The organism is Ponticaulis profundi (genome assembly GCF_042659465.1).
Taxonomy (GTDB): domain Bacteria; phylum Pseudomonadota; class Alphaproteobacteria; order Caulobacterales; family Hyphomonadaceae; genus Ponticaulis; species Ponticaulis profundi.
In genome coordinates this window covers 16723-132065 of sequence record NZ_JBHSSW010000028.1, presented here as the reverse complement: position 1 = coordinate 132065, position 115343 = coordinate 16723, and the positions used below count along the sequence as shown (strand labels likewise).

The following is a 115343-nucleotide window of genomic DNA, read 5'->3' as shown; positions in this document are numbered from 1 at the left end:
AGCGGCACTCAAACCAGTGTTCATGAACAGGGCCACTCCATTATGGGGCGGGTCGTTTCCGAAGAAACGGTACTGGATGAAGACCAGCTCGACTGGATCGTCGACTGGGAAGGCAACGAGCCCTAGGCCTGAACCGCATTTGACGCTCAACGAACGAACGCGCAGAATGAGGCTAACAACCGGAGCGTGTCATGAAAAACTCGATCCTCGCCTTAGGGGTGTTGTTGCTCTGTCCACTTACTGCGCTTTCTCTTGATTCGGCGCTGACCGAGCATTGGGTCGTCGAAAGCCCGCAAGGGACGTGCCGCCTTCGCCTGACAGAAGACGCCGACCGGATCGGCGAAGGCCGCATCGAAATGGTTGAACCGAGATGCGGACTGCCGCCTATCAGGCGCTACATCATTCCAGAAACGCAAAAGATACGCTTTCTGAACGGTCAGGGTGAATCTGTTCTAACGCTCGTGTATCGCGCGGAAGCCGGTTATATCGGACAATTGGAAACGAATGAGTTCATAAGACTGCACCGGCCAGAGCCCGCAACCGACCATTCAGCGGATGCAACATTGAGTCCCAGAACAGCGCGTCCGGAGCGTCCCAACAGATTGCTGAGCGAGCGCCCTTCACTATACAATCGACCATCCGGTTCCGACGACTGCATACGATATGCCGACACACGGCTTTGCGCAGATGAGGACGATACTGGCCTGCCAGCATCGGCGGCCTTTCATCCACCTGTTTTCACCCTGGAAAGCCTCAACCTGCATTTTATGGCAGGCGGCGAATCCTCTCTGGTCGGTCACGTCGAAGCCGGTAAATGCCTACGTGTTCAGGGCTGCATTGACCGTTCGCTCGGTGACGAAATCTGGTGTGAAGTCGAAGATGGTGATGACTGGAGCTGGATGCTGAAACAGGGTGATGATTTCGTTTATGCCAAAACGGGGTGCAAATAATCTAGCTGTCGCGGGCACCGAACAGGGCCGAGCCGACACGGACATGTGTCGCGCCATACAATATAGCCGTTTCGAAATCACCGCTCATTCCCATGGAAAGCTGCGTCAGGCCATGTCGTTCTGCAAGCCTCGCGAGCAACGCAAAATGTGGCCCGGCAGGCTCATCTGCCGGCGGAATACACATCAGCCCAACAGGAGAAATATCGTAATCCGGACAAACACGATCAATGAAATCGCTTAGCTCACTCGGAAGAACGCCCGATTTCTGAGGCTCCTCGCCCGTATTGACCTGCACGAGAATGTCTGGCGCCTTACCGAGCTTCTGAATGGCATCGGCCAGTGTCCGGCAAAGTTTCTCGCGATCCAGCACATCAATCGTATCAAAAAGGGCGACTGCATCTTCTGATTTCTTCGATTGCAACGGACCGATCAGGCGCAGCTTGAGATCAGGATAGACGCTTCGTCGTTCGCTCCAGCGCTCCTGTGCCTCCTGAACGCGGTTCTCCCCGAAAATACGCACGCCGGAGGCGAGCGCAGCCTCTATGCGATCTTCGGACTGGCGCTTGGAAACAGCAACAAGTTCAGGGCGCTCAGAGCGCCCCGCCTTTTGACAGGCTTTCAGAATACGGTCTTCTATCTCATCAAGATGTCTCTGAAAGGTCTCTGACAATGCCGCTCTCCGTTTCTGGGCAAGGCTTAAAACGTAGAATGGCTTCTGCCGTGCGAGAAGCCAGCCGTCAAATGCCATTCCCCTGGCCGGGCGGATTCTTTCTGACAGATCCGGGGCGAACGCCAGATCCTGCCAGCTTGATTGAGACCCTCCCCCCCGGTGTAGGTGTCATCTACCGGCATTTCGGCGAGGACGATCGCATGGAACTGGCCTCGAAGCTACGCAAGGCCTGCACCAAGCGCGGCATACCGCTTTTGATTTCCAATGATCCTCATCTCGCCATAGCCGCTCAAGCTGACGGCGTGCACTGGCCAGAGGCCCTCGCCCATCAGGCCCGTAGCTGGCGGACACGTTTCACTTTTCAGACGCAATCCGTTCACTCCCCAGCCGGGATGAGACAAGCCGTCTGTGATGCAGTTTTGTTTTCGGTGGTTTTCCCTTCCAAGAGCCCAAGCGCTGGGAGCGCGATGGGACCGATCCGTTTTCGCAGTCTCATCCAAACCAGCAACAAGCTGGTTTATGCGCTCGGCGGCGTCAATGGTTCGACAGCCGGTTCAGTCTGCAGGGGAGCAGGATTAGCAGCGATAGAGGGCTTTTTTGGCAAGTGAACCAAAACCTGCCAGATTATGAGCGCGACGACCGGAAACAGCACCGGACCAAATTGCCAGAACGTTCCAACCATAAATTCCGGAAGCGCTTGTTGCTGACCAAGAAAAAACGAGCCCGCTGCGATGAATAGCGACATGCACATACGCCAGAGGTGACGTGAAATACGCATCACCCCGACGAGCTTTTTTCGAATAATGACATGCAGATCACCAATAGCGGCAAACACGCCAACAATGAGGAAGAGCAAAAAGGCTTCTGACGGCGACCCATCGACGGTGCCGGTGGGATGCCGGCTACCCTGATACATGAACAGCGCACCCGCCGACAGAATAAACAAGGATGTGATAAGCCCAACGTATTCGATCCATCCCACCGCGGGATTGGGACGCTTCGCCGCCAACCACGATGTGACGAGCAGATAAAGCGCCATTACGCCAGCAACAAAGTTCGGCCTTTGGCCTTCATTCAGAAATGGCGCCACGCCAGCACCGATCAAATAGGCAATAAACATGGATACGAAAAATGTGGTGCCGGCAATGCGGTGCACGGGCTTACCCTTTGGAGATGCGATCGCCACGACACCGCTCAACAGACCAACAGCGCCGCCCAATATGTGCCCGTACAGAAGTATGAAAGCGAAGATGTGCAGTAAAACCGGTGCATCTGGTTCAAACGCCAGATTTTCAGCAACGGCGGGAACAGCACCGACGACCAGCCAGAAGACCGCCAGAGAAGACGCAGTTACAATTTTTTGTTGAATAGCGCCGCGCATGAAACTGAACTTTCCTTATATCGATAAGACGTTATTGCTTTTCGATATTTCGTCAAGTCAGCTTCCCTGTCCGCGTGTTCCGCGATTGCCGGACTTATTGCAAACGTTCTGAATCGCGTCCCTTTCTGAAGGTCGGGACATTCAACGGCGCAAGCCATGCACAACGGTCATCGTCGAATACAGAACGAGACGGTGTCGTCTCCGGCAAATCCAGAAAATTGCCTGCTGCGACCCCAAGGCCATCAGGGTGCCGCGCTGTTTTCCAGAATAGGGTCGTCCCACAGGCTGGGCAGAAAAACTGTGTGAAGTCAGCTCCCGACGAGGCCTTTCGAACAAAGCGTTTGGAAACGCCATGTATTTCGAACTGACCGGCCTGAAAATAAGCCCCGAGCCCGAACGGACTGCCCGTTCGGGCTTTGCAATCGGAACAATGACACTGAACAAGACTGTCCGGCGTACTTTTGCAAATGACCTTTAGTCCGCCGCATTCACATCTGGCCGTAAACGCTTTGGACATTCGATCACCCGTGTTCTTTCAGATTATTCTTCAGAAGGTTCAGGAACGCCGACGACATGGAAGCCTGCATCGACGTGAAGCACTTCACCTGTCACAGAATGCCCAAGGTCTGAAAGGAGATAAAGAGCCGAACCTGCAACGCCTTCCATGCGCGTATTCTCTTTCAGCAGTGACATGTCCTTGCCTGTGCTCATGAGAGACTTGCTACCCTTGATACCAGCGAGCGAAAGTGTGCGCATCGCACCCGCAGAGATCGCGTTAACGCGAATGCCTTGCGGACCGAGGTCGCGAGCCGCGTAGCGCGTCGATGCTTCGAGCGCGGCCTTTGCAACGCCCATGACATTGTAAGACGGGATGACGCGTTCAGCGCCGAGATAGGTCATACAGATCATCGAGCCACCATCTGGCATCAGCTCGGATGCACGGCGTGCGCTATCGATGAAAGAGAAGACGGAAATATCCATCGCGCGACGGAAACCTTCACGCGTGGTGTTAGCAACCATGGATCCCTGCAGCTCTTCCTTACCGGCAAAAGCGATCGAGTGAACCAGAAAGTCGATCGTGCCCCACTTCTCCTTGATGGCTGCGAACGCTGCGTCCATAGAGGCGTCATCGGTTACGTCAGCCGGGATCATCGTATCCATGCCGATAGATTCGACCAGAGGGCGGACCCGGCGCTCAAGCGATTCTCCCTGATAGGTGAAAGCGATTTCAGCGCCCTGAGCGGCAAGTTGTTGAGAAATGCCCCATGCGATCGAGTTCTGGTTCGCTACGCCCATCACGACGCCGCGCTTTCCAGCCATTAAATTACCTTCCGGCATAATCCAATCTGCCATGGGATCCTCCTCAAAAGTGGTCTGGAACATTCGCTATGCTGTCGCTAAGGACCCGTCAAGCTGACAGGGTGAGAGAATCAACTCCAGCGATGACCATGGATTAGACCGAAAACCGGCAGCTTAACCTTCGTCGATCCGGCTGTCAGAATAGGCAAGCCCCAGTCCGAAAGCCTTCACGGCTGCTTCCGTGCGGTTTTTCACCTTCAGCTTTTCAAAGCAGCGGCGGGTATAAGTATCAATCGTATGCGCTGACAGCCCCAGTGTTTCACTGATCTCGGCTTTTGATTTGCCCTTCATGATTCCGACCAGAATCTGACGTTCGCGCATGGAAACCCGAACACGGTCACTTTCAGAGAGTTTCCAGTAGCGAATGAAAAACTCATTGAAATACAGGTATATTTTTCGAAGTTCCGGCCAACTCATTTCTGGGCGCACATCGGGAAAAGCGATCACGAAATAAGCAACAACGCCAGGCTTCGGACAGACAGGCGTGCCAACGCCATCCCGCAAGCCGACCTCTTCCAGCATATTGAAGAATCGGATCTGAACATCATTCCAGCGCATCTGATCACGGACCCGCGAGTATTGGACCGGGCTTCCCTTGACCAGTGCCGCTTCCATGAAAGGATCATCCATGGCGGCAAACTCGCGATAAAAATCCCGTATCTTTTTCGGAAACGTGGTGACATAGGGCTGCCAGCCACTGTCCTCGCGGGTTTCACCATAAATCAATGGATACCCACCAACAGCACCAGCCCCCAGTGCGGTCGATTGTTCCGTGAAATACCCGACCAGTTCTTCCTTGCTGGTCATCTCACTCAAATTGAGAATGTATTGCTCGATATCCATTTTCAGACGCGATTTTCTTTGAACGCTATCATGAGTTAGGCCGAAAAAACACCCTGACGAACGGCGTAAATTTAACCTGGATCAATATCGTAGCGTAAAGTCACGTCCCGCGCGTATCGCCGAAAAGATGGATGTGAAGCCGGTCTGTGAACCGATACCCCATCTTCACACAGATATCAGACAGCCATTTGCTGCGTGCGCGTATCGTTTCCGGGTCGCGCCCCAGCGGCATCAAAAACACGCGATCGGCTGGAATCCGGTATGTCCTGACGAGCGTCGTCACTTCGGCGAGGTCCTGCTCGTTTTCAATGACGAATTTGAACCAGCTTGCCGGAAGCTCAGCAAATCGCGCCAGCACATCTGCCCGTTGAGCTATTTTCAGATCATTGCCTGAATGGGCCAACTTGGGCGAGACATTAAATTGGTTTACACGAGCGATCAGCTCGTCTGTTGGTCGGATCGAGCCATTGGTTTCGATTTCAGTCCAAACCGGGCCGCATTCGGATTTGATAGCGTCAATCAGCGCAGGCAGTTTCGCCTGTTGCTGTAGCGGCTCTCCGCCCGTCAAAACAATTCCCGATGGATTGAGTGGCGCGACGCGCGAAACGACCGCATCAATCGTTTGCGTCAGCATCTCCTCGGCGCGATCGAACTTGATCTGATCTTCGTGCTCGAACGGCGTGCCGTTGAAATTCCAAGTATAGGCTGTGTCGCACCATTTGCAGTGCAGGTTGCAACCCGAGAGCCGAATAAAAACACGGGGCGCCCCAAGGCTCGCCCCTTCCCCCTGAATGGAGTGAAAAATCTCAGGCTCGCCGCGATCATCCACTGCCAGCCTGAGAACCGAATCCGTCATTCAGACTCACTTAGCCATTTCTTCCGGGCGGAACAGACCAACCCGCATGTCTTTTGCTGTGTAGATCAGCTTGTCATCGGCATAGAGATTGCCATCCGCAATACCGAGCACCAGCCGCCCACGCATGGCGCGTTTGATATCGATTTCATAGCGCACGGTTTTGACATCGGGCGTCACCTGTCCGGTGAACTTCACCTCACCAACACCCAAGGCGCGACCTTTGCCGGGCGAACCGCTCCAGCCAAGCCAGAAGCCGACGCACTGCCACATTGCATCAAGCCCCAGACAGCCCGGCATAACCGGGTCGCCGATGAAGTGGCACTGAAAAAACCAGAGCGATGGATCAATATCGAGCTCGGCAACCATATTGCCTTTGCCCTTCGTACCACCATCGAGGGTGATTTCCGTGATGCGGTCCATCATAAGCATTGGCGGAGCAGGCAATTGTGCATTGCCTTCGCCAAACAGACTGTTGCGACCGCTCTCGATCAATTCTTCGCGGTTATACGACGACTGTGGTGTGAATGTCTCGGCCAAGAATATGATCCTTCATCGCACTATTTTAGTGTGGATTGGCCGTAGCAGAGGCCTTAGTCAGACTCAATAGTAGGGGCTGACAAACGTGCCAGTTGCCGTTCCACTGGTTGCGCAGATGTTCCTGGCGCACCCCAAAGCTGCGATTTTGCCGCCCAGCCTTTGCGATGCTGAACATAAACCTGGCAGAACGCACCTTCACAACCGATGAGCGTTGCAACGTTACCAGGCTCCATGCGTGCAATCACGCGGGAATTGGCCTTCGGGTGACTCTTCAGGTCAACCGCCGCATCGCCAAAGATCAGAACACTCGGCTGGCCGCCGAGCGTGCGCGCATGCATCCAGACTTCATCGCCGGATGGATCGCGCACCATACGCCAATCGCGCGATTCCTTAACCACCATGACCGGCAACCCCTGACGCTCATAGCGCCATGCAATCGGATATTCGAGGCTTGGTCCGGTCCGGCCATGAACAGCCGCATATTTCAGAGATTCAAAGCGAGGAACAGGCTTGCCAGAAAAGGCGCTAATGCGCACAGTCATACCGGAAACAGCAGAACTCTGTTCCACCTTCGCTGTCTGGCCGAACGCCGAGAAGGTGAAGGATCCGAGCGCCATAACAATCGCCGCGACGACTATTTTCATGTTTACATGTCCCAGGGTTAATTTGATCTGGAAAATTTTGCCGATTTAGGTGAATCGGTCGTAAACACAGGCGATTAAATTTCAATTTCTCTTGCAGATTGGCCTAAGCGACCTGTTTTGCTAGGGATAAGAAAAAGATCAGGATAGGGACACGATGAGCTCTCAGAAACTCAAAGTCATCGTTACGCGGCGCCTGCCAGGCGTCGTAGAACTTCGCTTGAAGGAACTCTTTGATGCTGAGTTAAACCTCACTGACGAGCCGATGTCTCAGGACGCTCTGGCGGACGCAGTTGCCCGCGCTGATATTCTCGTGCCGACCGTGACAGACAAGCTTGATGGCCGCGTTCTCGCACGTGCCGGTGATAATCTCCGCCTCATTGCCCAATTCGGTGCGGGCTTTGACAATATCGACCTGCAATCTGCTACGCAGCGCGGCATCACGGTAACCAATACACCAGGGGTGCTCACCGACGATACTGCCGATATCACCATGGCCCTCCTGTTGGCAGTCCCGCGTCGCCTGATTGAAGGCGTCAAGGCCATCGAGAATGACGAGTTCACGGGCTGGACCCCCACCTGGATGATGGGCCGACGCATTTCCGGAAAACGGCTCGGCATTATTGGCATGGGTCGAATTGGGCAGGCTGTCGCGCGCCGGGCAAAAGCCTTCGGCATGCAAATTCACTATCACAATCGAAAGCCGGTCAGCCCGAATATCGAATCAGCGCTTGAAGCAACCTATTGGGACAGCCTGGATCAGATGCTGTCGCGCATGGACTTCATTTCAGTGAACTGTCCACACACGCCAGCAACTTATCACCTGCTGACGGCACGCCGCCTGGATCTCATCCAGCCCCACGCTTACATCGTGAATACTTCACGCGGCGAGGTGATTGACGAGGCCGCACTCGGCCGTGCGCTGGAGGCTGGCAAGATCGCAGGCGCCGGTCTCGACGTGTTCGAGAATGAACCTGAAATCAATCCGATGCTGAAAAAGCTGCCAAATGTGGTGCTACTGCCGCACCTTGGTTCAGCAACGGAAGAAGGCCGCACCGAAATGGGCGAAAAGGTCATCATCAACATCAAGACCTTCGTTGATGGTCACAAGCCGCCAGATCGCGTCATCCCCTCCATGCTTTAATCGAGCGGTTCGGTCTCGGCCATATTCACATCGTCTATGGCCGTTTCCGGAACCTCACTTTCATCACTCACCAGAGCATTGATGAGAAATGCTTTTGCATCTGCCAACGACTGAGCTGCGGCTTCTTCCTGAGGCAGATGTCCGATCTGATCGTAGAAAATAACTTCAGAATTCGGGATCTGCTCCCCATAGCGGTTCGCAAACCCCGGCGGCACGATCTTGTCCTCGCGCCCATGCAGAACCAGCACCGGCACGGATATTTCAGACAATCGAGCTTCAAAAGCTGCAGCATCTGTGCGGTCACGCGTTGCCAGCGCAATCAGAGCAGCGCGGTGACCGGGCGCACGCGCAAGGTCAGCATATTCCCGGACCATCTGATTGGTGACGAATTCCGGATCCACAAAAGATGACATCAACCCATCACGGATCAGCGGAGATACATCGAGGTCCTTGATGATCGGTCGAACAAACGGATTCTCGATCATCTGAAAGACGACAGGCGGCTCTTCCCCAGCATCAGCCTCAGGCAATCCCGCTGCTGCCACGAGTATCAGCGCATCCAGCCTTTCCGGATGGGCGAGTGCAAATCGCCAGGCAGTATGTCCGCCCATGGAGGAGCCAGCCAGTGTAAACTGCTGGAGGCCCAGCTCATCGGCAACGTCATCGACGAACGTGACAAGACCCTCGGTCGACAAATCCGTATCCGATAGAACACGTGTCAGACCATGCCCCGGTAAATCAAAGCGAAGCACCCGGTATTCATCAGCCAGACCATCTGCCCAGGCATCCCAGGTTGCCCAAGATGAGGCAAAACCATGCAAAAGAATGACGACTGGCCCATCAGGCGGCCCCTCATCAGTCATATGAACAATCAGACCATTTTCCAGTGTCAGGAATTTTGAGGCCTCGCGGCCATAGCGCGCCTCCAGCGTCTCATATGGAATCGGGTCGCGACGCAAAATCAGCCAACATGCGGCGATCGCCGCGGCCACAACGAGCCCAACAATAAGTAAACGACGACGCATTTCACCATCTTACACTGTCACAAAAGTGTCACGACACATGCAACAGGCCCGCGGGGGTTTCAAGTGAAACTTAAGCCGAATCTAAAATAGAACAGACAGGGCAATTCGGGTCCTGAGAAAGCGCAATATTACGGGTTCGATCCCCCAATCCGTCCATTAACCACAACCGGCCCGGTTTCGGCTGAAGGCCCAGGATATATTGAAGGGCAATCATCGCCATATGATTGGCTGTCAGTGTGGTGACAGCTCCGACGACACCGCGATCATTGCAATCGCCAGCCTGAGGCGGCGCTTCCGGCACATAGCATTGATAGCAGGGGCAAGCCTCGATGTCTGGCACATTCACAAGGAGACTTTGCCCCTGCCAGCCAGCCACTGCGCCCGAAACAAAAGGAATGCCAGCCTGTCGGCTCCATCTATTGATTTCAAAACGGCTTTCGAAATTGTCTGTACCGTCCAGTATGATGTTCGCGTCGCCCATGCTGTGTTCCGGCGACCAACGTTCCGACACCGCGCCGATTTCAACACCGGGATTCAGGCTAGCGATGCGCGCTTTCAGGGCATCGACCTTCAAGGCGCCCACATCCGACGTCACAAAATGCGTCTGACGCTGCAGATTGGACAGGTCCACCCGATCATCGTCAAAAATCTGAATAAATCCGATCCCTGCAGCAGCGAGTGTAATCGCCATCTGACCGCCCAGAGCACCGGCACCCACGATGATGATCCGCGCTCGCAGTAATTTTTGCTGGCCAGGACCGCCGATTTCTTTCACGAGGAGGTGTCGTTTATAGCGCTCAAGCTGTTGCGGTGTCATTCTGAAGAGCCTCAATGCGGGTTCGTAATCTTCTTACTGGGCTGTCCTGATGAAGGCTTCAAGATGAGCAAGGATCAAACTCCGAATCTGACCCAATCTGTTCCGCTGGCCTGGATCAGTGGTGAAGAGCGGTCTCCAACCGGAAATGTCTTTTTGACTGGTCGCGCAGGCACCGGCAAAACCACGCTTCTGCGTCGCTTCTTGCACGATGCTGGCGAGAAAGCCATCGTGCTCGCCCCAACCGGCATTGCAGCGATGAATGTCGGTGGTCAGACCATCCACTCATTCTTCAAGTTTCCACCTCGCCTGCTGGACGGCGGCGATGTGAAACGCCTGCGAAATGCACGCCTCATCAAGAAGCTCGATACCATCATCATCGATGAGATTTCGATGGTCCGAGCCGACATGCTCGATGCCATCGATAAATCGCTCCAGCTCAATCGCGGCTCCAAAAAACCTTTCGGTGGCGTGCGTATGATCCTTAGTGGTGACTTGCACCAATTGCCGCCCGTTGTCGGCCGCGAGGAAGGTGAGATTCTCGAGGAGCGCTATGGCAACCCCTACTTCTTTCGGGCCGAAGCTTTTCAACGCGGCGCATTTGCTCTCGTCGCAATGAAACACGTCTTCCGGCAAAGCGACCCAACCTTTCTGACACTGCTTAACAGCATCCGGAACGGTCGACTGTCCCGCGACGATGCCGAAGCGCTGCACGCCAGGATTTCCGGGCGAACAGCCATAGAAGCGAGTGAGACCCACATTGTTCTCACACCCAACAATGCAGCCGCGAACCGTATCAACAAGGCCCGCCTTGAGGCGCTGGATGGCGACATGTATGCCTTCCAGGCAAGAGTTGACGGACAATTCGAAGATAAGGCCCATCCGACCGAAAACATTCTGGAACTCAAAGTCGGCGCACGGGTGATGCTGATCAAGAATGACCCGGAAGGCCGATGGGTGAACGGCTCGATTGGTGAAGTCACCGGCTTCGAAGACGATGCCTGCTTTGTCAAAATCAACCGCGACACCTACCGCATTGAGCAGGCCGTATGGGAAAAGTACCGGTATGAGCTGGACCGGGATACAGACAAGGTCGACCGTTCTGTAGTCGGTTCTTTCAAACAGCTACCGATAAGGCTCGCTTATGCCGTGACCATTCACAAGTCACAGGGTCTCACACTCGACCGCGTGTATATCGATTTCGACTATGGCATGTTTGCTCACGGTCAGGCCTATGTCGCCTTTTCCAGAGCGCGGTCGCTTGATGGACTGGATATCTCGCGGCCTCTTCGCCCGACTGATCTTGTGTTCGATCGACGCGCCTTTGATTTTGGAAAGCTTGATATCGTCGAAGATACAGATGATTATCTGATCGCGGGCTTTCAGCCCCGTGAAAACGAATTGCTCTGATTATCCGCTAAACAGAATGCCAGGCGTTCAGAGTTTAGATGAAAAACTACGCCTTCAGCGCCGCTTCCATCAGGTCAAAAACCCCATCAACTTCGCGCTCTAACTTGTCGAGTGTCAAATGCGACCATAGCTGCGGATAGCTGAATTTCATAAAGGCCATCTGCATCATTTCAGCCGTGAATGTCGTATCTTTCTGAGGCCTGAGTTCTCCGCTGGATATCCCTTGCTCAAGTATCTGAACGATGTAAATGCGTTCCTGAGCAAGTTGTTCATTGGCAAAGGTCGGGCGATCGTCCGCAAGCACTTCAGCAACCTCAAGAAGCTTTGCATTCGATGCAAGCAATTCGAAGGTTCGATTCATACGGAGATGAAAGAATTGTCGCAATCTGGTGATTGCTGAACTTGCGTCATCGCGCGCCATATCCGCATAAACTTGAAATGTTTCTGTATTCGCTTTCCTTGCCAAAGCCTCGGCAATGTCGAGCTTCGACTTGAAAAAGCGATAGATATTTCCCGCAGACATGTCACAATCTTTGGCAATTTCTGCCATAGTGGTTTTGCCATATCCATAATGCAGGATACGCTCAGTTGCAGCGTGAAGGATTGCATCACGAGTATCTGTTCGGTCGTCCATCCGGACACTATTAGATTGAATTATTGAATCATCAATCAGAACTTCAACTCAAAGGCCTCGACATCATGACATTTCAGAAAATTGGCGTTCTTGGCGGCGGCGCATGGGGAACGGCACTGGCCTATACTGCGCATGCAGCTGGCCGAAACGTCAAACTCTGGGCACTTGAATCGTCCGTTGCAGAAGCTCTGAGCGCAGGACGCGGTAATCCGGATTTCCTGCCAGATGTGCCCCTACCCAAGATTGATGCCACGAATGATCTGGCCGAAATGGCCGATTGTGATGCCTTGCTCGCCGTTGTCCCTGCCCAGTTCGCCAGAGGCGTGTTCGAGAAGCTTCAGGATGTCATCCCGGCAGACATGCCGATTGCGTTGTGCGCCAAGGGTGTGGAACGCGGCTCACTGAAACTCATGACCGATGTCGTGAAAGAAACTCTGCCGAAAGCCCGTGTCGCTGTTCTGTCCGGACCAAGTTTTGCCAAGGATGTTGCGCTAGGGCTGCCGACGGCTGTCACTCTTGCCTGTCCAGACCGGGACATGGGCGAAGTCTGGATGCAAAGCATTGGACGACCAGAGTTTCGCCCCTATTGGAGCGATGACCTGATTGGCGCAGAAATTGGTGGTGCCGTCAAAAATGTGCTCGCGATTGCTACGGGCGCTGTTGAGGGGCTGGGTCTTGGTCGATCTGCGCATGCAGCGCTGATCTCCCGCGGATATGCGGAAATGGTGCGCCTTGGTGTTGCGATGGGCGCGAAAGCCGACACGCTGTCGGGACTTTGTGGTCTCGGTGATCTGGTGCTGACATGCTCCTCCTCTCAATCGCGAAATATGAGTTTTGGGAAGGCGCTTGGCGAAGGCAAATCGCCCGAAGAGATTCTGTCTTCCAGAAAAGCCGTGACCGAGGGCGTCGCTACGGCGCCCGGCATTGTTTCGCTAGCGGAACAATATGATGTTCGTATGCCAGTCTGCCGCACTGTGAATGCCGTGTTGAATGAATCCATGTCGATGGATGAAGCAATTTCCGTCTTGCTCGATCGGCCATTCAAGGCTGAAATCATGAGATGACTTTAACCATCCCGGAAACCACTCGCGCGGTCACAATTGGCGCGCTTCGTCTGCTTGATCAGATGGCCATGGCGTGCGTCACCGAGATGCGCCTCGCTAATGGTCGGCGAAGCGATATAATGGCAATCAGCGATAAGGGCGAGATCTGGATAGTGGAAGTCAAATCCTGTCGTGCGGACTATGAGAGTGATGGCAAATGGCACGAATACCGGCCATTTTGCGATCGGCTGTTCTTCGCCGTTTCAGAAGAGTTTCCCAAAGAGCTTATACCTAAAGACACAGGCCTGATTATCGCCGATCAATTCGGCGGCGCTCTGACAAGACCTGCGCCGGAACATAAGATTGCTGGTGCGAGACGCAAATCGCTAACACTGAAAATCGCCAGACAAGCCGCACGCCGAACGATGGCACTGCAGTTTGGCGACATACTCGCCATAGATGTCTGAGGCCACGACAATGCGTGAGGGCTCAAAGCGCGATGTTTTACCTGACCTGCTGCGCGCATGGGCGCTGATCGGCATCGTGCTGGTGAATGTTGAGATTTTCGCCTCGAACATGATGACGGGCTATCCCGATGCAGCGCTGGCCGGCACGGCAAGCCAGACAGCCGCTCTGCTGGTAAGCGCAGTCTTCCTATTGAAGTCCTATTCCCTGTTTTCGCTGATGTTTGGCGCAGGTCTTGGATATCAAATCGAGGCGGCAGAACGTGCCCGCGCAAATTTCAAGGCGCGGTATTTTCGTCGGATTACCGGGCTTCTGATACTCGGCCTCCTGCACGCCATTTTCTTTTTCATTGGCGACATCCTAGTGACCTATGCCCTGCTCGGCTCCGTCCTCTTTTTCCTGAGAAATGAGACGCCGAAAATGCTGTTCCGCATTGGCATTATTCTGATTGCGGTTCAGTTCAGCCTGCTTCTGCTCGGCGCATCAAGCCTCTTTCTGGTCGAGAATATTCCAGATCCAACCTTCCAGGAAGAATTCCAGGCGGGACTGACGCAAGCTCGGCTTGCCTCCGAAAAATCCAATATTGTTTGGTCTGAAGGCAGTTTCGGAGACGTTGCGCTCCTGCGCCTTCAGACGCTCCCAACACTCTTGCCATCATTCATTATGGTTCAGGCAATTGCCGCACTTGGCTTTTTTCTGATTGGCTTATCCTGGCAGCGCACAGGCTTGCTGCAGGACCCGCACGCACCATTCTGGAAAACAGCGCGCTGGGTACTGCTACCGCTTGGGCTGGTCGCCAGCTTTGCAGGCGCTGCGCTTTATCTGAAAGCCGAAACACGAGACAGCTCCACAGCGCTCTTTGCTCTTGCCATTCTGTTGGCAGCATCACCGTTTTCAACATTTGGATATGCAGGATGGATTGCGAAGCTCTGTGAGGGTCCGCAAGGACCCGTCCGGCGCTTCCTCGCGCGCGGTGGCTCTGCGACACTCTCCGCATATCTGATGCAGTCTCTGATCCTGTCGCTGGTATTTTGCGGATATGGCCTTGGGCTGTTCGGGAAGGTCACCGCATTTCAGGCCATCGCGATCGCACTGATAACAGGACTGTTTACATTGAGCTTTTGCAGCATTTGGTTGCTGCGCTTCAAACGCGGACCGATGGAAATCCTTCTACGCCGCTGGACCTATGGCAGAACCGCATCAGGCTGACTTTAACACGTCATCGACCCACGCAGGAACAATCTCACTCGCGGCACCATATCGTCCGTCGTCGAAAGCGTGGGCGTTTTCAGATGGCTCCAGATTGAGCTCCAGAGTGGACACACCATTCATCCGCGCCTCATTGACGAAACCGGCGGCAGGATACACCGACCCCGACGTACCGATCGAAACAAACAGATCAGCCTGGCCAAGTGCCTGATAAATATTTTCCATGTGATACGGCATCTCTCCGAACCACACGACATCTGGCCGCATCAACCCTTCTTTCCCACAATGACCACAGACATCGACCAGCCCCAAGTCATCAAACCAGTCGAGTTTGTGATGGCATGAGCCGCAGAATACCTTGGTTAGTTCGCCATGCATATGAAGCACATTCTCCGACCCGGCCTTTTCATGAAGGTTATCAACATTCTGCGTGACAATGAGGAGATCGCCGCCAGCATCCCGCATCGCCCGCTCAAGCTCGGCCAGTGCGAAATGCGCGGCATTTGGTTTTGCGGGCTTCAAAGCCGCGCGGCGCGCATTGTAAAAATCATGCACGAGCTGCGGATTGCGCGCGAAGCCTTCCGGAGTTGCCACATCTTCCAGCGGCACTTTCGTCCAGATGCCATCCTTGTCGCGAAACGTCCCCATACCGCTTTCGGCAGATATGCCTGCCCCCGTCAGCACAACGATCCTGACGCCCTGCATTCAAATCTCCTTCAAAGTGCTCTATTCCTATAGACGCGGCATTGGAGAGAGTTTGCAAGGATGAAACGGTTCGGTTCGCTCATAGCCTTGACGGCTACGCTGCTCATGCTCGGTGCGTGTGGCAAGCTGGAAGAACGACAGCAACGTTTCGACACACTCCTGGCCGCTTCTTCCGCGCAAATCAGAAGCCTTGGTGGCCCCACCAATTCACCGGATGCAGAGCACTCTCTGCGGGCCCGCGCCATTTCCACGCAATTCTGGCCTGAAGAACTCCGCCGCCCCAAAGCGCCGGAATGGATGATGGTCAAGAACACCGTGATCCTCGATCCGCAACGCCAAGCAACAACAGACGCCGCACCGGAAGAGCAGAAGCCGCTTGAAACCGTCATCGAGGAGCTCCAGGCTTTTCGGCTCGTTATTCAGCGCGATCGCTTACTGAGCGGCGCCACGCGGCTGACGGTGCAGCGACCGGTTTATCAACCTGCTCCATTGCTGTTTCGCCAGAAACTTCTAGTCCGCAGATCGGCGCTCTCTCCATGCGACAACGTGCGTATCGGTCTCACCGCGTCGAATGTAGACGAGGCTGCATTTCTATCCTGCCTGATCGCATATTTCGAACAGACCGCACTGCAATATTCGGTGTCTCCGGATTATATGCTGAGCCCGGCGCAAAGTGACGCTCAGGCTGTCAAAGCCCCGGCAGCTTCGCAATTCTGGGCTCACACACCTTATGAAATGAATAACCCGGACGCGGCCGTCATTGCGCTTCTGGACACTGGAATAGGATTGGATACCAAACAAATGGGGGGCTTTGACTTTGTCAGCGACCCTTTGGCAGCTGGCGATGGTGATGGCATCGATACCAACCCGCAAGATGTTGGTGATTTGTGCGATCCGAACAATGCACTTCAGAAAGACAGTCTGCATGGACCCGCCCTTGCAGGATTGATCAGCCAAGCGCCCAATCGATCAGACGCCCTCCGCACCATACTGATGGGCGCGAAGCTCATGCCAATCCGCGTGTCAGGCCGTTGCGGCGCACGCCTTTCAGACGCCCTGAACGGCCTTGCCTGGTCAAGCGGCATGGCCCCGGTCTTGCTGCCTAACGAGACAAGCTTTCGAAATGAAACACCTGCGGATCTGATCTTGTTTGCTTTCTCAGCCCCCGGACAATGTCCTCCAGCGCTTCAGTCTCTCGTGAGAAAACTCCATGCCGAAGGCCGCACAATGATCGTGCCCGCGGGTAATCACGGTGCACCGGCTTCCGGCTTTTTCCCTGCCAATTGCGAAGACGTGATTGCAGTGGCGGCATCAGATCGGGCCGGACACCTGACCGCTTATTCCAATTACGGGCCTGGGATTGACGTTATTGCACCGGGTGGTGACCTTGCCGCTGATCTCGACGAGGACGGCTGGCCAGATGGCATCATTGTGCCCGCCAAGGCTAGCAATTGCCGGGATCCGATCAGCGGGGCGGCAGTCGAAAAATGCCGATTGGCGCTCGCCGAGGGTACATCCCTGGCGGCTTCACGCGTCACGGCAGAATTAGCCAAGCGGCTGGACCAGGCCGCTTCAAACGAAAGCGTATCCGAAATCATTCCTCGCATTGGCGCGAGCGCTGAAAAGACACAATGTCGTGGCCCGTGTCCGGAAACCCTGAATGGCACGCCCATTGAAGGTATGCCGGGGCAATGCCACCGACCTTGTGGTACAAGGCAGATTATAGCGAGCTCACCGCTTACCTCTTCCAGCGCAGTTATGGGCGTTCGATAATGGCACGTCTTCCCCCTCGCCAGAACCAGACCATGTTGTCTGCCATCATGCTCCATCTGGGCATCCTGACGATGGTCAGCATCCTCGCCGCTGTATTTGTGCTAACGCTTCTGGTGCGCCCTGCTGATCAGGCAGGCGGCCCGCCTCTGCAGGATCTCGCCAAATCGGTGAAGGCAAGACTCTCCGGTGGCGTTACCTCTGATGGCAAGAAGCCTTCCGAGCGTAGCGAAGCCGACAGTCCGCGCTTCCTCGTGCGGTTCCAGAACAATCCAGACGCCGAAAAAGCCCTTCGCGAATTTCGTGAAAATCGCGGACGCGGCCAGGCCTCTTTTCGCAACTGGGCGATGGAAACCGAAAGCTTTCACAGTTTCGAACTGGTCGGCGTTACACCATCGGGGGAAGCAATCCTCATATACACAGCTCCGATGAGCGTATCGGATAATGCAGAAGCGCTCCGCCAGCTGACAAGACAGCTGACGGAAACATCTGGCGTATTATATGCCGACCCTTACCCGTTCACACGGCAATCGGCCCTCAGCCCCTAACGCCTCAAAGCGCGATTTCGTAGAGCTTTTCATAATCTGCACGGTCCAGCTTTTTGGAATTGGTCGCATGCGCGAGGTCTTTCAAAGCATAGTCTACAACGGTTTCGCCGTGTGCCGCCGTCAAACCGATGTCTGAGAGCTTTTCCGGGATACCGATATCCTGAATGAGCTTCGCAATCGCATCACCCAGATCAGCGCTCTCCGGCAAGTTCATCATTTTGCGAAGGCGCGCATACTTCTCATCAGCCGAACCCACATTATGACGCAGCAAATGCGGCAACCAGATTGCGTTCAGCGTGCCGTGGTGCAGTTTCAGATCATGAAGGCGACCCGCAGCATGCGAAAGCGCGTGAACACCACCCAGACCTTTCACGAACGCAAGTGCACCCTCATATGACGCCATCATCATGTGCCAGCGCGCGTCCGGGTCAGAGCCATCCTGAACCGCTTTTTTGAGCCAGCCATCACCAATCGCACGCGCTACGCCATCATAGCCAATGCCCTCAGCAGGCGGGTTCGGAGCCGGGACGAGGATCGCTTCAATGCAGTGAGTTACCGCATCCATTCCTGTTGCCGCTGTCAGCATCGGTGGCAGGCCCAGCGTCAGGGAAGGATCGCAAATCGCGACTTTTGGAATGAGGTGATTGGAAACGATGGTTTCCTTGCGACCATTCTCGAGAATGATCACCGCACCAATGCTGACCTCTGATCCGGTACCGGCCGTTGTCGGAATTGCTATCAATGGCGGGATCGCCTTGATCTTACGAGCGCCCCCAACCAGCGCGCCATACTGCTCAAACGGTGGCTCGTGGGTTGCCATCAGGCCGATGGCTTTGGCGATATCCATGGAGGAACCGCCACCCAGCGCAATGATGCCGTCGCAGCCCGACGCCTTGAAAACTTCGCTGGCTTGTTTTGCCTGAGTTTCGGTCGGATTGGGTTCAGTTTCAGCAAAAACATCGCAAGGGATGTCAATTTGTTCCAAAACCTTGTCCAAAAGGCCAATAGATTTGATACCGGGATCGGTCACGACAAACGCCTTGGTAACACCTTGGCCCTTCAATGTCTTTGGCAGTTGACCGATCGCACCATGATCAAAGATACAGGTAGTTAGAAAATTCATGACTGGCACGGCGCCCTCCCTCGTTATATCTGGCTACACGCAAGGGCACAAAAGCCCAGCCGAGAGAAGCAATCAATAGCGTTCTCGCTTTGAACACAGACAGGCGCCGACAATCTGATGACGACAAATGGAGTTCAGTGTTGAGTATTTCCGAGCGTGAACCGCTTCTCGCGGTCAATGATCTTCAGGTCGAATTCGATACGCCAGATGGCACCGTCAACGCTGTTCGCGGCATTTCATTCGATGTTCGTCCGGGCGAATGTCTCGGCATTGTCGGCGAATCCGGCTCCGGAAAAAGCCAGTCAGCGCTCGCAGCAATGGGTTTGCTCGCCGCTAACGGCACCACACGCGGAACGGTAAAGTTTGAAGGTAAATCTCTTTTCGGGCTGAAGCCATCAGAACGCCGCAAGCTGCGCGGCTCACAAATGTCCATGATTTTTCAGGACCCGCTCACATCCCTGACACCTCACATGACGATTGGTGCCCAGCTGCGCGAAGTTCTGGCCATTCATAAGGGCCTTCGCGGCAAGAAAGCCAATGATCTCTGCATAGACTGGCTGGAACGCGTACGCATTCCTGAACCAACACGACGCATGGAGCAATTTCCGCATGAACTTTCCGGCGGAATGCGTCAGCGGGTGATGATTGCAATTGCCATGCTCTGTAATCCGAAGCTGCTTTTCGCCGACGAGCCCACGACCGCGCTGGACGTCACCGTGCAGGCTCAGGTGCTCGGCCTGATGAAAGAGCTGAAAGAGACAACAGAAACCGGAATCGTACTTATCACGCATGATATGGGCGTCGTCGCACGCATGTGTGATCGCGTGGTTGTCATGAAATCCGGTGAAATTGTTGAGACCGGCACAATCGACGACATCTTCTATCGCCCTCAGCATGATTATACGAAAAAGCTGCTCGAGGCTGTACCACGCATTGACCAGCCGGACCGCCCTGGCCGGACGCCTCTGAATCCCCAGCCGCCCGAAAACACGGAACCAACCTTGGTCGTCGACGATATGCAGGTCGGCTTCCCGATCAAAGTCGGTGGTGGATTCTTCCCGAAAACCAAAGAATTGCGCGCCGTTGATGGCGTCAGCTTCACACTGCGTCCGGGTGAAACACTCGGCGTTGTCGGTGAATCCGGCTGCGGAAAGTCGACGCTCGCCCGGGCTGTTCTGAAACTGGTCGAACCGACCGGCGGCGCCGTGACCTGGCTTGGCAAACCACTGACCAACGCCACCCAGACGGACCTAAAGAAATCGCGCAAGGATCTGCAAATCGTTTTCCAGGACCCGTTCGCCAGCCTTGATCCGCGTATGACAATTGGTCAGTCCATTGCTGAGCCACTTACCGTGTTTGAACCGACGCTCAGCAAGAAAACCCGCCAAACGCGCGTACGGGAGATCATGCCAAGGGTCGGCCTGGACCCGGCGCTGATCAACCGCTATCCGCACGAGCTTTCGGGCGGACAAAACCAGCGCGTCGGTATTGCCCGTGCAATGATCCTGCAACCGAAGCTCGTGATCTGCGACGAAGCCGTGTCAGCGCTCGATGTGTCCGTTCAGGCCCAGATTGTTGATCTTCTGATCGAGCTTCAGGCCGAGTTTGGTCTTTCCATGATTTTCATCAGCCACGACCTCGCTGTCGTTCGCGAGATCAGCCATCGCGTCATGGTGCTGTATCTTGGCCGGGTCGTTGAACTTGCTGGTCGCAACGAAATTTATGAATCACCGCGCCATCCTTACACGAAAGCACTGATTTCGGCTGTCCCGAACCCAGACCCGAAGCAGGAACGCGAACGTGAGATCACACGCCTGCATGGCGACCTGCCATCCCCTCTGGACCGCCGGGCAAGCCTGCGCTTTCTGAAATCCAAGGTGATCGATGATCCGGATGCCGAACAGTACAAGCCGAAACTTGTAGAAGTCGCGCCCGGGCACCTCGTCGCCGAGCATGATGCATCGGAAACGAGCGAAGGTTTGCTTGCCACGTCATAGCGGCGTAAAAGCCTTGGTCTCATAAGATATTGGGAGGCTGAAATGGCGAGCAATAACCTGCAGAAATGGCACGACTATATGAAGTCACATGACCTGAAGGCTCTTCGGGACATGCTAGATGATGACGTGGTTTTTCACTCTCCCGTCGTCCATACGCCGCAGGCCGGCAAGGACATCACCTATCTGTATCTGTCTGCGGCTGACCAGGTGCTCGGCACAGATAAATTCCGCTACATCAATGAATTCGACCTTGGTGACAAAGCCGTTCTGGAATTCGAAACGGAAGTCGATGGCCTGGTAATCAATGGAATCGACATGATCACCTGGAATGAGGGTGGACAAATTGTCGATTTTAAAGTGATGGTCCGGCCTCTGAAAGCCATCAATGCGGTTCATGCAGCGATGGGCAAAATGCTAGAAACACTGAAGACGAAATCGTGACCGAAACACCTCTCGAACTCAAAGATATCCAGGACGCTGCCGAGCGCATCAAGGGACAGGTGGAACGCACCCCCATGCGCCTTTCGAGAACGCTTTCGCAAATTACCGGTGCGGAAGTCTGGGTAAAGTTCGAGAACTTTCAGTTCACGGCCGCTTTCAAGGAACGCGGCGCGCTGAACCGGTTGCTCGGCCTCACAGAGGAAGAAAAAAAGCGGGGCGTTATCGCCATGTCCGCGGGCAACCATGCTCAGGGCGTTGCCTATCATGGACAGCGCCTCGGCATTCCTGTGACCATCGTCATGCCGAACAACACGCCTTTCGTGAAGGTGCAGCACACCCGCAACTATGGTGCGCGCGTCATTCTCGAAGGCGACACACTGGTTGAGGCCAGCGACCACGCCAATGAAGTCTGCGAGCGCGAAGGGCTAACCTTCATCCACCCGTTTGACGACAAGCTGGTCATGGCGGGTCAGGGCACGATTGCACTGGAGATGATGGAACAGGCGCCGAAGCCATTCGATATGCTGGTTGTACCAGTCGGTGGCGGCGGCCTGATCTCGGGCATCGCGACAGCGGCCAAAGCACTCCAGCCCGACATCAAGATCACAGCTGTTGAAGCGCGCCAGTATCCCTCGCTTCTGTCCGAACTGCGCAATGAACCCCACGTCATTGGGGGGGCAACAATTGCCGAAGGCATTGCCGTCAAAGCCGTTGGACGCCGCAATTTTGAAGTTTGCCAGCGCCTCGTCGATGACGTTGTTCTGGTCGAAGAAGACGCCATGGAACGCGCGATCACGCTTTATGCAACGGTTGAGAAGACAATTGCAGAAGGCGCCGGCGCAGCAGGCCTTGCCGCTCTTCTCTCCTATCCATCCAAATTCGCTGGCAAGCGAGTGGGCCTTGTCCTTTGTGGCGGCAATATCGATACACGCCTGCTCGCATCGGTCCTGACCCGGAGTCTCGTACGCGAAAAGCGGCTGGCCAATATTCGTATCATTGGTGACGACCGGCCTGGACTCCTGGCACGCGTTTCCACGGTTATCGGCGATTGCGGCGCCAACATCATTGAAGTCGCCCACAATCGACTAGCGCTTGATGTGCCCGCGAAAGGCGCCGAGTTTGACATTCTGATCGAGACGCGTGACGCCCAGCATACACAGGAAGTGGTGGAAGCGCTCAGCGCATCGGGTTACCCTCCTCGCAAACTCAATGTCGATTGACCTAATTCCGAACCGGGAGTCTTGCATGAAACGCATTCTTTCCAGTGCTGCTCTGGGCAGCCTCGCACTCATGATGGCAGCGTGTCAGCCAGATGGCGGCACCAGCACACAGGCGCGCATGGAAGCCACACCGGCCGAAAATCCAGCTGACCCATGGGCGACATATGCCAATCCAGGCTGGGACCATGAGCGGGCTGAAGTGCAGAAGACTGACACTGGCCTTGAATATATTGTGCTCGCGGCAGGTCCGGAATGTGCTGAAGGTCCGACCGGAAGCGACCGCGCCTTTGTGCATTATGAAGGCCGCCTCGATGATGGAACGGTCTTCGATTCTTCCTTCTCGCGTGGATCTGCCACTGACTTCCCGGCGGATGCTGTAATTTCTGGCTGGACCGAGGCACTCGGCATGATGTGCCCGGGCGACGACTGGATGCTCTACCTGCCTTCAGAACTGGCCTATGGCGACCGCGCGGTTGGCGGAAAGATCAAACCAGGTGACAGCCTTATTTTTCGCGTCGTCCTGCTTGCCGATATTGGCGAGGATGAATGGACAGGCGAAGCCTTTCAGTAAACCCGTTCTCTTGAACGAAAAAATCCCGCACAGGCCATCCGTGCGGGATTTCTTTTATTCAGCGGTAACCTGCTGATTAGAGCGAACCACCAGCCTCAGCTGTTTCGTCTACTTCTGCTGATTCAGCATCAGTTTCTTCCTCTGCCAGTCCGAGCTCCTGGTAACAGGTCTCAGCCTGAGCTTTAAGCGCTTCCGCTTCCATATTTTCCGACATATCGGCGCGTATCAGATTATAGTTGATATATGTCTGTTCACGGAAATCCGAGACCAGAGCGTCGCGCTGCTCTTCAGGAGCATCCGGCTGCATCTGAGCTTCAATCGCGTAGACTGTCGCGGCAAGTGCGCCCTGAGCCATGGCTTTTGCCTCGTGAGCCTGGTAGCCACCAACACGCGCAGACGCATCAATCGCGGCAGCACAACGCAGACCCTGCTCATAAAGACCATCTTCAGCGACAGGCACTTCGGTGATCACGATGGCATTGGTTTCATCAATGCGCTCAGCAATATTGATCGTTTCGGCGTCAACACCATCATAGAAAGCGTTGAACGTCTCGATTTGCTCGGCCTCGTACATGCCCCTGAATGGGTCGATGTTTTCAGCTGCCGGGTCAATCATTGGACCGGAAACCTCTTCTGGTGGCGCTTCAATAGATTGTTTCACCGCAGCAAGAGATGGGGCATCAGAATTTGCCTGAGCCTGCGTTTGCGCAGGGCTCGTGTCACTTGCTTCCGTGGTTTGGGTATTTACTTCTCCAGACCCGCATGCGGCCAGTGTCAGAACAGCGGCCGAACCGAGCAGATACATAATATTCCGGGACATATTATCCTCCAATTTCTCTGCGTTTCCTCAACTTCCGATCACATGACCGAACTGGAAGAAAAACTTTGAAAGGAAGGAATCCGTTCCCTGAAATATGCATTTGAACGGCGAAAACCTGCCGATTGAAATGCCTAATTCCTTATTTTTCTGAATACTAGGTCACAGAGAATAGGATCTGAAATTTCCGTAACATCGGGCACTCACGTAAGGCGCTACTGCGTCTCTTCAGTTGTATCTGAAACGTCAGTTGCCGGCGTCGCAGCCTCCGGGAGTGTATCATCTGATGGCACGCAAGAGGCCGTACGAGCCGAGATCTCAGTCTCTTCATAAGCACTGTAGAATGCATCCCGCGTCAGGAAATAGTTCAGATAGGTCCGTTTACGGAAATCCGCTGCACGGTCTTCCCGAACGCTCAGTGGAACGCTTTCGCCATTGATCTCGCGCGGCATGTCCGCACCGTCTTCAAACGCAGGTGCGAGCACGCCGTCAAAGATGAAAGCCTCTGCAGCGTCCTGCGCTGCATGCGCGGACATCAGTCCCGTTCTGGCAGCAACGTCCATAATCGCAGCGCAGCCAATTGCGTTTTCATACGCATTTGCGGTGATACCGCCCGGCAGTCCGGACAGGCTCTCAATTGTCGCCTGCATTGAGCGCTCCAGATAGCCTTCTTCTTCACTCGCCTGAATGATCAGAGCGTTATACGCGTCACGTTCCAGATAATTGTATTCCGCTTTGAACGGATTGATATTCTTGGCCGCACTATCAATCTCTGGCGCCTCGGTCGTGCGCACCTCATCTGAGCCGACCTGTGCCCGGATATCAGCCAGAGACACGGATGGCTTTTCCGTCGGCTCGGTAATCTGTTTCGCTTTCGGCTCACCACAGGCAGCAAGGCCCAGGGCCAGAAGAACACCAGAAACAGTAACGACTCGATGCACCATGATAACCTTTCGAAATTGATACACTGTTACATAAGCAAACACACAGCTGACTTCTACGCCTGAACTGCAAGATTTTCTCGAAAATAAATGACGCATGCGTCATAGTTTTAAGTGAAAAGCTGTGGTATAAAGAAAAAAACAAACTGAATGGGAGGCAAACATGGCCGATACAACAACCGAAGTACCGAAGGTTGTCGAAAACAGCCGGTACGAAAGACTGCCCGATGGGCGACTTCAGGAAAATCATATCCGCCATGGCGGGCCGATCCCACCCGCATCCGCAATTGATCTCGAGACACTGGATATCACCGACCCGGAACTCTGGCGCCGGAACGAGATTTGGGGCCGGTTCGAGCGCATGCGCAATGAAGACCCTGTGCATTACTGCCCAGAAAGCCCGGTTGGCCCTTACTGGTCCATTACGCGCTATGACGACATCATGGCGATCGACACCGACCATAAACGCTTTTCTTCAGATGCTTATAAAGGCGGCATCACTCTGTTCGACATGGATGATGATTTCGTCATGCCGATGTTCATTGCCATGGACCAGCCAAAGCATGACGTTCAGCGCAAAACGGTGCAGCCGATCGTCGGTCCGGACAATCTGAAGAACTTCGAGAAACTGATCCGCGAGCGGACCCAGTACGTGCTCGACAGAATGCCTGTGAACGAGCCGTTTGACTGGGTCGATAACGTCTCTATCGAACTTACAACGATGATGCTCGCGACTCTGTTCGACTTCCCATTCGAGGACCGCCGCAAGCTGACACGCTGGTCAGACGTCGCGACGGGTCGTGAGAATCCGGAAATCTGCCCCGGCGGCGAAGAGCAGTGGCGGACAGAGCTTCTGGAATGCCTTGGCTATTTCACCGAGCTCTGGAATGAGCGCGTCAATCTGAATGAGCCGGGCAATGACCTGATTTCGATGCTGGCCCATGGTGAGCACACGCGAAACATGGAGCCGATGGAATATCTCGGCAATGTCATCCTCCTCATCGTTGGCGGCAATGACACGACCCGGAACTCCATGTCAGCCTCTGTCTATGGCATGAACCTCTTCCCGAAAGAGTTTCAGAAGCTGAAAGACAATCACGACCTCCTGCCAAGCATGGTGTCAGAAATCATCCGCTGGCAGACCCCGCTTGCGCACATGCGCCGGACAGCCGTTGAGGATGTCGAAATGCATGGCAAAACCATCAAGGCCGGCGATAAGGTCGCCATGTGGTACGCATCAGGCAACCGTGATGAGCGTCATTTCGAACGCCCAAACGATATCTGGATTGATCGTCCAAAAGTTCGCAGCCATTTGTCCTTCGGCTTCGGGATTCACCGCTGCGTCGGAAACCGCCTCGGCGAGTTGCAGCTGAAAATCCTCTGGGAAGAGTTCTTCAAGCGCTTCTCGGACGTGATTGTCCTGGAAGAGCCGGGACGGACCCAAGGGTCTTTCGTCAAAGGTTACACCAAAATGATGGTTCAGCTCGTACCGAAATAAGCGCGAACCCCAACACATAACGAAAGCCCGTCATTCCCAGAGTGTCGGGCTTTTTTATGCCGACGAACCAGACAGACCGGCCTTCCAGTCTGAAAAAGCAAGATCAGGCTTTTCTGCGAGCACCTCGGAGACATATCTGCGCAGGGTCTCGGTCATTGCCTGAGCATCGCCCTTCAACTCATCTGGCTGGATCAGCGGGCCAAAGGTCAGCTCAAACTTCGCGCCCTTCTTGTTCAGAAGTTCGTAAAACAGCGTGATATCGCGCAGCTGTCCGTTCACATCTCCAAGGAAGTAAAACAACCAAGAATTCGCGCCCTTCAGATTGAGTGGAACAACCGGAACATTCTGCTTGCGGGCCAACGTCACAACCGTTGGAAACCAGCTCTGTTCCGTCAGCTTTCCCTTCTCTTTTCTCGCAAGTTTTCCTGATGGGAAAATCACAAGACATTTGTCCTGTTCGAACGCTTCTTTGGAACGACGCAGCGTGTCCTTCGCTTTTGCTGGCGATCTTTTTTCCAGCACCCACTCGACCGGAATGATCGTTTCGCCCAGATTTTCGCTCACGCGGATGGCATCTGCGTTGGCCAGGAACTGGATATCTTCGCGACGTTTTTTCAGAACATCCCAAACCACAACACCATCGGCGAGCCCCGTTGGATGGTTGGACGCGATAATGACCTTGCCGCGGGCAGGCACACGCTCAAGGTGGTTTACGATCGCAGAAAAAGCGAGTTCACGCGCCAGATAGTCAAAGGCCTCCGGGCCGGACATGGTCTGAACCAGATCCGCCATCTCAACGGCGCGTCGATAGCCAAGCATTTTGTAAAGAACCGGCCGCATCATTGGCCAGGTCGGATGCGCCACAAAGCTCGGGCAGCGTTCCTCAATCAGGACATCAACGATGTGCGCGTCCCGATCAGCGTCATCTGGCAGGAAAATATCGTATTCGGATGTTGTTGGCTCAGTCATCAAAAAAGCCGGCTTTCTTACAAAGTCAGTCCGCCACACATACATGATTTATAACCAGATGCGATGGCCCGACGTCTGAACTCTTAATTTTGCCGACGCTTTCATCAAAAGTGTTAAGATTGGCAAACTTTGGCCGGGAAGAATTGTCGCAGGGTAAGACCTTTGAAATTCCGTCCGGAAACGGTCTTTCCTAAAAGGTCTTCGAAGAGCATAACGAGTATTATTTTCGTTACTTTACAGTCTTCTAGGATTTTCCAAGAAAACTAATAAGGTATTATCTCCGATACAACCTCGAAAATCACCTCGCAATTCGTCTCACATTTGTCTGCCTGCTTGGGCGCATCGAACAGCAACACTTTACGCGTTCAGCCAGTTAAAATTTACCTTCCGGTAATAAACATTCCTCTATTTTGTCGACCAATGAATATCGCGATCGATTCCGACATCGCTAATTCGCGGAGTTGAGGGGCTCTGAATCATGAAAGTCTTATGGGTAGAAGATCATCCACGGGCTCAAGAATTGTTGATGGTCGCTGCGACGAAAGCCGTCCGCAAACGTCTTCAACTTGATCTCGTCATTGCTGCCAGCCTGATGGAAGCAGAACGTCGTCTTCGTTATGAACAATTTGATCTCGTTGTACTGGACCTGCGCCTGCCGGACAGCATTGACGAGAGCATGACCATCACGCGGATCGCCTCAATGGGCCGTTTCCGCATGGCTGTGGTATCTGCAAGCGAAAACCGCGACAGCGTCGCTCAGTCAGCCATCAAGGCAGGTTGCGACTGTGCACCTCAGGCCATCGCGAAAGAAACACTTCCGTTCAACCGCTTCATTCAGCGCCCGGAAGATTTCTACGACTTCCTGCAAAGCCTGTTGCCGGATGTGACACCAGCCGCTGCGTAAACACGTCGGAAAATTTGGACTTCGATCAAGCAGTGTGGGCTTCCGCACTGCTTTTTTGTTGGCGGAAGGCGTCAGACCTCCTAGGTGAGAATGAGAATGTAGAATTTTCGTTCGACCGGCATAAAACTCCGGAAGAATGCTCAACAAAAGCAGGACGCTTTCAGCATGGAACAGATGGGACTGACGCAAGCGACCCTTATTTTCATTGTCGCCAATGTCTTCCTCAGCATTATCGGTTTCACAAACGACAGATTTGTACGCTGGGGCCTGCTAACCACCGAAGGCGTACTGAAGCGACAGGAATGGCATCGCGTGTTGGTCTCCGGTTTCCTGCATGCAGATCCGATGCACCTGTTTGTGAACATGCTGACCCTGTTCTTCTTTGGTCCGTTGATGGAATTCGTGCTGGGACCCCAGACGTTTTTTCTGGTCTATCTGGGCTCCCTGCTTGCAGGCAGCGCGCTGGCATTGGTGATGAATGCCAAAAATATGGATTATGCTGCACTCGGGGCATCGGGTGCTGTTTCAGGAGTGTTGTTCAGCTTTTGCCTCTACGCCCCGTTCGAAATGATCTATTTCTTCGGCATTATCCCAATTCCTGCCATACTTTTCGCCGTCCTCTATGTGGCGTACAGCGTGTACGGCATGGGCGCGCGGCGCGATAATATTGGGCATGACGCGCATCTGGGCGGCGCGATTGGTGGTGTTCTCCTGACAATTCTGCTCAAGCCTGAGATTGTCCCGCATTTCCTCAATGAGATTTCCGGATTGTTTGGCTGACATGGGAAAATTACTCGAAGCCTATCAGGCGCGCCTGGAAAGCAGAAAGATCGAGCCTGATGCTGCGCAGGCTGAAATTGCCGGACTGCTCGATCAGCTTGAACAGAAACTCGAGAACCGTGGCGGTTCCGGCTGGTTCTCCAAACCGAAACCCGTAAAGGGCCTTTATCTATGGGGCGGCGTCGGACGCGGTAAGTCCATGCTGATGGATCTGTTCTTTTCGACCATAGAAATCGAAAACAAGCGCCGGGTGCACTTCCACGATTTCATGCAGGAAACGCATGCCTTCATCAATGAGTGGAAGAAGAAGTCAAAATCTGAACGTCGGGCCAGCGGCTGGGCAGTGAAGGGATCAGATGATGACCCTATCCCGCCAGCGGCCAAAAAGATTGCGAGCACCTCTGAGCTCCTCTGTTTCGATGAATTTCAGGTCAAGGACATTGCCGATGCGATGTTGCTGTCACGCCTGTTTGAAAAACTTCTGGAACGTCATGTTGTGGTCGTTGCCACATCGAACCGACCGCCGGATGATCTCTACAAGAATGGCCTCAATCGCCAGCGCTTTTTGCCTTTTATCGAGCTACTCAAGAAGACGCACACCATTCATGAGATTCGCTCAGACCGGGACTACCGGCTGGAGCGTCTGACGGCAGCACCGGTCTATTACGCGCCCCTGAACGATGCCTCTCGCCAGGCGATGGATGATGCCTGGAAGCGTTTGACCAATGACGCAGAACCCCAGGAATGCCATCTGACGGTCAATGGACGTGAATGGCGCATTCCAAAACAAGCGGCCGGGGTCGCCCGCATGAGTTTTGAAGAGCTCTGCAATCGCCCGCTCGGAGCGGCTGACTATCTGACACTGGCGCGTCAATTCGATACGGTCCTTATTGATGACGTGCCGCAGCTCGGGCCGGACAATCACAATGCAGCGACTCGCTTTGTCACATTGATCGATGCGCTTTACGAGGCACACGCGAAGGTGATCGTGTCCGCCGAAGCTGAACCCAATGAGCTCTATGTCGCCGGTGACGGTGCCTTTGAATTCGAACGTACCGCATCTCGTCTCTTTGAAATGCGAAGCGCTGATTATCTCGCCTCAGAACACAGTACCGGCGAGGCCAATGAGGACGCAAATCCTGCCTAATCTTTGGCAGGCCATGATGACTTCCTGATCGTCACGGCCGTCAATCATGCCGCCGCTACTTTCTCGGTTGCAAACCAGCTCCCTGCTGTTTCACCTCACCTCAAATCAGACACTTGGAGGGGCGCATGAAACGATTGCTGATAGGACTTGCCGGAGTATGCTGCACAGGCCTTGGCGGTTGCGTCACGACAAATGTCGAAACGGCATCCAACACGCCCGAAGTTATCTACGACAAGGAGCCCGGCGCGGGCCTCGGTCTGCCATTTTCACCGGCGGTGGTCGCTGGTGATCTGATCTTTCTTTCCGGAGCGCTTGGCGTCGAGCCTGGAAGCCGCTCGCCTGTTGAGGGTGGGGTCGGCGCAGAAACCACTCAGATTTTTAATAACATCGAAACGGTCCTCGCCAGACAGGGCGCAGACCTCAGCCATATCGTTAAATGCACTGTATTCCTCGAAGACATGAATGAATATGGCGCGATGAACGAGGCCTATATGGCGGCGCTGCCTGATCCCAAACCCGCAAGATCAACCTTCGGCGTGGACGGCATTGCACTGGGAGCCAGTCTTGAAATCGAGTGTATCGCCGCGAGACCAAAGTAAAACCTGGACATGCGAAACCAGCCATCGACGCAAATTCGGTAAAAAACTAACCTTAGCCCGTTAACGAAATATTCCCGCTTAAGCTTTAGAATTGCCTTCATCAGGCAGATTTCGTCCGACGGGGAAAGATATATGTTGAGACTTTCGACACTCGGAAGAGCAGCAAAGCTGACACTCCTTGCCACAGCGTTGCTAGCGGCCTCCTGCTCAAAGTCTCCGACACAGCAAGTCAATCAGGTGTTTGGCGACTTCAAGAAATCCGTCGAAGCCGGACGGGGTGATCAGGTCGAACAGCTCGTCAGCGAGCAGACCCTACAGCATTTCGACAAACTTCGCCGCCTCGCCCTGACTGGGGGCGCAGATATGTATCAGCTGAGCATCTATGATGAAGTCAGCATCTATTATCTGCGATCTCAGTTCAAACGGGCCGCGCTGGAAAAATTCCGCGGCCGCGACATCATCAATATTCTGGCGAAGAACAAAATGCTGGGCGTGGCAGATCTCAACGAGTTCAAGCTGACGTCACTCCAGGTCGAAGATACTGCGGCCTGGGCGAACCTCACGCACAACAATCTCGAAACGCCTTATGCCATCAATTTCGTTGAAGAAAGCGGAGACTGGAAAGTCGACATGGACCGCTTCCAGCGCAATCGCGAGAACGAACTGGTGATGCGCATGATGCAATATGGTGGCGACCGGGACCAGGTGATTAGCGAATTGCTGAAATCTTTCGGTTTGAGGGACGGGCTCACACCGGCCCTGCGCCAGCCCCTCGCATCAAGCTGAAGCCGGAAGACTACGCCAAAGCGAGCCGGTAGTCCTTGCGCATCAGTCGACGCGGTAATTTCAGTTTCGTGATCTCTTCACCGCCGATTTCCTCCAGCAGGACATCAGCTCGCGTGCGCTCATCGCCGGTTAGTCCAGCGTATGCATCAAGAACATCCTGAAGGCGGAACAGCGGGAAGCTTCTCGCAATGGCAGGACCATTTCGACCTTCCACTTCGATTGTAATTTCACCAAGCCCACGTGGCACAAACGACCCGGCTGATTCATTTTGTTGCCACACCTGGAAATGAGCGATGGTTTTCATCAGGGCCGGGATTTGCTCGCGCATCTGTCGCGCCAATATCGGGAGCAGCGTGTCCGGTATGCTATCTCCACCCACAAGATCTCCAGAACCGCCCTGCCCCGCATAAACGCGCTCGACCCAGTCCGCGACTTTCGGAGCTCGCTTCAGCATCAGATCCCAGGATGCCGGATCGCGATACAAATGGGCATATAGCGGACCGATGAATGCGAAATCACCGAGGCTCGGACGGTCCCCCAGCAAATAGCTATGGCTCTCCAGATGTCTGGAAAAATCATCCAGGAAAGCGAGATAGGAAGCTTCAACTCCGGGAGCGGTGGCTTCTGATATCCCGAGAACTGGAAGTGCCCCTTTGAACTTCTGACCATTCTTGCGGCCAATGTCATACTGTTCTTCGGGTGATTGGTCCGGCGCTGACATTCGTCCAAATTCGCCATAGGTCCATTCTTCATTGTGATTCCAGCGATAATGCATGGCGGGCAGCACGAGCCATTCGTCGCCGTACAGGTGGAGCAACGCACTCACAAAAGCCTGCAACCCGGACGGCGGCTGCACAGGTTCACCGGTGCTATGCTGCTTCTCAACATGCGTGATAATATCCGCCGAGTCTTGTATGATCTGACCTTCCGGAGTTTCCAGAACCGGGATCACCGCCCATCCGACATTCGGCAGAATAACATTCTTGTACACGTCCTGCGTCGCCGCCACGTCCACAAAAGGAACGCCTTTCCAGCGCAGATAGGCTCGTGCTTTTCCGGAATAGTAACTGACCTCTGCGCCATAGAGCTTGTATCCGGTCATCTTGCCCTCCCGTTTATGTAAGTCAGCTATCACTAACCCCTTTGAAATCGGAAACACAAGAAAGCGAACAAAGCGGATTTCCTTCCAATCTGCAAGCTGAAGGCGTTTATTGCCAAATCAGACCAGTGTCGAAGGGCGAGAACATTGCGCTTGCCCCCGCCTTGCGGTATCGCTCCGGCCAGACTGATCAACAGGACGCGATAGATATCATTCCACGCGCCTGAAAATTGGTTTGTTCGCTCATTTCACGAGCCAGAGAACAAGGAGAACCGCAATTGCCACACGTTCAGACAGCTAATGTCCGACACGACGTGTGCAGATCAGCGGAATCTCGACTTTTCTATGCGGCCTACACCACATGTCGCCGCATGCATCCGACCCAACACAATTGCTCAGTGAGGATTTCATCATGAAAGAACCCGTTCGCGTCGCCGTAACAGGTGCAGCTGGTCAGATCGGCTACGCTCTGCTTTTCCGTATCGCATCTGGCGACATGCTCGGCCCGGATCAGCCGGTTATTCTGCAACTCCTCGAAATCACGCCTGCGCTAGGTGCGCTCGAAGGCGTTTGCATGGAGCTGAATGACTGCGCATTCCCACTTCTGGCTGGCATCGTTCCAACCGATGATCCGAATGTTGCTTTCAAAGATGCTGACTATGCCCTGCTCGTTGGCGCTATGCCACGCAAGGCCGGCATGGAACGTAAAGACCTGCTCGAAGCAAATGGCGGCATTTTCGGCCCTCAGGGTAAAGCGATCAACGACCACGCCAGCCGCGACGTCAAAGTTCTGGTTGTCGGCAACCCAGCCAACACGAATGCGCTCATCGCTCAGATGAATGCGCCGGACCTCGATCCGAAATGCTTCACAGCTATGGTTCGCCTCGACCACAATCGCGGCATGAGCCAGCTTGCTGAAAAAACCGGTACGCACAACACAGACGTCAAAAACATGATCATCTGGGGCAACCACTCTGCCACTCAGTATCCAGACCTGCACCACACAACGGTCAAAGGTCAGCCAGCGCTCGAGCTGGTCGATATGGACTGGTATGACAACACCTACATCCCGGAAGTTCAGCAGCGCGGTGCAGCGATCATCAAAGCCCGTGGCGCTTCATCTGCGGCATCTGCTGCGTCTGCTGCGATCGACCATATGCGCTCTTGGGCGCTGGGCACGCCAGAAGGTGAGTGGGTATCTATGGGTATCCCATCTGACGGATCGTACGACATCGAGCCAGGCGTGATCTACGGCTATCCTTGCACATGCAAAGACGGCAAGTATGAGATCGTTCAGGGCCTCGAAATCAACGACTTCTCTCGCGCGAAAATGGACGCGACAGACAAAGAGCTCCGCGAAGAGCGTTCGGCTGTCGAGAAACTGTTCGCCTAGGCGATCTTTAAAAATACAAACTGGTCTGATCACCTAACGGCGGCCGGTTTTTAAACAATTGAAGTGGCGCTCATACGTGGGCGCCACTTCTCGTTTAGAGAAAGCCTTCCAGATTTCTGAATGAAATCAACGCGGCATTAAAGCCTGTGCGGTACAGTCAGCTCCAATACACAAGTCAGCATTGGAGAATTCTTGGCTCGATCCGTTTGTGAAGGCTGTCAGAATGGAAAAGGATTCTCTCCATCGATCAGCATGGCATTCCAGCCCATCCTCGACATGGAGGCTCAATCCGTTTTCGGTCACGAAGCCTTGGTGCGCGGAACAGACGGCGCCGGTGCAGGGTCGGTATTGTCTCTTGTGGACCAGGCGAACCGTTATGACTTCGATCAGAAGTGCCGGGTGACCGCCATTGAAACTGCCGCAAAACTCGATCTGAATGAAGGCGACGCCTTTCTATCGATCAACTTTCTTCCAAATGCCGTTTATGAGCCCCGTGCCTGCATCCGGACCACCTTGTTGGCCGCCACGCGATGCAAGTTTCCAATCAAGAAGATTATGTTTGAGTTCAATGAGTCAGAATACATTGAACCTCAGCATATTCTGAACATTCTGCGCGCCTACCAGGCCATGGGTTTTGCAACCGCGATTGACGATTTCGGCGCGGGTTATGCCGGACTGGATCTCATCACACGCTTCCAACCGGATTTCGTAAAAATTGACATGGCGCTGATCCGCGACATCGACCAGGATCAGACCAAGCGCACCGTGCTGAAGCACACGCTGGCTATGCTCCGCGACCTCGGCACCACACCGATTTGCGAGGGGATTGAAACCTTTGACGAATACACCGTCTTGCGGGATATGGGCGTGACCTTGATGCAAGGCTATCTTATGGGCCGCCCTGAATTCGAAGGGCTGGCAAACCCAATCTACATCACAAACGATGCAAATTCGTCTCACGCATTGCGTGCCTGACGATCCATCACAAACCGCCAGGCACACTCGATGTCGATTCAGCGGTTTTTCTGCGGCCAGCCTGAAATCATCAAAGCGATGCCAGTAAAGATCGGTGCGAAAGCAATAAAGAACACCTCGATCTTGCTGGTATCTGCGTTCTCCAGTGATCCAAAGGCTTCGATGTTCAAAAGCATATAGAGCGCCAGGATCAGGCCGAGTACAATATTGGCTACGCCAAACCAGAAAAAATACTTACGCATCAGTCATTCCTCAACCAGCCGGCAATCGATAACCTTGGCTTACCCGCGAATGCAGAAACCTGGCTCACCGAGTGGATTTTCCGGCCATCAAATAAAGTCAGTGTGTTGAATCGCGGCAGAAATGCCGACTCAATGTCGGTGTTTTCATCCAGGAACATCAAAAGTCCGCCCCAGTCCGTCATCCAGCCATCGGTGAAGCCAAGCGTGTAAGCGCAACGGCGCTCACTGTGGATGCCATCATCAATGTGCCGCGTCAGAAACGATCCGCGCGTATAGAGCGTGGCCTGACAGTCGACCTGGGTAATCCCGGTTTCACCTATAATGGCCGCACCGAATTCCATGAACTCCGGACTGTTCAGAAATTGCGTCAGCTGATGGATCGGGTGATCAGGGTCGCGTTGCTCTCGCGCCGCCTGATTCATCTGGTAAGTATTGTAGCAATAGCCCCAGTTTTGCGTCGCAAGCTTCATGACATTTGCCATGCGTTGCTGCACGCCTTGCTGACCAAGCCTTTGCATGTCTTCTCGGGTCAGCTGGATATTGCCTTCTCCCGGCTCATTAAAGGTCAGCCGCCATGGAAGGCCAGACAGCATCTGTTCCAGCGCCTGCGCTAGCTCAGGTTCAAAAATATCCGGGACCTGAACAAACTTCTTTTCCGCATACGCTTGCGCGAACGGCGCAGGATCGAGACCAGGACGCAGGCGAATTGGTGGGAAATTGTCTTTCATCTGCAAAATTCTTCTTATAGTAGTCCGCTAAAGCGCAATTAAATTGACATTCGGGCCGTCTTTTCTACTTACTGTATCCGGGAATCGAGAGCTATGTTGGACCAGTTTCGTTTTGTTCTTTTCGGAAGCGTATTGGCAGGCCTTTCTGCCGCGGCGCAAGAGGTAGCTGAAATTCCGGCGCCTGTCGAAGACACCGTTCAGCGACTTATTGTGGCAGGCAGCACCGATGATGTCGGCCTGACCTTTACCGAAGATCTCACGACCCGCATCGGGCCTCGACTTGCCGGTTCCGAAGCAGAGGCGCGTGCACGCGACTGGGCTGCTGCTGAACTCAAGGCGCTCGGCTTCGATTCCGTCACCATCGAGCCTTTCACCATTCCGTACTGGAACCGGATCGAAGAAAGCGCCAGCGTGGTATCTCCCGCTCCGCAACCGCTGACCATTACCGCGCTTGGCGGGTCCACCAGCACTTCAGAGGGCGGGATCACCGCTGAATTGGTCCGCTTTTCCAACATGGCGGAACTGAATGCCGCTTCAAGAGAGCTGGTTGAAGGCAAAATCGTCTTTATCGATGAAAAAATGACCCGGACACAGGATGGCTCCGGATACGGGATGGCTGTCCGCAAGCGACGCAATTGTGCGACAGCAACGATCGACAAGGGCGGTCTCGCCTGCCTGATCCGTTCTGTCGGCACACAAACAGCCCGCTTTCCACACACCGGCATGATGGCCAGAGGAGAAGCAGAAGGTGCCGGCCCTGCCGCAGCTCTGTCTCCACCCGATGCAGACCAGCTGACACGTCTGATGAGCTGGCAACCTGTCACGGTGAATCTCAACATTCAGGTCGAGACCAGCCCGAATGCGCCATCCGGCAATGTCATCGCGGAAATCACAGGACGGGAAACACCGGACGAGAAAATCCTGATCGGCTGCCATCTCGACAGCTGGGATCTCGGCACGGGTGCAATTGATGATGGCGCAGGCTGCGGCATTGTCGTGGGCGCTGCAAAGCTGATCATGGAGCTGGAGGAAGCGCCGCGCCGAACGATTCAGGTCGTGCTCTATGGGTCAGAGGAAGTCGGACTGCTCGGGGGCCATGCTTATGCGAAGCGACATGCTGCTGACTTGAGCAATATCGTGCTCGCCGCCGAAAGTGATTTCGGGGCTGACCGGATATGGCGGTTTGACACCCGCTTCTCCGAAGCCGCACTCCCCTATGCCCGCGCCATACAAGAAGCCCTCCAACCGCTTGGTATAGCGCCCGGCAATAATGAAGCCGGCGGCGGCCCGGATATCTCCATGCTGGCACGCAGCGGTGTGCCAGTTGTAACGCCACAGCAGAATGGCTGGGATTATTTTGATCTGCACCACACGCCGGACGACACATTCGATAAAATAGATCCGGCAGATTTCCGCCAGAACGTCAGCACGTATGCAGCTTTCGCTTATCTGGCGGCAGAAATGAATTGGTCTTTCAGAAAAGACGAGACTGCCCTAAGTTCAGAATGATAATCAATAACAAGTAATATCCAGGCGATTCGAGATGGATGATTTTTCAAAAACGCTGATGGGCTTGTCCGCCCTGGCACAGGATACGCGATTACGTGTCTTTCGTTATCTGATGAAAGCAACGCCAGAAGGCATTCAGGCCGGCAAAATTTCAGAAGAGCTGAATGTGGCGCCGAACAAACTTTCGGCCCACCTGACAATTCTTGTGAACGCAGGCCTGCTCTCTGTCGAACGTGACGGACGACGCATGATCTACAAAACCGAGATCGGTGCCGTCAGTCATCTGATTTCCATGCTGGTGGAAACCTGCTGCGACAACAATCCATCGATTTGCAAAGCGCTCAATCAGGCAACACAGCAAAGCTGTAAGACACCTGAACTGGTCGGCTGATCAACAGATAAAATGAGCCCTCGTGTTGGGGCATAACACGAGGGCCTGAAGTTCGCAGTTCGGTGGACCGGAGAGGTGTGCGTCTCACAATCCGTCTGCGTACGGGAGATTTGCGCGTGTGAAATCAGAAAGGTGATGCGTTCTGCATAACCAGGAGCCAGAGACTCGCGCCGGTCATCGTTGTAATCATCGTGACCAGAACGGCTTTTCGGAGCCAGTTGGTAGCGGTCATGTCTCTGTTCCTTCTGCCGTGCCTGATTTAAAACTCATAGAGTGGCACTTTTGTTCCGACCTACTTGGTCAGACGAGCACGGCGGGAATAAGGAGCAGTAGTCCCAGAATAAGATGATCTCAGGGCAAGTGAGGCCGGAAGGTGTCAGTCATGACGAACGGGCCGCTTTGATTCCAACATTTTTGAAAAGAGACTGGCATGCTGGTCGCAGCTCCGGCATGATCGCTCCTTGTTGGGGACGAGGTTAAATCACTATGCTGCGCACATACTGGCCGGCGATTGTCATCATGCTGATCGCTCTCATCATTTCGACCCGCTTTGTTGCACCTGCCCCGCCAAAGGAAATCCATTTTGCCACCGGTGCCGAAATGGGGGCCTATGCTTTGACAGCCGAAGCATACAAACGCGTTTTTGACGATAAGGATGTCGGCCTTGAAATCCTGACCACGAATGGGTCTGGAGAAAATCTGGCTCTTTTGCGCAATGGCGAGGCAGATGCCACGATCGTGCAGGGCGGGCTGGCGACCCCCGAAGATACCGACCTGATGATGTCACTGGGTGCCATCTTTTTCGAACCATTATGGGTCTTTTATCGTCAGGGTTTGCTAGTCGATGGCGAAGCGCCGGACGAACTGCGCGATATGAATGGCCTTCGAATTGCCGCCGGATCGGCGAACTCCGGCACGAGAGGTCTGGTCAGCGACCTTCTGGCCCATAATGCAGTCGACGCAGAGCTCTTTACAATGAGCAGCGCAGAGGGCGCTGAAGCGCTGCGAAATTCCGACGTGGATGTTCTCATGGCGGTTTCCGGTCCGGATGCACCCTTCGTCCTAGAATTATTGTCGGACCCGAACATTGCCGTCATGAGTTTCAAACGCGCTTTGGCCTATGAAAGGCGATTTCCATATCTCAAACGCGTCATTTTCCCTGAAGGCGGCCTCGACCTGCACGACAATCTGCCAGGCGCGCCGATTGAGCTCATCTCTCCAGCCGCAGAAATCGTGGTCAGCAAGAAGCTGCATCCGGCAATTCAGGCCCTTCTGATCGAAGCCATGGTGGACACCCACCGCCGGGGCACCTTGCTTGCCGAACCTGGCACCTTTCCCAATCCTGACAGGATCGATCTGGCGCTCGCGGATGAAGCTGAGCGGTTCTATTCGCGCGGACCGAGCTTTCTGCGACGCTATTTTCCGTTTGCCGTTGCGAATTTTTTGGAACGTGCATGGGTTCTGATGATCCCGCTCGTGACGTTGGCCATACCGCTCGCCCGCGCTGCGCCGCCCATCTATCGTTGGCGGACACGTCGGAAAATCTACATCTGGTACAAAGACTTACGTGAGCTGGAACGCCGCGGCCGCGCGGCCACGACGGATGAGGAATTGACAGAAGTCAGGCTGGAACTCGCTCATCTGCAGGCAGAAGTCGGACGCGTCGAAGTGCCTGAAGCCTATACCGACGAACTTTATCGACTTCGCAGCCATATTCTCTTCGTCAACGAACTGGTTGGGCGCATGGATCTGAGAGACGGCGATGCGCAAATGCCTTCAACAGATACAGCTTCACACTAGCAACCTAACGTCAGATCCATCCCGCTTCGCGGACGCGCTTCTGAAATGAACGAGATACCGGGACTTGAACGCCATTTTTCAGCGTCAGCGTAATCTTGCCGGACTGGCTTTGTGCGCGCTCAATCGCGTTTTCAGCGACCCACCAAGATCGGTGCGTCTGCAACCCAGGCGCCTCCTGAAGCGCTTGAACCGCATGCCCGAGGCGCTCCAGCAACATGTGCTCGCCCGCACTCGTATAGACCCGGAGATAGTGATCTTCGGATGACAGGGCATATAATTCAGCGGTTCGAAATGGCACCGGAAGACGATCTGAAAAACTTCGCAAAGCCAGTTTGCCCGTATCCGATTCACCCACACGCTCCGCCTGTTTCTGGCCATGGCTCCTCAGATAGCCAATGCCTGTGACGGCAGCAGAGATAACCCAAACCATAAGGTAGAGCGTTGGCAGAAATCGCAGAGGTATCGCGCTACTGAACAGGGAATGCACGATCGCAATAACTGGCGTCACCATCAGTGCGGTCGACGGGGACACAATCAGCCAATGAATCCAGTCGGGCAGACCGGAAAGAAATCGGGCTGTACTCCAGGCGAAAAACTCTCCGATCAGAGCGCCATAGATAATCAGCCCAACCCAGTAGAGCCAACTTCCCCAAACCGGCATGGCCGATGTGGCGCCGTAAGGGCTGACGATCGAAAGAAACGTTCCGATTCCCGCGAGAACCGCGAGATCCAGACCGCGCTTTCGCCAGTTAATCACGCTTCGCAAACGGTAACCCCCTGATTTTGAACATGTCACTCACGCTTCGCGAACAACAATAGCGACGTTTCGCGAATGCCAGCACCCCTTTTATGCAAATCGGCGCGCCTTCGTTTCTACCTGGCCACAAAGTCATCTCGTCAGCAGCGCACCAGCCCGGTCGCTGCGCAAACTGAAAAGAGATGATCCAATGACACACGCCAAATCAGCACTCGCCGCACTGAGCATTGCAGGCCTTTTCCTCGCATCGACACCAGCGCTTGCAAATGCCAGCGCTCAGGCCAATACACATACACTCACGATCAAGGTTGATGGGATTGAGACCCCGACGGGTCGCATGATGATTGCGATTTTTCAGGGCGCAGAAAACTATCGCGTCAAAGATGCGCTGCAAGGTATCCGACCAACAGTCTCAGACAACACTCTGGAGTCTGAGTTTTCAGACCTACCGGAAGGCGATTACGCGATCACCCTGTTTCAGGACGTGAATGGAGACGGAAAGCTGAACCTCGGAAAATTTGGCATTCCGGTCGAACCCTATGGTTTTTCAAACGATGCGCTCCCGAAACTCGGACCACCTCAATGGGACGATATCCGCTTTTCTGTATCCGAAGATGCCCAAACGCAAACCATCAAGCTTCGCTAGTTCAGACCGGCTCCTCTCTGCGAGGAGCCCTCCTTCACCGGGACACGCCTCATGAATTTAGAACTTTTTTCCTATGCCAGCCCCGCCATCCAGATCCATGCGATTGGAGCAGTCGGGGCCTTATTTCTGGGACTCTCACTATTATTACTACCACGAGGACGAAGCGCGCATCGCATTCTGGGCATTACGACAGCGATCCTGCTCGCCATCACAGCCGTCTCCGCTATGTTCATCATGCATCTCAACCATGGCTGGCCGAGCTTCATCCACATCTTCGTGCCCATAACCTTTATGGGGCTGTTCGGTGTAGCGATGGGCATCGCCAAGCGAGACTGGAAGCGACACAAGCAAGCAGCCCGCGGGCTGATCTTCGGCGCCCTTCTGATCCCAGGCGCAATTGCCTTCATGCCTGGCAGATTGCTCCATGCTATGTTCTTTGGTGGAAACTGGGGTTGAGATTCATCCGAGTTTAAAGCAAAGCCAACAAACTTGTCGGCAAGCGCCAATCATGCTGGACTGGCTTTGCTTCAACTCAAAAAATCAATCGAAGATCATGCTGGCTTTTAGAAACGTCGCGACCCTCATTCTGGCCGCCGCTCTGTTACAGATTGCAGGCGGCCTGCTCGGCGTCATAGTGCCGCTCGCCCTTGGCGATCAGAATTTGTCCAATGGCGTGATCGGTATTATCGCCGCGATCTATTCTGCAGGCTTCATGATCGGCGCAGCCAACGCACCGAAAGTGATCCGTCGCATCGGCAATATCCGTTGTTTTGCCTTCGCCGCCGGGATTGCCGCCGCAACCACCCTCATCATGGCCATGTTCCGCGACCCCTATGTCTGGAGCATTATGCGATTTGCGCACGGCGTCAGCTTCGCACTGATGCTCGCGAGCGATGAAAGCTGGATGACAGAGGTCACACCGCCGGAAAAGCGCGGCGCTGTACTCGGCATTTATCACGTCGCCGCCAAAATGGCGCTCATTCTGGGCCCCTTCCTCGCGACCGGAAACCTGCCAGCCGATCTGGAGCCCTATATGTGGTGCGGTATCTTCATGTCGCTTGCGCTGATCCCAATCTGCGTGACACGCCGGGTGCAACCCGATCCGCCAGATGCCTCCCCGTTCCCGTTCAAGCGCATGGTGGAAGTTGCCCCGTCCGCCGTGATCGGCGTTTTCGTAGCCGGCGTGTCGAACACGGGCTTTCTCTCTCTGTTGCCAATATTTGCCGAAAAGGCCGAAAGCGGATCGATTGCCGGGACCGCTGCCCAATTGATGGCAGCCGCGTTTCTGGGCGGTGTGATCAGCCAGTTCCCGGCCGGTTATATTTCCGACCGCATCGACCGACGCATCGTCGTTGGCATTATGGGCGCGCTTTCCGGCGTGGCCGCCCTCTTTCTCGCCATTCTGGACGGCAGCCCGTCATCCCTACTGATACAGGGGCTTGTTGCCCTGTGGGGCGCTGGCGCGCTTTCCTTCTATGGGTTGTGCGTGGCACACGCGGCAGATCGCTGTGAGCCGGACAAGATTTCTCGCATGATGTCCGGCCTGTTATTCGTCTGGGCCGCAGGCTCTGTGATCGGCCCAATCCTGTTCGGCTTCATCATGAGTTCACCGCTGGAAACACGCGGCCTGTTCATTGCCGAGATCTTCATGGGCTTCTTCCTGCTGGTCGCCATGCTCTGGAGACGTCGCGCAAAAGCCGCAGTCGAGGATGACGAGCGCGAATCCTATGAGTTCGTCAACCCGACCTCCCTTGCGGGCGTCGAGATCGATCCACGCACAGACGGCACACACTAAACGCCTGTTTCCCGCGCGGATGGTGGCAAAAGCTTTGGCAGAAAAACCGCTTTACGTAGCGTTCTTGCCCCGGAGTCTGAAATTTGGCGGCAGAAAGAAAACAATTCCCCTAACGACGGAGTTGCCAGCCCTTACCCGATTGTTATAACCCAGTCCTGTCTTAGGGGGCTTACGCCGCCATCAACAATAGAGGCAGCATCCATGAACATTCACGAGCACCAGGCAAAAGCTGTGCTGAAATCCTTCGGCGCTCCGGTTGCAGACGGTTATGCCGTATTTTCCGTAGACGAAGCAGCAGAGGCTGCAGCAAAGCTTCCAGGCCCTCTCTGGGTCGTAAAGAGTCAGATTCACGCTGGTGGTCGCGGTAAGGGTAAATTCAAGGAAGCTGACGCAGGCGAAAAGGGCGGCGTTCGCCTCGCCTTCTCTCCTGAAGAAGTCTACGAAAACGTCAAAGCCATGCTCGGCAAAACGCTCGTCACGCACCAGACCGGTCCGGAAGGCAAGCAAGTCAACCGCATCTACATTGAAGACGGTGCCGACATCGCGACAGAGCTTTACTGCTCTCTGCTCGTCAACCGCGAAACAGGCCAGCCTGCATTCGTTGTGTCGACAGAAGGCGGCATGGACATTGAGGACGTGGCTGAATCGACGCCAGAGAAAATCCTCACCATCAATATCGACCCGACACAGGGCGTCACTGAAGCCGATTGCGAAGAGCTTTGCAAAGCTCTGAAGCTTGAAGGCACAGCGAAGGAAGATGGCTTCAAGCTCTTCCCGATCCTCTACAAGGCCTTCACCGAAAAAGACATGTCCATGCTCGAGATCAACCCGCTGATCGTCATGGAAGATCAGCACCTGCGCGTGCTCGACGCAAAAGTCTCTTTCGACGGCAACGCTCTGTTCCGTCACCCGGACATCATGGAACTGCGTGACACGACCGAAGAAGACGAGAAAGAAATCGAAGCGTCCGAATGGGACCTCGCTTACATCTCGCTCGATGGCAATATTGGTTGCATGGTGAACGGTGCTGGCCTCGCTATGGCCACGATGGACATCATCAAACTCTACGGCGCTGAGCCAGCCAACTTCTGTGACGTCGGCGGCGGTGCTTCCAAAGAGAAAGTTGCTGCAGCGTTCAAGATCATCATGAAAGACCCGAATGTTGAGGGCATCCTCGTCAACATTTTCGGTGGTATCATGAAGTGTGACGTCATCGCTGAAGGTGTCATCGCTGCAGTAAAAGAGACAAACCTCTCTGTGCCGCTCGTTGTTCGCCTCGAAGGTACGAACGTTGAGAAGGGCAAGGAAATCATCGCGAATTCCGGCCTCAACGTGATCCCGGCAGATGATCTCGACGACGCTGCGAAGAAAATCACAGACGCTGTGAAGAAATAAGGTCTGGTTTCATCCTGACTTTGAAAAGGCGAGCTTCGGCTCGCCTTTTTTGTTTTGGCGTTCGTGAAAGGCAAACACCACGGCCTGAAACATCAGACTGGCCCTATGGCCTGCGCTCTGGCATGGGTTCGAGACCACGTCTGGAACCTGCGATCACACGACGACCCTCAGGGACTGCAAGCATGCTGATCTACAAAATCCTCCGCGCCAACGAACAGGCCGAATTTGAAGCGAAAGGCGAAACGCTCGGCGCACCGATCGACTTGCAGGATGGTTATATCCACATCTCCACGGCTGATCAGGTGAAAGAAACTGCCGCTAAGCATTTTGCCGGAGAGGACAATCTCTTTCTTCTCGCCTTGGAGACCGACACGCTTGGCGATGATCTCAAATGGGAAGTTTCGCGCGGCGGCGCGAAATTCCCGCATCTCTATCGCGTGCTGAAAGCAGACGATGTGATCTGGACAAGGCCGCTCACGCTTGGCGCGAACAATGAGCATGCGTTTCCGGACGATCTGTGACGCGGCGGCGCGCTGATCAGAAAATGATTCAGGCAGACCGGTAAGTTCGGCAAAATTTCCTGTAAAATTGCGGTTGACGTCGAGCTTTTTCTTAGAACGGTCATGGGAGACTGCGGAAAAAGCAGAAAATCCGTGACCGCTCTTCTTTCATCCGTCGCATCCAGCGTGACGCCATATACTGGGCGGACGGCTCGGCATGGAAACGTGCCAGAGGGCACGCACGGAGCCTGGCAAACCAGCGCTGCCACCCCTATTGCGAAATCTGAAGACAGCCCCCTCCTGTCGGAGGCAAAGGAGGGCGACGACAGCTCAGCCGTGCAGAGCGATCCGGAAGTGGAGCGGCTATCGCGCGAGAAGAACAGAGCGCGTGAGGACTTTGAACGCCTGAAAGAAGAACTGAAGCTGGTCCGAAAAATGTGGGCGCATGATCCCGATAAACTCGCTGAACAGCTTTTGCGGCTAGGCGGTGAACTCGAAAAGATCATGAAAGCCTATCAAAAGGCCCAGCAGGCTTTGGCGAAAATTCTTGGCGCGCAAGGTGGTATAGGCGGCGCCATGCCAGCCCTGCCCAGTATCTCCACCGCAAATGCAAGGCCAGCCCCGACCGAAGACGCAGCGACAGATGACGCGTCGGGCCCGATGGCCGACACATCGCCATCGGAGATTTCTGAAACAGTGCCAACAGTGCCGGGCGACAGACCAGCGAATGCGGACATGATGCGCGGCATTCAGGCCTATCAGAAAGTCGAAACCATGCAGGTACGATTGGATGATACCCCGTTCGCTTGGGAGCTGCGCGGCGATATTGATTTTGCGCACGGACTTCGTGGCTTTGCGACAGAACTACGCGAATCCTTTGAGCTTGCGCGCAAGTCTACGCTCAACTCGCCAACGACGGACGAAAAGGCTCGCGAGGAACGCTTTGCCGATATCGCAGAGGCACTTGGGGACTTGGAAAGCCGCATGTTCAAATATGTCGGTGCCCTGCAACGCGCCATGCCGCCCGCCATCCGCATCAGCGTTCCCGTTCAGGCCGGCTGATGAAACCCAAAATCCGGCTTCATCCCACACATATCCTGTGTTACACGGGTTATGTGGAGGCAAGGTTTGGCCAAGAACATTACACTCGCCATTGATGAAGACCTGCTCGCCAAGGTGCGGGTGCTCGCGGCCATGAAGCGGACCAGCGTGAATGAAATGGTACGTGAGTTTCTGACCAGACTTGTCGAACAAGAACGTACACGCGACGAAGCGCGTGAAGCGCTGCTGCGGTTGATGGAAACCTCTGAAGGCCGTCTGGGTGACTGGCGACCATCTCTTGAGGTGCTGCCATGATCGATGTTGCCGAGGTGTTTCTGAACACGGACCTTCTTTTGTATGCTGCGATGGGGCGCGAGAACGCGACCAGAGAATATGACATCGCCCGCAACATCATTCTGGAGGAAAATTACGCCACATCGACTGATGTGCTGGGCGAGTTCTTCGAACTGGCCACAAGCGTCGGAACGACGCCGCTCTCGTCTTCTGCTGCCAATGACTGGGTAAAGGCGCTGACACTGAAACCGTGCCAGCAGGCCGATACAAGCATGCTGCGCGAGGCTGCACAGCTTTCGTCTGACGCACAGCTGCCAATCAGGATCGCCCGAAAACTCGTGAGCGCAGAGCGGCTCGGTTGCCACAAGCTCTATGCACAAAACTTTCCCGACGGCCTGACCCATAAAGGGGTTTCGGTCGTCAATCCATTCGTCTAAATCCAAGCTTCCAAACAGGGGAAACGCTAATGTCTATTCTGATCGACAAGAACACGAAGGTCCTGACGCAGGGCATGACGGGTAACACCGGTTCTTTCCACACCAACCAGGCGCTCGCATATTTCGGCACGCAAATGGTTGGCGGTATCCACCCGAAAAAAGGTGGCACCAACTGGACAGCTGACAATGGTCAGGAACTGCCAATCTTCTCGTCTGTCGCAGAAGGCAAAGACAAGACAGGTGCGACGGCTTCTGTGGTTTACGTTCCACCAGCAGGCGCAGCAGCCGCAATCGAAGAAGCAATTGACGCGGAAATCGAACTGATCGTTTGTATCACTGAAGGCGTACCGGTCATGGACATGGTCCGCGTGAAGGACAAACTGAAAAAGTCCAAATCCCGCCTGATCGGCCCAAACTGCCCAGGTCTTCTGACACCTGAAGAGTGCAAAATCGGCATCATGCCGGGTTCAATCTTCAAAAAAGGTTCTGTGGGCGTTGTTTCCCGCTCCGGTACGCTGACCTATGAAGCGGTTTACCAGACATCTGAAGTTGGCCTCGGCCAGACAACAGCTGTCGGCATCGGTGGTGACCCGGTCAACGGCACGAACTTCATCGACGTACTGGAACTCTTCCTGGCTGACGACGAAACAGAATCCATCATCATGATCGGTGAGATCGGTGGTTCGGCCGAAGAAGATGCAGCTCAGTTCCTGATCGACGAAGCGAAGAAAGGCCGCAAGAAACCAATGGTTGGCTTCATCGCAGGTCGTACAGCGCCTCCAGGCCGCACGATGGGCCACGCTGGCGCGATCGTTTCCGGCGGCAAAGGCGGCGCAGACGACAAGATCGCCGCTATGGAAGCAGCTGGCATCACGGTCTCTCCTTCTCCGGCACGCCTCGGTGTGACGCTGCAGGAAGTCCTGAAAGGCTAAACGCTTTTAGATTCTGATTTGAAAAGGGAGCCTCCGGGCTCCCTTTTTTTTCTGCATTCGGATCATTTGAACGGCAAAAAAGCTATGCAAATACGGGAAGCAGAACTGTGACCGTCAGCCGAACACCACAGAACCGGCCCTATAGAAAAATTCTATGGCGATATTAAAAGTTTTTTGCGTGAAATCGACGATTTAGGGCGCAACTACGTTGCGGAAAGCGCAAATTTTGTTTAGCGGAGGGCAATTTTTAAAAGCTAGCCTTTTTAGAAATTGCCTTAAGTGGAGAATGACGCACCTTTGACCAAGGTTGGGTTTCGCTTTTAAGCAAAATTTCCTAAATAGGTTAGCAACGAAAACCGTGTTCTGTAGTGAAAACAGACATGACCCTCAGGACGTAAATACTATGGCTGACGACGGCACACCTCCAAACGGCTCTAACGGCTCTCGATCTGAAGCCAATGCTGCCATGTTGGACACGCTGTTTCTTTACGGCGGCAATGCCACTTACATCGAACAACTTCAGGCGGACTATGACCGGGATCCGAACTCCGTCCCGGCCGGATGGCGCAGCTTTTTCGAAAGCTATGGCGACACAGGTGAGCCCGTCTCGAAGCAGGCTGGCGGCCCAAGCTGGACACCCGCTGGCTGGCCTCTGACAAGCCGCGATGAAAACACCGACGCGATTGACTATCAGTGGGGCGTGAACGAGCCACAGCTGGCACAGAAAATCGTCGAGCGCGCAGCACCAGGCACAAGCCAGGAAGACATCTCCCGCACACTGCAGGAATCCATCAAGGCGATCATGATGATCCGCGCCTACCGCATGCGTGGGCACCTGGCAGCCGATCTCGATCCGCTGCGTCTGAACGATTTTGGTGATCAGCCGGAACTCGATCCGCAAAGCTATGGCTTCACGCCGGATATGTGGGATCGCCCGATCTTCATCGACTACTATCTCGGCATGGAATACGCGTCCGTCCGTCAGATGCTGGATGTGCTGAGACGGACTTACTGTTCGACGGTCGGCATTGAGTTCATGCACATTTCCGACCCGGAAGAGAAATCCTGGCTGCAGGAACGCATTGAAGGGCCGGACAAAGGCGTTGCTTTCACCAAGGAAGGCAAGATCGCCATCCTTAAGAAGCTGATCGAAGCCGAAGCCTTCGAGATGTTTCTTCACAAACGCTATCCGGGCACAAAACGCTTTGGTCTGGACGGTGGCGAAGCTGCTGTCCCTGCAATGGAGCAGATCATCAAGCGTGGCGGCGCGCTTGGCGTAAAAGAAATCGTTCTCGGCATGCCACACCGTGGTCGCCTGAACGTTCTGGCTGCTGTTATGGGCAAACCATACAAAGTCATCTTCCACGAATTCCAGGGCGGCTCTTCGCAGGGCGCTGACGAGTTTGGTTCCGGCGACGTGAAATATCACCTGGGTGCGTCTTCTGACCGCGCCTTCGACGATAACAATGTTCACCTGTCTCTGACAGCCAACCCATCTCACCTCGAAGCGGTGAACCCGGTTGTGCTTGGCAAATGCCGCGCCAAACAGGCTTTCGTCAAACGCGAGTCCAAAAAAGGACGCCGCGCAGAAGTCATGCCTCTGCTACTTCACGGCGATGCGGCGTTTGCGGGTCAGGGCGTTGTTGCAGAGTGCTTTGCACTGTCCGGTCTGATGGGCTATCGCACAGGCGGCACCATCCACTACATCGTCAACAATCAGATCGGCTTCACGACGAGCCCGAAATATTCGCGCTCTTCACCTTACCCGTCTGATGTTGCGAAGATGGTGGAAGCACCGATTTTCCACGTCAATGGTGATGACCCTGAAGCTGTGGTCTATGCTGCGAAGGTTGCGACGGAGTTCCGCCAGCAATTCGGCAAGGACGTCGTGATCGACATGTTCTGCTATCGCCGCTTTGGTCACAACGAAGGCGACGAACCGATGTTCACGCAGCCTTTGATGTACAAGAAGATCAAAGGCCACCCGACCGTTCGCAAGCTGTATTCTGATCGCCTGATCAAGGAAGGCATCGTTTCCCGTGACGAAGTCGAAGAATGGCTGAGCGAGTTTGATACCTTCCTCGACAAGGAATTTGAGGCAGGCAAAACATATCACGCAGATCGCGCTGACTGGCTGGATGGCAAATGGTCCGGTCTCGGCCTGCCGGAAGGTGACGAGCGTCGCGGCAATACCGCCGTCGAAATGGACGTTCTGAACGACATTGGCACATCCATCACGACCGTCCCTGACGGCCTGACGCCGCACAAAACACTGGCCCGCGTCCTCGACGCCCGCAAAAATGCGATTGAAAGCGGTACCGGGCTCGACTGGGCAACAGCGGAATCCCTGGCCTTCGGCTCTCTGCTGAACGAAGGTTTCCCGGTTCGCCTGTCCGGTCAGGACTCAGGTCGTGGTACGTTCTCTCAGCGCCACTCGCACATCGTCGATCAGAAAACGGAAAAGCGCTACACACCGCTCAACAACATCCGTGATGGACAGGCGAAATACGAAGTCATCGACTCGCTTCTCTCTGAGGAAGCCGTGCTTGGCTACGAGTATGGCTACTCGCTCGCCGATCCGAACACGCTGACACTGTGGGAAGCCCAATTTGGTGACTTCGCGAATGGCGCTCAGGTCCTTTTCGACCAGTTCATCTCATCAGGTGAACGAAAATGGCTGCGTATGTCCGGCCTCGTCTGCCTTCTGCCACACGGTTATGAGGGACAAGGCCCGGAACACTCTTCCGCCCGTCTGGAACGATTCCTCCAGATGGCCGCTGAAGACAATATGCAAGTCTGCAACCTGACGACTCCGGCACAATATTTCCATGCGCTTCGTCGTCAGATTCACCGTGACTTCCGTAAGCCGCTGATCATCATGACGCCAAAATCGCTTCTGCGTCACAAGCTTGCGACGTCTTCACTGGCCGATCTCGGACCGGATTCCAGCTTCCACCGCGTTCTGTGGGACGATGCGGAAACACCGGGTCGCGAAGGCGAAGTGAAACTCGTCAAAGACGATAAGATCCGCCGCGTCGTCATGTGCTCGGGCAAAGTCTATTACGATCTGTTCGAAGAGCGCGAAAAACGCGGTGTCGACGACATCTACCTGTTGCGCGTCGAACAATTTTACCCGGTCCCACGCAAGTCTCTGATGCAGGAGCTGAAGCGCTTCCCGCAGGCAGAGATGGTATGGTGCCAGGAAGAGCCGCGTAATATGGGCGCCTGGACCTTTATTCGTGACGAAATTGAATGGTGTCTGGAACAGGTTGAAGCCAAACACACGCGCCCACTTTATGCAGGTCGCCGTGCATCCGCTTCAACAGCGACGGGCCTCATGTCAAAGCATGTCGCTGAACGCGACGCCTTCATCGACGCTGCCCTTGGCGACAGCGGAAACTGTACAACTTTTGAGACGGCCTGAGCGCCGCAATCGGAGAGAGCAACACCCATGACCGATATCACAGTCCCAACGCTCGGCGAATCCGTCACCGAAGCGACTGTAGGACAATGGCTCAAATCTGCTGGCGATAGCGTCGAGAAAGATGAAGTGATTGTTGAGCTGGAAACCGACAAGGTTTCGGTTGAGGTTCCAGCACCGGAAGCTGGTGTCCTTTCTGAGATCATCGCAGAAGAAGGCGCGACCGTTGAAATAGGCGCCCTTCTGGCGAAACTTTCAGAAGGCGGTGCAGAAGGTTCAGCTCCGGCTGCGAAAGAAGAAGCGCCAAAATCCGACGACGCACCAGCTGCTTCTGACGCGTCTGGCGAAACTGTGGAGGTCACCGTCCCTGCGATGGGTGAGAGTGTTGCGGAAGGCACGCTTTCAAGCTGGATGAAACAACCGGGCGACGCGGTCTCAAAAGACGAAACGCTGGTCGAAATCGAAACCGACAAGGTCGCCGTCGAAGTCCCATCTCCAATTGATGGCGTTCTGACCGAAATCGTCGTTTCAGAAGGCGAAACAGTTGAGATCGGTACGCTGATCGCACGGATTTCTGCCGGAGATGGCGCCGCTGCGACCCCAACCCCGACACCAGCGCCTGCGGCATCTGCACCCGCGCCGACCAGCAGCAGCTCTGCACCATCTGGTGATGCGCCTGTTTCACCAGCTGTTCGTCGCATTGCGTCTGAAAACAACATTGATCCATCCAAGATCCCTGGAACCGGCAAAGACGGCCGCGCCACCAAGGGTGACGCACTTGCTTATCTGGAGAAAAAGCCGATGGAAAAAACGGCATCTGCACCAGCACCGTCTGCAACACCACGTGCAACCGGTCCTCGCGAAGAACGCGTAAAAATGACCCGTCTGCGTCAGACGATTGCCCGCCGCCTGAAAGAAGCTCAGGACACGGCAGCAATGCTGACGACCTTCAACGACGTCGACATGACCAACATCATGTCCATGCGCAAGGAATACAAAGACAATTTCGAGAAGCGCCACGGCGTGAAACTCGGCTTCATGTCTTTCTTTGTGAAAGCCGTCGTGAATGCGCTTCAGGAAGTTCCGGCTGTGAACGCTGAAATCGATGGCACGGACATCATTTACAAGAATTTCTATGATATCGGCGTCGCGGTCGGCACCGAGAAAGGCCTCGTTGTACCGGTTGTCCGCGACTGTGATGCGCTGTCTCTGGCAGGTATTGAGGGTGCGATTTCCGATCTCGGCAAGAAAGCACGCGACGGTCAACTGTCCATGCAGGATCTGCAAGGCGGCACCTTTACCATTTCAAACGGTGGTGTTTACGGCTCGATGATGTCGACACCTATCCTCAATCCACCACAATCCGGCGTTCTCGGCATGCACCGCATCGAACAGCGTCCTGTGGCCATCAATGGCGAAGTTGTCATCCGTCCGATGATGTATCTGGCGCTCTCTTACGACCACCGGATTGTCGACGGCAAGGAAGCCGTGACCTTCCTGGTACGTGTGAAAGAAGCGCTGGAAAATCCAGAGCGGATGCTGCTCGGCGTCTAGATCGTCACTCACAAGACACAACGGAAAAGCCCCGCCGATCTGGCGGGGCTTTTTTATAGTCTGAAGTGGTTCTTAAGGTGTCACGATCGCAAAAACTGGATCGGGCTGATCCAGAACACCAGCCAACTGACGCAGTGCCTGAGGATTGCCAGTCAGACTGGCCGCGCCGCTGGCGATGGCCTGCTGCAAACCACCCTCACCGCGCATGGCGTTCAGGAAGTCGGCTCGATTAGCGGTCAGCTGCACATCATATGTCTCATCCCCGAGCAATTTGTCCTGCTGGATAAGCACCCCGTTTCGAAGGGTCAGCGTAAAGCTTTCATCTCTGTCCGGGAAGACAAATCCGAGCCGTAAGGATAGGTCCCCGGCGCGTTCCGGATTTACCTGCGTTGAAAGGACATCGAAAATCGCTTCAGTCGGGATGCCGGCCAGAGTTTCAGCCGAGCGCATCGCGTTCGACTCCGGTAGGGCCCGAACCCCATTTCGCAACTCATAAGCGCCCGTCAGATAGAAATTGCGCCACAGCGCGTTCTCTTCTTGCCAACCCATTTGCTCATACGTGTCGGCCAACAGCGCTTTCGCAGGTGCATTCGTATCATCTGCAAAAACGAGCTTATTAAGGAGCTCGCTCACCCATTGATAATCTCCAGCATTGTACGATGTCTGCGCCATTGCCAGCACGGCTTCTGCGCCACCCATGGCCGTAACATATTTCTGCCCCGCTTTCTCTGGCGGCAATGGCGCAAGATGAACCGGATTGCCGTCAAACCAGCCGAGATAGAATTGATAAACCGCACGCGTATTGAAGCGGTAATCTCCATAATAGGGACGGTTATACCATTTCTTCGCCAGGGCTTCCGGAAGCTTAAACGCGTCTGCGATCTCCTGAAGTGTCTGCCCCTGGTTCATCATGCGAACCGTCTGGTCATGCAGATAGGCGTAGGCGTCGCGCTGAAAGCCCAGATATTCGGTAATCTCTTCTGAACCAAAGACTGGCCAGCCATGACTGACCACCAGAACGTCAGCATAATCGAACATATCGATCGCTTCGGTCAGACTTTTTGACCAGGTTTTCGCATCGCGTACCTTGGCACCACGCGGCGTCAGAATGTTGTGGTGGGTCGGGTTCGCATTCTCTGCGATATTGACCACACCGAGATCCGGAAAGCCGATATTGAACTCAGCGGGCGCTTCGGTTCCTGAGGTCATCTGAAAGACCATTCTGACGCCATCGACCGTGAGCGCCTCACCCGTCTCTGAAACCAACGTGTTTGGCGGGACCATGCCGAAGCTGCCAACCGCCAGGCCAACGCCTAAGCCGGTACCGATTTTCTCACGCGCATTCAGCGCCAGCGGGTCGCCCACATGATACATGGCGCGGCGGCGCATGGCCGGACCTGCTATAATGTTCTCGCTAATCGCCTCTTCAACGAAACCAGCTGGCGCAATGATGGGAATATCCGCCTTCGCATACGGCATCATGGCTTTTGAGCCGCCATAGTGGTCCCCGTGCGAGTGAGTATAGACAATGGCCGAAATCGGCGCGTCACCAACTTCCTTGCGAAGAAGCTCAAACGCGGCAGTTGCCGTCTCGCCCGACGTCAGAGGATCAATGACGATCCATCCGGTCTCTCCTCGAACGAACGTGACATTCGCGAGATCAAATCCACGGACCTGATAAACATCTTTGGCAGACTGGAACAGGCCAGAGACCGCCATCAATCTGGCATTTCGCCATAGGCTCGGATTTGTTGTGTCAGGGGCATCACCTGAAAGGAACTCCGTCGCCGAGAGATCCCAGATAACCCGTCCATCCTCATCCGTGATTTTCGGGTCTTCACGCGTGGCGATAAAGCCGCGCATCGCCCAGTCGAAGTCCTGCTGATCGGTTTCAAACGGCAGGCTCTCAAGCACAGCTGCATTTGCCGCGCTGGTCTCAGCGCTCGGCTCTTCGGCCTGAGCGGGTTGCAGGCCAAGCACAATTGCAATTGCGCTCGAAGACAATAAAGATTTCCATACAAGCATGCGTTCTATCTCCCTGAAAGTTCGACCACGTGCGATTCGCGGCGCTCTTTTGGATCGATTTAATGCATACGCATTATAATATCAATGATGACCACTATCTGTAGTCTTCTAATCAGATAAACGTCACCTCTTATAATTCGAGTGTATTAAATGATCAGTGTCGAGCAGCGGGATAGTCGGGAAGCCATCGTCATAGCCGCCGAGAAGCTTTTTGCAGAATTTGGCCTGCACGGCATTGCGCTACGCCAGATCAGCGAAGCGGCCGGACACAAGAACACCTCCGCCATTCAGTATCATTTCGGGTCTCGTGACGCACTTGTAGAGGCGGTGTTCATTCATCGCATGGCAAAGATCAATCCCGATCGCCAGGCGCGCCTTGATACGCTTAAAAAGAATGGTCGCCTGAATGACATGCGTAGCCTGATCAGTGCGCTTGTCTGGCCGATGGCCGAAGAGTTGCGCCCCCGTCCGGAGGGCAATCACTATGTACAGTTTCTCAGCCGCGCCTATCAGGAGAAACATCTGACCATTGAGCTAGCGCCGACCGAACTCATGACGGCATGGACAGAGCTGTTGGGCCATATCGAGGCTCTCATACGCTATCTGCCGACAGATATTGTCCAGACGCGGATTGCCTCTGTTGCTGACCAGTGTGTGTTTGGTCTTGCAGCATTCGAAGCGATGAATCTCGGTGAAACATCGGCGTTCGAGTATAAGGTGGAAACGCTGATCGACATGATCACGGCGGGCGCGACAGCCCCAGTTTCTAACGCCGCAATGACCGCTCTGGAAAAGCTCTAGTCCATCCACATGCGCTTAAGATTGCCCATGGTTTTGGCAAGCGTCAGCATTTCAGGACTGTTCGCATCATAGGATTTCGCGAGTTCGGTTTTAAGATTTTCGAGATCAAACAGAATATCGCGCTGGTCTGCAGACCGGAACGCGCTCTGTATCCATCCAACACAGACAATCCGCTCTCCTGACATGACCGGTTCCACACCATGCAAAGTGGTAGATGGATAAATCACCATGTCGCCGGCTTTGCATTTCGCTCTGTGCGTTCTGCCGGAATGTTCAATCGCGAGAGCGCCGCCCTCATAGCTCTCAGGATCATTGAGAAACAGCGTGAATGAGAGATCCGTTCGAACCTGCTCAGCACCACGCCCCATCACGGTATTGTCGACATGCAGACCGTATCCACCCCCATTCCGTGTTCGGCTGATAAGCGGCGCAGAGATACGTGCGGGACGGGCATATGCCTGAACAATAGGGTTGAGGAAAATGATCTTTTTCAGAGCATCGCGAAGTGACTTGCCGGACTTCGTGTTCAAATCGGCTTGATCGTTTTCTTTGACCGCTCTGGCCGTTGGTCCAGCTGTCTCCTTACCGGACCTCCAGTTGATGAGAGCAAGCGCCTTGCGTGTATCAGCCAATTGTTTTTCGGTTAATGCGTTTCCAACGGTCAAAAACATGAGGATCAATTCTTGTGAATGAGTTGCATTCGTGTTTCTTAGACGAAATCTGGATGAACACAACATGCACGCCTTGCGACAGCTTGTCGTTCGAAAAAAGGAAGAGACAACCTTGAAAACCGAAACAAAACGCTGGACCCATCTTGGATTAGGCGCCGCACTTGCCGGCTCGACTCTTCTTGCAGCTTGCGGACAGGGCTCCACACCTGCACCGTCAGAAACCGCCACACCAGCGCCCGAGCTCGAAACAGAAGCGCCGGAAGCTGCTGAAACGTCAACGCCAGACATGGACGATTCCGCTGCCATGGACGTGGCCCCACAGGAATCGGGCGAAGGTGAAGGCGGCGTGGCCATTGAGCAGGCAGGCACAGATCCAATCGTCTTTACGTCTGCGCTTGCCATCACCGAAGCGCACATTGTGGCGGCGCGCGATGCCTTCCTCGCTGGCGAGACGCAGGCCGCTGCTGAAATGTTCGCGCACCCGGTTTCGGAAGTTCTTTTCGACGTTGGCCCTTATCTGCAGGAGCGCGGCGTCGAGAACTTCGATGATCTTCTGACAAACGCATCCATCGCGGTCTTCGACGGCGCTGATGGAGACGAGATCACCGAACGCACTGCCGAAATCATCGAGACGCTTCGCGCTGCTGAAGAAAAAGCGCCAGACAACGGCATGAGCGACGCACGCGTCGCTGCCGGTGTCGTCGCAGACCAGATCGACCGCGCCGCATACATGTACACGCTGATCGCAGAAACCGACGAGTATGAGCCATATCTTGACGGCTACGGCTTCTATAAGGCTGCGCAGGCACACTATGAGAAATCCAAAGATATGATCGCCGCGGATTATCCCGATACCGCCGGCGCAATCGAGTCGGCTCTCGGCCTTCTTGGAGACGCCTATCCAAGCGTCCTGCGCCCGGAAGAACTGCCAGCTAATCCGGCTGCACTCACAGCGGCAGGTTCAAACATCCAGCTGACGCTTTCCGAGTAGGTCCCCTCGCATTTCAGGAAAAGCCCGCAGATATCTCTGCGGGCTTTTTTTATGGCTACTGCCTCGCAAAGACGACGCAAATGCGAAAGTCGCGCATCATGCTAAAGACGTTTCAGCACATCCAGATATTTGCGTCCCACCGGGATCACGGCACCATTGCTCAGATGCAGTAACGGGGCGCCCCATTGATTGCGTGAGGTTCGCTCTATCCGGTCGCGGCGTACCGCATGCGATCTGTGGACGCGAATGAGTTCGGGATCGTCGACCTCTTCAAGAAAGCGCGAAATGACACCGCGCTGCAGATAGCGATTTTCTCCCACGTGCAGCGAAACATATTCGCCCTCTGCCGTGATGTGATCGATATCGCGCGGAAAGATGCGCACCATATCGCCCCGGCTTGCAACCCAGATCGGATTCTGCAGTTCGATGGCAGCGCGGTCGCGACGCAGCGAGTCGAGCCGGGACTGGAGCAGTTCGAGCCGCGCCATTGCATCACGCGCCAATAGTGCCGATCGTGCCCTTTCCAACGCGATCGCCAATCGTTCGGGCTGGACCGGCTTGGTGAGAAAATCGATCGCTCCGGTCTCATATGCCTGCGCTGCAAAATCAGGAAAGGCCGTGGTGAAGATGATCAGAGGCGGCGCCGTGACATCACCTGTTGTCTGAAGCGTCTCAATGACGTCGAAGCCGTCGACATGCGGCATTTCTATGTCGAGGAGCAGCAATTCCGGCTTATGCGAGCTCACTTTCCCCAAAGCATCCCGCCCGTCGCAGGCTGAAGCGACAATCTCAATGTCAGAAAGGTCAGCCAGCAACTGTGTCAGTCGCCTTCTGGCAAGTGGTTCATCATCGACGATGCAGATGGTGATCGGGTCTGGCCTGACGTGATCTGTCATGGCTGCTCGACAGGAAAGACCAGCGTAGTTTCATATCCGGTTGCGGTGGGCGTTGAATTGACGCGGGCTGCTTCACCAAAACGGGAATTGAGCCGTGCGCGCACATTACGCAGGCCCGTACTGGTACCGCTGGATTGTGAGCGATCTCGCAGTTCGGAATCGCTGACACGATCGCTGATGATGATCTTCAAATTGTCGCCCTCCGCTTTCGCGCTGATGGCAAGAAGAACCTGCCCCGAGGACGTCGCCACAGAGTGTTTGACGCTGTTCTCGACAATCGGCTGCAGGATCAGACTGGGAACCAGAACGGTTTCCAATTCCGGTGGAATATTGATTTCCACCGCCAGCCTATCTGGAAAGCGCACGCGCTCGATCTCGATATAGAGCAGCTGCGCAGCGATTTCCTCTTTCAGAGTGACATCTGCCATCGGATCAAGCGTCAGCGATGTTCGATAATAGGCTGCCAGATTAGCCAGCATAGTCTGCGCCCGGTCACGTTCATCGTCGCTCACGAGTGCCGCTACCGAATTGAGAACGTTGAACAGGAAATGCGGATTGACCTGATAACGCAGCGCTCGCAGCTCCAGTGTTCGTGCCGCAGTTTCCATCGCGTGCATCCGCTCCTCGCGCGCCAGCAAAGACGTCGAGTATTGCGTCGCGACGATCACCACTGTGATGGCAAGATAGAGATGGGCGCTCTGGCCCCAGCTGGCCATCATGGTCAGCAACCATTGATCCAGATCGCCTTCGAGGTAGAACAGCAGCAACCAGTTGAAGGCGGCATAGGGAATCGCCACCACGCAGGCGAGAACGACGATCAGAATGATCTTGGCCCAGACAGGCCAGTTCCATGCGGCTTCCAATATCACCACGATCAGCAGTGACAGCGCGATACCAAACGCCATGACGACAGCGCGCTGATCAATATATTGCCAGCCATCCGCAATGATCAGCCCGACCCCGGTTTTGGTGAAGAAGTAAAAAACCCAGACCAACAGGATCGCGACGATGGCGGGAGGCCATACGGAACGTGCCGATTTCTCGGGCGGCGGAATAACGCTCAGCTTCATATCTTCTTGCATAGCGGTCTTTTTCCCGTCGGCCATGCGGCCTTACTGGCGTTCATGGCATCTCAGCGGTCATTCATTGCAAAACCGTTAGCATTGCCGCGCTAGGCAGTACTTCATGACATTGCTCGATGTCGAAACCACTTCGATTTCGGGCCGGGAGCTTCGATCGCAAGCGCCAGTAAGGATCGCTTTGCCTGCGCTCTCCCACGACATTTGCCGGAAGTCCGGTGCTGACGGGATCAGCCGGGGACGTCACAAAAGGCGCTTCCCAGGGGCGCTCTCCCGATCGATTGATATGAACTGTTTCGAAGAAGGACATTCGAGTGACTTTATTTTCTAGCCCTATGGCCAACGACGCCGCGAAAGGCCTGACCAGCCTGCGCGTACGACTGCTGGGTACGGCAATGGGATGTACCGCATTGATGCTCGCCGCACCGGCAATGGCGCAGCAAGCCCCTGTGAAGCAGCACCAGACCAGCGCTCTGGCAGTGACAACAGCCGTCGCGGCAGAAGACGAGCCGCTCGATGATCCTTCCATCGTTTCGCAAGATCCGGTCGCGATTGTCAGCGATGACGATATCTATACCGTCGTTGATTCGATCGTCATTGATGAAGTCGACGCACCGGGCCTGCTGATCGATTCCAATGGCGGCAGAGCGCAGGTGCTGGGCGGCGACATTGAAACGAGCGGTGACAATTCGGAAGGTCTGTGGCTGGAAGCTGCGGGCGACGCCTATGCCGACCTGGGCGAAGTGGTGACACATGGTGACGGATCGACGGGCATCTATGCCCGATCCGAAGGTCAGACCGTCACTTCTCCTTATGGCTATGGCTCCTACACAGTCGGCTCAGCCCATGTCGGTACGGTCGCCGTGGAAACCTTTGGCGAGAATGCGGTCGGTATTCACGCTGTCTCCGACCTCTATAATGCAGAAGTTCAGAGCCAGACGCTGGTTACGCATGGCAACGGTTCGGCAGGCATTGTTGTGGAAGCCTATTCGTATGGCATCGTCGACAGCAACACGCTCGAAACCCATGGCGATGATGCGACGGGAATAACAGTCACCTCGCAATTGGCCTCTGTGCGAAGTAATTCAGTCACGACCGAAGGCGATCGCTCAGCCGGCATTGATGTTGCCGCCGACATAGCCGCGCGAATTGAGAGCACGAGTGTCGAAACATCCGGCGATGATTCCGTCGGCATTCGCGTGACGACCGGCACGAGCAGCGCAGAAGTATACAGTGAATCGGTGATTACGAGCGGTGAGCGCGCGACCGGTGTCGATATCGATGCAGTCGGCGGGGTTTTCTTCGAATCGGAAAGCATTGAGACAAGCGGCGACGACGCCTTTGGCATATTGGCGATTAGCCGTGAGTATAATCTCTATGGCACCAGTGGCAGCGTGGCGACGACTGGCGACGGGGCTGTCGGCATCTCGGTCGCTGCATTGCTCGACGCTGACCTCACTAGCGGTACTGTCACCACAGCGGGCGATGGCGCGAACGGCATCGAGATGGCGACAACCGACGGCACCGCAACGCTGATCAGTGGCAATGTGACGACAACGGGAAGTGACCTGACTGGCATTCTTGTTGAAAGTGAAAATGGTGGTGTGAACGTATCCAGCGAGACGGTTTCAACCAGCGGAGAAAACGCACGCGGCATTCATTTGATCAGTGGCGGCAACGCAACACTCGATGCCGGCGATGTCACAACCGACGGCGACACTTCGATCGCGGTCGAAATCAACGCGCAGGGTAATGTCGAAGCCGCTGTCGAAACGATCCATACAAGCGGCGATTATTCCGATGGGTTTGTCATCTGGAATGGTGGAGCAGGCACCGATGCCGACCTGACACTGGGGTCTGTTACGATTGAAGGTTATGGCAGCTATGGCGTCGTAGCCGTTGTTAACGGTGAAGTATCCGGAAGCGTCGATAGCGTCACTGCAATGGGTAACGCCTCTACCGGTGTTCTGATCGATGCAGGCCAAGGGGTGGCGCTTGACCTCGGCACTGTCGATATCACGTCCGAGCAGCATTCGATTGGTGTCGAAATCTACGCTGGTCAAGGCGACATGGAATTCTCGGCAGACAGCATCTCCGTCGACAGTGACGGTGCGGCAGGTGTGACGCTCTTTTTGGAGGATGGCGACATCACCGCCGATATTGGATCAGTTTACGTCTCGGGCGGCGAAGTCGCCGCACGAGACGGGTTTGGCTATATTGCGCCTTCTGCGGTCAAGGTAACCAGCGAGAATGGCGGTATCGCGCTCAAATTGGGCGACGTGACCGTCGAGGCGGAAGACGCCTACTCAACCCAGGGCATCGATCTGACCGCGCAAGGCCACATTCAAGTTGAAGTCGAGAGCATCAATGTCAGCGGCTTTACCAGTGAATGGGAAGGTAGCACCGGCTTTGGCGACGCGATACGCGTATCCACGCGCACCAGCGCAAATATCGTCGTGAACCAGATTGATGCTGGCGCAGGTATTTCCGTCAACGGCGCCAGCGATACCCGCTATCTCGACGCGCAGATCTCGGTCACGGCCGGAGATATTGTCACACACGCCAATTATGGCGATGGCATCAGCGTTCGGCAGTTTTTCGGCAACACCGACATCGCGTTTGATTCAATCCGAACCGAAGGTTCGGGCGCAGCAGGGGTTTCGACCTTTGCGGGTTATGAAGCGAGCTTCTACACTTTTACCAGCACCGAAATTGTTGGTGGCGAGATCGAAACGCTTGGTGACTATTCTGTCGGCATGGACATCGCCTCACGTACAGGCGGACACCGTATTGAAATCGACCGCGTTGCCACCAGCGGCGCGCGCAGTACCGGCATTCAGTCACAAAGTGTGACCTCTGGCGAAATTCTGGTCGGCTCGGTTGAAACCGCAGGCGACTACAGCATTGGTATTCATGCCGAAGGACTGATCGCACCGCCAATCAACGAAACGGAAGAAATCATCGAAACGGACGGTCTGATGATCGAGGCCGGCAGCGTCACGACCACTGGTGATTCCGCGCAGGGAATCGTCGCAACAGGCGTAGGCCCGGTGACAATCAAAGTCGATTCCGTTGAAACGACTGGTGGCAGCTATGTCTTCGATCCGGGCGATTACTACGGCGGCCCGATTGGCCCGGACCTGCCGCCCTTCCCGTATGGCTCAGGGCTTTATGGCGGCGGTGATGGCGAACTGCCTGCGGGTCCGGCCTCGATTGGCATTGAAGTGGCCTCAGCGTTTGGTGATATCACCGTCGAGGCTGGCAGCGTCGTCACCAGCGGCGATGGTGCGCATGGCCTCTCGATTGATCTGGAAGGCGACGAATGGTCGATTGCTGACCAATCGGTAACGGTCGGCACGGTGCAGACAACAGGCGCAGATGCTGATGCGTTGTATCTGCGCAATCAGACCGGCGGTGCGATTGAAGCAACCGTACAGGGTGATGTACTGGCTGAGCAGGGCGCAGGCGTTCGTATGATCACCAATGGCGAAACCTCGCTCACCATTGCTGCCGGAGGTGCGCTGCGCAGCGCGGCAGACGGCTATGCTCTGATTGTCGAAGACTATGTTGCTGAGGAACTACCTGAAGACGGACCTGGCCTGCCCGGTCCAATTGGAGGCGGAATCGGTCTGGCTGCCGCCGCGCAGGCGATACCCACCGAGCTTCCGGCAACAAACATCATTATCGCGGACGGCGGTGCCCTTTATGGCCGCGTCCGTCTCGATGATCGCTCCAGCCATTTCGACAATGGCGGCACCTTCTTCGCGAACGGCATCAGCTATTTCGGCGGCGGTAACGATGTGCTGACCAACAGTGGCACAATCGCAGTTGAGGGTGATGTCTTCTTCGACGGGCTCGAGCAGATCAACAATCAGGGGCTCATCGCCTTCTCAGCTGGAAATGGCGATGACGTGCTCGATCTCTCCAATCTCAGCTTCCATGGCGATGATGGCAGCACGATCGCATTTGATTTGTCTGCCGAGGCATCTGGTGAACAGGACGAGCTGATCCTCCGAGACGTGACAGGAACGACATCTGTGCGTTTCAGCAGTGACGACGTCGTAACGCTCGATACGGTTTCAGACCTGATCAGCTTTACCGGTGACGTCGCAGACGATGCCTTCGTCATGGCGGCAGGTGCAGAAGACGCAGGCTTCCTCAACTATCGTCTGACGATGGAAGCGGACACACTGGCGGTTGCCATGGCTCCAGACATTGAAGTGCTCGAACCTGTGCGACTTGGCAGCAACATCACCGACAGCTGGCAGCACGGCACTGACGCCTGGGCGAAGCAAACTGCGCAGGCACGGATCGCTCCTCAGCCAGGTGTTGCGATGTGGGCACAGTATTATGGCGGCAGCCGGGATCGCGACGCACAGGACTACGCGATTGCCTTTGACGGAGCTGACTATGCCGAAACTCTGCAGAGCGACACCAGCTATAGTGGCGGTCAGGGCGGCGTCGCCTACACCAAAGGCAACACGCGCTTCGGCCTGACCTTGGGCTTCGGCAATAACGAAACCACGCTGGCCCAAACCGACAACCGCTATCGTGTTGATAGCTATAATGTCGGCGTCCATGGCGGCTGGACCAACGGAATGTTCTTTGTCGATGCGCTCGCCAAGGCTGACTTTGCTGACGTAGAGGTGGAGCTGACCAGTGTTGACGAAGATACAGATTTCGACACCACCGCATTCGGCCTCGCGGCGGAGGCAGGGGCACGCCTCGGTGACGAAAGCTACTTCATCGAGCCGGTGGTCGGCATCAACTGGGTCAGCGCAGAGATTGATACGCTCAATTTCACCGGCGCCAGCTTCAGCTTTGATACGGCGGAAAGCATGCGCCTGCGCACAGGTGCACGCGCTGGAACGCAGTTTGAAAGCGGCGGCCTGACGTTCATTCCACATCTGGGGCTGTTCGCCGAGAAGGAACTGAGCGGTGAAAACGGCATCGCCTTTACCTCAGGCAGCCAGACCATCGCACTAGCCGACAAGGCACCTTCGCTTTACGGTCGCGGGGAAGCAGGGCTGACGCTGGAGATCAGCGAGCGGTTTGTCTTCTTTGCTGAAGGCGAATTGCTGTTCGGTGATGTCAGCGGCGGCACCGGTCGCGGCGGGTTCCGCCTGCGCTTCTAGCGAACCAGACGGGTTATTATAATGGAAGAAAAACAGAGCAATACCGCTCATGCCGCCCCCTATGACGGGGCGGCACAGGATACCCGGATCGAGCTATCGCGCGGCTTTGCGCGATGGCTTGGCCAGCATAAATGCTCGATTGCCTTTACCTCCTACCAGTCGGGGCGCCTTTTCCTGATCGGTCTTCTGCCTGACGGAAAGGTCTCACTGCATCAACAGGCCTTTCAGCGGGCAATGGGCGTCCATGCCGGACGCGATCGACTGTATCTGGGCGGATTATACCAGATCTGGCGGCTGGAAAACACGCTCAACGCCAATGAGCGGGCAAACAAGGCATTCGACGCGCTCTACGTCCCGCGCAACGCGCAGACGACGGGCGATATCGACGTGCACGAACTGGCGGTTGACCAGAAGGGCCGCTGCATATTCGTAAACACCAAATTCTCATGTCTTGCGACCCTCAGCCCGCGGTTTGGTTTTCGCCCTTTGTGGAAGCCGAAATTCATTTCGCAGCTCGCACCGGAAGATCGCTGTCACCTGAATGGCATGGCCATGGAGGATGGCTATCCTCGCTATGTCACGGCTGTCAGCCAGAGCGACATTGTCAGCGGTTGGCGCGAGCGGCGGCACGAAGGCGGCGTCATCATCGACATCGAGAATGATCGTGTCGTCACCGACCAGCTCTCCATGCCGCACAGCCCGCGCGTCCATAATGGCAAGTTATGGGCGCTCGATTCAGGTCGTGGCTATCTGATCCAGGTTGATCGCGAGACCGGCGAAAAGACGGACATCGCCTTTTGTCCAGGCTTCCTGCGAGGCCTGTCCTTTGTCGGCCATCACGCGCTGGTGACGGTTTCCAAACCTCGCAAGGGCAATTTCGACGGACTGGCGCTCGACGACGAATTAAAAAGTCGCGATGGCGAGCCATGGTGCGGCGTCCTGATCGTAGACACACGCACGGGATCAATCGTCGAATTCATCAAGCTGGTCGGCGTGATCGAGGAGCTTTTCGATGTCGCCGTCATCGCAGGCAAGACATGCCCAATGGCGGTCGGAACACAGAGCTCAGAAATACAGTCGCTCTACAGCTTTGAGCAGGAGTTCGGCGCGTTACGCCCAGCGGACCCCGATTAGGTCGGCGGGCGCGAGCCCGCCCGCGCGGAGACATGAGCAAAGCGATTTGCCGTGAAGTCCAAGTAATGGCGCGCCCCGAAGGGGAATGTGCAAACTCAGAAAACACTGAAATCTGCGACAGTCAGGACTTCGCAGCACTCTTCGAGGAACTGAAAAACTGGGAGGAACAACTTCGGCACATCGATCAGAACTTACTGACTGGCGATGAAAACTGTACCTCAGAGAAAAGCGCGAATGCGACATCAAAACGTGGAGGACCGTCTCCATGCTAGAACAACGCAAAGACGAGTGCGTGTCCGGTTTCTCTGAAGCACTACTGCCGCCGAAGACACGAAAATCAAAACACCCTTCGCCCATTTCGCTGCGTCTCTCGCTAGATGAACGCGCTTTGCTTGAGCGTGACGCAGGTAGCAAAACGTTGAGTGCTCACATCCGAGAACAGCTTTTCGGCGAGAGCATGACGACATCGTTTCGTCGGCCCTCTCGTAAATCCAACAAGCCGAACGTCGATCATGTTGTCCTCGCAAAACTGCTCGGTCTGCTAGGCAAATCGCGCCTGGCTCAAAATATGAACCAGATCGCTAAGGCCGCGCACATGGGCGCATTACCTGTATCTGACGAACTTGAGGCCGAACTCGCGCTCGCATGTCAGGATATCAAAGACATGCGCGACACGCTCATCTCCGCAATGGGGAAAGCCTGAAATGATCCTTGTCGGCAATCAAAGAGGCGGCGCGCGTGATCTCGCCAACCACCTGACTAAGGATGAGAATGATCACGTGATTGTTCATGAAATAAAGGGCTTCGTCTCTGATGATCTTCATAGCGCCTTCAAAGAAGCTGAAGCGATGAGCAAGGGCACGAAGTGCCGCCAGTATCTATTCTCTTTATCGTTTAACCCGCCAGGCGAAGAAAACGTCAGCACAGAAGATTTTGAGAGGGCGATAGACAAGGCAGAGAAGTCTCTTGGACTGACAGACCAACCACGCGCGATTGTCTTTCACGAGAAGGAAGGTCGCCGCCATGCCCATGTGGTTTGGAACCGTATCGACACAGACGAGATGAAAGCCATTCAGCTTTCCCATTCTAAACGTAAACTCAATGCTGTCTCAAAAGAGCTTTACCTTGAACATGGTTGGCGCATACCTGCTGGTTATATCAACAACGCTCTGCGCGATCCTTTAAACTTCACTCTGGAAGAATGGCAGCAAGCCAAACGTAATGGCCAGGACCCGCGCATCATCAAACAAGCATTTCAAGATGCCTGGGCAACATCTGATACAGCCGCAGGCTTCAAGCATGCTTTGGCAGAACGAGGATACGTTCTCGCCAAAGGCGACAGGCGCGGCGTGGTCGCAGTGGATCGCTTTGGCGAAGTGTATTCGGTTCCGAGACAGTTGGGCTTGAAAACAAAACAGGTTCGAGAGCGGTTCACCTCTATTCAAGACTTACCAAGTCTCGAGAACTCGAAGATGGAAGCGAGTAAGCTGGTACAGAACAAACTAACAAGCTTCGTTCTGGAACTTGAAGCGAAAGCGCGAGCTGTAAAAGAACGGTATCAGGAAGAAAAGAAATCTCTCGTTACGAAGCAACGCGCTGAACGCAGAGCGCTGCTGGAGCAGCACGCCATTCGGCAAGCTGATGAAACACTGATGCGCCAATCTCGTTTCAGGCATGGCCTCAAAGGTGTTTGGGACGTGCTGACCGGGGAGCATTTCCGTATCGCGAGGCAAAACAAGCTTGAGTTTGAAAGGGCATTGCAGCGCGACCGTGACGAATTGGATTTCCAGATCGAGCGCCACAAGCAAGATCGCAGGTCATTTCTCAAAGACATCAAGCGAGACAACGACCTTCAGAAAGCTAAGACTGATCGCCAAAATCTGCTGGATGAAATTGCAGAGATTTCGAAACAACGCGAACACGGGCGAAAGAAAGATCGTGGTCGCAGCCTCAGCCTTTAAAAAAGAAAACAACGTGAAACGCCGGAGCTTGCTCCGGCGTTTTTCTTATCGATTCCAGAACACATGGACTTCGCGATAGCCCATATCGATGGCCAGGACATCGTTGATTTCTAAGTCTCGTCCCATCCGTTCCCAATCAATGTAGTGTTGGAGATGGATAGGGATTTCGCTTGTCTCTTCGGTGATCTCCTGCGCGAAGTCGGCGAGGCTGTCATATTGCCCTGCATAGTCGTCCTCTAAAGCGCGCTTAGCGGTGTCAAAGTCGCCATAGTGACTTACGATTTCCGCACCTAATCGGCCATGCTCTTTGATAAACTCGGCCTTTTCCACCACGCTTTGAATACCTTCGTATTCAGAAATATTCAGCCCTTCGAAGCCTTCATAGTCGTGCAGCGCCCATTCTTCCGCATTCGGCATGGGTGAGGTTTTCAAAACCTCGTTGATCTGATCCCAGATTGCGTTTTCGCCAAGCGTGGCATCGATCCAAGCCCCATGCAGGTAGCCGTTATTATAGGCTGCGAGACAGGCTACATAAATTCTGATTTCTCCGTTCTTTGTCATTTGAAGACCTCCGTCAGGTAAGGGTTGCTCATGCAACCTTGGCCTTCGCCGAGAACGGGGTGTGCAAACGGAGCGTGAAAATCGACGGCGGGTGCAGCAGCTTGTCTGCGAACCTCGGGAGACCGTCTATTTTAATCGAAGTGCGCTGAGGGGCTGGCCCCTAAGCTTATTACAAGCGCGAATTAGCGCGTCATAGTGGTCCAGAAATAACTTTCGACCTTCAGTTTCCCGCCTGAATCGTTTAGTTTATTTTCTAAACTTTGGGTATTTTTGATGGAATTGAAAGAACAGTTCGACCTTCTACTAGGTGACTTTGAGCATTTGTCTCCGCGCATTCGACACTTGTCATTCGACACTGACGGCTGCGGAGAGCGAATTGAAGTGCGATGCAGTTACCTCTCGTTCAGAGACGGAGTTGCGACATTTGATGATTTCATCTCAGTACTATCTAATCATTTGATACCATTCTGCTTGCCGAGAAGTGAGATCCAGGAAGCGATCTCGAACATCGATCCCAATGATTTTGTCAAGTCCGGCATCGCGATGAGCCAATTGTCTGAAAAGGCAAGAGGGCTTTTCATCAAGGCTCGCAAAGGAAGTCACAGATCGGGCGAAGGCGGCGAGATTGTATTATATATTTTGAATGAATGGCAACTTGGGGCGCCTCAAGTCGTGTCAAAAATGTATTTAAAAACAAATCGCAACATGCCGGTATATGGTAGTGATGGGATACACGCAAAGTACGACGACACAAGCAAAAAGCTTTGGATATATTGGGGAGAATCTAAAGCGTACGCAACTCTGCATGGAGCGCTCGACGCAGCTCTGGCATCTATCTCAAAGTTTCGTATCGAAAATGGCGAGGATAGAGAGATAGCGATCGTTTCAGATCATTTGGACGCAGACTCATGGAATGCTGAATCTCGCGAGGCGCTGTTGGCGTATCTTGATCCGTATAATGAACAGTCAAACAATCGAATACCAGCGTATTCCTGTGTGCTCGTCTTTAGTTTCGATTACACGCTCGGAGGAGGCACGCCTGCTGCTGAAATCGAAAAAAAGTTCATCGACCACGTGAAAACCGAAATCGCTAATTTTATTGCCGACATTCCAAAAAAAATTGAAGCGCAAAAATTAATAGACCAGCGGTTTGAGTTTTTTCTTGTTCCCGTTCCAAACGTTCAAGAGTTTCGCGATAAATTTCAAGAAAAAATAGGGTGGCCAAATGATTGAAGAACTGAGCAAAAGTGTTTGGTCAAATTCACAGTTCCACGAAGATTTTGAACAACTTCAAATTAGATATTTGAACACAAAGCTCTTACCTTCACTAGACGCCGCGCCTCTAAACGAAACAGCTATTAAGCGCCTCTTGCAAAGCGCAATTATTTTCTCAAATTCGACTACCCAAAAATATAGAGATGTTGCATATAGAATTGCGACATCTGTTTCCGAAATCTATTCCTCAGAATTGAGAGGCGCTCCATACGCCTTGCTTGTAGTATTGAGCCGTCTTGGAAATTTCCCTGCACTGAGCTTCGCAGAAAAAAGATATGAAGTTTCAGAATCTAGCCTGCCAGTCCGAACACAATACGAGAGCGCAGAGCGCGCAGAAAGAAACACAGCAAAACTTTCTGACGGCAACTTGCGACTAACGAACTTCCAAACGGAGCTCTGGAGAAGCTTGAACGATGGAGTTTCAATAGGAATATCTGCCCCCACATCGGCTGGAAAATCATTTGTATTGCAGCAATACGTGCGCCGGAAATTGCAATTAAAAGAAGCTAATCATGTAGCGCTCGTGGTCCCCAGTCGAGCTTTGATCAATCAAGTGTCCCAGGACGTAAGTGATTGGATAGAAAGTATCGAAGGGATTGAACTCATAACCACCCCTGTTCCTGCGGAATACGGATTGCCAACACGTGCTGTCTATGTAGTTACACAGGAGCGGCTACAATTACTTCAAATGGCCCATAAAAAATTGCTCTTTGACGTGCTAGTCGTCGATGAGGCACAGGGGCTGGGCGATGGCTCCAGAGGTGTTACGTTATCTTCTGTCGTGGAAGAAGCTATTTCTCGGAATCCTAACCTTCAGCTGCTGTTTGCTGGTCCAAATTTAGAAGACCCTACTAAGCTTGGGAAAATATTCGGAGTTGAACCTCGTCAAGTAAAATCGCTCGAACCTACCGTAAGCCAGAATTTGATTTTTTTAGATACGGTCAGAGGAGACACTAAAGCCGTGTCGGTTTCGGCTCTAATTGATGGTGAAAAGACTCATCTGGGGCATGCAAACGCAGACCAGTCGCTCAGAGGATACCGCAAAAAATTAGTAAATCTCACCATGCGCTTTGGCATGGGCGGACAAACAATTGTTTATGCGAAAGGCACTGATGATTGCGAGAAGCTGGCTTTCCAACTATCCCAAAGAGAAGATGACGCTAATGCCGCTGAGCGAAAGGAACTATCTGAGTTTATTAAAGATGCGGTTCATCCAAAGTATATGATGGCGACATCGGTTTTGACCGGCGTTGGGCTTCACTATGGTCGCTTGCCATCGCTTGTACGTAAAACCATTGAAGATGCCTTTTCCGAAGGCGTGCTTTCTACACTGGTTACGACAAGCACGCTTTTGCAGGGCGTAAATCTACCTGCCCAAAACTTGTTTCTATCCGAACCACAGCGAGGTCCCAACCAACCTCTAAATTCGATCGATTTTTGGAATTTGGCTGGACGAGCAGGCCGTCTCGGAAAGGAATTTTCGGGGAATATTTTCCTGGTCGACTATGATGAATGGTCAAGTCACCCAATCGATGGCGATAGGCAGATGCCGGTCGTGCCTACCATTCAAAAGCATGTAACGGAAACCACGCGAGAACTCATTGAGTATATCAATGATAAAACAGGGTATCCTCAACGTGGCAGAGATGATGAGTTTGAAAATACGTTCGTAAAATTGGTCAATGATGAAATCAAGGGCCATTTGAGCGAAACTCTCGACAGATTAGAGTTACAAAATCTCCGAACAGAATTGGAGAGCGCTGTCCGCAATGTAGTTATCAATTCCGAATTAGATTCGGGAACTATAGAAGCTTCGCCGACTGTATCAGTCCATCGTCAAAATCACCTATACAAACGCCTCACCAGTGACTTACATCTGAGAGGAGCATCTCACATTATCCCGCGTCATCCATTAGATAGTGATGCTTTCAATTCATATGCCCGGGCAATAAAACGCCTACATGACGAAGTCCTAGGTTATCCCGGTAAGGATCAGTCTCACCGATACTTTGCCACCGTGATATTGAAATGGATTGGTGGTCATCCATTACCAACAATCATTGACGGAAAATTTGAGTATGAAAGCCGAGATGGCAACCCGAACATAGCAACCGTTATAAGGAATACTCTCAAAGAGATCGAAACAGATTTACGGCACAAATATGTGAGACTCTTTTCCTGTTACAATTCTGTCCTAGAGCAGGTACTCAGGGACAACTCATTGAAAGATCAAATTAATTCAATTCCACCGTTACCTACTTTCCTGGAAGTTGGTGCATCTACAGGCACAATGATAAGTTTTATGGGGCTGGGAATTTCTCGTTATACTTCGAGTAAGCTAAATGATATTGTGAGACGCTCTGACCTTACGCAGACCGAAGCGCGACGCTGGATAAAAGATCAACAAATTGAGGCGCTCGACATTCCCTCAGCTTCAATAAATGAACTTCGCCGCATGTTCTCGGTCTAAACGGTGTCTGATTTTGGACATTAATCCTAAGGTGTTCCAACTTATTTCGTTGGCTTAACGCCTCAGCGCTGATCGTAAAATTTGATCACAGTTAATACAAATTTGGACGACTGACAGGACATTCAGTTTAAGAATCGCGCCTCGCATGATCCATTAAGTAATTGTAGTAATTGTCTTTTATTATCGGATTCAATTCGATTAAAAAAATGGACCCGACTATAGAGAAGATGTTATAAATAGCGCAGTGTGACAAACGGTAGGGAGCATGGCGTCCAACGTAAAATCTTTGTTGAAGCAATCAGGCCCATGCCTGACATCTGAACTCGCTCGACGAATGGTTGAGCTGGGAGCATCAGAAGCGGCAGCGAGGCAAAGAATCACACGGGCGCAAAGCGAATACACCAGACTGGCAGGGGTTCGGTTCGCGAAAAATGCTCGATTTATCTATCTGGAAGATCAGTACGGCTCAACGGAGTTTTGGAGGGGGCTCGAAAATGCCTTCAAAACGAGCGGAACCGCCTATTGGCACACAATCGTAGGCCTTACTGCTCGCGGCGGCGGCTGTCCCAGAAGTCTGTTTCCAAGAGTATGTGGCGCTCCAATAGCCAGAAAGCGTCAACTATCGCCAGATCGTATTCTTGAACGACTGATTGCTATCCAATTGCTTGAAGTCGATGATCAAGACCCAGAAAATGAGGTGGTGCGCTTTCACCCTCTTCATTACCCTCGAGCGCCAGAAGCGGAGCTTCAAGCCACTATGTTGGCGGAGCATATTGCTTTGCAGGCGATAGGCGACTGGCTCAAAAAGCTCGGCTTTGGAAGCTACGGAAAATTCAAAGTTCGAGAAAGCGATGAGTTGCCAATAGTATCAGGTATTGCTTGGGACCTGAGTGCTCCTTCCTACTTGAGGCCACTGGCGCAAAAGTCGGGAGAATCGATCCGCCCAGGCTTCGTTGTGTGCGACATCAATTTGAGAGGCGCTATATCGGAAGGTGAAGTTTCTCAATTTGTGCGCAAGCATACCTTTGCATCGGCACCCATGAACGTCGCTCCTATTATGCCTTTCTTGATTGGAGATGTGTTCACGCAAGATGCCTTTAATCTTGCAAGGCAATCGGGAGTGGTTTCCGCAACGATTGCCGACCTCTTCGGTACAATGACCGCGAAGGCGCTTCGGGATTTGATCTCGCTGTTAAGCAATTCAGGCGCTACAGCAGCGATGAACCCGCAACACCTTTTAGACGTGCTCAATTCGCTGACACGCATTGAAGGCGCAGCGAACAACTTGCGCGGAGCCGTATTTGAACTGGTGGCAGGATCATTAGCCAAAGACATAGAAGGTGGTTACCTTCTAACCGGCTTAAAGCGTTATGAACCATACTCCGGTCGGCGCGCGGAAATTGATGCAATACTCGACCGACCTAATGATGCGCCCGTACTCATTTTGGAATGTAAATCCAAAATTCCTGGTGCTCAAGTAAGCCTGTCTGAAGTTCAACATTGGCTTGATGATCGAGTGCCACTGATTCTGGCAATTCTCAGCAATGACCAGCGCTACGCTGAGCGGCGATTTCACTTTGAGTTTTGGAGCAACGGCCCATTCCATCCTGATGCGGGCGCATGGCTGGACACACAAACCAAAGCGAGAGAAGGCTATTCTGTCGATTGGAAGGATGGAGAATTGCTCAGAACTTATTCACGCAATGCGAAGTCTAACTCGATCAGAGATATTCTTAAGGATCATTACTTTCTGCATCCACTCGCCAAACTTGCAAAGAAGGCAATTTAAGAGCCTGAAGCACTTCTTTCTTCTATTGGCGATCAAACGGCCAATCGTTTGTGCGTGGTTCGGGGTGCAGGGGTGGAGAGGCAACTCTCCAAGGCCATTGCGAGTGGGTTTCAAGGGGCGCGATAGCCCTCTGATCTTCCTGAAGGGATCGATGGGTGCAGGGAGAGCGAAATCTCAATGCTGGCGGGTGTTGGGGGCCTTTACCCTGACCGCAGATGAAACTGGCGTTCCGTTTCGAGTGATTAATCGGCGATACGATTTTTGGATGAAACCTGTCCCCGACCTGGCGTGTAAACTGGAGCGTTCTTCGTCAGAAGATCTAGCATAAGCTCGAACATAAGAAGTGGGGCTTTGGTGTCATCCAATGGCGGCAGAGGGTGCACGGGAGATGAGCGCAGCGGCTCTCCCTGCCAAGATCGCGTGTAATACACGCACATCTTGCGCAATAGCGATTACCGGATATGGCGTATGGCACATGACCTGGTTTTGGGTTATTTCTGTCCACAAGCACCGGTCAAAAAAGCGGACAAATAGGCAGACACGTTTTTCCTACTAATCGATACATTATTATGATATCATTGGCTTTATGAGTGAACACAAAGCGGAAAATGAAGCGGACACAAATACGGTCATAGATCGGAAGGAAGACATCTTTCAGATGGAGCCACTGCGTATTAGTGAAGGCTCTCCGCACTATAGCCGCATAACCGATCTGGCGCTCGATCTGATGCAGTGCTCAACCGCATTAAAGAGCGCGCTTCCAGAAGGTGTCGTCACCGCGTTAGCCGATCTCGTTCGCGCGATGAATTGCTATTACAGCAATCTGATCGAGGGACACGATACGCATCCCGTCGATATCGAGCGCGCGATGCACAACGATTATAGCGATGATCCTAAAAAGCGCGATCTTCAAAAAGAGGCACGTGCCCACATTGAAGTACAGGCGTGGATTGACGCTGGCGGCATGAGCGGTTTCGATAAACTCAGCAAAGCGTCGCTCGAAATCCACAAGCGCTTCTGTGAGCTGGTTCCCGAGGATTTGTTATGGGTTGAAAACCCGACCACTGGTGAGCGAGTGAAAGTTATACCCGGCGCGCTGAGACACAGAGATGTTCAGGTTGGTCGTCACCTCGCCATCAGCCCAGGGGCATTGCCACGCTTCCTCGATCGCTTTGACGATGCATACGGCAAGATGGGAAAGACAGGAACGATCATCGCTTCGGCTGCGGCCCACCACAGGCTGTTATGGCTGCACCCATTTCTCGACGGAAATGGCCGGGTCGCCAGGCTGCTTTCATACGGCATGCTGCATGATGTTCTCGACACAGGTGGTATTTGGTCAGTAGCGCGCGGCCTTGCGCGGAAAGAAACGGAATACAAGAGACATCTCGCAGCGTGTGACTCGGATCGACATGGTGATCGTGATGGACGCGGTAATCTGAGTGAAAGCGCTCTTATCAATTTCACGACGTTCTTTTTGGAATTGTGCATCGATCAGGTGAAATTCATGCAGAATCTGGTTCGGCCCGACGCGCTTCGCGAGCGCATTCTCAGTTGGGCAAAACGAGAGCCCGATCTTCCACCTCACGCTGCGCAAGTCCTTGAAGCTGTGCTTTATCGAGGCGTACTGCCAAGAGGTGATGTTGAAGACCTGCTTCAAAAAACAGACCGAACAGCAAGACGTGTGACATCGGCTCTGATCGAAAAAGGAGTTTTAGTGTCCGAAACACCCAAAGCGCCGCTCAAACTCGCATTTCCGGCAGCGTTAGCTCACGAATGGATGCCAGGGCTGTTTCCTGAGAAGCAGGACTAGAGAAACTTCGGAAATGGGAACTTTCGTCCATGGCAAACGAGAAACAGGTAGATACTTTTGAACGAACTGAATTCAGTGGTAGTTTGTCAGACGGCAACGAAAGTTACGACGTTGTTCTTATAGCCCGCGCTGGGGCAGATTATCGTCTGGCCATCGAACCCACTCAGGTCTCGAAAGAATGTTATCTGTCTTTTTCGAAATACTGCGGCGAGCCTGGCGGCGTGTCGGCATGGCTTTCATTCTCCGGGACCAGTCTGGACGGTAGGAAACTGGACTCCGAGCATCTCGATATAGTTGGATCTAACCATTCATCTAGCGGCTTTACTTTTGCGCTTAGCGCCAGCAAAGCGACCATCACGTTTCCACAAGATAACGAAAAGGCAGCCCAACAAAATTTTAGGGTTCAATGGTGTCTTAGAGGATTCAAAAGCTTTCGCCCGTGTCCCGTGAAGACAACTTTGGGAACTCTTGAGGTTCAAGGTGATCATCGGCGTATTAACCCCGACGAAGTAAGCGGCTGGATATCATTGAAGTCGAATGACAGTGAACCAAATCAGGAGTGGTTTGAGAGGGCAGACAAGCTGCTCGATTTTGTCTGGCAGGGCCTTCAGTTCGGTCATGGCGGACGACTACAAGTTCCCATTATTCAGCTGTACCAACCGGGACAAACCATTGTTGAATTCTATAGCGGCACGGGAACTGCAGCGCACTTGGCGTCCATACATTTTCTAAATCAATCCGATTACATTAAAGCACTGTGTGAACGGTTCGAAAATGAGCAGCCTTTCTCCGAAGCCGTATGGCAGGCGGTCGGCTGGCTGAACAGCGATACGACAATTGATGAAGTACGGTTCCTTACATTGATGACGGCAATCGAGACCATTCTCGACAACCTTGTCCCAGAGAAACAGTCCACAGTCATTCCCAAGTCAGAATTCAAGTCGATCAAAAAGGACTTGAACGAGGTGATACGCAACTCTGAACTGGCAGTCGAAGAGCAAGAGATTTTCATTAGAAAAATCAGTATGTTTAACCGTTCAACCTTGAGCGAAAAACTCAACGCAATCATTCAAAAATACGGCCTTCCGGCAGATGCTTTTTCCGAGGCAACAACAAAGATGCTAAACGAACAACGCAATGCGATCACACATACCGGTGAAGCTGATCCTAGAATAGATCTGTGGGATTGTATTTTGAAGGCGAGAGAAATCGTTGCGCAAGTCGTGCTGTCTGAAATTGGCTACACCGGACATTTCGAGAGCTATGCTAACGGATATCAAATGCGGTCATTAAAGGAATGATATTTGACTGTATTTCACCCAAACAAATCCCCCTGAACGGATAGCGCGTCATGAATGCGAATGAGATGCGCCAGATCGTTATAGAGGTGGCAGTATTTTAGGCCTGCACTGGTATGAACTGGCGCGGAACTGACTGTGCCATCTGGCCCACGGTCATGGGTCGGTGTTTTCCGAAGTTCCCAGACCACTTCGCGATAGCGTTCCAGATCGGCGCGATACTGACCCAGTAACTCGGCTTTGATTTTGCGAAGCTGTTCTGAGCGCTTTGGCTCGACGAGGTTGCACGCATCTTCAATGTCTGTGCGGTAGCCTTGATATCCACTTGCGAGAACATCCTCTAGGATTGATTTCGGGCCGCGAACTTTGCCGCCTAGAAAATAGTACCAGGGATGGCCCGGGCTGTACCCACCGCCAGATAACGATTGGGTACGCGGTGTTTCGCTATGGGGAGTCTGCGTCATGCTGCACCTGCCTGAGTGTGTGTGCGCGCATTTCTTGCAATCCAGTCATATGCCTGCTCGGCCAGTCTTGCGATTTTGAGGATATCTGATCGCGTGTAGCTGAAGGCAGTCTGCCACTCGTCATCTTTCAGATATGAGCGATTGAACGAAACGCTGTAGATCGGATTGCCGTCATTGGTTTCGTTACACCAGATGCTGGCGGTAAGAAGCCCGTCCTTGAGGCGGTGGACTGGTTGTGAGTTTGCCATTGTATTGACCTTCAGTTTTGAACTCCGCGTTCATTCGCGGGTCCGATGAAAGGCATCAGGCCGAAGGGATTTGCGCTTGCGGTCATGGACAACTCGTTTGCGCGGGCCGTCCATTGACCGGAGCGTCAGCGGATCAATGCAAACCCTGCGGCAGACTTGAATTCAGGATTAGCGGTGAAATGAACGCTTGGGTTCTAATGAAAGGTCGGCGATGGAGGTTCACATTCCTGCGTGTGATAGGCCGACCTCAAACCATTATGAGAGTTAGAAACAATTGAAGCCTAGCAATTGAATGCATGCGTATTCGGGTGCACCAAATTTGACAGCATACGGACTAATTTGCGATAATATCCTTATAACAAGTGAGGATGATTGAAGGCGAGCGGATTTGATTTTGGGAGTGCAAGAAACACGATAAAGAAAGCCTGCCCAAGGGCTGTAGTCGGCGGTTTAGGGTGCGCTTTACTAGGTGCCGGGTTACCCGTCGCCGCATTGGGTGCAGTTACGCTTATGGTTTTAGGCGCAGCAGACGATCACAGACGCAAAAATAGCCGCACCAGACAACCCGTTTAAGATCATAGCAGATTATCTGCGATAGCGATGATCAGGCCGATGCTGCCGACAATTCCCGACTTCGGCAGGGACAATATCCAAAACATTCTCCAGATGATGACCGATATACCGAACCGAAATCCTTCGATCGTAAGATGATCGAGAATATAGAGGATGACCAGGAGTAGCGGCCCCCAATACACAAACGACCACCACGGCCAATTGGGAAGCCAATCGATGAGCCATAATAGCTTGTTGTTCTCGCCTAACCAAAACCATAGCCCTGTGAAGAAGCCAATGCCAATGAGTGCTCCAGGCACAAAGGATCTGAACGCGTGCCAATGATAGGCAAGATCGGTGGTGAGCAACTGCGCCTTGGCTTCAACGGCATCTTGCTTTTCAACCTCAATATACCTTGCCAATGCAGCCTCGATTTTCTTGGACGTGCCGGTGAAATCGAGAACCGCAATAGCAAGGCCGATTAGGCCGAAGGGAATTCCCTCAAGCGAGATCATAACAGGTTGTCCGAAAGGCGAATGGTGTGTGCGAACGATACCGGAAGGCAATCACTCGCCTTCCGTCATTACGTTCCGTGACTATTTAAACGCGTAAGCACGCTTGGTTGAGACATCGACCATGCTCTCAAGCACAGTCGGCTTGACCGAACACTGGTGATCGATCTTCTTGCCAACTTCCGCTCGGGCATCCATCGCCTTGTTAAAGTCGAGCAGCGGGTTGAACTTGAACTCGCAGGTGTAGCCTGCGGCATCGACCATGTTTTGCTGCACAGCTTCGATTTGGCATCGCAGATTATCACCGCCTCGGGTCATTGCGCCCGTACACATGGTCGAGCCTTCGGCCTTGAAGTAGAGATCGCGGAAGGCCTGGTTGCTGTATTCCTCGACCATCACCTGATATTGCTCATATACAGGTCGCGCAGGGCCGAACGGAAAAGTCGCAGAGCTTTGCGTCACTGTTACGTTAGTATCAAGTCCGGCCTCTCGACATGCGCCTGATTTCAACCGTCCTTCGCCGACATCATCAAAGCACTCAGCGACACTGCTGTTCGGTGTTTTCGGATAAACGCCGCACATTGAGGCTTTCTCGGAAACGCAGAATGGAGCCGCCAAACCGCCAAAGGAATCTGAGCAGGCTTTGGCGAGTGCTCGGGTGCATTTGCCTGCCTCACTCGTGTAACCATCAAGCAAAGCAGGCGTGTACGAAATGCTGAGCGTGTCAGGCGCTGGCGCGCGGTCTGGTGTCACCTCAACGCCCGTCCCAAAGCTTGCCCCCATGCTGTTCTCGAAGCTGTCTTTCATGACGGTGTTCAGCTCTTCGAGCTGTGTGGCTGTGCAGGCTGCAAGTACGGATGCGGCAAGAATGGCGAGCGATGCGCCTTTCAATTTTCCGGAGATCATGGATGTTTAGACCCTTGTTTATATGGGACAAAAACGATCCATTCTGTCGCTTTTATATTGAGCAACCGATTTACTTTTGGTAAAGCAGGTAAGACGTTGAAACGCCTCGTTTTGATGTCCGGTGCTCAGCGCCATTATCGCATCATTGGTCCATCCGACAAAAACGATCGTTTTTGTCACCTGCTGCACGAGCGCTGAGGCCAATCTGCGATCCATTCAGACAACTAGGATGCATGACGCAGAAAGGCGGATCAGTATGGTGCGCTCAAAATCAGGTTCATTGAAGTCGAGCGGTAAACGCTTGGGCTATATCCGGGTCTCTACGGCTGAACAGTCGCCGGCGCGTCAGATCGACGGCCTGCGTGCAGCCTGCGATGCGGTGTTCATCGAGAAAGGTTCTGCAAGCTCACACCATAGGCCCGTATATGACGAAGTGCTCTCGAAACTGAAGCCAGGCGATACGCTTGTCGTCTGGGATGTTGATCGCGCCTATCGCTCGGTCATTGATGCGCTCACGGAAGTAAGAGGGTTAAGCGAGCGTGGTATCGGTTTTGAGGCGATGTCAGGAGAGTATGATCTCTCAACAGCTGATGGTGGCTTCTCATTCACCATCAGAGCCGCTGTGTCTGAATGGGAACGCGAAAAATTAAGAGCACGCACCCGCGAAGGCCTCGCTGCTGCGAAAGCGCGTGGCGTGAAATTGGGTAGGCCAAGGAAGCTTTCAGAAAGGGAAATCGCTGCCGTCCGTGCGAAGAAGGAAGCAGGGGCAAAAAATGTCGATCTCGCGAGGGCCTACAACGTGAGCGGCAGGACAATAGCTCGTTGCCTCCGGGGTTTATCCGGGGATGACCAGGATCAATAATCAGCTTATCAATTGGATAGAGACGCAAATTGAATACGGACTAAGTATCCTTGAGCAACGAAACCGAACATGACTCTTTGGCAGGTATATTCTTTGCTGATGATGCAAATATTTGGGCGACCGGCCGGTCCATATCCGGTCACGAGCAAGATCAATTCGGAAATTACGAGCTGAGCTTTCAGCCAAACTTCGTGGATCGCGAAGAAGTCAATGCATTGCGAATCAAGCCGGCAGAAACTGTAAAAAAAGATGTGGAGGCAATTGTTTCCGCAATGGCCGATCACACCGAAATCTCGGAACTCAAAATCGTAACGACTGCAAGTTTGGGGCCTTTCAAGGAAAATCGAACGGGCTTTAATAACTCCGGAAAAATTATTCATGCACCCAGAGCCGAGAAGTGGGCTGCAATTGATCTTCACAAGATCGTCTCGGACACATTTGAAGAATTTGGCAACAAAAACATTACAGTAAGATGCCTACATGACGCAGAAGCGTTTGTGATTGGCGAACATTATCTTCAAAGGCAAATGCGGCTTAAGAGAGACAAAATTGGGTCTGAAGCTTATAGAAAAGACGAGCGAGCGCTGGCTCAAGAAACGGTAGCATATTTTCTTCTAGATCAGGGTGTTGGTGGAGCTGTTCTAAGGAACAATTCGTTCGTACGCGGAGAAACAGCTCTGGAATTTGGTCATCTTCCTATCTACCCTGCATTTGAAGATGAACATCGATTTCCGATTTCTGATTGCGGTGCGCACTCATTGCCATGTCTCGAAGGCACAGTCTCCATAGAAGCTTTGGCAAAGAAATGGAAGCTCACCCTCGATGACTACTTGCAGCTGCCGGCGGATGCAGAAGCGCTTCACTGGATTGGTTATTACGTGGCTCAAGCGATACATATGATTGTGTTAACGCACTCCCCGACCACTTTCTTTCTAGGCGGGAGACTAGTAAACAATGAATACTTAGTTCCACATGTAAGGGGTTTCTATGACGTTATCGGACGCAATCGAAGAAATGGTCGAATGTATCCAGGATATGATAGCCAATACAAATTAGGTAAGTTCATTAAACGTTGGACATTTCCTGACACAGGAGTGCTAGGTTGCCTATGCTGGAGCCGAAAACAGCTCGACGCAGCAACCAATCCAAACGTTTTCCAGTTTCCATAGAAATAATTGCGCCATGACCCGTTCAAATACTCAACACTTACGCGAAGAAGCCCTCTCCCAAGATTTTTCTGGGAAATACAATTCAAGGTATGATAATGTAAATGTCGAAGAAGGCACAATATTTAAAAAGGAAACTGTACATTATCCGAACAAGAAAAGAGGAGAATTGGAAAGAAGCAAAATTAATAGAACTGTTGATTGTTCTGGACTTACTGACAAGGAATTTAAAGCCGCTCAATACTTCGTCGAGGCCGCAACTAAAGGTACGATTCCTCGCGTTTTATTGGACGCGAGCGATTGGTCAATGCTGCACAAATTAGGCGAAGACGAAACACTTCTGATTGAAACCTTCCGAAAACTTAATCCTGAAAACAAGAAATTTGTGAACCTTTTTAGCAGGGTCGTTCAGGATAAAAGACTCCCTGATACAGCGCCCGAATTATATCCCGATAGAGAGAACAAGTCGGAGGATATTGTTGCGTTTCTTCGTAGGGTATATTTTCAGGACGGCGTAGAGGAATTACCGAGATCATATTTGCGCCGCAAGGATCCACGAGGTTATCAAGCGCTGGCGAACTGGCTCAGGGCTAATGAATTGCCTTCTGACATAAGCATTCCGCGAAATTCGTCACGTTTTGATGATCAAATCTCGGCCTTTTCAGACGAGAGCATAGATGTCGCAACCTTTGGCAAAAGACTTTACAATCTTGCACAAGGAATTTTATCCCGCTCTCCTCGTTGAACAATAATACAACGAAAAAACTTTAAAACGTTGTTGACGATGCATGAAAATAGTGTCACCTTTGCCCTGTCATCAGCAGCAAAGGAGAACGAAGATGACTAATGATCCATTCCGGAAAGCCGGGCAAAACGGATGGAATGTTCCTACCAATAATGACCCAGGCGCTCTGGCCAGCTATCGGCAGGGTCAAAACGACGCTTTTCAAAAACGTCAGGAAGAGCAACGGCGCTTCAACGACTGGTACAATAAATAAGTACTAGTCAACTCAGGAAATGCCGACATGTCGAAGCATCGCGGCATTTCCAAGGGGAAGGTGACGATAATGATCAGCAAAGAAACCAACTGCCCGATATGCGGATGCGTTCAGAATAGGTCAAATCCAATCTTAGGCGGATTGATGTACGGGACTGCAGAACTTTGGCGTTTCAACCACGTCGCTCCGATGCACCCGTTCACGACAGCTTGCATTTACGGGCATGGCTTAAATCGAGTGTGACGAACGTAAGCGTCCAGAGCCGAGAGGCTCTACGTTCAACATGAAAGCAATACCTTAAACTGCCGCGTCGCAGGCGCGGCAGTTCACCCCTGTAGAAGCAACACGCTACAGGAGTTACTTAAATGTCCTTTGACGACAATTTTCTGCACAATCCATCGATGCAGCGCTTCAAAAAGCTTATGCCAGGCCCGACATCGGGGGCGGCCTTCTGGCTTATGATGATCAGTATTGGAATTTCGATCCCAATCGTTTTGTCATTCATCGCCTACTTCATCTTCCAGACCTACGAATTTTGGATGTGGGTATTTGCAGGAGTCGCAGGCATTGCTGCTCTGGTCGGATTGTACTTATTTCTCTCTGGCCTTGCGATTGCTGCATATCTGACTGTTACCAAACAATGGCACGTATTCATTGGCTGGTGGCTAGATCGACTGGCTAGAATTGGCGATCAGTTCACTTCGGTGCGCTCAAGCATGCGCATAATCAGACAGGAACTCGGTGAGCCGGATGCTCTAAAGCCTGAAGAACGTAATGGCTTCCTTCTGTCGATGGCAGCGCCGCAGCGGTTTCCTAAGCGACCAACCGAAAGAATTACATTCGCTGATGATCGTCATATCGGCATGGTCGCGAACAACAGATCAGGAAAAGGTCGAGCTTTCATTATTCCAAACCTAGCACATTGGCTTGGGTCCGCGATCATTTACGATCCAAGCGGCGAGAACTACATGGCGACGGCCAGGTATCGCCGGGAAGTTCTTGGCCAAAAAGTCGTGCTCCTTGATCCGTTCGGGGTTACTGGTGACCCAACAGATAGCTGGAATCCTCTCCACGAGATCGACTTTGAAAATGACCCTTTAGCAATTGATAAGTGTCATGTGGTGTCAGAAAGCCTAGTGCCGCTAGAGGGAGATAAGCCTTACTGGACACATGCAGCTCGTAAAATGATCTCTATGCTGATCGCGTTCGTCGGCACGAATGCCCTGCGAGAGCATGTCCATTTAACTCAGGTCAGAGACCTTCTGCTATCTGGAGACCCATCGTCCCTCTGGATCGCTATGGCCCGAAACGAAGCTTTCGGAGGGCTGATTAGGCGCTTTGCGGAAAGCAATGAACACAGGGCCGAATCTGAACTAGGTTCGACAATGGAAACCGCCAGAACGGCCATGAAGTGGCTCGATTCAGGTGTGGTTGGACAAAATACGTCGCAAAGCAGCTTCTCCATGCGAGAGTTAAAAACAGGAAAAGTCTCCGTTTACATCGTCATTCCTGCTGGTATGGGCGACACATACAAAGCTTGGATGAGATTACTTTTCGATGCGGCTTTTGAGGCCATGCAGGACCTCTCTATACCGAAACCTGAGCATTCTACGCTGTTCTTTTTGGATGAATTCCCACTGCTCGGAAAAATGGACCGCATCAAGCGTGCGGCTGGAGAGTCAGCGAAGTTTGGAGTTAAGTTGTTCGTGTGTGCTCAGGACATCGGCCAACTGAAAGAAATCTATGGTGAGGCATGGGAAACGTTCATTGCGAACGCTGGCGTCCTCATCATGTTCTCCAACAACGATCTTCTCTCTCAGAAATACCTTTCCGCACGCTTGGGCAAAGAATATTTCAAGTCCTATACGCATAGTTCCGGACGCGGTGGGAACTCGTCAAGCTACACCATGCAACTGCGCGAGGTTGCTCGACCCGATCAAGTCGAAAAACAAGTTAGTCGTCAATCCGGTGATGCCTATGTGTTTATCTCTGGCTCGAAACCGCTTCGATTACCACGCGCAAATTACGACCAATGGGGTTTGCTTTCTTCATCTGCTGTTGAGTCGCAGCAAGCATCTAAACCATTGAGTTTGCCACATGTGGATGCCGAAGCTTCTTCGGTGGCGGCTGAGTAATCAGCCGCAAAAAAACAGCTAATTATTTCCAGGAGAATATCTCAATGAGGGACGGCTTTAATCAGGGTGCGCCAGAAACATATGAACAGCGTCAAGATCGATTGCAAAGACAGGCTGACGCAATTGATCGGCAATTGAATACACCGCAATCTCCGCAGATGCATTTACGCCCCAAAGGGGCAATGCGATCCGACGGTGATCGAATTGCGCGGGAAGCAATGGAAAACAAACGTGTGGACCTGATGCAAGAAATTGAACGGATCAAGAAAGAGCGCAGCCAGGGTCAGGAACAGACAATTCGCAAATCAAAGTCGCTATGAGAGGAAAAAATTGGAAATTGGTGGTTGTTTCGTGGTATAATAGGACATGGATGTGAATCGACTCAAGCACCGTTATGAAGGCTGGAAACTGCAGGAAATTGAGAACAATCCTCTGACTGCGGAAGATAAAGCTATGTTCGAAATGTTCGACCGTGAAGGTTGGGACGATGAGCGGCGTCGCGCCTACATTCTCACCGACATCGAGGCTCGGATGAAAGAGTCACTCGCAGCCGAATAATCTTTCATGAATAACGAAGCAAAGGACCGCTGCCTTTATCGTTGGCCGGGCTCCGATGTGCTACGCAATCAGCTTGGCTTAGAAGATGCTGCTTTGCTCGAATACGCTGAGCGACGGCTCGTACAACAGCGTATGGAGGAAGGCTGCCCAAATGGAAGTTTTGATCTCGACCACTTGAAGGCTATTCACCAACATCTTTTTCAAGATGTTTATGACTGGGCTGGAGAGATAAGGCAGGTCGATATCAATAAAGGTGGTCTTTGGTTTCACCCCCATGACCGCATTGAGATGGGCATGGCGGACATACATAAACGCCTAGAACAGCAGAATTTTCTCCGGGCTTTGGGTCGCGCCTCTTTTGCAACTGAGGCTTCAGTCATTGTGGGCGACCTCAACGCACTTCATCCGTTCAGAGAAGGCAATGGACGGACTCAACTTCACTATCTCTCTCAGCTAGCTTCTCAGGCTGGTCAAAGGCTCGACCTGACTAAGCTTGAACGAGGCAGTTGGATTCAAGCCTCCATACTATCGCATGAAGGCGACTATCGCGGAATGTCCGAGTGCATATCAAGAGCGCTGGGCCAGAGTCGAACAAAAGATCGCTCGCGATAGACAATTAATTACCTAGCTAATTTTTTCTTGAACTTGCAAAGCTCAATTTGCTAAAGTGTTCTTGAAATGTTCTATTTCTGCGTGAGCGTATTTCTCCGCACGAGATAGAGGCCGAACCGTTTCCTTAAAAATCAAAACCCTCGGAAAGGAGGCACGCCATGCATGAGCATGAAGAGCGCATATCTATGCGCAGATTAGATGGTCCGAATACGGATGATGGCAGAAATCACCAGCTATCGGTTGGGATCGATACATCCAAATATGAAGCTTTGTTGGCCGACGCGGAAATTTCGGATGAAGACAAGCACGAGCTAATTCAAGCTTTATGGTCTATCGTTTCGAGCTTTGTGAAGCTTGGTTTTGGCGTGCATCCTGTCCAGCTTGCAATGAGCGAAAGGGGTTGTGGACAAGACGTAAACACTTTCGCCGCAGGGCCTCAGATTCTGCTAAAATCAGAGAACGAGCGAAAGGAAGAGATGTCATGCTGAACACGTCAAACACACAGAAAGCGGTTGCATATGTTCGTGTCTCTTCGCTCGCACAAGTCCGAAAAGGGCAAGGCGCTGAAAGCCAAGCTGCGCGCTGCGCTGAATTCGCTCGAATGAAAGGCTATGAGATCGTCCGCGTATTTGAAGACAAGGCGGTCTCCGGATCGCTTGTCGAGCGCCCTGGTATGAAGACTATGCTGGCATACCTTCGCAAACACCGACGCGACCAAATTCGTGTGATCATCGATGATATTAGTCGCTTAGCCAGGGACCTCACCGCGCACCTCAAACTCAGAACATCTATCTCAGAAGCGGGAGGCGTCCTTGAATCTCCTTCCATAGAATTCGGAGAGGACAGCGACTCGCAACTTATCGAGCACCTTCTGGCATCTGTGTCTGCCCATGCTCGCAACAAGAATGCAGAGCAGACCCGCAATCGGATGGAAGCTCGTATTAGGAGCGGATTCTATCCGTTTGCGGCTCCTTGGGGCTTTAGGCACGAACGCGTTGAAGGCATGGGAAAAACACTCGTCCGTGATGAACCGCTGGCAAGCATTATTCAGGAAGCCTTTGAAGGGTTAGCGTCTGGGCGTTTCCAGTCAAAAACAGAAATCATGCGTTTCTTCGAAACCTTCCCTGAATTCCCTCGTGGAAATAATGGTCGCGTCCATTTGCAACGTGTTCATGACCTCCTGAACCGCGTCCTTTACGGCGGCATGGTGGAACGCCCAGAATGGGGTGTTTCTCTACGGCCAGGAAAGCATGAAGGTCTGGTGAGTTTTGAGACATTCCAGAAAGCTCACGAACGTCTCAACGGTCGCGCTTATGCCGCGACCCGCGCTGACCTTAATCAGGACTTCCCGTTGCGCGGCACGGTCGTCTGCGCGTGTTGTTCGAAGAACATGACTGCCAGCTGGTCTACATCCAAGACAGGCAAGAAGCATGCGTATTATATGTGTTTCAATAAAGCCTGCGACGAATACCGCAAATCCATCAAGCGCGATGATCTTGAGGGTGCCTTCGAGAAGTTGCTTCAAAAGCTAACGCCTGGGAAACAACTCATCGACCTTGTGACAGTCATGTTTAAGGACGCATGGAGCCAGCAAGCAGGGCAGGCTAAAGCCGCACTTAGATCAGTTGAGGATTCGATTAAGAAAATCGATGCGGATATTGCCTCGCTTCTGGATCGTATCGTGACGGCGACAAATGAGAGTGTGATCAACGCTTACGAGCGCCGAATTGAGAGCTTGGAAAAGGAAAAGCTTTTGCTTTCCGAAAAGCTGTCTCAACAGCCCCAAAAAGATCGCCCTTTCGAGGAGATGTTCGAACTCACGATGCGCTTCCTCTCAAGTCCTTATAATCTTTGGAAAAAAGGCGACTACATCGCTCGTCAAACTGTGCTGAGATTGGTGCTTTCATCGCCACTGGCATATGACCGAAAATCGGGTTTTCGAACCCCTGATATTTCTAATATTTTCAGAGGCTTAAAGGGTGATATGATGTCTGAAATACAAATGGCGCACCCATCAGGATTCGAACCTGAGACCTCTGCCTTCGGAGCTGGTTCATTGCCCTATCCGAATTACGCGATAGGGCACGCCAGAGTGAGATAACCACCTGAAAATTGTTGATTTTTAGAATCCTCTCTCCGAAATCCCTATCCGAGAGTATGCCCGAATTTGCCGCCAAGTGCTTACGTGGTACTTACGCGAAGTCGGGTCCGGCAGGGACTGGAACAATGGCGAAGATCACCAAGCGGGTCGTTGATACGGCTGAAACAGGCACCAAAGATTACGTCATTTGGGATGATGAACTCCCTGGGTTTGGTCTACGCGTCTTCGCATCCGGGAAGAGAAGCTATGTGATTCAGTATCGATCAAGAGGACGTTCGCGTCGCTATACGATAGGTCTGCATGGCGTATGGACTCCGGAGGCCGCACGTCGTGAAGCGAAAGCGCAACTTGGCCGGGTCGCTCATGGTGACGACCCCGCCGAAGAACGGGAAGAAGACCGGAAGGCGCTTACCATCAAGCGGCTCTGCGAGCAGTACATCGCCGACATGGAAGCTGGCCTCATCTTAGGGAAAGGCGGCCGGCCGAAGAAGGAGACCACCATTGCCACCGATGTCGGCCGTATCCGCAGGCACATCATTCCTCTTCTTGGGACACGACGTGTGCGGGACATCACAAAGCCGGACATGAACAATCTGATGAAAGACATCATTGCCGGTAAGACGCGCGTGTCCATGAAAACCGAAAAGCTCCGTGGCAAGGCCATCGTTCGCGGCGGCCGCGGCACAGCGATCCGGACCATGGGCCTGCTCGGTGGCATTTTCTCTTATGCCGTCGAGGCTGGCGTGATTGAGCACAACCCGACGCATGGTCTCCGCAAACCGAAATACCAGGTCCGTGACCGAAGGCTCAGCGAAGCCGAGTATCGGGTTCTAGGCGGCATTCTTCGCGAGGCGCGGGAGAGCGACCACTACCGCATACACGCCGATATCCTCAGGCTGATCGCGCTGACTGGCTGCCGTCGCGGAGAAATCATAAATCTCAAATGGAGCGAGGTCGATCTTGAGGGTAGCTGCCTGCGGCTGATCGATAGCAAGGAGGGATCTTCCGTCCGTCCTGTCGGATTGCCTGTTATCGAGTATCTCGAAGACGAACGGAAGCGACGGGCAGGCACGTATGTCTTTCCCGGCAAGGGCTTGGACAACGCCGTCGGGAACTTCCCACAGAGTTGGAAGAAGATGTTCAAGGACACGTCGCTTTGGGACGTAACCCCTCACGTTTTGCGACACAGCTTCGCGAGCATCGCGAACGACCTGGGCTTCACAGAGATCACGATCGCCGCCCTCATCGGTCACGCTAAGGGATCCGTCACGAGCAAGTACGTCCATACGCTGGATTCCACATTGATCATGGCTGCGGACACCGTGTCTGGCTACGTGAAGGCGCTACTCGAAGGGGTCGAGTTCAGGCGGAACACCTACACGCTGGATCGGCAGTCCCGACAGAGCGCAATTAATCAGATGCTTACGGAGGCGAAACCGACAGTTTAACTCCAGGAAGTTCTCGATGAATTTTTGAAATCGCCCTGTTCAGCTTCTGAATTTCTCCCACAATTAGATCTGACAGCCATTTCCGAGCTATCTGCCAAATAGGGCGGCTAGTTATATTTTGATGAATTCAGAGTGCCACGGTGTGCGCCCCAAAAGTCATGCGGGCCCCACCCTAATTCATCCCTACAGCATTTAGTATAAAAGCTATTGCTCTATCGGCCTGTCGAAAATCTGAAAAGCGGCCAAAGCTGAAACGTATACACTCCGACGCGGCCCCTCGATCAATTCCCATCGCACTTAGAACATGTGAGGGCTCCATCGTCCCTGACGAGCAGGCTGACTGTGTCGACGCTGCTATGTGGGGCTGCAGACGCGCCAATAGATCGGCCGCGTTTTGCCCCTGAAAATGCATCAACGCATTTCCAGGGTGACGGTCTTTCCGCGCACCAACCAAGTTAGCAATTTGTTTTTCTTCAAGCTGTTCAACAAATCGATCTTTGATTGAAGCAATTCGCTCGCGCTCAATCGGTCCATCAATCGAAACGAGCCGGCAAGCTTCGCCGAATCCTACAATGAGCTCGGTAGGCATCGTCCCGCCGCGCCGCCCACCTTGTTGACCGGCACCCATGACAACGGGTCTCACAAACTCAGACACACCGGGACCTGTTAAGAGCGCCCCGATACCTTTGGGGCCATAGAGCTTGTGTGCGGAAATCGTCGCGAACGGGATGTCTAGATCAAGAAGGTTGATGTCCATTGCGAGAGGGGCCTGAGCAAGATCTGCGTGAAACAGGACGCCACAGGATCTGCAGAGCGCTGCTATTGCAGCGAGCTCTGCGATTGCCCCATTCTCGTTGTTGACGCCTATCACAGAAACAAGCGCTGTCTCATCGCTTATCATTGCGCGTAGTTTGTCATGGTCTGGCGCTCCTCGCTCATCGAGTGGAATGTGCTTTACTGTCAAGCGACTACTGTTCGCTTCGTTGCGGATGGACCCATGATCCGCCGAACCGATCAGAACCTCGGTCCGCCCCGTTTGGGATGCGATTGCTCTCGCCGCATTCAGCGCCATCGCGTTTGCCTCACTCGCGCCTGATGTGAAGATCACATCATCAGCCTGTAGCCCAAAAAGAGCGGCAACCTTTGAGGCGGCGGCGTCAATTGCCGCGGCCGCTCGCCAACCAAGCACGTGATCAACCGCATGTGGGTTAGCGAAGTGCGTCGCAAACGCCGCCTGCATCACCCGCAGGACACGATCGTCCAATGGCGTTGCAGCCTGATAGTCGAGGTAGATGGTATCACCGACTTGCATAGGGTCCTCAATACTGGACGATGTCTCCAGTACCTTGTATAACTTTTCCTGCTGGATGACATCCCCAGGAGGCAAAGTGAGAGCTCAAGAACTGAAGAACGATCAGTATCGCCCATCCTTTTCGGGGCATGAGACATTTCCTTTGCGCTACGGATGGCTTCAAAAAGCCTATCGCGCGGTGAGCGGAGCTCCGTCCCCTAAGGACGCGGTCCATGTGTTCCGCGACCCGGATTCTATCGCGCGTTTTGGCGTCGGCCGTAACATGGTGGGCGCTATACGGTATTGGGCAACCGGCGCCGGAATCCTCGATGAAACAAATGAAGGGCTCGTAACGACATGGCTCGGCGATATGCTGTTTGGTCGCGATGGAATTGATCCCTTTCTTGAAGAAGACTCATCCCTTTGGCTCCTGCATTGGCATTTGGCTTCGCGCCCCCGGCTGACGTCGGCTTATTGGCTCTTCAACGAGTTCCGCGGCGGAAGTTTTGTCAGGCAAGATATCGTCGAAGCCTTGCTAGCCCTTGCGCAGGATTGCTCATGGAGTCGCGTGGCCTCGACGACTGTCGACCGAGATCTTCAATGTCTGCTCAGAACGTATATTGGCGGCCGCGGCTCAAGCGATGCCGGAGATTCCATTCTTGCTGAACTCGGGTTGATCCGCCCGATGGACAAACAACGATCAAGGCTTTCGCGCGGTCGAAAGCCGAGCCTGCCTGATGCTGTTTTTCTTTTTTGCCTCAATGAGTTTTGGAGAAATTCCGCACCGGCCCAAAACACGATGTCATTTGAAAACGCGGCATATGCGCCGCGATCCCCGGGCAGGGTCTTTCTGCTCAATGATGAAGACATCGCTGAACGACTCGAGCGCCTCGAAGAGATATCAGGTGGAAAACTTGGCTGGTCGGAAACGGCAGGATTGCGGCAGATCATCCGAAGCGGCCATCCTTCAATCGACTTCGAGCGTAGCACGCTTCGCAACGCCCTTGCTTGCCCTCAAATGCGGGAGGCTGCATGAGCGATACCGTCACAATCACACCGAGATTTCGCCGTTCAGTACGGATCGATTCCGATTTTGCTTCTGTCACGGCTGTTGACGGCTTCTACTGTCCACCATCATTTCAAGCCGCAGTGACCTTCATGGCCGCGCATGTCGCTGACACTGAACAAGGCGCGTTTACATGGACTGGTCCCTATGGGGGCGGCAAATCGAGTCTGGCGCTTGCTCTCGCTTGCCTCTTTGGTGCGCCAAAGGCTGTTCGGGAACAAGCTGCGTCGTTGTTTGGCGATGCAGTCACAGCCGCCTTGAAAGCCGCGCTGCCACACTTTCCGGCTCGTTGGAGCGTTTTGCCACTCGTCACCGAACGCCGTTCCATTTCTGTACAACTCGCTGAGCTTCTGGAGCTTCCGACGGGCGCTACGCCAGCGGCTATTCTCGACGAAATCCAACGCAGATCAAAAGACCGCGGCCTCCTCCTTATTATGGATGAACTTGGAAGAGGTCTGGAAGCCGCTGCCGATGGCGCAGGTGACATCCATCTGTTGCAGGATATCGCTGAGCTCGCTTCCCGAAGCCAAGGCAGGCTGATCTTCCTCGGAATCTTGCATCAAGCCTTCGAGGAATATGCGGAACGCCTAAGCCGAAAAGCGAGAGATTCTTGGGCGAAAATCCAAGGCCGGTTTGTCGATATTTCGATCTCCGTTTCGCTAGAAGAGGCCATTGAGCTTATCGGCGAAGCATTGGGCCATCAACGCGCGGTCCGAAAAGCGCTTCCGCTGGCCGAAGCCTGCGTCGATTACCTTCGGCCAGCAAGGGGCAAATCCGACGCCAAACGTATGGCTGGCAAGCTCGCGCGGACAGCCCCGCTCCATCCCTTTACAGCCTGCCTCTTGGGGCCTTTGTCTCGAAGGAGGTTTGGTCAAAATCAGCGGAGCATATTCTCGTTTCTCAGCTCAGCGGAACCTTTCGGATTGCAGGACGCCCTGGCCAGCGAAACCATCAACAGCGTCTATCCGCCCTATCTCCTGTGGAGCTACCTGCAAGCCAATTTCGAACCAGCTATCCTATCCTCCCCGGACGGACGACGGTGGGCGCTTGCGCACGATGTCATCGAAAGGGCGATAGCTCGAGGAGCGAGCGATACCGAACTGAAGGCGCTGAAGACGATAGCGGTCTTGGATCTGCTCAAGGACAGGTCCGGTTTGACCACGCAGCCCGCGACTATCGCACTAGCACTCCACGAACTCAATCGGACTGACGTTGACAACGCATTGGCGCGCTTGGAACGGCAATCAGAAATCGTCTTTCGAAAACACACTGGCATTTATGTGCTTTACGCCGGATCAGATTTCGACGTCGAAGCAAGATTGCAGGAAGCAATCGCCGAGACGGGCGAGGTCGATCTAAACCTAGTCCGGACTTTGGCCGACCTGCAGCCAATGCTTGCCAAGCGCCATCATGAGAAAACCGGAGCTATGCGATGGTTCGAGATGTCGATCGAATCGGTGTCGGGGCTCGAAGCCTTGCCTAATCCAAAGCATCCCCAAGACACTGTTGGGCGCATTGTATTTCCTTTGCCGACGCAAGGTGAAACGCCTGAGGAAGCCTTTGACGCCTATGAACGCGCCATACGATCCTCCAAGTCTCATCCATTGTTCATAGGGCATCATCCTAACGCTAGCCAACTGCTTGAACTTGCACGTGAGTTGACTGGTCTAAGCAGCCTTGAGAACCGATTTTCCGAACTAAGAGGAGATCCGATAGCGCGACGCGAAATCGACTCGCGTATCGCCGAAGTACGCCAGAAACTCGAGGACAACTTACACGGCCTTATCGGAGAATGCTTTTGGTATGAGGGTACCAACAAGCCGAGGCGCCTAACTAAACGCCTCCTGAATGAGCAACTATCATCCCGTGCAGACACAATTTTTGATGACGCACCCGATATCAGCAACGAGCTCCTAAACTGCTCAGAACCGTCTTCAAATGCCGTCAGCGCGCGAACTAAGCTCATGAAGCGGATGGCAATGCGTGCATCCGAAGCAGACTTGGGATTCGAGGGCAAGAACTATCCCGCTGAACGGGGCCTATACATATCACTACTGCAAGAAACAGGATTGCATATCGACGGAGAATATCGGGCGCCCAACCAGGGGGATAAACTGCATCCGCTATGGCGGGAGGCAGACACGATGCTTGCCAATGCCGAACATGGCATCGTGACGGCGGATGAAATCATAGAGAGGTGGGGCGAGGATCCAATAGGGCTTAAAGCAGGCTTAGGCCCGGTGTTCATCGCAGCCTATATCTTGTCGCGGCGCGCTCGCGTCGCCGTCTATGGCGAAGACGTATTTCAAAGCAACTTCAATGAACTTTGCGTCGAATTTCTCGCAAGAAATGCTAAGGATATCGGCCTGCGCCGTGTTGAAATGGAAGGATTCATCGGCGAAACGCTTGAGGAATTGGGCAGCCTTTTGAAACTCAAAGAAGCAGCCGAACCCCTCCTTGTTGCGCAAACCATTATCGGGGAATTCGACGCGCTCGTGCCTTGGACCACCCGGACTCAATCACTTTCCCCGCAAACACTCCAGGTTCGGGAAATCCTCAAGCGGGCAAACGATCCAAACAAGCTCCTATTTGATGATTTGCCGCGCCTGACGGAACCGCTTCCGGACGGTCACTTTGACCCCAAAGCAACTGCCCTTCTTCTGAGGGACGCGCTGGCAGAAATGCGTGCGGCTTACCCCAAGGTTCTCGATGAACTCAAAGGTCTGATGCTACGTGAGCTTGATGTTCGTGGAGAAGCTGAAGAGGCCTTCCAGGATTTGCGCGAGCGTGCAGACAATATCCGACAGATTGGTGGCGACCTACGTCTTGAAGCGTTCGTGGGTCGGCTAACGCAGTTTCACGGAACACGTGAAGACATGGAAGGCGTTGCCAGCATTGCGGCCAATAAGCTGCCGCGCGATTGGAACGATGGAGATCGCGAACGCGCAGCAGTTGGAATCGTAGAACTTTCTGCGTCGTTTCTGAGGACTGAGACCATGGCGCGGGTGAAAGGGCGCAAAGATCGCCGCCATGCTCTAGCAGTCGTAGTCGGTAAGGATTCCGCACCGCACTCTCTTTTCCAAGAATTCGAGATCGCGGATATCGATCGGCACGATGTCCAGAAGTTGGCCAGCGTTGTTGACAAGGTACTCCGCGAAGCGGACCAGCAACGACGCGATATTATTCTGGCAGCCCTAGTCGAGGTTACGTCGAAATACATCGATTCTGACCGGCAACACCGGGTGGGAGAGCGAGCATGACCGGAACTCGGCACGTCCTCGGCCTATCCGGCGGACGAGACAGCGCCGCTTTGGCGATTTTCATGCGTCAACGACATCCAGAAATCGATGTTGAGTATTTCTTCACCGATACGGGAAAGGAATTGCCAGAGGTCTATAGCTATCTCACGCGATTGGAGGGATATCTCGGAAAATCCATCTCAAGACTAAATCCCGACAGAGATTTCGATTATTGGCTTAAGAGCTACAAAAGCTACCTTCCTTCCCCTCAATCCCGCTGGTGCACACGACAGCTAAAACTCCGCCCCTTTGAGCTATGGGTCCGTCAATTCATAGAGGCCGGCGAGACCGTCATTTCTTATGTAGCTATTCGCAGCGATGAGGAATATCGCGAAGGCTACCAGTCCAATAAGGATAGGTTGCTTGTCAGGCTACCATTTAAAGATAGCGGCATAGACAAGGCTGGCGTCATCGAAATTCTCGAAGGATCAGGTCTTGGTCTTCCAGACTACTATGATTGGCGAACACGAAGTGGATGTACATTCTGCTTCTTTCAACAGAAGATCGAGTGGGTTCGTCTGCGCGAACGGCACCCAGAGGCATTTGAGGAAGCGAAGCGATACGAAAAAAACGCGATTGAACACGGATCCCCTTTCACTTGGAGTCAAGGCGAATCGCTCAGCGAACTCGAGAAACCTGAACGCCAGGAACAAATCAGGGAAGAACACCAACGGCGCCTTGAACGGGCGCGGTCCCGGCTCCAAGCAAACCCATTGCGGCCGGATGCTTCGATCGACCTAGACGATGTCTACGGCGGAGCGGCCAAGGCCTGCCTCACTTGCCACAAGTAACATTATGAAATGTGAAGGCTTTCGATTTATGGTCCATTTATGTTCAAGGTAACTGCTCGAACAATCCTGGAATTGGGATCGGAGCTCATCAGCTCCGATGCTATTGCGTTTTACGAGCTGATCAAGAACGGGATCGATGCCGGTTCTGGTAACGGTGTCACTATCAATTTCGATATCGTTTTGGGGCGGCGGGACTATCAGGAGACGAAATCCCAAATTCTCAGCGAGATTAGGGACGCCGATGACGAAAATGCTCCTGATTTGGATGATCTTAAGGAGGAGCTTTCCGGCAAACTCAATACGGAAGCCGACGAGCTCTGGGAAAGTGCCAAGGAGTTCATCGAAGAAGCCGATACACACGAAGCATTACTAAACGCGCTTGAAGAAATCAATGCCCTGAACTCGATCACGATCTCGGATACTGGGTCGGGCATGTCATTAACGGAACTCGATACTGTATTCCTAGTCATTGGAACCTCATCCCGAAAGAATGAGATCGATGCCGCAATGGCAGGTGGAAAGTCACACGCTCCTTTCCTCGGCGAGAAAGGGATTGGACGCCTATCGGCAATGCGGCTCGGGGATCGCTTATCCGTTCGAACAACAAAAACAAAAGATAAGAATTACAACTTGATCGATATCGATTGGTCCGAATTCGACGATTCTACGAAGATGATCCAAGACATCGACGTCAAGCCCAAAAAGGGGCCCAAGAAGGAGAATCCTGAGTTCAGTGGCACTGATATAAGAATTCGGAAGCTGAACGCCGATTGGAGTGAGAAGCGTGTCGATCGTCTGGCCATCGACGACTTTTCTTTACTTGTCGATCCTTTGGCCAAGGCCTCCGGTCAGCGCATCGCGGTGTTTTGGAACGGAAAAAGAGTCAATTTTCGGCGACTTGAAAAGTCGTTCCTATCCCACGCACATGCCATGGTGCGCGGACAATACAGAATAATAAACTCAGAGCCCCATTTAGAATTGCGCATCGAGATAAATAATCTCGGATTTGAGCACCCGAAAGAAGTCAGCATCGAAGTAGCAACCGTCGATGAACTGAGCGCGGCGCTTATAGGCTTACAAGCCAAGCGACGTAGAATGAACAAAAGGGATATAGACTATACCGCGCTCGAAAATGTGGGTCCATTCGATTTCCAATTACATTGGTTCAATCGGCGTACTCTACGTCGGTTCTCTTCTGCAGGCGAACGCCAAGCGCTCCTCAACCTTCTAGATCAATGGATGGGTGTTCGACTGTATCGCGACGGCTTCCGAGTTTATCCATATGGGGCGGAAGACGATGACTGGCTAGATCTCGACAAGACCGCTCTCGCCTCAAAAGGTTATGCGCTCAACCGAATACAGCTCATTGGGCAAGTCGAGATCGGTCGTCTGCAGAATCCTGAGCTCATCGATCAAACGAATCGCGAAGGCCTGCGGCAGACACCTGAAGAAGCCATCCTCAAAGAGACAGTTCAGTTCGCCGTCGAACGCCTCAGAGATGAAATGAACCGCGTCACCAAGGAACAAAAGGACGCCAAAGAACCCTTCATCGCCGATGAAACCAGGACGGTCGATCTTGAGAAGCGGATGAAGACGGCGATCCAGTCAATCCGAAAAGTTGTACCTTCAGAACACCGAGAAGTGGTCCAAGAGCTCGAGCTTATGCGTGAAGAGTTCGCGCGATATGCAGCCGAAGCCCGTGAACGCATCGCCGATATGGAGAAAGATGCCGATCAGATGCTGGCAATGGCAGGCATCGGCTTGATGGTCGAAGTTGTTGCGCACGAGCTGACCCGATCGGCCGAAGACGCGCTTGACGTTCTGAACAGCCTGAAGCGCAAGTCCGTTCCCGATGAAATTCGCCGTCGGCTTGAGAGCCTCAGGGCGTCAATGACGAGCATCAGTAAGCGATTGCGAATTCTCGATCCTCTCAGTGTGACGGGAAGACAGCGCAAAGAACGGTTCAATCTTGATGAACTCCTGAACGAAATCCTAGAAGCTCATGAAGCCCAGTTCGAACGGCATCAGGTTGAATTGAACGTTCTGCTTCCCGACCGATCTGTACAGGTCTCCGCGGTCAAGGGAATGGTTGTTCAGGTGCTCGAAAATCTGATCTCCAACTCTATCTACTGGATGGATGTTGAAAAGCAGCGGAAGATGTCATTCAGGCCGGCGCTAACGATCTCGCTAGAGGACAACCCGCCGCGGATACGGTTCTCCGACAATGGCCCAGGAATTTCGAAGCAGTACAAGGATCGCATCTTCGACCTCTTCTTCTCGCTCAAGGACAAGAGTCGCCGTCGCGGCCTCGGCCTCTACATCGCTCGGGAGGCAGCAGAGCATAATGGTGGTGCTCTTATGCTGGACCCGGATGTGCTCAATAGCGAGGGACGTTACTCCACCTTCGATTATCGCGTTGTGGGGGAAGAGAATTGAGCGATAAGCAGCAGGTGCGAGATGCCGGCATTGGCTCTGCAATTATTGTCGATGATGGATATGATGAGGTTCCGCAGGTCGTAGAACTGCGTGACGAAGGTGCTTGGGATAGCCTATTTGATGATGTTCAAGGAGGTGCCAGTGCGGACCGGATTGAAGCCTTATTTCCCGCCTATGATCCGGAAGATCGAGAGGAGCTGAGAACCAGTCAGGAGTTCATCAACGCTCTTTGGCATGGCCGAGATGCTATCCGGGATTTGCTGGGCGGACTCTTTGACGTCTACGAGCAAAAAATTTCTGACAATCGGCCCTTCCTTGACGCCGCAGAGGCCGCCCTCGCAGCACTCGAGATCCCATTTGAGACTTGTGGGCGAGATTTCGTCCAATCAGCCGCTGAAGTTGATCTGATCGTCATTGACCTCTTCCTGGGGATTCAACAAGGCGCACAAGATCGTGAGCTTACCGTCGAGCGACTTAAAGAGGTTATTGTACGCCGTGGGGCTCGCCCGCTTCCCTCTATTGTTCTCATGTCGCAAGTCCCCGGCATCGATGAATTGGCGAAGCACTTCCGCCAAGATGTGAAGCTCCATGCCTCTGCTTTTCGGCACATCAGAAAGAACGATCTGCCCAAGCCTGGACGCATGGAGGGTCTGATCCTCACCCTCGCAACGCATCGATCCGACAGCCAAGCTCTGGCCACTTTCGTGGAGACTTGGGAAAACAAGGCCATGGAAGCTGTCCACGCCGCCGCAGGCACCTTGCGCAAAATTGACATCGATGACCTGCAGCATATTCGGAGCATGTTGCTCCGTTTCGAAGGCCTTAAAACGTCCAGCTACATGCTCGACGTCTTCGACCGCGTTCTCCAATATGAAATCGAGTCTCACGATACTGTGTTGCAGGCTGCGCTTCCACTCGATGAAATGGCGGAGGATCCACCTCCGCTTATGATTTCAAACGACCGGGACACCTACGCTGTTCTGGAGCAGACCCTCTTCGTTAACCCTAAACGCCGCGCCCATGTCACAGGCGCTGTGTGGCCAATTGCTTTTGGAGACATCTTGGGGCCAAAGCCCGGCGAGCCCGTTAAGCCCCACGGTTTCTTTTCAGGCCGAACTGACTCGGTCTATTTTGTAGCTTCTCCAGAATGTGACCTGATCCGGAAAGATGGCCTTACGACAGCCTTGTTGATGGCGGGATCGCTCCAAGAAATCGACATGGCCAAGCCGGGCCTCGCTGTGACTTCGAAAACAACACCGGTAATCGTCTTGGACGAAGGCCAACGTTTTCAAATCGAATGGGACTTCGGGGAATTGCGAACGATCACGCTGGCTTCGGCCAAACGGTTGCTCCACGAAGGCGTCGGCGGCGTATCGGTCGTTGCTCGGCTCAGGAAGGAAACTGCGCTCAATCTGCGCCAACAGTTGCTTAGCAATATCGGGCGAGTCGGAGAACTTGCGCCTCTCCCTAGATCGTTGCGGTTTAGAGCCCACCTCCATCTCCCGCTACAACAAGGGGGTACACAACCAATCGTCATGCCAGACGATATGGCAATCACTGGAAACATTCTGATTTCTCGTAGAGGAAAATATGCTTCGGCCATAGTCGACTCTGTTTGCGAGGAGGATCTTACGGAAGCTCTGCTTAACTTGGACATCCAGAATGTTGAGAGAAATAGCAGAGCAGCGTTTGAAATGCTCAAAGAGCAAACACGAATACGGCAGATATTCCGGTCAGGTTTTCAGGGGATTGAGCTTCCTTTGAGCGGCCCCAAGGGCACAGGCTTGCTCAAGGCTGGCGAAGAGCAGCCGGATTCGGACGACAAAAAGCCGAAAGTCGACAGAGTCGGCACGATTGTAAAAGCAGAACAGATCGAAGATGCTCTGGGAAATAACCATCGAGGTGTTGGCCTCATAGTTCAACTTCAAGTCGATGAAGCGGGGTAGTCGGTGGATATAGAGGCTCTATTCTGGAAGCTGTATCGCTGCCCGGTCGAAGCCGATGTCCGCGTCGTCCTTGAAGACGAGGGTCTGCTAGAGTCTCCATCGAACTGGAAGCCCTATGGCGGCAACGACAACAACTACGGCGTTGTCGAGAATCAACAGGCCTCACCAATCCCAGCACTGGTGGAGAAAATAACGAACGGAATAGACGCTATATTGGAGCGGCGGTGCCTAGAAGAGGGAATTGATCCCAAATCACCAGAAGCACCAAAATCTATTCCCGAAGGCGTTGCCAACTTCTTTCCGGATCACAAAAACTGGGATTTGACAGCACATCGCAAGCAGCAGTCGGAAATGCTGCAGATTGTCGCCGACGGTCCTCGCATGGAGACATCCCTGATCATCTTCGATGAGGGGATCGGGCAAGCTCCGGAGGACTTCGAGGATACCTTTCTCTCGCTCTTGCGTGGCAACAAAAACGAAATCCACTTCGTCCAAGGCAAGTACAACATGGGCGGTGCCGGCGCAGTCGCATTCTGCGGGAAGTACCGCTACCAGCTCATTGCATCAAAGCGCTACGACAACAGTTCCGAGTTTGGGTTCACCCTTGTTCGCCGCCATCCACTGACCGTGTCCGAGGAAGTCACCCGCAAGAATACCTGGTATGAGTATCTCGTGATCGATGGCCATATCCCGTCCTTCGAAATTGACGAGATCGACTTGGGCTTGGCGAACCGAAGATTTCGAACGGGCAGCGTTATAAAACTCTATTCCTACGATCTGCCATCGGGTTCCCGGTCCGTCATATCCCGCGACCTCAACCAGAGTCTGAACGAGTACCTTTTTCGCCCCGCACTGCCGATTCTCACGGTCGACACGAAGAAGAGGTACCCTGATGACCGAAACTTGGAGCGAGACCTCTTTGGACTTCAGCGACGACTGGAAGAGGATGATAGCAAGTATGTCCAAACATACTTCTCCGATGAGATCAACGATGCTGAGATCGGAGCGCTGAGGGTCACCTCCTATGTCTTCAACGCCCGCGCGGAAGGGCGATCCTCCAAAGACACCCGAAGCACTATTCAACGCGAATTCTTCAAGAACAATATGGCGGTAATCTTTTCGATGAACGGCCAGGTGCATGGTCATCTCACATCGGAATTTGTTACCCGTTCATTGAAGTTCCCTTTGCTAAAGGATCATCTGCTGATTCATGTGGATTGCACCGGGATCAAGACAGGCGTCCGAAACGAATTGTTCATGGCATCGCGCGATCGCCTGAAAGGCGGCGAGGAATCACGCGCTTTGCGTAGGCGTCTTGCGTCACTGCTTACCAGTGGCCGGCTCAAGGAAATTAATGCCTCACGCAAGGCATCCCTGAATATCGAAGGCAACGATGCGGAAGACCTCCTACGCAACATGACCAGACACCTGCCTCTCAAACAGGACCTCGCGAAGCTGCTCAATCAGACTTTTCGTCTCGAGGACACACGAGAGGGCAAACGCCAGAAGCCGGAGACAAAAAAGAAAACCGAGAGCCCGAAACCAGAGAAGCCCGAATTCAAACCTCAGCGTTTCCCGTCGACATTCCAGATCGAAGTTAAGGCAAAGGATGGGTCTGGACTGCCCTTGGTTATGCTTCCAGCAGGGAGCTCCAAAACCATACGGTTCTCAACCGACGTCGAGGACCACTATTTCGATCGCGTGTCGGAACCTGGGGAGTTGCGGATTGCCCTCTTGGGACCCGAACCGTCAGAGAGCGACGGTGGCGACAAACCGGGGAGACTGACAGACGTCAAGTCGGTCCTTAACGTCGTCAAATCCAGCCCGACATCAGGCACCATTCGCGTGCATGTCAATGCCACTGACGATCTCGATGTCGGGGATGCTGTCACCCTACGCGCCGAACTGTCCCAACCTTCTGGCGTGTTGGAGCAGGTCTTTATGGTGAAGGTGACAGACCCTGCAAACAAGAAACCGTCGAAAGATCCTGGCGATACCCCGGATGACCGCCTTGGCTTGCCTGAACCTGTGATGGTCTACAAAGAGCCTCGTGGGGACGGTCCCGCCAACGTTATGACCTGGGAGAAGCTTGATGAAAGCGGTATCGACATGTCCCACGAAACCGTCGTTCATCCGCTTGCCGATGAAAATGGTTTAAGCGCGGTTTATGTCAACATGGATAGCGCGGCGCTGCTGAATTACCGCAGCGGCCTGAAGACCCCTGAAGCAATAACGGTCGCGGAAAAACGCTATTTTTCGGCGGTGTATTTCCATACCCTGTTCTTGTTTGCGATCACAAGAAACCGCAAATACCTCATCCAGCGTGAGGCGGAGGACACGGACAGCGTATCGGTCGAGATCACAGAGTACATCTCTGACTTGTTCACCAATGCCTACGCTCAGTTTCTTCTCAGCTTCGACACGCAGGAATTGATAAGCGCGCTGGAAGCATAGTGGTCAGAAGGGAACTTTGCCGAAGCAAAAACGAAGGCAGCTTACACATAGATCGAGGGATGCAGCCTAGCCCGCACACACACTCGAACAGAATCTTTACAATGACTTGGCTCTGTCGGCATGGGGCATGAGGAAGACGCTCAGCCCCTCTATAACATCATCCAATTCGCCGGGACTTATTGAAAGGTCTTCAACAAAGGCGCGCCATTGCCGCTGTTTCTGTTCGTCCGCAGCAAACGCCGGCGTCAGTGCATCGGGCAGCTCCGTTGGAACCGCTGTCTCGCGACGTGCGAAGGTCGCGGCAATCGCCTGCGCAAGCCTGTCATCATCAAAGCTGAACGACCGGCTGAGAATCCAGATGTCGTAGAAATCCTTCATCCGGCTGTTCGCCCGGCCCAGTGCCACCATCGCCTGGAACTTCTCGGCGATGACCGTCTCCCGCGCATAGGCGCGCAGTCTCGGCGCGGGGAGATCGAGCATGACCGGATAGTCGACGACTTCCGCCCCAGGCTCCATCGCATCGCCAAAGCCAATGTCGATTGTCAGATTGATCCGGGCCCCGCCGACCGAAGCGATCGCCCGCAGCCTGAGTCCGCCATAGTCGAGCACTTCGCGAATGCGGTCGACGCGCAGCGTGTCTGGATCGAACACGACGCCGTCTTCAACGTCCTGGGTAAGGATGTCCCGAAAAGTCGCCAGCATCGCGTCTTCGCTCGGGTCGCCGAAACCCAATAGATCGAGATCGCGCGTCCCGCGGTGCGGATCGTCGAACCAGCTCATCATCAGCATGGCGCCCTTCAACACGAAGCGGTCGGCATGCGGCGATTGGCTGAGCCGGAACAGAAGGCGCTCCAACGCAAAACGAGTGAGCACAAGATCGAAACTCTGCCCGTTCTCCTTGGAAAGCTTGAGGAGCCGCGCGCGCACCGAGGCGCCGAGATTTTTGATCTCCTTAGCCATTGGCGGTCAGCGCCTCCAGATAAGGGCGGATCACGGTGCTGACGCCGCCCGTATCGGCAGCCCTCGCGATGTCGGCGGGCGTGGCTTTACGTTGGCGCAGAGCCTCCTGCAGGCCTTCAAGCGCGACGGTGAGACCGATCTTGCCGCGATGCCGGAAACAGTCCGCGACGGTCTTCGACACACCGAATACCCTTACAGATACGCCCTCAATCACATGCGTCTCGACGCCGTCGGCAAGCAGATCGTCTGAGAAGCGCAGCACACGGATCGGCATTTCACTCGGCCTCGGCGTCCAGTCATTCCGGCCGATCGCCATCCACACTTTCTTCGAGAGCTGATCCGTGAGTCCGTAAAAAGCGAGCGCCGAAACGAGGCAGATCACGCCCTTGGGGAAACGCTTGGCCGCTTCGGCGAGGCTGTGATTTGCGTCGAGTTCTGCATCGGGAAGCTGGTAGAGCCCGCGCGCTAGGCGGATGACCTCGCCATCTTTCTCCATGCGGCTGACGGTTGCAGCGGTTACGCCGGCGTCCCTTAGTTCCGCAAGGCGCAGAATCCCACGTGCCGCGAGGAGATCACGGGCTATCTCACGTTGGGGCCTGGATTGAGGCATAGATATAGATTCTCGCACTCCAGAATTCATAGTGTGAGGATTTGTATCACATGGAATGATGAAGGAAAAGCCAAATCCTCCTCCCAGTAGGTCAACTGGCTCTGCCCCTTCGGCGCTGCGGGTGCTGGCGCCGACCATGGATCGCAAACCTCAACAGCCCGAGGACACGTTTGCCTTTGCCGAACGCCAAGATCGCTTGGGAGCTCAGAAACCCACCCCTTCGTCATCGTCGCCTGACAGGGCAATCTTTCCCTTTCCCGCGGCTGCCGGTCTGGAGCCTCGCTTCCGGTCGATCCGTTTCGGCAAAGCCTCTCGGTCGAGAAGCAGTCCGGTCTCATCGGAGCCCGAATCGAGCAAATCCGAAATCCTGTCGATCTCACCGATTACGAGGCAGGCCATTGCTAGCGTGCCGATGCTGACACCGTCGTCGCCCTTTTCCAGTCGGATGATAGTCCTCTCGGAAACACCGGCCCGCTCGGCGAACTCCCTCACCGAGATGCGCCGCTTCAAGCGGGCTATCTTGATGTTCGTTCCCAATACCTCAAGGGCTCGACGCGCGTTAAGGGAGGGTATCTTAACCGCCATATCTGACTGCCAATATATCTTTAGATGTCATATATGGCAGTTAGTCGATTCTGGGGATGAGGCGCAATGGCCACTCGGCAGCCGCACGGCCAATCCTCTGCACTTGGGGGAAAGAGCTTAGGAAATTTCACTGGCCGATCGAAGCACTGGACTGGCCCGGCCGCTCCGATCACTCCATGGTGAGGCTTTCAACCCTGGCTGATTGGGGACCAGTGGGTCGCTGATTGGAAGTGTGGGCGAACAACCAAGATGATGGGAAGGGGAAAGCCTTCCCCTGCGTCCGAGCCTGGGTCTCGGCCAACCCCTTCTGCCGGGAGACGCCGTGGGCGCCCCCAGAGAGTGAGAGTCGGCGGCTTTCGCCGTGACGGGTTTGGAGGTCGAGAGAGAGGCTCTCGGCCAGCCCGCCCACGGAGATTGACCCATGACGAACCTTGAAACCCAGGATGGCCGGCGCGACGCGAGCGGCGGCTACAAAGTTGATATCTCGCGCGGAGAGCGGCTCGGCCGAGTCTCCTCGGAATGGTTTTCCCGGCCGGATGACGAGCGCTATCTGTCCCTGTCGGAGCTTTACACCTCGGTGAAGGGCCGCGCCGAGCGCAGCCGCACGCGGACGGTCGAGAGCGCGGCGATCCGCGTCGAAGCCCATCGCGACGATCCGGAAAACCTGGCGCTCATTCTGCCCGAAGCCGACGCGCCGGCCCACGCCACCCATTGGAGCTTCGGCCAGCTCGCCAGCCTGGTCAGCGCGCCGGCTGCCTATCTGCGCCAGCTTCCCGCGCCGCTTGCCGGCATCAATCTGCAATACGGGCTCACCTCGCACCGCGCCGAACAGATCAAGACGCTGGAAACCGAAGACGGGCGCACGGAGCTGCGCGCCGTCACCGGCCCGGATTATGGCCGCATCTACGACCACGAACTCGTGGCGGCCGTGCAGAAGATCGCGGGGAACGGAACTGGCGATACGCGCTGGAAAGTGCCCGGCACGCTCGATTGGTCGAGCGGCGTCTACAACCCGATGGTCGACATCACCAAGGACACGACCACGCTCTACGCCTCCGACCGAGACGTTTTCCTCTTCCTGGTCGACGACATGAACCCGATCGAGGCGGGCAAGCTGCCCAATGGATCGCCCGATCTCTATTTCCGGGGCTTCTATTGCTGGAACTCGGAGGTCGGCGCGAAAACGCTCGGCATCGCTAGTTTCTATCTGCGCGCCGTCTGCCAGAACCGCAATCTCTGGGGTGTTGAGGACTTCCAGGAAATCAGCATCCGGCATTCCAAATACGCCGCCAATCGCTTCGCACACGTGGCGGCGCCGGCGCTGACCCGCTTCGCAGATTCCTCGCCGCAACCCTTCGTCGAAGGCATTCGAGCAGCACGCGAGCGGATCGTCGCCCGCAGTGATGACGATCGCATCGACTTCCTGCGCAAGCGTGGCTTCTCCAAGGCGGAGACGGCCAGGATCGTCGAAACGGTGTTGGCCGAGGAAGGCCGCCCGCCCGAGTCCGTGTTCGATTTCGTGCAGGGCATCACCGCCGTCGCCCGCTCGAAACCGCAGCAGGACGCCCGGCTCGAAATGGAGGGCAAGGCGAAGAAGCTCTTGGAGCGCGCAGCGTAGCTTCAACCGGCGCTCCGCCTTTCCGGTCCGTCGCTTCCTCAAGAGGAAGAGGCGGGCCGGGTTCTTCGTGACGGGTTTGGAGGTCGAGAGAGAGGCTTTCGGCCAGCCCGTCGCGGAGAACTGATATGACCAAGTCTCAGAAAATCACCCTCAGCGCCTCGCGCGACATCCCCTTCAACAAGCTGGTGCTGAGCCAGTCCAATGTCCGCCGCGTCAAGGCCGGTGTCTCGATCGAAGAGCTCGCCGAAGACATCGCCCGGCGCACGCTTCTGTCCTCGATCACCGTCCGGCCGGTGCTGGACGAGGACGGCGCCGAAACCGGCATGTTCGAGATCCCGGCCGGCGGACGCCGCTACCGGGCGCTCGAACTGTTGGTCAAGCAGAAGCGGCTGAACCGCACAGCGCCCGTGCCCTGCATCGTGCGCACGGACGGCCTCGCCGAAGAAGACAGTCTCGCCGAGAATGTTCAGCGGGCGCCGCTTCATCCGCTCGACCAGTTCCGCGCCTTCCAGGCGATGCACGAGAAAGGCAAGAGCGAGGAAGAAATCGCGGCGGCCTTCTTCGTCTCGGCGAACGTCGTCAAGCAGCGGCTCAAGCTCGCCGCTATCGCGCCATCGCTCCTCGACGCCTACGCTGAGGAGGAACTGACCCTCGACCAACTCATGGCCTTCACGGTCAATCCCGACCATGAGCGTCAGGAACAGGTCTGGGAGTCGATCAAACGGACTTACGCGAAACAGCCCTATGAGATCCGCCGCATGCTGACCGAAGGTGCCGTGCGCGCCTCCGACCGGCGGGCGCAGTTCGTCGGGCTCGACGCCTATGAGGCGGCCGGCGGCGCCATCCTTCGCGATCTGTTCCAGTCCGACGATGGCGGATGGCTGCAGGACGCTGGCCTGCTTGCAAAACTCGTCGACGAAAAGCTTGAAACCGATGCGGAAGCGATCCGCGCTGAGGGCTGGAAATGGATCGAGATCGGCACGGACTTTCCCTACGGCCATACCTACGGTCTGCGCCGGATCATCGGCGAGAACGAGCCGATGAGCGAGGACGAGATAGCGAGCTTCCAAGCGCTGAAGGCCGAATACGACAAGCTCGAAGACGAGTACGCCGACGCCGAGGAGTTCCCGGAAGAGATCGACACCCGGCTCGGCGAAATCGAAACGGCAATGGAAGCCTTGCAGGAGCGGCCCGTCCGCTTTGAGCCGGATGAAATCGCCATGGCCGGCGTCTTCGTCAGCATCGGCCATGACGGCCGACTGCGCGTCGAACGCGGCTATGTCCGTCCCGAGGATGAACCTTCCGTCCAATCGGACGGGCTGGATGAGGTCGACGGGATCGACGCCTCCGCCGACGAAGTTACGGCCCCCGACGCCAGCGAAGAGGCGGAAGAAGAAGACGATGGCCTGAAGCCGCTCTCCGACCGCCTCGTCATGGAATTGACGGCGCATCGCACGCTCGCCCTTCGCGACGCGCTCGCCAGCGATCCGCAGACGGCGTTCCTCGCCGCCCTGCACGCGTTGACCCTCCGGCTCTTCTATCACTATCCGCTGGATAGCTGCGTCGAGATCACGCCGCACAGCGCCGGTTTCGGCGCCCAGGCGCCGGGTCTCGGCGACACGGCTTACGCGCTCAGCATCGACGCTCGCACGACGAGTTGGCTAGGGGCGCTGCCGAAAGCGCCTGAAGATCTGTGGGACGCACTGGTCAGGTTCGACAACGACAGCCGCGAGGCGCTGTTCGCGCATTGCGTCGCCATGACGGTGAACGCCGTCCATGAGCCGTACAACCGCCGCCCGCGGGCGCTCGCCCATGCCGATTTGCTGGCGACGACACTCGGGCTCGACATGGCGAGTGCGGGCTGGACGCCGACGGGCGAGAGCTATCTGGCACGCATCACCAAGGCCCGCATTCTGGAAGCGGTGCGCGAAGCCAAGGGCGACGAAGCGGCCGACCGCATCGCCAGCCTCAAGAAACCGGAAATGATCGCGGCGGCCGAAGAGCTTCTCGAAGGGACCGGTTGGCTGCCCGAAGTACTGCGCATGCCGGCTCTCCCTGAGAGCGAAGCGCAATCGGCGGATAACGGCGGCGAACCGGCCATGGGCGATTCCGCCGTCATCACCGATGATGAACCTGTCACCGGCAACGCCTTCGCCACTGCGGCCGAGTGACCGGGAGCCAAGCCCCCCAACGGCTCCCGCAGCCGCCCCTGGAGCCCGCCCAATGTGGCGGGCTCCTTCTTTTTTGCTCTCAGCATGGAGGCGCAAATGAACAGCGCAGCATCCGAAATCGCACGACGGCTCGGCCGCGAGGCGGAGGCCGTCTGCCGCCATTACCTGTCTAACGGTCGCAAGCAGGGCCGATACTGGATCGTCGGCGACATCGAGAACACGCCCGGACGCAGTCTTTATGTTCGCCTGACGGGACCAGCCCACGGTCCGGGCGCCGCCGGAAAATGGACCGACGCCGCCACGGGCGAACATGGCGACCTGCTAGATCTCATCGCCGGCGCCCGGCAACTTCGCACATTCGGCGAGACGCTTGATGAGGCGAGGATCTTCCTGAGCCTCCCACGACCTGAACCGCCAACCCGCGAACGCGTGGTCGCGCCCAGAGGATCGCCGGAGGCTGCGCGGCGCCTCTTCGCCATGGGAAGACCGGTCGGTGGAACGCTCGCCGAGCGCTATCTTCATCGACGCGGTCTTTCCGGGCTTGGCGACGCGCCAGCGCTGCGATTTCATCCGTGCTGCTACTATTGGCGAGAAGGTCAGCCCCAAGACACCCCACCGGAGACCTGGCCTGCATTGCTCGCCAAGGTCACGGACGGGAACGGCAATCTCACCGGCGTTCACCGCACATGGCTCGATCCGGCGACGGCTCGCAAGGCGCCCCTCGATCCATCACGCAAGGCGATGGGGAACCTGCTCGGCCATGGCGTGCGGATCGGAACTGTGAGCGACATCCTCGCTGCTGGCGAAGGGCTGGAAAGCACGCTCTCCGTGCGCATGGCGTTGCCCAACATGCCCGTCATATCCGCGTTGTCGGCCAATCATCTCGCCGCGCTGATCCTGCCGACCGGGCTTCAGCGTCTCTATATCGCCGCCGACGCCGACGAGGCAGGCGCCATGGCCGTCGCCAGTCTGGCCGAACGCGCAGGTGTACTCGGTATCGAGACGATCCGGCTTTCCCCTTTTGGCGGCGACTTCAACGAAGATCTTCGCAAGCTCGGGCGGGACGGACTCCGGACGCATCTGGGTCAGCAACTGGCCGAGCCCGAGCAATCGCGGTTGCTTTCCGACGAACACTGAGCGGCTGAGCAGGCCCGTCACTGGTCTGGTCGCCATCGTCAGATCATCTCCTAATTCGAGAGCCTCGCCTTCGGCCTTCCGAGAGGAGCGAGACGGAGCGGAGACTGGCCGGGCCGGCAACGGCTGCGGCGTCACTCTTTTCCGCCGCCGGGCATAGAGGCCCGGCTTTGCATCGCGAAACAAAAGAGCGCCGCCTCCGCCGTCCTCCACCTTTGGCTCCGGCCGCCGTGACCGGCGGTGCAGTCCCGGCCAGCCCCCGCTTTCCCGTCGCTCGGGAAGGCCGCGAGAGGCGCGGCCCATGCCGAACAGGAGACGATCCCATGACCGCCGAGACCACCGAACCAATGGCCAGCTCCGCAACCGCGGCCGTACTCGAAGAATTGCAGCTCTATGGCTATCGGGCTTTTGCCGACGAGCCCGACCCGAGACCCTTACCCGAAGCCGACGCCCTCCAGGGTGCGATAGCCGACATCTTCGAAGCGCTCGCCGCCACGCTGGAAGACACGCGTCTCGAACCGGATCTCGAAGACCTGCTCTGGTCATTGACGAACCTGTTCCATCGCACAGCCGCCCGCGTCGACCGCGACCTCGACGACAACGAGCAGGCCCAGAAACGATCACAGCGTGAACAGGACGGCTCGGAAGTACGCTCGGTAGAACTTGAAGCCCTGACGGCTCAGGGCGTCACTCTGATCGAGCGGCGCAACGCTTACGAGCTCATGCGCGATATCGCAGCCGATCACTTCGAAACCCATATCGGTCAGACTTGGCGACCGCACTCAGGATCACGGATCAGTCACCGTACGCTGACAGCGGCCATGATCGACAGCCGCGACTTTCTGTCGGCGAAGCGACGCGCGGAGATCGAACCGCTTCTGCCCACCGGGCCACGGGTCGCCTTCTCCGGCGGGCTCGACGTCACCGACCATCGGGCCATCTGGGCGGCACTGGACCGGGTCAAGGCCAAACATGCCGACATGGTGCTTCTGCATGGCGGTTCGCCCAAAGGCGCCGAGAAGATCGCCGCTTGCTGGGCCGATAACCGCAAATGCCAGCAAATCGTCTTCAAGCCCGACTGGAAGCGCCACGGTAAGGCTGCGCCATTCAAGCGCAACGACGCGCTTCTTGAGGCGATGCCCATCGGTCTCATCCTCTTTGCAGGCTCCGGGATCACCGACAATCTCGCCGACAAGGCCAAGAAGCTCGGCGTCCCACTCTTCGATTTTAGACCGAAGAAAAACACTGCGCAGGCAGCGTGATGCATAGAACGCATCACTTGATGCGCGCGCCGGAAGGTTCCGGCGCGCGCCGCTTTGCGCTATACTTCGAAAGCGCCATGGCGGTTGGTGGAGGCGCTCCATCCAAAAGGAGACCGCCCATGTTTCTGTCCGCATTGCTGAGTGTTATCGGCCTTGGTTTTCTATGCTGGCTCTTGTTCAGCCTGGCTGTCTATGCGCTTCCATTCTTCGTCGCAATAACAGCTGGCTACTACGCCTTTGAAAGCGGCGCGGGACCGATCGGAACGGTCGCCGTCGCGCTGCTTGGCGGCGCTATAGTCCTTGTTCTCGGACAAGTGGCCTTCGCTACAATCCGCTCACCGATTATCCGCCTTGCGCTCGGGGCACTTTACGCCTTGCCGGCAGGTCTTGCTGGGTTCCATGCAGTGAAGGGTCTTTCACAAGCCGGCGGCGCAGGTGAGACTTGGACGCTCGTCTTCGCCACTGTCGGCGCGATCATTGTCGGCGTCACAGCATGGGTGCGTATTGCGTCTCTTGCAGGGCCAGAAGCACCTCACCCGCTTTGAAAGCAGCCGCTCGAAGAGATCGCAGCGAATTCAAACTTCGAGCCCACCTTGTTCATCGTTGCAGTAAGCACCACAGTCTCGAGAGGGCGGATTCCGATCGTTCGCTGCGCCAATGTTGAATACCGGTTCGCAGACGCTGAGTTGCCACGATCGTGGCAACTTTCTCACTCTATATCCCAATTGTCCTGAGATCGGTCGCCAGTTTAAATGATGTATCAATACTCGCGTTTTTGGATCACCCCGCACAACAGGACAGTTTCGCCACGTCCATGTCGAAGGTCTGCGCGGCGAGCTTCAGGCCCTCGGCCGTGGTGAGATAGGGAAAGATCGTCTCGCCGAGCGCCTTTGTCGTCATGCCGAACTTCAACGCCAGGACGAGCGTCTGGACACTGTCGGCTCCCTCCGGCGCCATAATCACGCCACCAAGGAGGCGGTCGGTCTGGACATCCGCGATGAGCTTGATCAGGCCGCGGGTGTCGCGGGCGGCGAGCGCGCGGGGCACGTTGTCGAGGGTCAGCACACTGGTCTTGACGTCATGACCCGCCGCGCGCGCCTGCGCCTCGATCAGCCCGACGCCGGCGACCTGCGGATCAGTGAACACCACCCACGGCATCGCGGCGTTGTCGTAGCGCTCCGCCCCGCCCAGTACGGCGTTGCGGGAAGCGAGCTTGGCTCCATAGGCGGCCATGTAGACGAACTGGTCTCGGTCGGTGACGTCGCCCGCCGCAAAGATGCCGGCCTTCGTGGTCTGCATGTCATCGCCAACCCGGATCGCACCGCATGCGTCGGTCTCGACGCCCATCCCCGCGAGGTCCAGCCCCTCGGTGTTGGGCGCGCGTCCCGTCGTCAGGACGAGGCGGTCGGCCGTCAGTTCGCGCTCCGCGCCATTCACCGTCACGGTCAGCACCGCACGGTCCCCGTCGCGCCGCGCGGTGTGGTAGGTCGCGCCATCGACGATGGCAAGACCTTCGGCGCGCAAGACCTCGGTGAGCGCCTGCGCCACCTCCGGCTCGGTGCGCGGCAACAGGTGCGAGCGGCAGACGATCGTAACCCGCGTGCCCATCCGCGCCATCATCTGCGCCAGCTCCACTCCGATATAGCCGCCGCCGAGGAAGATCAGGCTTTCGGGCAATCGGTCCATCTCCAGCAGCGACGTGCTGTCGAGCGTTGGTGCGTCCTGGATCCCAGGGATGTCGGGCACGGCGGGTCGGCCACCGGTCGCGACGATCACCTTGGGAGCCGTGATCCTGCGCCCGCCGACCTCGACCCCGCCGGGGACGAGACGCGCTGGACCCTCGTCGAGATAGGTCACACCGCCGTAGCCCGGCAACAGATCGGCGTACTTCTTCTGGCGCAGAGTCGCGACAAGATCGTCCTTGGCCGCAACCAGCGTCGACCAGTCGGCGACCCGCGCCTCGCCGTGCAGGCCCGGGAACCGGCGCGCCGACTGCGCACCGTACAGGGCTTCTGCGGCCCGGATCATCATCTTGGACGGCACGCAGCCCACGTTCACGCAGGTGCCGCCGATGGTGCCATGCCCAATCAGCGCGACCCGTTTGCCACCTTCCGCGGCGGTGATCGCGGCCGAGAACCCGGCCGATCCGGCGCCGATCACGGCAAGGTCGAAATCGCCCTTGGGCGCGCAGCAATCGTCTTTCATCAAGTCATCCATCCGTTCGAGTGGTCTGGCGCCGCTGCCGTCTCCAGACCGCGTACACGGTCAGCCCGACGAAAATGGCGAGCGCGGGCAGCAGAACGTAGTCAAGCCAGCCCAGCCAGGCCGACAGCCCCACGGCGCCGAGAAGCACGACCAGCACCGGCGTGAAGCAGCAGAGCGCCGCGATGACGGTGCCGACGACACCTGTCGCGATCAGCTTGCGGTCGGTCTGCTCGGTCATCCCGTCAGCCCGCGATGCGCGCCGGGTAGCCTGCATTGGCCGACGCGGTCGCTATGGCGTCGGCACTGGTAGTGGAAGTATCGAAGATGACCGTGGCGGTGCGCGCCTCGAAGTCGATCTCGACGGCACGGACGCCGGCGACGCCTTCCATCGCGCGCTTCACCGTCACGGGGCAGAGTGCGCAGGTCATGTTGTCGACGGTGAAGGTCACGGTCTGCTCGGCGGCGACGGACTGCGCGGCAACAGGGATGGCCGTGATCGGCGCGACGGCGGTCAGGCCGAACAGCACTAGTGCAAGGATCTTCTTCATGGGGTTTCCTTTCGGGGTCAGTAGAGCAGCGGCGCCCACCAGTCGATGGTGAGCGCGGCGACGACGAGGATCAGGGATGCCCAGAGCGCAGTCTTGGTAATCCGCGCCGAGGATGGCCTTGCGCAATAGGAACCGGGCTCGCAGACGGTCGGCTTGCGGAAATACACCTGCCGGAATCCCACCCCGATGAAGCCGAGCGCAATGACAGCGAAGATCGGCTTGTATGGCTCCAGCGCCGTCAGGTTGCCGATCCAGGCCCCCGAGATGCCGAGGGTCAGCAGCACCAGCGGCCCCACGCAACAGGCCGAAGCGAGGAATGCGCCGAGCACCCCGCCCGCCGCGAGCCAGCCCTTTCGGGCCGGGCGATCCGCGCCAGTGCTGTCAATTCTGTCGTCTGTCAGCGCCATGTCGCGCACCTCTCGTCTGTGATTGACGATGGGTGTAAGGTCTGTAGCAACTACAGGCTCAAGAGGAAACTTGCTCATGACCGATCACAAGCGCGAGAGCGGCTTCACACGCGGAGACCTGGCCCGGGCGACCGGCTGCAACATTGAGACGATCCGCTATTACGAGAAGACCGGCCTTCTGCCCGACCCGCCGCGCACCGCCGTCGGCTACCGGATCTATTCCGCCGCACACGCCACGCGCCTACGCTTCATCCTGCGCGCCCGCGAACTCGGGTTCTCGATGGAGGACATTCGTGGGCTGCTGGGGCTCGAAGACGGCACGGCGCCGACCTGTGCTGAGGTCAAGGAGCGGACGGAACGCCACCTTGTCGATATTCGCACGAGGATCGCGGATCTCCGGCGAATCGAAGCCGTCCTCGCCGCAACCGCATCCAGGTGTTCGCGCGCCAAGGCCCCGGACTGTCCGGTGCTCGACGCAATTACGCACCCATACAAAAACGCCGCAACCATAAACAGCTCGTGAGCGGTCATTCATTAAATTGCCGGTCGAACGGCGACTCTGGGCCGCGAGCGAAACTGCCGGCGAGTAACGTCAATAGTAGCCCGGTCCGCATAGCCCCTTTTCCAGCTGCTCCCCAGATGTCAGCTTCTTGACTGAAATTCGCAGCGCGTGCACCGGGCTCACCAGAGAGTGCTGTGGCGGAATTCGTGCGCTGACAGCGGGGGGGCGTTCGAGCGCGCCGCTTCGGACGACGACAATTCACAGCCTTGTCGATCTGTCCTCCCCGGATGACATCATTCATCTCTTGGCCCAATGCGAGCAACCATCTTTCGAAACAAGTTGCCGGCGTTTATCGGTAATCGCTGACGACTTTCAACGGTTCTCTTGAAGCTCATCACCCACGCCCGACGCGGCCTCTCATGGACTGATCTGGCCGGGATCGGCTGACGCCTCGACCGCCTTGGCCGCAACGGCGGCGCCGGACTTTCTTCCCCTGGGCGTCGCCCATTCCTCGCGAGTCAAGAAACTCTGTCTCCGCCGTCCTCCTCTGCGCTGCGGGCCGCATGGGCTGCGTCGGCGGTCGTCCCGGCCTCGTCGATCGCCATCGAGGCCGCGACGGGCGCGGGCTCGAAAGCCAAAAGGAGAACTGACATGGCCACCATCGGAACTTTTAAGAAGTCCGCCAACGAGTACGTCGGCGAAATCGTCACCCTCAGCGTTCAGGCGAAGAATGTTCGGATCATCCCGGAAGAGGATTGCGCGAATGACAACGCACCCAGTCACCGCGTTTTCGTCGGTCGCGCCGAGATCGGCGCCGCCTGGTCCAAGCGCTCGACTGAGGGCCGCGACTATCTGAGCCTCAAACTGGACGATCCGAGCTTCACCGCTCCG

General features: G+C 54.6%; 109 protein-coding genes (1 of these 109 running past the window's edge). 72 read left to right on the top strand and 37 right to left on the bottom strand.

What is annotated here, in order from left to right; all coding sequences use genetic code 11:
* Both ACFQDM_RS14400 and ACFQDM_RS14395 read left to right on the top strand, forming a co-directional pair.
* A protein-coding gene (locus tag ACFQDM_RS14400) for a YcgN family cysteine cluster protein (protein ID WP_377380192.1) crosses the window boundary here: on the top strand, positions 1–126 show its end. Its footprint begins 324 nt before the window's first position; the window shows 126 of its 450 coding nt (coding positions 325–450); its start codon lies off the left edge, out of view; it ends in the stop codon at positions 124–126.
* A 65-nt stretch (positions 127–191) separates the two neighbouring features.
* Positions 192–950: a hypothetical protein gene (locus ACFQDM_RS14395; RefSeq protein WP_377380190.1), complete on the top strand. Its 759-nt coding sequence runs from the start codon at positions 192–194 to the stop codon at positions 948–950.
* 1 nt (position 951) lies between these two features.
* Here the strand turns inward: ACFQDM_RS14395 and ACFQDM_RS14390 are convergent, their stop codons facing one another.
* Positions 952–1620 carry a YggS family pyridoxal phosphate-dependent enzyme gene (locus ACFQDM_RS14390; protein WP_377380188.1) on the bottom strand — a complete coding sequence of 223 codons (669 nt, stop codon included), beginning with the start codon at positions 1618–1620 and terminating at the stop codon, positions 952–954.
* Here ACFQDM_RS14390 and ACFQDM_RS14385 point away from each other — a divergent pair.
* Complete coding sequence (locus tag ACFQDM_RS14385) at positions 1620–2228, top strand: thiamine phosphate synthase (RefSeq protein WP_377380185.1); 609 nt, start codon at positions 1620–1622, stop codon at positions 2226–2228. The genes ACFQDM_RS14390 and ACFQDM_RS14385 overlap by 1 nt on opposite strands.
* Here the strand turns inward: ACFQDM_RS14385 and ACFQDM_RS14380 are convergent.
* The 7 genes from ACFQDM_RS14380 to ACFQDM_RS14350 all read right to left on the bottom strand — a co-directional run bounded on the left by ACFQDM_RS14380 (position 2138) and on the right by ACFQDM_RS14350 (position 7240).
* Positions 2138–3001 (bottom strand): hypothetical protein, encoded by an 864-nt coding sequence (locus ACFQDM_RS14380; protein ID WP_377380183.1) that lies wholly within the window; start codon positions 2999–3001, stop codon positions 2138–2140. The two genes, ACFQDM_RS14385 and ACFQDM_RS14380, sit on opposite strands and share 91 nt — an antisense overlap.
* 94 nt (positions 3002–3095) lie before the next feature.
* Positions 3096–3518, bottom strand: coding sequence for a GFA family protein (locus ACFQDM_RS14375; RefSeq protein WP_377380181.1), 423 nt, complete (start codon positions 3516–3518; stop codon positions 3096–3098).
* 23 nt (positions 3519–3541) lie between these two features.
* Positions 3542–4354, bottom strand: a complete 813-nt coding sequence (locus tag ACFQDM_RS14370) for an enoyl-ACP reductase FabI (RefSeq protein WP_377380179.1) — start codon at positions 4352–4354, stop codon at positions 3542–3544.
* Positions 4355–4474: 120 nt separating this feature from the next.
* Complete coding sequence (locus tag ACFQDM_RS14365) at positions 4475–5203, bottom strand: helix-turn-helix transcriptional regulator (protein WP_377380177.1); 729 nt, start codon at positions 5201–5203, stop codon at positions 4475–4477.
* A gap of 100 nt (positions 5204–5303) precedes the next feature.
* Positions 5304–6059, bottom strand: coding sequence for a 7-carboxy-7-deazaguanine synthase QueE (locus ACFQDM_RS14360; RefSeq protein WP_377380175.1), 756 nt, complete (start codon positions 6057–6059; stop codon positions 5304–5306).
* Positions 6060–6065: 6 nt separating this feature from the next.
* Positions 6066–6596, bottom strand: coding sequence for a bifunctional 3-hydroxydecanoyl-ACP dehydratase/trans-2-decenoyl-ACP isomerase (fabA, locus tag ACFQDM_RS14355; protein ID WP_377380173.1), 531 nt, complete (start codon positions 6594–6596; stop codon positions 6066–6068).
* A 53-nt stretch (positions 6597–6649) separates the two neighbouring features.
* Positions 6650–7240: an SH3 domain-containing protein gene (locus tag ACFQDM_RS14350; protein WP_377380171.1), complete on the bottom strand. Its 591-nt coding sequence runs from the start codon at positions 7238–7240 to the stop codon at positions 6650–6652.
* A gap of 154 nt (positions 7241–7394) precedes the next feature.
* Between ACFQDM_RS14350 and ACFQDM_RS14345 the strand changes: the two genes are divergently transcribed.
* On the top strand, positions 7395–8381 hold the full coding sequence (locus ACFQDM_RS14345) for a 2-hydroxyacid dehydrogenase (protein ID WP_377380169.1): 987 nt from the start codon (positions 7395–7397) through the stop codon (positions 8379–8381).
* On the opposite strand, the gene ACFQDM_RS14340 is transcribed toward ACFQDM_RS14345, so the two are convergent.
* Together ACFQDM_RS14340 and ACFQDM_RS14335 are read right to left on the bottom strand one after the other, a co-directional pair.
* Positions 8378–9406, bottom strand: a complete 1029-nt coding sequence (locus ACFQDM_RS14340) for an alpha/beta fold hydrolase (RefSeq protein WP_377380167.1) — start codon at positions 9404–9406, stop codon at positions 8378–8380. The genes ACFQDM_RS14345 and ACFQDM_RS14340 overlap by 4 nt on opposite strands.
* A gap of 70 nt (positions 9407–9476) precedes the next feature.
* Entirely contained in the window at positions 9477–10223 is a 747-nt protein-coding gene (locus ACFQDM_RS14335; protein WP_377380165.1) for a HesA/MoeB/ThiF family protein, read from the bottom strand.
* 63 nt (positions 10224–10286) lie between these two features.
* Here ACFQDM_RS14335 and ACFQDM_RS14330 point away from each other — a divergent pair, with 63 nt between their 5' ends.
* Positions 10287–11630, top strand: a complete 1344-nt coding sequence (locus ACFQDM_RS14330) for an ATP-dependent DNA helicase (protein WP_377380163.1) — start codon at positions 10287–10289, stop codon at positions 11628–11630.
* A 46-nt stretch (positions 11631–11676) separates the two neighbouring features.
* On the opposite strand, the gene ACFQDM_RS14325 is transcribed toward ACFQDM_RS14330, so the two are convergent.
* Positions 11677–12264 carry a TetR/AcrR family transcriptional regulator gene (locus tag ACFQDM_RS14325; protein ID WP_377380161.1) on the bottom strand — a complete coding sequence of 196 codons (588 nt, stop codon included), beginning with the start codon at positions 12262–12264 and terminating at the stop codon, positions 11677–11679.
* 65 nt (positions 12265–12329) lie between these two features.
* On the opposite strand from ACFQDM_RS14325, the gene ACFQDM_RS14320 reads away from it, so the two are divergent.
* Genes ACFQDM_RS14320 through ACFQDM_RS14310 form a run of 3 tightly spaced genes read left to right on the top strand, consistent with a single transcriptional unit; the run spans position 12330 to position 14981 of the window.
* Positions 12330–13328, top strand: a complete 999-nt coding sequence (locus ACFQDM_RS14320) for an NAD(P)H-dependent glycerol-3-phosphate dehydrogenase (protein ID WP_377380159.1) — start codon at positions 12330–12332, stop codon at positions 13326–13328.
* A complete protein-coding gene (locus ACFQDM_RS14315) occupies positions 13325–13774 on the top strand; it encodes an MmcB family DNA repair protein (protein ID WP_377380157.1) in 450 nt (149 codons plus the stop codon). Before ACFQDM_RS14320 ends, ACFQDM_RS14315 begins: the two co-directional genes overlap by 4 nt.
* Complete coding sequence (locus ACFQDM_RS14310; RefSeq protein ID WP_377380155.1) at positions 13767–14981, top strand: DUF418 domain-containing protein; 1215 nt, start codon at positions 13767–13769, stop codon at positions 14979–14981. Before ACFQDM_RS14315 ends, ACFQDM_RS14310 begins: the two co-directional genes overlap by 8 nt.
* Here the strand turns inward: ACFQDM_RS14310 and cobB are convergent.
* A complete protein-coding gene (gene cobB / locus ACFQDM_RS14305; protein ID WP_377380153.1) occupies positions 14973–15686 on the bottom strand; it encodes a Sir2 family NAD+-dependent deacetylase in 714 nt (237 codons plus the stop codon). The two genes, ACFQDM_RS14310 and cobB, sit on opposite strands and share 9 nt — an antisense overlap.
* An 87-nt stretch (positions 15687–15773) precedes the next feature.
* On the opposite strand from cobB, the gene ACFQDM_RS14300 reads away from it, so the two are divergent.
* Positions 15774–17459: a S8 family serine peptidase gene (locus ACFQDM_RS14300; protein ID WP_377380151.1), complete on the top strand. Its 1686-nt coding sequence runs from the start codon at positions 15774–15776 to the stop codon at positions 17457–17459.
* Entirely contained in the window at positions 17459–18004 is a 546-nt protein-coding gene (locus tag ACFQDM_RS14295; RefSeq protein WP_377380149.1) for a hypothetical protein, read from the top strand. Before ACFQDM_RS14300 ends, ACFQDM_RS14295 begins: the two co-directional genes overlap by 1 nt.
* A gap of 4 nt (positions 18005–18008) precedes the next feature.
* Here the strand turns inward: ACFQDM_RS14295 and ACFQDM_RS14290 are convergent, their stop codons facing one another.
* Complete coding sequence (locus tag ACFQDM_RS14290; protein WP_377380147.1) at positions 18009–19127, bottom strand: iron-containing alcohol dehydrogenase; 1119 nt, start codon at positions 19125–19127, stop codon at positions 18009–18011.
* Positions 19128–19267: 140 nt separating this feature from the next.
* Between ACFQDM_RS14290 and ACFQDM_RS14285 the strand changes: the two genes are divergently transcribed.
* From ACFQDM_RS14285 to ACFQDM_RS14270, 4 genes are read left to right on the top strand one after another with little or no spacing between them, the layout of a single operon-like run.
* Complete coding sequence (locus tag ACFQDM_RS14285) at positions 19268–21124, top strand: ABC transporter ATP-binding protein (RefSeq protein ID WP_377380145.1); 1857 nt, start codon at positions 19268–19270, stop codon at positions 21122–21124.
* A gap of 42 nt (positions 21125–21166) precedes the next feature.
* Positions 21167–21565, top strand: a complete 399-nt coding sequence (locus tag ACFQDM_RS14280; protein ID WP_377380143.1) for a nuclear transport factor 2 family protein — start codon at positions 21167–21169, stop codon at positions 21563–21565.
* The gene (locus ACFQDM_RS14275) at positions 21562–22785 is read left to right on the top strand and encodes a threonine ammonia-lyase (RefSeq protein ID WP_377380141.1); all 1224 of its coding nucleotides are present in this window, start codon (positions 21562–21564) and stop codon (positions 22783–22785) included. Before ACFQDM_RS14280 ends, ACFQDM_RS14275 begins: the two co-directional genes overlap by 4 nt.
* Positions 22786–22810: 25 nt before the next feature.
* Positions 22811–23356 carry an FKBP-type peptidyl-prolyl cis-trans isomerase gene (locus tag ACFQDM_RS14270; RefSeq protein ID WP_377380139.1) on the top strand — a complete coding sequence of 182 codons (546 nt, stop codon included), beginning with the start codon at positions 22811–22813 and terminating at the stop codon, positions 23354–23356.
* 76 nt (positions 23357–23432) lie between these two features.
* Here ACFQDM_RS14270 and ACFQDM_RS14265 read toward each other — a convergent pair whose 3' ends face one another.
* Complete coding sequence (locus tag ACFQDM_RS14265; RefSeq protein ID WP_377380137.1) at positions 23433–24176, bottom strand: hypothetical protein; 744 nt, start codon at positions 24174–24176, stop codon at positions 23433–23435.
* A gap of 212 nt (positions 24177–24388) precedes the next feature.
* Positions 24389–25117, bottom strand: a complete 729-nt coding sequence (locus tag ACFQDM_RS14260) for a hypothetical protein (protein WP_377380135.1) — start codon at positions 25115–25117, stop codon at positions 24389–24391.
* 160 nt (positions 25118–25277) lie between these two features.
* Between ACFQDM_RS14260 and ACFQDM_RS14255 the strand changes: the two genes are divergently transcribed.
* Complete coding sequence (locus ACFQDM_RS14255) at positions 25278–26612, top strand: cytochrome P450 (protein WP_377380133.1); 1335 nt, start codon at positions 25278–25280, stop codon at positions 26610–26612.
* A gap of 54 nt (positions 26613–26666) precedes the next feature.
* Here ACFQDM_RS14255 and ACFQDM_RS14250 read toward each other — a convergent pair whose 3' ends face one another.
* Positions 26667–27581, bottom strand: a complete 915-nt coding sequence (locus ACFQDM_RS14250) for a GNAT family N-acetyltransferase (RefSeq protein WP_377380131.1) — start codon at positions 27579–27581, stop codon at positions 26667–26669.
* 478 nt (positions 27582–28059) lie between these two features.
* Here ACFQDM_RS14250 and ACFQDM_RS14245 point away from each other — a divergent pair, with 478 nt between their 5' ends.
* From ACFQDM_RS14245 to ACFQDM_RS14225, 5 genes are all read left to right on the top strand, one after another.
* Positions 28060–28485 (top strand): response regulator, encoded by a 426-nt coding sequence (locus ACFQDM_RS14245; RefSeq protein ID WP_377380129.1) that lies wholly within the window; start codon positions 28060–28062, stop codon positions 28483–28485.
* 165 nt (positions 28486–28650) lie between these two features.
* Complete coding sequence (locus ACFQDM_RS14240; RefSeq protein WP_377380127.1) at positions 28651–29265, top strand: rhomboid family intramembrane serine protease; 615 nt, start codon at positions 28651–28653, stop codon at positions 29263–29265.
* Position 29266: 1 nt separating this feature from the next.
* Positions 29267–30412 (top strand): cell division protein ZapE, encoded by a 1146-nt coding sequence (gene zapE, locus ACFQDM_RS14235; RefSeq protein ID WP_377380125.1) that lies wholly within the window; start codon positions 29267–29269, stop codon positions 30410–30412.
* A gap of 125 nt (positions 30413–30537) precedes the next feature.
* Positions 30538–31011: a RidA family protein gene (locus ACFQDM_RS14230; RefSeq protein WP_377380123.1), complete on the top strand. Its 474-nt coding sequence runs from the start codon at positions 30538–30540 to the stop codon at positions 31009–31011.
* 132 nt (positions 31012–31143) lie between these two features.
* Positions 31144–31797: a hypothetical protein gene (locus ACFQDM_RS14225; RefSeq protein ID WP_377380122.1), complete on the top strand. Its 654-nt coding sequence runs from the start codon at positions 31144–31146 to the stop codon at positions 31795–31797.
* A 10-nt stretch (positions 31798–31807) separates the two neighbouring features.
* On the opposite strand, the gene ACFQDM_RS14220 is transcribed toward ACFQDM_RS14225, so the two are convergent.
* On the bottom strand, positions 31808–32899 hold the full coding sequence (locus ACFQDM_RS14220; RefSeq protein ID WP_377380120.1) for a glutathione S-transferase family protein: 1092 nt from the start codon (positions 32897–32899) through the stop codon (positions 31808–31810).
* Between the two features lie 409 nt (positions 32900–33308).
* Between ACFQDM_RS14220 and ACFQDM_RS14215 the strand changes: the two genes are divergently transcribed.
* Both ACFQDM_RS14215 and ACFQDM_RS14210 read left to right on the top strand, forming a co-directional pair.
* On the top strand, positions 33309–34289 hold the full coding sequence (locus tag ACFQDM_RS14215) for a malate dehydrogenase (protein WP_377380118.1): 981 nt from the start codon (positions 33309–33311) through the stop codon (positions 34287–34289).
* Positions 34290–34481: 192 nt separating this feature from the next.
* Positions 34482–35264: an EAL domain-containing protein gene (locus ACFQDM_RS14210; RefSeq protein ID WP_377380116.1), complete on the top strand. Its 783-nt coding sequence runs from the start codon at positions 34482–34484 to the stop codon at positions 35262–35264.
* 38 nt (positions 35265–35302) lie between these two features.
* Here ACFQDM_RS14210 and ACFQDM_RS14205 read toward each other — a convergent pair whose 3' ends face one another.
* Positions 35303–35506, bottom strand: coding sequence for a hypothetical protein (locus ACFQDM_RS14205; RefSeq protein ID WP_377380114.1), 204 nt, complete (start codon positions 35504–35506; stop codon positions 35303–35305).
* The gene (locus ACFQDM_RS14200; RefSeq protein WP_377380112.1) at positions 35506–36234 is read right to left on the bottom strand and encodes a 2OG-Fe(II) oxygenase; all 729 of its coding nucleotides are present in this window, start codon (positions 36232–36234) and stop codon (positions 35506–35508) included. Before ACFQDM_RS14200 ends, ACFQDM_RS14205 begins: the two co-directional genes overlap by 1 nt.
* A gap of 93 nt (positions 36235–36327) precedes the next feature.
* Here ACFQDM_RS14200 and ACFQDM_RS14195 point away from each other — a divergent pair, with 93 nt between their 5' ends.
* From ACFQDM_RS14195 to ACFQDM_RS14185, 3 genes are all read left to right on the top strand, one after another.
* Positions 36328–37743 carry a M28 family peptidase gene (locus tag ACFQDM_RS14195; protein ID WP_377380110.1) on the top strand — a complete coding sequence of 472 codons (1416 nt, stop codon included), beginning with the start codon at positions 36328–36330 and terminating at the stop codon, positions 37741–37743.
* Positions 37744–37777: 34 nt separating this feature from the next.
* Entirely contained in the window at positions 37778–38134 is a 357-nt protein-coding gene (locus ACFQDM_RS14190; RefSeq protein ID WP_377380108.1) for an ArsR/SmtB family transcription factor, read from the top strand.
* Positions 38135–38620: 486 nt separating this feature from the next.
* Positions 38621–39934 carry a TAXI family TRAP transporter solute-binding subunit gene (locus ACFQDM_RS14185; RefSeq protein WP_377380106.1) on the top strand — a complete coding sequence of 438 codons (1314 nt, stop codon included), beginning with the start codon at positions 38621–38623 and terminating at the stop codon, positions 39932–39934.
* Positions 39935–39944: 10 nt separating this feature from the next.
* On the opposite strand, the gene ACFQDM_RS14180 is transcribed toward ACFQDM_RS14185, so the two are convergent.
* Positions 39945–40691, bottom strand: coding sequence for a LytTR family DNA-binding domain-containing protein (locus ACFQDM_RS14180; RefSeq protein ID WP_377380445.1), 747 nt, complete (start codon positions 40689–40691; stop codon positions 39945–39947).
* A 190-nt stretch (positions 40692–40881) separates the two neighbouring features.
* Between ACFQDM_RS14180 and ACFQDM_RS14175 the strand changes: the two genes are divergently transcribed.
* The 11 genes from ACFQDM_RS14175 (at position 40882) to odhB (ending at position 52706) form a co-directional block, all read left to right on the top strand.
* Positions 40882–41337, top strand: a complete 456-nt coding sequence (locus ACFQDM_RS14175) for a DUF2141 domain-containing protein (protein WP_377380104.1) — start codon at positions 40882–40884, stop codon at positions 41335–41337.
* 51 nt (positions 41338–41388) lie between these two features.
* Positions 41389–41793 (top strand): hypothetical protein, encoded by a 405-nt coding sequence (locus tag ACFQDM_RS14170; RefSeq protein WP_377380102.1) that lies wholly within the window; start codon positions 41389–41391, stop codon positions 41791–41793.
* A complete protein-coding gene (locus tag ACFQDM_RS14165) occupies positions 41762–43132 on the top strand; it encodes an MFS transporter (protein ID WP_377380100.1) in 1371 nt (456 codons plus the stop codon). Before ACFQDM_RS14170 ends, ACFQDM_RS14165 begins: the two co-directional genes overlap by 32 nt.
* Positions 43133–43333: 201 nt before the next feature.
* Entirely contained in the window at positions 43334–44527 is a 1194-nt protein-coding gene (gene sucC / locus ACFQDM_RS14160) for an ADP-forming succinate--CoA ligase subunit beta (RefSeq protein ID WP_377380098.1), read from the top strand.
* 182 nt (positions 44528–44709) lie between these two features.
* Positions 44710–45048, top strand: coding sequence for a DUF952 domain-containing protein (locus ACFQDM_RS14155; protein WP_377380096.1), 339 nt, complete (start codon positions 44710–44712; stop codon positions 45046–45048).
* Positions 45049–45180: 132 nt separating this feature from the next.
* Complete coding sequence (locus tag ACFQDM_RS14150) at positions 45181–46089, top strand: hypothetical protein (protein WP_377380094.1); 909 nt, start codon at positions 45181–45183, stop codon at positions 46087–46089.
* Between the two features lie 66 nt (positions 46090–46155).
* Positions 46156–46383, top strand: coding sequence for a ribbon-helix-helix protein, CopG family (locus ACFQDM_RS14145; protein WP_377380092.1), 228 nt, complete (start codon positions 46156–46158; stop codon positions 46381–46383).
* Positions 46380–46799, top strand: a complete 420-nt coding sequence (locus ACFQDM_RS14140) for a PIN domain-containing protein (RefSeq protein ID WP_377380090.1) — start codon at positions 46380–46382, stop codon at positions 46797–46799. Before ACFQDM_RS14145 ends, ACFQDM_RS14140 begins: the two co-directional genes overlap by 4 nt.
* 29 nt (positions 46800–46828) lie before the next feature.
* Positions 46829–47731: a succinate--CoA ligase subunit alpha gene (gene sucD, locus ACFQDM_RS14135; protein WP_377380088.1), complete on the top strand. Its 903-nt coding sequence runs from the start codon at positions 46829–46831 to the stop codon at positions 47729–47731.
* A gap of 403 nt (positions 47732–48134) precedes the next feature.
* Positions 48135–51155 (top strand): 2-oxoglutarate dehydrogenase E1 component, encoded by a 3021-nt coding sequence (locus tag ACFQDM_RS14130; protein ID WP_377380086.1) that lies wholly within the window; start codon positions 48135–48137, stop codon positions 51153–51155.
* Between the two features lie 27 nt (positions 51156–51182).
* Positions 51183–52706, top strand: a complete 1524-nt coding sequence (odhB, locus tag ACFQDM_RS14125; protein ID WP_377380084.1) for a 2-oxoglutarate dehydrogenase complex dihydrolipoyllysine-residue succinyltransferase — start codon at positions 51183–51185, stop codon at positions 52704–52706.
* Between the two features lie 72 nt (positions 52707–52778).
* Here odhB and ACFQDM_RS14120 read toward each other — a convergent pair whose 3' ends face one another.
* A complete protein-coding gene (locus ACFQDM_RS14120) occupies positions 52779–54731 on the bottom strand; it encodes an alkyl/aryl-sulfatase (protein ID WP_377380082.1) in 1953 nt (650 codons plus the stop codon).
* 150 nt (positions 54732–54881) lie between these two features.
* On the opposite strand from ACFQDM_RS14120, the gene ACFQDM_RS14115 reads away from it, so the two are divergent.
* On the top strand, positions 54882–55532 hold the full coding sequence (locus ACFQDM_RS14115; protein WP_377380080.1) for a TetR/AcrR family transcriptional regulator: 651 nt from the start codon (positions 54882–54884) through the stop codon (positions 55530–55532).
* Here ACFQDM_RS14115 and ACFQDM_RS14110 read toward each other — a convergent pair.
* Complete coding sequence (locus ACFQDM_RS14110) at positions 55529–56203, bottom strand: Fe2+-dependent dioxygenase (protein ID WP_377380078.1); 675 nt, start codon at positions 56201–56203, stop codon at positions 55529–55531. The two genes, ACFQDM_RS14115 and ACFQDM_RS14110, sit on opposite strands and share 4 nt — an antisense overlap.
* A 112-nt stretch (positions 56204–56315) precedes the next feature.
* On the opposite strand from ACFQDM_RS14110, the gene ACFQDM_RS14105 reads away from it, so the two are divergent.
* Positions 56316–57194, top strand: coding sequence for a hypothetical protein (locus ACFQDM_RS14105; protein WP_377380076.1), 879 nt, complete (start codon positions 56316–56318; stop codon positions 57192–57194).
* Between the two features lie 101 nt (positions 57195–57295).
* Here the strand turns inward: ACFQDM_RS14105 and ACFQDM_RS14100 are convergent, their stop codons facing one another.
* Entirely contained in the window at positions 57296–58090 is a 795-nt protein-coding gene (locus ACFQDM_RS14100) for a LytR/AlgR family response regulator transcription factor (protein ID WP_377380074.1), read from the bottom strand.
* Positions 58087–59172 carry a sensor histidine kinase gene (locus ACFQDM_RS14095; protein WP_377380072.1) on the bottom strand — a complete coding sequence of 362 codons (1086 nt, stop codon included), beginning with the start codon at positions 59170–59172 and terminating at the stop codon, positions 58087–58089. The genes ACFQDM_RS14100 and ACFQDM_RS14095 overlap by 4 nt, the downstream gene beginning before the upstream one ends.
* Positions 59173–59504: 332 nt before the next feature.
* Here ACFQDM_RS14095 and ACFQDM_RS14090 point away from each other — a divergent pair, with 332 nt between their 5' ends.
* Genes ACFQDM_RS14090 through ACFQDM_RS14070 form a run of 5 tightly spaced genes read left to right on the top strand, consistent with a single transcriptional unit; the run spans position 59505 to position 67399 of the window.
* A complete protein-coding gene (locus ACFQDM_RS14090; protein ID WP_377380070.1) occupies positions 59505–64304 on the top strand; it encodes an autotransporter domain-containing protein in 4800 nt (1599 codons plus the stop codon).
* 21 nt (positions 64305–64325) lie between these two features.
* Positions 64326–65438 carry a TIGR03032 family protein gene (locus ACFQDM_RS14085; RefSeq protein WP_377380068.1) on the top strand — a complete coding sequence of 371 codons (1113 nt, stop codon included), beginning with the start codon at positions 64326–64328 and terminating at the stop codon, positions 65436–65438.
* Positions 65439–65470: 32 nt separating this feature from the next.
* On the top strand, positions 65471–65710 hold the full coding sequence (locus ACFQDM_RS14080) for a hypothetical protein (protein WP_377380066.1): 240 nt from the start codon (positions 65471–65473) through the stop codon (positions 65708–65710).
* A complete protein-coding gene (locus ACFQDM_RS14075; protein WP_377380064.1) occupies positions 65704–66141 on the top strand; it encodes a hypothetical protein in 438 nt (145 codons plus the stop codon). The genes ACFQDM_RS14080 and ACFQDM_RS14075 overlap by 7 nt, the downstream gene beginning before the upstream one ends.
* A 1-nt stretch (position 66142) precedes the next feature.
* Positions 66143–67399, top strand: coding sequence for a relaxase/mobilization nuclease domain-containing protein (locus ACFQDM_RS14070; protein ID WP_377380062.1), 1257 nt, complete (start codon positions 66143–66145; stop codon positions 67397–67399).
* 45 nt (positions 67400–67444) lie between these two features.
* On the opposite strand, the gene ACFQDM_RS14065 is transcribed toward ACFQDM_RS14070, so the two are convergent.
* Entirely contained in the window at positions 67445–67960 is a 516-nt protein-coding gene (locus ACFQDM_RS14065) for an antirestriction protein ArdA (RefSeq protein WP_377380060.1), read from the bottom strand.
* Between the two features lie 273 nt (positions 67961–68233).
* Here ACFQDM_RS14065 and ACFQDM_RS14060 point away from each other — a divergent pair, with 273 nt between their 5' ends.
* The 5 genes from ACFQDM_RS14060 to ACFQDM_RS14040 all read left to right on the top strand — a co-directional run bounded on the left by ACFQDM_RS14060 (position 68234) and on the right by ACFQDM_RS14040 (position 76608).
* The gene (locus tag ACFQDM_RS14060) at positions 68234–69193 is read left to right on the top strand and encodes a HamA C-terminal domain-containing protein (RefSeq protein ID WP_377380059.1); all 960 of its coding nucleotides are present in this window, start codon (positions 68234–68236) and stop codon (positions 69191–69193) included.
* Positions 69186–71705 carry a DEAD/DEAH box helicase gene (locus ACFQDM_RS14055; protein WP_377380057.1) on the top strand — a complete coding sequence of 840 codons (2520 nt, stop codon included), beginning with the start codon at positions 69186–69188 and terminating at the stop codon, positions 71703–71705. The genes ACFQDM_RS14060 and ACFQDM_RS14055 overlap by 8 nt, the downstream gene beginning before the upstream one ends.
* A 265-nt stretch (positions 71706–71970) precedes the next feature.
* The gene (locus ACFQDM_RS14050) at positions 71971–73494 is read left to right on the top strand and encodes a hypothetical protein (protein ID WP_377380055.1); all 1524 of its coding nucleotides are present in this window, start codon (positions 71971–71973) and stop codon (positions 73492–73494) included.
* A gap of 586 nt (positions 73495–74080) precedes the next feature.
* Positions 74081–75307, top strand: a complete 1227-nt coding sequence (locus tag ACFQDM_RS14045; RefSeq protein ID WP_377380054.1) for a Fic family protein — start codon at positions 74081–74083, stop codon at positions 75305–75307.
* Positions 75308–75336: 29 nt separating this feature from the next.
* Complete coding sequence (locus ACFQDM_RS14040; RefSeq protein ID WP_377380052.1) at positions 75337–76608, top strand: HEPN domain-containing protein; 1272 nt, start codon at positions 75337–75339, stop codon at positions 76606–76608.
* Positions 76609–76622: 14 nt separating this feature from the next.
* Here the strand turns inward: ACFQDM_RS14040 and ACFQDM_RS14035 are convergent, their stop codons facing one another.
* The 4 genes from ACFQDM_RS14035 to ACFQDM_RS14020 form a co-directional block, all read right to left on the bottom strand.
* Positions 76623–77069 carry a hypothetical protein gene (locus ACFQDM_RS14035; protein ID WP_377380050.1) on the bottom strand — a complete coding sequence of 149 codons (447 nt, stop codon included), beginning with the start codon at positions 77067–77069 and terminating at the stop codon, positions 76623–76625.
* Complete coding sequence (locus ACFQDM_RS14030) at positions 77066–77317, bottom strand: hypothetical protein (RefSeq protein WP_377380048.1); 252 nt, start codon at positions 77315–77317, stop codon at positions 77066–77068. Before ACFQDM_RS14030 ends, ACFQDM_RS14035 begins: the two co-directional genes overlap by 4 nt.
* 575 nt (positions 77318–77892) lie before the next feature.
* Positions 77893–78384, bottom strand: coding sequence for a hypothetical protein (locus ACFQDM_RS14025; protein WP_377380046.1), 492 nt, complete (start codon positions 78382–78384; stop codon positions 77893–77895).
* Positions 78385–78465: 81 nt separating this feature from the next.
* Complete coding sequence (locus ACFQDM_RS14020; RefSeq protein ID WP_377380044.1) at positions 78466–79287, bottom strand: hypothetical protein; 822 nt, start codon at positions 79285–79287, stop codon at positions 78466–78468.
* Between the two features lie 256 nt (positions 79288–79543).
* Here ACFQDM_RS14020 and ACFQDM_RS14015 point away from each other — a divergent pair, with 256 nt between their 5' ends.
* The 11 genes from ACFQDM_RS14015 to ACFQDM_RS13965 all read left to right on the top strand — a co-directional run bounded on the left by ACFQDM_RS14015 (position 79544) and on the right by ACFQDM_RS13965 (position 89167).
* Complete coding sequence (locus tag ACFQDM_RS14015) at positions 79544–80149, top strand: recombinase family protein (protein ID WP_377380043.1); 606 nt, start codon at positions 79544–79546, stop codon at positions 80147–80149.
* A gap of 50 nt (positions 80150–80199) precedes the next feature.
* Entirely contained in the window at positions 80200–81318 is a 1119-nt protein-coding gene (locus ACFQDM_RS14010) for an ROK family protein (protein WP_377380041.1), read from the top strand.
* 13 nt (positions 81319–81331) lie between these two features.
* Positions 81332–82060 (top strand): hypothetical protein, encoded by a 729-nt coding sequence (locus ACFQDM_RS14005; RefSeq protein ID WP_377380039.1) that lies wholly within the window; start codon positions 81332–81334, stop codon positions 82058–82060.
* 94 nt (positions 82061–82154) lie between these two features.
* Positions 82155–82313, top strand: a complete 159-nt coding sequence (locus ACFQDM_RS14000) for a hypothetical protein (RefSeq protein WP_377380038.1) — start codon at positions 82155–82157, stop codon at positions 82311–82313.
* A gap of 365 nt (positions 82314–82678) precedes the next feature.
* Positions 82679–84448, top strand: coding sequence for a type IV secretory system conjugative DNA transfer family protein (locus ACFQDM_RS13995; RefSeq protein ID WP_377380037.1), 1770 nt, complete (start codon positions 82679–82681; stop codon positions 84446–84448).
* A gap of 44 nt (positions 84449–84492) precedes the next feature.
* Positions 84493–84768, top strand: coding sequence for a hypothetical protein (locus ACFQDM_RS13990; protein ID WP_377380035.1), 276 nt, complete (start codon positions 84493–84495; stop codon positions 84766–84768).
* A 52-nt stretch (positions 84769–84820) separates the two neighbouring features.
* Positions 84821–85006, top strand: coding sequence for a hypothetical protein (locus tag ACFQDM_RS13985; RefSeq protein WP_377380034.1), 186 nt, complete (start codon positions 84821–84823; stop codon positions 85004–85006).
* A 6-nt stretch (positions 85007–85012) separates the two neighbouring features.
* Positions 85013–85618 (top strand): Fic/DOC family protein, encoded by a 606-nt coding sequence (locus ACFQDM_RS13980; protein WP_377380032.1) that lies wholly within the window; start codon positions 85013–85015, stop codon positions 85616–85618.
* 158 nt (positions 85619–85776) lie between these two features.
* Entirely contained in the window at positions 85777–86106 is a 330-nt protein-coding gene (locus ACFQDM_RS13975; RefSeq protein WP_377380031.1) for a hypothetical protein, read from the top strand.
* The gene (locus ACFQDM_RS13970; protein ID WP_377380029.1) at positions 86100–87719 is read left to right on the top strand and encodes a recombinase family protein; all 1620 of its coding nucleotides are present in this window, start codon (positions 86100–86102) and stop codon (positions 87717–87719) included. The genes ACFQDM_RS13975 and ACFQDM_RS13970 overlap by 7 nt, the downstream gene beginning before the upstream one ends.
* 125 nt (positions 87720–87844) lie before the next feature.
* Entirely contained in the window at positions 87845–89167 is a 1323-nt protein-coding gene (locus ACFQDM_RS13965; protein WP_377380027.1) for a tyrosine-type recombinase/integrase, read from the top strand.
* A 172-nt stretch (positions 89168–89339) separates the two neighbouring features.
* Here ACFQDM_RS13965 and ACFQDM_RS13960 read toward each other — a convergent pair whose 3' ends face one another.
* Positions 89340–90479, bottom strand: a complete 1140-nt coding sequence (locus tag ACFQDM_RS13960; protein ID WP_377380025.1) for a cysteine desulfurase family protein — start codon at positions 90477–90479, stop codon at positions 89340–89342.
* A 34-nt stretch (positions 90480–90513) separates the two neighbouring features.
* On the opposite strand from ACFQDM_RS13960, the gene ACFQDM_RS13955 reads away from it, so the two are divergent.
* Genes ACFQDM_RS13955 through ACFQDM_RS13930 form a run of 6 tightly spaced genes read left to right on the top strand, consistent with a single transcriptional unit; the run spans position 90514 to position 102450 of the window.
* Positions 90514–91494: a DUF4007 family protein gene (locus ACFQDM_RS13955; RefSeq protein ID WP_377380023.1), complete on the top strand. Its 981-nt coding sequence runs from the start codon at positions 90514–90516 to the stop codon at positions 91492–91494.
* Complete coding sequence (locus ACFQDM_RS13950; protein WP_377380022.1) at positions 91491–94784, top strand: ATP-binding protein; 3294 nt, start codon at positions 91491–91493, stop codon at positions 94782–94784. The genes ACFQDM_RS13955 and ACFQDM_RS13950 overlap by 4 nt, the downstream gene beginning before the upstream one ends.
* Entirely contained in the window at positions 94781–95614 is an 834-nt protein-coding gene (locus ACFQDM_RS13945; RefSeq protein WP_377380020.1) for a phosphoadenosine phosphosulfate reductase domain-containing protein, read from the top strand. The genes ACFQDM_RS13950 and ACFQDM_RS13945 overlap by 4 nt, the downstream gene beginning before the upstream one ends.
* Before the next feature lie 39 nt (positions 95615–95653).
* Complete coding sequence (locus ACFQDM_RS13940) at positions 95654–98050, top strand: sensor histidine kinase (RefSeq protein WP_377380018.1); 2397 nt, start codon at positions 95654–95656, stop codon at positions 98048–98050.
* Positions 98047–99996, top strand: a complete 1950-nt coding sequence (locus ACFQDM_RS13935; protein WP_377380017.1) for a hypothetical protein — start codon at positions 98047–98049, stop codon at positions 99994–99996. Before ACFQDM_RS13940 ends, ACFQDM_RS13935 begins: the two co-directional genes overlap by 4 nt.
* Positions 99997–99999: 3 nt before the next feature.
* Positions 100000–102450, top strand: a complete 2451-nt coding sequence (locus ACFQDM_RS13930; RefSeq protein WP_377380015.1) for a hypothetical protein — start codon at positions 100000–100002, stop codon at positions 102448–102450.
* Between the two features lie 96 nt (positions 102451–102546).
* Here ACFQDM_RS13930 and ACFQDM_RS13925 read toward each other — a convergent pair whose 3' ends face one another.
* The 3 genes from ACFQDM_RS13925 to ACFQDM_RS13915 all read right to left on the bottom strand — a co-directional run bounded on the left by ACFQDM_RS13925 (position 102547) and on the right by ACFQDM_RS13915 (position 104605).
* Positions 102547–103410 (bottom strand): nucleotidyl transferase AbiEii/AbiGii toxin family protein, encoded by an 864-nt coding sequence (locus ACFQDM_RS13925; protein ID WP_377380013.1) that lies wholly within the window; start codon positions 103408–103410, stop codon positions 102547–102549.
* On the bottom strand, positions 103403–104020 hold the full coding sequence (locus ACFQDM_RS13920) for a type IV toxin-antitoxin system AbiEi family antitoxin domain-containing protein (RefSeq protein ID WP_377380011.1): 618 nt from the start codon (positions 104018–104020) through the stop codon (positions 103403–103405). The genes ACFQDM_RS13925 and ACFQDM_RS13920 overlap by 8 nt, the downstream gene beginning before the upstream one ends.
* Before the next feature lie 204 nt (positions 104021–104224).
* Positions 104225–104605: a helix-turn-helix domain-containing protein gene (locus ACFQDM_RS13915; protein WP_377380009.1), complete on the bottom strand. Its 381-nt coding sequence runs from the start codon at positions 104603–104605 to the stop codon at positions 104225–104227.
* Between the two features lie 421 nt (positions 104606–105026).
* Here ACFQDM_RS13915 and ACFQDM_RS13910 point away from each other — a divergent pair, with 421 nt between their 5' ends.
* The 5 genes from ACFQDM_RS13910 (at position 105027) to ACFQDM_RS13890 (ending at position 111335) form a co-directional block, all read left to right on the top strand.
* Positions 105027–106223, top strand: a complete 1197-nt coding sequence (locus ACFQDM_RS13910; protein ID WP_377380007.1) for a DUF932 domain-containing protein — start codon at positions 105027–105029, stop codon at positions 106221–106223.
* Between the two features lie 125 nt (positions 106224–106348).
* Positions 106349–108394: a ParB/RepB/Spo0J family partition protein gene (locus tag ACFQDM_RS13905; RefSeq protein WP_377380005.1), complete on the top strand. Its 2046-nt coding sequence runs from the start codon at positions 106349–106351 to the stop codon at positions 108392–108394.
* Between the two features lie 96 nt (positions 108395–108490).
* Complete coding sequence (locus ACFQDM_RS13900; RefSeq protein WP_065382707.1) at positions 108491–109531, top strand: DUF7146 domain-containing protein; 1041 nt, start codon at positions 108491–108493, stop codon at positions 109529–109531.
* 320 nt (positions 109532–109851) lie between these two features.
* On the top strand, positions 109852–110790 hold the full coding sequence (locus ACFQDM_RS13895; RefSeq protein ID WP_065382896.1) for a DUF2493 domain-containing protein: 939 nt from the start codon (positions 109852–109854) through the stop codon (positions 110788–110790).
* A gap of 119 nt (positions 110791–110909) precedes the next feature.
* Positions 110910–111335 carry a hypothetical protein gene (locus tag ACFQDM_RS13890; RefSeq protein WP_065382895.1) on the top strand — a complete coding sequence of 142 codons (426 nt, stop codon included), beginning with the start codon at positions 110910–110912 and terminating at the stop codon, positions 111333–111335.
* A 235-nt stretch (positions 111336–111570) separates the two neighbouring features.
* Here ACFQDM_RS13890 and merA read toward each other — a convergent pair whose 3' ends face one another.
* From merA to ACFQDM_RS13870, 4 genes are read right to left on the bottom strand one after another with little or no spacing between them, the layout of a single operon-like run.
* Complete coding sequence (gene merA, locus ACFQDM_RS13885) at positions 111571–113007, bottom strand: mercury(II) reductase (protein ID WP_377380002.1); 1437 nt, start codon at positions 113005–113007, stop codon at positions 111571–111573.
* Entirely contained in the window at positions 113000–113233 is a 234-nt protein-coding gene (gene merF, locus ACFQDM_RS13880) for a mercury resistance system transport protein MerF (protein ID WP_139069000.1), read from the bottom strand. The genes merA and merF overlap by 8 nt, the downstream gene beginning before the upstream one ends.
* A 4-nt stretch (positions 113234–113237) precedes the next feature.
* A complete protein-coding gene (locus tag ACFQDM_RS13875) occupies positions 113238–113543 on the bottom strand; it encodes a heavy-metal-associated domain-containing protein (RefSeq protein WP_065383361.1) in 306 nt (101 codons plus the stop codon).
* A gap of 17 nt (positions 113544–113560) precedes the next feature.
* Positions 113561–113950 (bottom strand): mercuric transporter MerT family protein, encoded by a 390-nt coding sequence (locus ACFQDM_RS13870; RefSeq protein ID WP_065383360.1) that lies wholly within the window; start codon positions 113948–113950, stop codon positions 113561–113563.
* A gap of 76 nt (positions 113951–114026) precedes the next feature.
* Between ACFQDM_RS13870 and ACFQDM_RS13865 the strand changes: the two genes are divergently transcribed.
* Both ACFQDM_RS13865 and ACFQDM_RS13860 read left to right on the top strand, forming a co-directional pair.
* A complete protein-coding gene (locus ACFQDM_RS13865) occupies positions 114027–114473 on the top strand; it encodes a MerR family transcriptional regulator (RefSeq protein WP_065383359.1) in 447 nt (148 codons plus the stop codon).
* A 630-nt stretch (positions 114474–115103) separates the two neighbouring features.
* Positions 115104–115343: DUF736 domain-containing protein (locus tag ACFQDM_RS13860; protein ID WP_377379998.1), on the top strand; the 240-nt coding region annotated here is incomplete at its 3' end.

What these genes read in the sequence shown, in the direction of transcription:
- ACFQDM_RS14065 (WP_377380060.1), bottom strand. Translation starts at nt 67,960, where the DNA reads ATGACAAAGAACGGAGAAATCAGAATTTATGTAGCCTGTCTCGCAGCC.
- ACFQDM_RS13975 (WP_377380031.1), top strand. Translation starts at nt 85,777, where the DNA reads ATGCATGAGCATGAAGAGCGCATATCTATGCGCAGATTAGATGGTCCG.
- cobB (WP_377380153.1), bottom strand. Translation starts at nt 15,686, where the DNA reads ATGCAGGGCGTCAGGATCGTTGTGCTGACGGGGGCAGGCATATCTGCC.
- ACFQDM_RS14310 (WP_377380155.1), top strand. Translation starts at nt 13,767, where the DNA reads ATGTCTGAGGCCACGACAATGCGTGAGGGCTCAAAGCGCGATGTTTTA.
- ACFQDM_RS14345 (WP_377380169.1), top strand. Translation starts at nt 7,395, where the DNA reads ATGAGCTCTCAGAAACTCAAAGTCATCGTTACGCGGCGCCTGCCAGGC.
- ACFQDM_RS13925 (WP_377380013.1), bottom strand. Translation starts at nt 103,410, where the DNA reads ATGGCTAAGGAGATCAAAAATCTCGGCGCCTCGGTGCGCGCGCGGCTC.
- ACFQDM_RS14295 (WP_377380149.1), top strand. Translation starts at nt 17,459, where the DNA reads ATGGCACGTCTTCCCCCTCGCCAGAACCAGACCATGTTGTCTGCCATC.
- ACFQDM_RS13980 (WP_377380032.1), top strand. Translation starts at nt 85,013, where the DNA reads ATGAATAACGAAGCAAAGGACCGCTGCCTTTATCGTTGGCCGGGCTCC.
- ACFQDM_RS14175 (WP_377380104.1), top strand. Translation starts at nt 40,882, where the DNA reads ATGACACACGCCAAATCAGCACTCGCCGCACTGAGCATTGCAGGCCTT.
- ACFQDM_RS14185 (WP_377380106.1), top strand. Translation starts at nt 38,621, where the DNA reads ATGCTGCGCACATACTGGCCGGCGATTGTCATCATGCTGATCGCTCTC.
- merF (WP_139069000.1), bottom strand. Translation starts at nt 113,233, where the DNA reads ATGACCGAGCAGACCGACCGCAAGCTGATCGCGACAGGTGTCGTCGGC.
- ACFQDM_RS14005 (WP_377380039.1), top strand. Translation starts at nt 81,332, where the DNA reads ATGACCCGTTCAAATACTCAACACTTACGCGAAGAAGCCCTCTCCCAA.
- ACFQDM_RS13900 (WP_065382707.1), top strand. Translation starts at nt 108,491, where the DNA reads ATGAACAGCGCAGCATCCGAAATCGCACGACGGCTCGGCCGCGAGGCG.
- ACFQDM_RS14315 (WP_377380157.1), top strand. Translation starts at nt 13,325, where the DNA reads ATGACTTTAACCATCCCGGAAACCACTCGCGCGGTCACAATTGGCGCG.
- sucD (WP_377380088.1), top strand. Translation starts at nt 46,829, where the DNA reads ATGTCTATTCTGATCGACAAGAACACGAAGGTCCTGACGCAGGGCATG.
- ACFQDM_RS14110 (WP_377380078.1), bottom strand. Translation starts at nt 56,203, where the DNA reads ATGTTTTTGACCGTTGGAAACGCATTAACCGAAAAACAATTGGCTGAT.
- ACFQDM_RS14080 (WP_377380066.1), top strand. Translation starts at nt 65,471, where the DNA reads ATGAGCAAAGCGATTTGCCGTGAAGTCCAAGTAATGGCGCGCCCCGAA.
- ACFQDM_RS14155 (WP_377380096.1), top strand. Translation starts at nt 44,710, where the DNA reads ATGCTGATCTACAAAATCCTCCGCGCCAACGAACAGGCCGAATTTGAA.
- ACFQDM_RS13915 (WP_377380009.1), bottom strand. Translation starts at nt 104,605, where the DNA reads ATGGCGGTTAAGATACCCTCCCTTAACGCGCGTCGAGCCCTTGAGGTA.
- ACFQDM_RS13870 (WP_065383360.1), bottom strand. Translation starts at nt 113,950, where the DNA reads ATGGCGCTGACAGACGACAGAATTGACAGCACTGGCGCGGATCGCCCG.
- ACFQDM_RS14195 (WP_377380110.1), top strand. Translation starts at nt 36,328, where the DNA reads ATGTTGGACCAGTTTCGTTTTGTTCTTTTCGGAAGCGTATTGGCAGGC.
- ACFQDM_RS14325 (WP_377380161.1), bottom strand. Translation starts at nt 12,264, where the DNA reads ATGGACGACCGAACAGATACTCGTGATGCAATCCTTCACGCTGCAACT.
- ACFQDM_RS14095 (WP_377380072.1), bottom strand. Translation starts at nt 59,172, where the DNA reads ATGCAAGAAGATATGAAGCTGAGCGTTATTCCGCCGCCCGAGAAATCG.
- ACFQDM_RS13875 (WP_065383361.1), bottom strand. Translation starts at nt 113,543, where the DNA reads ATGAAGAAGATCCTTGCACTAGTGCTGTTCGGCCTGACCGCCGTCGCG.
- merA (WP_377380002.1), bottom strand. Translation starts at nt 113,007, where the DNA reads ATGGATGACTTGATGAAAGACGATTGCTGCGCGCCCAAGGGCGATTTC.
- ACFQDM_RS14190 (WP_377380108.1), top strand. Translation starts at nt 37,778, where the DNA reads ATGGATGATTTTTCAAAAACGCTGATGGGCTTGTCCGCCCTGGCACAG.
- ACFQDM_RS13960 (WP_377380025.1), bottom strand. Translation starts at nt 90,479, where the DNA reads ATGCAAGTCGGTGATACCATCTACCTCGACTATCAGGCTGCAACGCCA.
- ACFQDM_RS14250 (WP_377380131.1), bottom strand. Translation starts at nt 27,581, where the DNA reads ATGACTGAGCCAACAACATCCGAATACGATATTTTCCTGCCAGATGAC.
- ACFQDM_RS14280 (WP_377380143.1), top strand. Translation starts at nt 21,167, where the DNA reads ATGGCGAGCAATAACCTGCAGAAATGGCACGACTATATGAAGTCACAT.
- ACFQDM_RS13990 (WP_377380035.1), top strand. Translation starts at nt 84,493, where the DNA reads ATGAGGGACGGCTTTAATCAGGGTGCGCCAGAAACATATGAACAGCGT.
- ACFQDM_RS14260 (WP_377380135.1), bottom strand. Translation starts at nt 25,117, where the DNA reads ATGGTGCATCGAGTCGTTACTGTTTCTGGTGTTCTTCTGGCCCTGGGC.
- ACFQDM_RS14040 (WP_377380052.1), top strand. Translation starts at nt 75,337, where the DNA reads ATGGCAAACGAGAAACAGGTAGATACTTTTGAACGAACTGAATTCAGT.
- ACFQDM_RS13905 (WP_377380005.1), top strand. Translation starts at nt 106,349, where the DNA reads ATGACCAAGTCTCAGAAAATCACCCTCAGCGCCTCGCGCGACATCCCC.
- ACFQDM_RS14140 (WP_377380090.1), top strand. Translation starts at nt 46,380, where the DNA reads ATGATCGATGTTGCCGAGGTGTTTCTGAACACGGACCTTCTTTTGTAT.
- ACFQDM_RS14055 (WP_377380057.1), top strand. Translation starts at nt 69,186, where the DNA reads ATGATTGAAGAACTGAGCAAAAGTGTTTGGTCAAATTCACAGTTCCAC.
- ACFQDM_RS14075 (WP_377380064.1), top strand. Translation starts at nt 65,704, where the DNA reads ATGCTAGAACAACGCAAAGACGAGTGCGTGTCCGGTTTCTCTGAAGCA.
- ACFQDM_RS13865 (WP_065383359.1), top strand. Translation starts at nt 114,027, where the DNA reads ATGACCGATCACAAGCGCGAGAGCGGCTTCACACGCGGAGACCTGGCC.
- ACFQDM_RS14370 (WP_377380179.1), bottom strand. Translation starts at nt 4,354, where the DNA reads ATGGCAGATTGGATTATGCCGGAAGGTAATTTAATGGCTGGAAAGCGC.
- ACFQDM_RS14035 (WP_377380050.1), bottom strand. Translation starts at nt 77,069, where the DNA reads ATGACGCAGACTCCCCATAGCGAAACACCGCGTACCCAATCGTTATCT.
- ACFQDM_RS13950 (WP_377380022.1), top strand. Translation starts at nt 91,491, where the DNA reads ATGAGCGATACCGTCACAATCACACCGAGATTTCGCCGTTCAGTACGG.
- odhB (WP_377380084.1), top strand. Translation starts at nt 51,183, where the DNA reads ATGACCGATATCACAGTCCCAACGCTCGGCGAATCCGTCACCGAAGCG.
- ACFQDM_RS13965 (WP_377380027.1), top strand. Translation starts at nt 87,845, where the DNA reads ATGGCGAAGATCACCAAGCGGGTCGTTGATACGGCTGAAACAGGCACC.
- ACFQDM_RS14120 (WP_377380082.1), bottom strand. Translation starts at nt 54,731, where the DNA reads ATGCTTGTATGGAAATCTTTATTGTCTTCGAGCGCAATTGCAATTGTG.
- sucC (WP_377380098.1), top strand. Translation starts at nt 43,334, where the DNA reads ATGAACATTCACGAGCACCAGGCAAAAGCTGTGCTGAAATCCTTCGGC.
- ACFQDM_RS14270 (WP_377380139.1), top strand. Translation starts at nt 22,811, where the DNA reads ATGAAACGCATTCTTTCCAGTGCTGCTCTGGGCAGCCTCGCACTCATG.
- ACFQDM_RS14170 (WP_377380102.1), top strand. Translation starts at nt 41,389, where the DNA reads ATGAATTTAGAACTTTTTTCCTATGCCAGCCCCGCCATCCAGATCCAT.
- ACFQDM_RS14335 (WP_377380165.1), bottom strand. Translation starts at nt 10,223, where the DNA reads ATGACACCGCAACAGCTTGAGCGCTATAAACGACACCTCCTCGTGAAA.
- ACFQDM_RS14060 (WP_377380059.1), top strand. Translation starts at nt 68,234, where the DNA reads ATGGAATTGAAAGAACAGTTCGACCTTCTACTAGGTGACTTTGAGCAT.
- ACFQDM_RS14225 (WP_377380122.1), top strand. Translation starts at nt 31,144, where the DNA reads ATGTTGAGACTTTCGACACTCGGAAGAGCAGCAAAGCTGACACTCCTT.
- ACFQDM_RS14245 (WP_377380129.1), top strand. Translation starts at nt 28,060, where the DNA reads ATGAAAGTCTTATGGGTAGAAGATCATCCACGGGCTCAAGAATTGTTG.
- ACFQDM_RS14030 (WP_377380048.1), bottom strand. Translation starts at nt 77,317, where the DNA reads ATGGCAAACTCACAACCAGTCCACCGCCTCAAGGACGGGCTTCTTACC.
- ACFQDM_RS14385 (WP_377380185.1), top strand. Translation starts at nt 1,620, where the DNA reads ATGCCGCTCTCCGTTTCTGGGCAAGGCTTAAAACGTAGAATGGCTTCT.
- ACFQDM_RS14085 (WP_377380068.1), top strand. Translation starts at nt 64,326, where the DNA reads ATGGAAGAAAAACAGAGCAATACCGCTCATGCCGCCCCCTATGACGGG.
- ACFQDM_RS14395 (WP_377380190.1), top strand. Translation starts at nt 192, where the DNA reads ATGAAAAACTCGATCCTCGCCTTAGGGGTGTTGTTGCTCTGTCCACTT.
- ACFQDM_RS14020 (WP_377380044.1), bottom strand. Translation starts at nt 79,287, where the DNA reads ATGATCTCCGGAAAATTGAAAGGCGCATCGCTCGCCATTCTTGCCGCA.
- ACFQDM_RS14230 (WP_377380123.1), top strand. Translation starts at nt 30,538, where the DNA reads ATGAAACGATTGCTGATAGGACTTGCCGGAGTATGCTGCACAGGCCTT.
- ACFQDM_RS14200 (WP_377380112.1), bottom strand. Translation starts at nt 36,234, where the DNA reads ATGAAAGACAATTTCCCACCAATTCGCCTGCGTCCTGGTCTCGATCCT.
- ACFQDM_RS14375 (WP_377380181.1), bottom strand. Translation starts at nt 3,518, where the DNA reads ATGTCCAAAGCGTTTACGGCCAGATGTGAATGCGGCGGACTAAAGGTC.
- ACFQDM_RS13995 (WP_377380037.1), top strand. Translation starts at nt 82,679, where the DNA reads ATGTCCTTTGACGACAATTTTCTGCACAATCCATCGATGCAGCGCTTC.
- ACFQDM_RS14070 (WP_377380062.1), top strand. Translation starts at nt 66,143, where the DNA reads ATGATCCTTGTCGGCAATCAAAGAGGCGGCGCGCGTGATCTCGCCAAC.
- ACFQDM_RS14000 (WP_377380038.1), top strand. Translation starts at nt 82,155, where the DNA reads ATGACTAATGATCCATTCCGGAAAGCCGGGCAAAACGGATGGAATGTT.
- ACFQDM_RS14015 (WP_377380043.1), top strand. Translation starts at nt 79,544, where the DNA reads ATGGTGCGCTCAAAATCAGGTTCATTGAAGTCGAGCGGTAAACGCTTG.
- ACFQDM_RS13920 (WP_377380011.1), bottom strand. Translation starts at nt 104,020, where the DNA reads ATGCCTCAATCCAGGCCCCAACGTGAGATAGCCCGTGATCTCCTCGCG.
- ACFQDM_RS14050 (WP_377380055.1), top strand. Translation starts at nt 71,971, where the DNA reads ATGGCGTCCAACGTAAAATCTTTGTTGAAGCAATCAGGCCCATGCCTG.
- ACFQDM_RS14115 (WP_377380080.1), top strand. Translation starts at nt 54,882, where the DNA reads ATGATCAGTGTCGAGCAGCGGGATAGTCGGGAAGCCATCGTCATAGCC.
- ACFQDM_RS14240 (WP_377380127.1), top strand. Translation starts at nt 28,651, where the DNA reads ATGGAACAGATGGGACTGACGCAAGCGACCCTTATTTTCATTGTCGCC.
- ACFQDM_RS14045 (WP_377380054.1), top strand. Translation starts at nt 74,081, where the DNA reads ATGAGTGAACACAAAGCGGAAAATGAAGCGGACACAAATACGGTCATA.
- ACFQDM_RS13940 (WP_377380018.1), top strand. Translation starts at nt 95,654, where the DNA reads ATGTTCAAGGTAACTGCTCGAACAATCCTGGAATTGGGATCGGAGCTC.
- ACFQDM_RS14025 (WP_377380046.1), bottom strand. Translation starts at nt 78,384, where the DNA reads ATGATCTCGCTTGAGGGAATTCCCTTCGGCCTAATCGGCCTTGCTATT.
- ACFQDM_RS13970 (WP_377380029.1), top strand. Translation starts at nt 86,100, where the DNA reads ATGCTGAACACGTCAAACACACAGAAAGCGGTTGCATATGTTCGTGTC.
- ACFQDM_RS13945 (WP_377380020.1), top strand. Translation starts at nt 94,781, where the DNA reads ATGACCGGAACTCGGCACGTCCTCGGCCTATCCGGCGGACGAGACAGC.
- ACFQDM_RS13895 (WP_065382896.1), top strand. Translation starts at nt 109,852, where the DNA reads ATGACCGCCGAGACCACCGAACCAATGGCCAGCTCCGCAACCGCGGCC.
- ACFQDM_RS14330 (WP_377380163.1), top strand. Translation starts at nt 10,287, where the DNA reads ATGAGCAAGGATCAAACTCCGAATCTGACCCAATCTGTTCCGCTGGCC.
- ACFQDM_RS13890 (WP_065382895.1), top strand. Translation starts at nt 110,910, where the DNA reads ATGTTTCTGTCCGCATTGCTGAGTGTTATCGGCCTTGGTTTTCTATGC.
- ACFQDM_RS14290 (WP_377380147.1), bottom strand. Translation starts at nt 19,127, where the DNA reads ATGAATTTTCTAACTACCTGTATCTTTGATCATGGTGCGATCGGTCAA.
- ACFQDM_RS14380 (WP_377380183.1), bottom strand. Translation starts at nt 3,001, where the DNA reads ATGCGCGGCGCTATTCAACAAAAAATTGTAACTGCGTCTTCTCTGGCG.
- ACFQDM_RS14320 (WP_377380159.1), top strand. Translation starts at nt 12,330, where the DNA reads ATGACATTTCAGAAAATTGGCGTTCTTGGCGGCGGCGCATGGGGAACG.
- ACFQDM_RS14255 (WP_377380133.1), top strand. Translation starts at nt 25,278, where the DNA reads ATGGCCGATACAACAACCGAAGTACCGAAGGTTGTCGAAAACAGCCGG.
- ACFQDM_RS14100 (WP_377380074.1), bottom strand. Translation starts at nt 58,090, where the DNA reads ATGACAGATCACGTCAGGCCAGACCCGATCACCATCTGCATCGTCGAT.
- ACFQDM_RS14165 (WP_377380100.1), top strand. Translation starts at nt 41,762, where the DNA reads ATGCTATGTTCTTTGGTGGAAACTGGGGTTGAGATTCATCCGAGTTTA.
- ACFQDM_RS14340 (WP_377380167.1), bottom strand. Translation starts at nt 9,406, where the DNA reads ATGCGTCGTCGTTTACTTATTGTTGGGCTCGTTGTGGCCGCGGCGATC.
- ACFQDM_RS14215 (WP_377380118.1), top strand. Translation starts at nt 33,309, where the DNA reads ATGAAAGAACCCGTTCGCGTCGCCGTAACAGGTGCAGCTGGTCAGATC.
- ACFQDM_RS13910 (WP_377380007.1), top strand. Translation starts at nt 105,027, where the DNA reads ATGACGAACCTTGAAACCCAGGATGGCCGGCGCGACGCGAGCGGCGGC.
- ACFQDM_RS14220 (WP_377380120.1), bottom strand. Translation starts at nt 32,899, where the DNA reads ATGACCGGATACAAGCTCTATGGCGCAGAGGTCAGTTACTATTCCGGA.
- ACFQDM_RS14130 (WP_377380086.1), top strand. Translation starts at nt 48,135, where the DNA reads ATGGCTGACGACGGCACACCTCCAAACGGCTCTAACGGCTCTCGATCT.
- ACFQDM_RS14350 (WP_377380171.1), bottom strand. Translation starts at nt 7,240, where the DNA reads ATGAAAATAGTCGTCGCGGCGATTGTTATGGCGCTCGGATCCTTCACC.
- ACFQDM_RS14205 (WP_377380114.1), bottom strand. Translation starts at nt 35,506, where the DNA reads ATGCGTAAGTATTTTTTCTGGTTTGGCGTAGCCAATATTGTACTCGGC.
- ACFQDM_RS14090 (WP_377380070.1), top strand. Translation starts at nt 59,505, where the DNA reads ATGGCCAACGACGCCGCGAAAGGCCTGACCAGCCTGCGCGTACGACTG.
- ACFQDM_RS14360 (WP_377380175.1), bottom strand. Translation starts at nt 6,059, where the DNA reads ATGACGGATTCGGTTCTCAGGCTGGCAGTGGATGATCGCGGCGAGCCT.
- zapE (WP_377380125.1), top strand. Translation starts at nt 29,267, where the DNA reads ATGGGAAAATTACTCGAAGCCTATCAGGCGCGCCTGGAAAGCAGAAAG.
- ACFQDM_RS14365 (WP_377380177.1), bottom strand. Translation starts at nt 5,203, where the DNA reads ATGGATATCGAGCAATACATTCTCAATTTGAGTGAGATGACCAGCAAG.
- ACFQDM_RS14265 (WP_377380137.1), bottom strand. Translation starts at nt 24,176, where the DNA reads ATGTCCCGGAATATTATGTATCTGCTCGGTTCGGCCGCTGTTCTGACA.